General features: G+C 71.2%; 100 protein-coding genes and 1 tRNA gene (2 of these 101 running past the window's edge). 46 read left to right on the top strand and 55 right to left on the bottom strand.

The genetic code is table 11. The features are described 5' to 3' along the window. Positions 1 to 782, bottom strand: the 5' portion of a protein-coding gene (locus ACIF80_RS08425) for an ABC transporter substrate-binding protein (RefSeq protein WP_399800960.1). 493 nt of this gene lie to the left of the window's left edge; the window shows 782 of its 1275 coding nt (coding positions 1-782); it begins with the start codon at positions 780 to 782; its stop codon lies off the left edge, out of view. Positions 783 to 950: 168 nt separating this feature from the next. Between ACIF80_RS08425 and ACIF80_RS08420 the strand changes: the two genes are divergently transcribed. The 3 genes from ACIF80_RS08420 (at position 951) to ACIF80_RS08410 (ending at position 4640) form a co-directional block, all read left to right on the top strand. Beyond that, positions 951 to 1466, top strand: a complete 516-nt coding sequence (locus ACIF80_RS08420; protein ID WP_055597592.1) for a PadR family transcriptional regulator — start codon at positions 951 to 953, stop codon at positions 1464 to 1466. Further along, on the top strand, positions 1463 to 2212 hold the full coding sequence (locus ACIF80_RS08415) for an ABC transporter ATP-binding protein (RefSeq protein WP_399800957.1): 750 nt from the start codon (positions 1463 to 1465) through the stop codon (positions 2210 to 2212). Before ACIF80_RS08420 ends, ACIF80_RS08415 begins: the two co-directional genes overlap by 4 nt. Positions 2213 to 2357: 145 nt before the next feature. Beyond that, on the top strand, positions 2358 to 4640 hold the full coding sequence (locus ACIF80_RS08410; RefSeq protein WP_399800954.1) for an ABC transporter permease: 2283 nt from the start codon (positions 2358 to 2360) through the stop codon (positions 4638 to 4640). A gap of 80 nt (positions 4641 to 4720) precedes the next feature. On the opposite strand, the gene ACIF80_RS08405 is transcribed toward ACIF80_RS08410, so the two are convergent. From ACIF80_RS08405 to uvrC, 11 genes are all read right to left on the bottom strand, one after another. Further along, positions 4721 to 5590 (bottom strand): hypothetical protein, encoded by an 870-nt coding sequence (locus ACIF80_RS08405; protein WP_399800952.1) that lies wholly within the window; start codon positions 5588 to 5590, stop codon positions 4721 to 4723. Positions 5591 to 5761: 171 nt separating this feature from the next. Then, positions 5762 to 7417: a glucose-6-phosphate isomerase gene (gene pgi, locus ACIF80_RS08400; RefSeq protein ID WP_399800950.1), complete on the bottom strand. Its 1656-nt coding sequence runs from the start codon at positions 7415 to 7417 to the stop codon at positions 5762 to 5764. Positions 7418 to 7805: 388 nt separating this feature from the next. After that, positions 7806 to 8141, bottom strand: coding sequence for an RNA polymerase-binding protein RbpA (locus ACIF80_RS08395; RefSeq protein ID WP_079034708.1), 336 nt, complete (start codon positions 8139 to 8141; stop codon positions 7806 to 7808). Positions 8142 to 8375: 234 nt separating this feature from the next. After that, positions 8376 to 8609: a preprotein translocase subunit SecG gene (secG, locus tag ACIF80_RS08390; RefSeq protein WP_399800948.1), complete on the bottom strand. Its 234-nt coding sequence runs from the start codon at positions 8607 to 8609 to the stop codon at positions 8376 to 8378. A gap of 96 nt (positions 8610 to 8705) precedes the next feature. Next, positions 8706 to 9461, bottom strand: a complete 756-nt coding sequence (gene tpiA, locus ACIF80_RS08385; protein WP_399801264.1) for a triose-phosphate isomerase — start codon at positions 9459 to 9461, stop codon at positions 8706 to 8708. A 39-nt stretch (positions 9462 to 9500) separates the two neighbouring features. Then, on the bottom strand, positions 9501 to 10712 hold the full coding sequence (locus ACIF80_RS08380) for a phosphoglycerate kinase (protein WP_399800945.1): 1212 nt from the start codon (positions 10710 to 10712) through the stop codon (positions 9501 to 9503). 148 nt (positions 10713 to 10860) lie between these two features. Further along, positions 10861 to 11868, bottom strand: a complete 1008-nt coding sequence (gene gap / locus ACIF80_RS08375; RefSeq protein ID WP_399800942.1) for a type I glyceraldehyde-3-phosphate dehydrogenase — start codon at positions 11866 to 11868, stop codon at positions 10861 to 10863. A 459-nt stretch (positions 11869 to 12327) separates the two neighbouring features. Further along, complete coding sequence (gene whiA, locus ACIF80_RS08370) at positions 12328 to 13317, bottom strand: DNA-binding protein WhiA (protein ID WP_399800940.1); 990 nt, start codon at positions 13315 to 13317, stop codon at positions 12328 to 12330. Next, positions 13308 to 14375 carry a uridine diphosphate-N-acetylglucosamine-binding protein YvcK gene (gene yvcK, locus ACIF80_RS08365; protein ID WP_399800938.1) on the bottom strand — a complete coding sequence of 356 codons (1068 nt, stop codon included), beginning with the start codon at positions 14373 to 14375 and terminating at the stop codon, positions 13308 to 13310. The genes whiA and yvcK overlap by 10 nt, the downstream gene beginning before the upstream one ends. After that, a complete protein-coding gene (rapZ, locus tag ACIF80_RS08360) occupies positions 14372 to 15412 on the bottom strand; it encodes an RNase adapter RapZ (protein WP_399800936.1) in 1041 nt (346 codons plus the stop codon). The genes yvcK and rapZ overlap by 4 nt, the downstream gene beginning before the upstream one ends. Beyond that, positions 15409 to 17613, bottom strand: coding sequence for an excinuclease ABC subunit UvrC (gene uvrC, locus ACIF80_RS08355; protein ID WP_399800933.1), 2205 nt, complete (start codon positions 17611 to 17613; stop codon positions 15409 to 15411). Before uvrC ends, rapZ begins: the two co-directional genes overlap by 4 nt. A 175-nt stretch (positions 17614 to 17788) precedes the next feature. On the opposite strand from uvrC, the gene ACIF80_RS08350 reads away from it, so the two are divergent. Together ACIF80_RS08350 and ACIF80_RS08345 are read left to right on the top strand one after the other, a co-directional pair. After that, the gene (locus tag ACIF80_RS08350; protein ID WP_399800930.1) at positions 17789 to 17962 is read left to right on the top strand and encodes a hypothetical protein; all 174 of its coding nucleotides are present in this window, start codon (positions 17789 to 17791) and stop codon (positions 17960 to 17962) included. A gap of 314 nt (positions 17963 to 18276) precedes the next feature. Further along, on the top strand, positions 18277 to 19221 hold the full coding sequence (locus ACIF80_RS08345; protein ID WP_399800927.1) for a hypothetical protein: 945 nt from the start codon (positions 18277 to 18279) through the stop codon (positions 19219 to 19221). Positions 19222 to 19327: 106 nt separating this feature from the next. Here ACIF80_RS08345 and ACIF80_RS08340 read toward each other — a convergent pair whose 3' ends face one another. After that, on the bottom strand, positions 19328 to 19747 hold the full coding sequence (locus ACIF80_RS08340; RefSeq protein ID WP_399800924.1) for a Rieske (2Fe-2S) protein: 420 nt from the start codon (positions 19745 to 19747) through the stop codon (positions 19328 to 19330). Between the two features lie 224 nt (positions 19748 to 19971). Between ACIF80_RS08340 and ACIF80_RS08335 the strand changes: the two genes are divergently transcribed. Beyond that, on the top strand, positions 19972 to 21024 hold the full coding sequence (locus ACIF80_RS08335) for a LacI family DNA-binding transcriptional regulator (RefSeq protein WP_399800922.1): 1053 nt from the start codon (positions 19972 to 19974) through the stop codon (positions 21022 to 21024). Between the two features lie 116 nt (positions 21025 to 21140). Then, positions 21141 to 22049, top strand: coding sequence for a carbohydrate kinase (locus ACIF80_RS08330; protein ID WP_399800919.1), 909 nt, complete (start codon positions 21141 to 21143; stop codon positions 22047 to 22049). Between the two features lie 184 nt (positions 22050 to 22233). Here the strand turns inward: ACIF80_RS08330 and uvrA are convergent, their stop codons facing one another. Then, the gene (gene uvrA, locus ACIF80_RS08325) at positions 22234 to 25200 is read right to left on the bottom strand and encodes an excinuclease ABC subunit UvrA (RefSeq protein ID WP_399800916.1); all 2967 of its coding nucleotides are present in this window, start codon (positions 25198 to 25200) and stop codon (positions 22234 to 22236) included. 222 nt (positions 25201 to 25422) lie between these two features. Here uvrA and ACIF80_RS08320 point away from each other — a divergent pair, with 222 nt between their 5' ends. Continuing rightward, a complete protein-coding gene (locus ACIF80_RS08320) occupies positions 25423 to 26112 on the top strand; it encodes a maleylpyruvate isomerase family mycothiol-dependent enzyme (protein ID WP_399800913.1) in 690 nt (229 codons plus the stop codon). Positions 26113 to 26122: 10 nt separating this feature from the next. Next, positions 26123 to 26779: an MBL fold metallo-hydrolase gene (locus ACIF80_RS08315; protein ID WP_399800910.1), complete on the top strand. Its 657-nt coding sequence runs from the start codon at positions 26123 to 26125 to the stop codon at positions 26777 to 26779. Positions 26780 to 26856: 77 nt separating this feature from the next. On the opposite strand, the gene aroQ is transcribed toward ACIF80_RS08315, so the two are convergent. From aroQ to ACIF80_RS08280, 7 genes are all read right to left on the bottom strand, one after another. Further along, a complete protein-coding gene (aroQ, locus tag ACIF80_RS08310; protein ID WP_399800908.1) occupies positions 26857 to 27330 on the bottom strand; it encodes a type II 3-dehydroquinate dehydratase in 474 nt (157 codons plus the stop codon). A 213-nt stretch (positions 27331 to 27543) separates the two neighbouring features. Continuing rightward, the gene (locus ACIF80_RS08305) at positions 27544 to 28656 is read right to left on the bottom strand and encodes a calcium:proton antiporter (RefSeq protein ID WP_399800905.1); all 1113 of its coding nucleotides are present in this window, start codon (positions 28654 to 28656) and stop codon (positions 27544 to 27546) included. A 368-nt stretch (positions 28657 to 29024) separates the two neighbouring features. Next, on the bottom strand, positions 29025 to 30029 hold the full coding sequence (locus tag ACIF80_RS08300; protein WP_399800902.1) for a TerC/Alx family metal homeostasis membrane protein: 1005 nt from the start codon (positions 30027 to 30029) through the stop codon (positions 29025 to 29027). Between the two features lie 330 nt (positions 30030 to 30359). Further along, a complete protein-coding gene (locus tag ACIF80_RS08295; RefSeq protein ID WP_399800900.1) occupies positions 30360 to 32369 on the bottom strand; it encodes a TerD family protein in 2010 nt (669 codons plus the stop codon). A gap of 185 nt (positions 32370 to 32554) precedes the next feature. Continuing rightward, on the bottom strand, positions 32555 to 33133 hold the full coding sequence (locus ACIF80_RS08290) for a TerD family protein (protein WP_042166179.1): 579 nt from the start codon (positions 33131 to 33133) through the stop codon (positions 32555 to 32557). A 161-nt stretch (positions 33134 to 33294) separates the two neighbouring features. After that, complete coding sequence (uvrB, locus tag ACIF80_RS08285) at positions 33295 to 35433, bottom strand: excinuclease ABC subunit UvrB (RefSeq protein WP_399800897.1); 2139 nt, start codon at positions 35431 to 35433, stop codon at positions 33295 to 33297. 40 nt (positions 35434 to 35473) lie between these two features. Continuing rightward, a complete protein-coding gene (locus ACIF80_RS08280) occupies positions 35474 to 36346 on the bottom strand; it encodes an MHYT domain-containing protein (RefSeq protein ID WP_399800894.1) in 873 nt (290 codons plus the stop codon). Positions 36347 to 36724: 378 nt separating this feature from the next. On the opposite strand from ACIF80_RS08280, the gene ACIF80_RS08275 reads away from it, so the two are divergent. Further along, positions 36725 to 37597 (top strand): glycerophosphodiester phosphodiesterase, encoded by an 873-nt coding sequence (locus ACIF80_RS08275; RefSeq protein WP_399800891.1) that lies wholly within the window; start codon positions 36725 to 36727, stop codon positions 37595 to 37597. A 96-nt stretch (positions 37598 to 37693) separates the two neighbouring features. Then, positions 37694 to 38248, top strand: a complete 555-nt coding sequence (locus ACIF80_RS08270) for a methylated-DNA--[protein]-cysteine S-methyltransferase (protein ID WP_399800888.1) — start codon at positions 37694 to 37696, stop codon at positions 38246 to 38248. Between the two features lie 8 nt (positions 38249 to 38256). On the opposite strand, the gene ACIF80_RS08265 is transcribed toward ACIF80_RS08270, so the two are convergent. Beyond that, on the bottom strand, positions 38257 to 38685 hold the full coding sequence (locus ACIF80_RS08265) for a VOC family protein (RefSeq protein WP_399800885.1): 429 nt from the start codon (positions 38683 to 38685) through the stop codon (positions 38257 to 38259). A 129-nt stretch (positions 38686 to 38814) separates the two neighbouring features. Between ACIF80_RS08265 and ACIF80_RS08260 the strand changes: the two genes are divergently transcribed. Together ACIF80_RS08260 and ACIF80_RS08255 are read left to right on the top strand one after the other, a co-directional pair. Further along, positions 38815 to 39729 carry a pseudouridine-5'-phosphate glycosidase gene (locus ACIF80_RS08260; RefSeq protein WP_399801262.1) on the top strand — a complete coding sequence of 305 codons (915 nt, stop codon included), beginning with the start codon at positions 38815 to 38817 and terminating at the stop codon, positions 39727 to 39729. Between the two features lie 113 nt (positions 39730 to 39842). Continuing rightward, the gene (locus ACIF80_RS08255; protein WP_399801259.1) at positions 39843 to 40733 is read left to right on the top strand and encodes a carbohydrate kinase family protein; all 891 of its coding nucleotides are present in this window, start codon (positions 39843 to 39845) and stop codon (positions 40731 to 40733) included. Positions 40734 to 40830: 97 nt separating this feature from the next. Here ACIF80_RS08255 and ACIF80_RS08250 read toward each other — a convergent pair whose 3' ends face one another. The 3 genes from ACIF80_RS08250 to ACIF80_RS08240 all read right to left on the bottom strand — a co-directional run bounded on the left by ACIF80_RS08250 (position 40831) and on the right by ACIF80_RS08240 (position 42952). Beyond that, positions 40831 to 41679 (bottom strand): SAM-dependent methyltransferase, encoded by an 849-nt coding sequence (locus ACIF80_RS08250; protein ID WP_399800883.1) that lies wholly within the window; start codon positions 41677 to 41679, stop codon positions 40831 to 40833. A gap of 106 nt (positions 41680 to 41785) precedes the next feature. Then, positions 41786 to 42214, bottom strand: coding sequence for a CBS domain-containing protein (locus ACIF80_RS08245; RefSeq protein WP_399800880.1), 429 nt, complete (start codon positions 42212 to 42214; stop codon positions 41786 to 41788). A 105-nt stretch (positions 42215 to 42319) separates the two neighbouring features. Further along, a complete protein-coding gene (locus ACIF80_RS08240; RefSeq protein WP_399800877.1) occupies positions 42320 to 42952 on the bottom strand; it encodes a uridine kinase in 633 nt (210 codons plus the stop codon). 145 nt (positions 42953 to 43097) lie between these two features. Between ACIF80_RS08240 and ACIF80_RS08235 the strand changes: the two genes are divergently transcribed. Beyond that, the gene (locus ACIF80_RS08235) at positions 43098 to 43577 is read left to right on the top strand and encodes a DUF1772 domain-containing protein (RefSeq protein ID WP_399800874.1); all 480 of its coding nucleotides are present in this window, start codon (positions 43098 to 43100) and stop codon (positions 43575 to 43577) included. 250 nt (positions 43578 to 43827) lie between these two features. Continuing rightward, positions 43828 to 45324 carry a glutamate synthase subunit beta gene (locus ACIF80_RS08230; protein ID WP_399800871.1) on the top strand — a complete coding sequence of 499 codons (1497 nt, stop codon included), beginning with the start codon at positions 43828 to 43830 and terminating at the stop codon, positions 45322 to 45324. A 43-nt stretch (positions 45325 to 45367) separates the two neighbouring features. On the opposite strand, the gene ACIF80_RS08225 is transcribed toward ACIF80_RS08230, so the two are convergent. The 3 genes from ACIF80_RS08225 to ACIF80_RS08215 form a co-directional block, all read right to left on the bottom strand. After that, positions 45368 to 46174 carry an SAM-dependent methyltransferase gene (locus ACIF80_RS08225; RefSeq protein WP_399800868.1) on the bottom strand — a complete coding sequence of 269 codons (807 nt, stop codon included), beginning with the start codon at positions 46172 to 46174 and terminating at the stop codon, positions 45368 to 45370. Between the two features lie 226 nt (positions 46175 to 46400). Beyond that, the gene (locus ACIF80_RS08220; protein WP_399801256.1) at positions 46401 to 46691 is read right to left on the bottom strand and encodes a DUF397 domain-containing protein; all 291 of its coding nucleotides are present in this window, start codon (positions 46689 to 46691) and stop codon (positions 46401 to 46403) included. A 9-nt stretch (positions 46692 to 46700) separates the two neighbouring features. Further along, positions 46701 to 47561, bottom strand: a complete 861-nt coding sequence (locus tag ACIF80_RS08215) for a helix-turn-helix domain-containing protein (RefSeq protein WP_399800866.1) — start codon at positions 47559 to 47561, stop codon at positions 46701 to 46703. A 237-nt stretch (positions 47562 to 47798) separates the two neighbouring features. On the opposite strand from ACIF80_RS08215, the gene ACIF80_RS08210 reads away from it, so the two are divergent. Both ACIF80_RS08210 and ACIF80_RS08205 read left to right on the top strand, forming a co-directional pair. Next, a complete protein-coding gene (locus tag ACIF80_RS08210) occupies positions 47799 to 48491 on the top strand; it encodes an ATP-binding protein (protein ID WP_399800863.1) in 693 nt (230 codons plus the stop codon). Beyond that, on the top strand, positions 48488 to 48925 hold the full coding sequence (locus ACIF80_RS08205) for a hypothetical protein (protein ID WP_399800860.1): 438 nt from the start codon (positions 48488 to 48490) through the stop codon (positions 48923 to 48925). The genes ACIF80_RS08210 and ACIF80_RS08205 overlap by 4 nt, the downstream gene beginning before the upstream one ends. Positions 48926 to 48983: 58 nt before the next feature. Here ACIF80_RS08205 and ACIF80_RS08200 read toward each other — a convergent pair whose 3' ends face one another. The 6 genes from ACIF80_RS08200 to ACIF80_RS08175 all read right to left on the bottom strand — a co-directional run bounded on the left by ACIF80_RS08200 (position 48984) and on the right by ACIF80_RS08175 (position 54118). Further along, entirely contained in the window at positions 48984 to 49169 is a 186-nt protein-coding gene (locus ACIF80_RS08200; protein WP_399800858.1) for a hypothetical protein, read from the bottom strand. Between the two features lie 201 nt (positions 49170 to 49370). Then, the gene (locus tag ACIF80_RS08195; RefSeq protein ID WP_399800856.1) at positions 49371 to 50060 is read right to left on the bottom strand and encodes a DUF899 domain-containing protein; all 690 of its coding nucleotides are present in this window, start codon (positions 50058 to 50060) and stop codon (positions 49371 to 49373) included. A 220-nt stretch (positions 50061 to 50280) separates the two neighbouring features. Beyond that, positions 50281 to 52134 (bottom strand): FUSC family protein, encoded by a 1854-nt coding sequence (locus ACIF80_RS08190; RefSeq protein ID WP_399800854.1) that lies wholly within the window; start codon positions 52132 to 52134, stop codon positions 50281 to 50283. 238 nt (positions 52135 to 52372) lie between these two features. After that, on the bottom strand, positions 52373 to 52789 hold the full coding sequence (locus ACIF80_RS08185) for a hypothetical protein (protein ID WP_399800851.1): 417 nt from the start codon (positions 52787 to 52789) through the stop codon (positions 52373 to 52375). 239 nt (positions 52790 to 53028) lie between these two features. After that, entirely contained in the window at positions 53029 to 53394 is a 366-nt protein-coding gene (locus ACIF80_RS08180; RefSeq protein ID WP_399800848.1) for a hypothetical protein, read from the bottom strand. A 301-nt stretch (positions 53395 to 53695) separates the two neighbouring features. Next, positions 53696 to 54118 (bottom strand): peptidoglycan-binding protein, encoded by a 423-nt coding sequence (locus ACIF80_RS08175; protein ID WP_399800846.1) that lies wholly within the window; start codon positions 54116 to 54118, stop codon positions 53696 to 53698. 236 nt (positions 54119 to 54354) lie between these two features. On the opposite strand from ACIF80_RS08175, the gene ACIF80_RS08170 reads away from it, so the two are divergent. Further along, entirely contained in the window at positions 54355 to 55353 is a 999-nt protein-coding gene (locus tag ACIF80_RS08170) for an ArsR/SmtB family transcription factor (protein ID WP_399800844.1), read from the top strand. A 64-nt stretch (positions 55354 to 55417) separates the two neighbouring features. On the opposite strand, the gene ACIF80_RS08165 is transcribed toward ACIF80_RS08170, so the two are convergent. Continuing rightward, positions 55418 to 55882 carry an ATP-binding protein gene (locus ACIF80_RS08165; protein WP_399800841.1) on the bottom strand — a complete coding sequence of 155 codons (465 nt, stop codon included), beginning with the start codon at positions 55880 to 55882 and terminating at the stop codon, positions 55418 to 55420. Positions 55883 to 56040: 158 nt separating this feature from the next. Between ACIF80_RS08165 and ACIF80_RS08160 the strand changes: the two genes are divergently transcribed. The 4 genes from ACIF80_RS08160 to ACIF80_RS08145 all read left to right on the top strand — a co-directional run bounded on the left by ACIF80_RS08160 (position 56041) and on the right by ACIF80_RS08145 (position 59511). Then, positions 56041 to 56940, top strand: a complete 900-nt coding sequence (locus ACIF80_RS08160; protein ID WP_399800839.1) for a Scr1 family TA system antitoxin-like transcriptional regulator — start codon at positions 56041 to 56043, stop codon at positions 56938 to 56940. Then, positions 56937 to 57140 carry a DUF397 domain-containing protein gene (locus ACIF80_RS08155; protein WP_399800836.1) on the top strand — a complete coding sequence of 68 codons (204 nt, stop codon included), beginning with the start codon at positions 56937 to 56939 and terminating at the stop codon, positions 57138 to 57140. Before ACIF80_RS08160 ends, ACIF80_RS08155 begins: the two co-directional genes overlap by 4 nt. 588 nt (positions 57141 to 57728) lie before the next feature. After that, the gene (locus tag ACIF80_RS08150; protein ID WP_399800833.1) at positions 57729 to 58169 is read left to right on the top strand and encodes a hypothetical protein; all 441 of its coding nucleotides are present in this window, start codon (positions 57729 to 57731) and stop codon (positions 58167 to 58169) included. Then, the gene (locus ACIF80_RS08145) at positions 58159 to 59511 is read left to right on the top strand and encodes a caspase domain-containing protein (RefSeq protein ID WP_399800830.1); all 1353 of its coding nucleotides are present in this window, start codon (positions 58159 to 58161) and stop codon (positions 59509 to 59511) included. The genes ACIF80_RS08150 and ACIF80_RS08145 overlap by 11 nt, the downstream gene beginning before the upstream one ends. Before the next feature lie 22 nt (positions 59512 to 59533). On the opposite strand, the gene ACIF80_RS08140 is transcribed toward ACIF80_RS08145, so the two are convergent. After that, entirely contained in the window at positions 59534 to 60355 is an 822-nt protein-coding gene (locus tag ACIF80_RS08140) for a nucleotidyltransferase domain-containing protein (RefSeq protein WP_399800828.1), read from the bottom strand. A gap of 162 nt (positions 60356 to 60517) precedes the next feature. On the opposite strand from ACIF80_RS08140, the gene ACIF80_RS08135 reads away from it, so the two are divergent. Beyond that, positions 60518 to 60934 (top strand): RidA family protein, encoded by a 417-nt coding sequence (locus tag ACIF80_RS08135; protein WP_399800826.1) that lies wholly within the window; start codon positions 60518 to 60520, stop codon positions 60932 to 60934. Further along, on the top strand, positions 60931 to 61395 hold the full coding sequence (locus ACIF80_RS08130; RefSeq protein ID WP_399800824.1) for a GNAT family N-acetyltransferase: 465 nt from the start codon (positions 60931 to 60933) through the stop codon (positions 61393 to 61395). The genes ACIF80_RS08135 and ACIF80_RS08130 overlap by 4 nt, the downstream gene beginning before the upstream one ends. Positions 61396 to 61483: 88 nt before the next feature. On the opposite strand, the gene pip is transcribed toward ACIF80_RS08130, so the two are convergent. Beyond that, a complete protein-coding gene (pip, locus tag ACIF80_RS08125; protein ID WP_399800822.1) occupies positions 61484 to 62449 on the bottom strand; it encodes a prolyl aminopeptidase in 966 nt (321 codons plus the stop codon). Positions 62450 to 62485: 36 nt separating this feature from the next. Beyond that, entirely contained in the window at positions 62486 to 63247 is a 762-nt protein-coding gene (locus ACIF80_RS08120; protein ID WP_399800820.1) for a uracil-DNA glycosylase, read from the bottom strand. Between the two features lie 168 nt (positions 63248 to 63415). Here ACIF80_RS08120 and ACIF80_RS08115 point away from each other — a divergent pair, with 168 nt between their 5' ends. Beyond that, entirely contained in the window at positions 63416 to 64084 is a 669-nt protein-coding gene (locus ACIF80_RS08115) for an RNA-binding S4 domain-containing protein (protein ID WP_399800817.1), read from the top strand. A gap of 163 nt (positions 64085 to 64247) precedes the next feature. On the opposite strand, the gene ACIF80_RS08110 is transcribed toward ACIF80_RS08115, so the two are convergent. Next, positions 64248 to 64937, bottom strand: coding sequence for a class I SAM-dependent methyltransferase (locus ACIF80_RS08110; RefSeq protein WP_399800815.1), 690 nt, complete (start codon positions 64935 to 64937; stop codon positions 64248 to 64250). Between the two features lie 156 nt (positions 64938 to 65093). Here ACIF80_RS08110 and ACIF80_RS08105 point away from each other — a divergent pair, with 156 nt between their 5' ends. Next, a complete protein-coding gene (locus ACIF80_RS08105) occupies positions 65094 to 65357 on the top strand; it encodes a DUF6343 family protein (RefSeq protein ID WP_399800813.1) in 264 nt (87 codons plus the stop codon). 111 nt (positions 65358 to 65468) lie between these two features. Here ACIF80_RS08105 and ACIF80_RS08100 read toward each other — a convergent pair whose 3' ends face one another. From ACIF80_RS08100 to rpsA, 4 genes are all read right to left on the bottom strand, one after another. Then, the gene (locus ACIF80_RS08100; RefSeq protein WP_399800811.1) at positions 65469 to 65852 is read right to left on the bottom strand and encodes a tetratricopeptide repeat protein; all 384 of its coding nucleotides are present in this window, start codon (positions 65850 to 65852) and stop codon (positions 65469 to 65471) included. Between the two features lie 50 nt (positions 65853 to 65902). After that, entirely contained in the window at positions 65903 to 66523 is a 621-nt protein-coding gene (gene coaE, locus ACIF80_RS08095; RefSeq protein ID WP_399800808.1) for a dephospho-CoA kinase, read from the bottom strand. Between the two features lie 91 nt (positions 66524 to 66614). Beyond that, entirely contained in the window at positions 66615 to 67553 is a 939-nt protein-coding gene (locus ACIF80_RS08090; RefSeq protein WP_399800806.1) for a PAC2 family protein, read from the bottom strand. A 272-nt stretch (positions 67554 to 67825) separates the two neighbouring features. After that, positions 67826 to 69337: a 30S ribosomal protein S1 gene (gene rpsA, locus ACIF80_RS08085; protein WP_386398633.1), complete on the bottom strand. Its 1512-nt coding sequence runs from the start codon at positions 69335 to 69337 to the stop codon at positions 67826 to 67828. A gap of 309 nt (positions 69338 to 69646) precedes the next feature. On the opposite strand from rpsA, the gene ACIF80_RS08080 reads away from it, so the two are divergent. Together ACIF80_RS08080 and hrpB are read left to right on the top strand one after the other, a co-directional pair. Further along, a complete protein-coding gene (locus tag ACIF80_RS08080; protein WP_399800803.1) occupies positions 69647 to 70558 on the top strand; it encodes a class I SAM-dependent methyltransferase in 912 nt (303 codons plus the stop codon). Positions 70559 to 70562: 4 nt separating this feature from the next. Further along, positions 70563 to 73115, top strand: a complete 2553-nt coding sequence (hrpB, locus tag ACIF80_RS08075) for an ATP-dependent helicase HrpB (RefSeq protein WP_399800801.1) — start codon at positions 70563 to 70565, stop codon at positions 73113 to 73115. Between the two features lie 360 nt (positions 73116 to 73475). Here hrpB and ACIF80_RS08070 read toward each other — a convergent pair whose 3' ends face one another. After that, the gene (locus tag ACIF80_RS08070; RefSeq protein ID WP_399800799.1) at positions 73476 to 74150 is read right to left on the bottom strand and encodes a formylglycine-generating enzyme family protein; all 675 of its coding nucleotides are present in this window, start codon (positions 74148 to 74150) and stop codon (positions 73476 to 73478) included. A 381-nt stretch (positions 74151 to 74531) separates the two neighbouring features. On the opposite strand from ACIF80_RS08070, the gene ACIF80_RS08065 reads away from it, so the two are divergent. After that, the gene (locus tag ACIF80_RS08065; protein WP_399800797.1) at positions 74532 to 75401 is read left to right on the top strand and encodes an MBL fold metallo-hydrolase; all 870 of its coding nucleotides are present in this window, start codon (positions 74532 to 74534) and stop codon (positions 75399 to 75401) included. 20 nt (positions 75402 to 75421) lie between these two features. On the opposite strand, the gene ACIF80_RS08060 is transcribed toward ACIF80_RS08065, so the two are convergent. Beyond that, positions 75422 to 75658 (bottom strand): hypothetical protein, encoded by a 237-nt coding sequence (locus ACIF80_RS08060; RefSeq protein WP_399800795.1) that lies wholly within the window; start codon positions 75656 to 75658, stop codon positions 75422 to 75424. A gap of 75 nt (positions 75659 to 75733) precedes the next feature. Beyond that, a complete protein-coding gene (locus tag ACIF80_RS08055; RefSeq protein WP_399800792.1) occupies positions 75734 to 77506 on the bottom strand; it encodes a lytic transglycosylase domain-containing protein in 1773 nt (590 codons plus the stop codon). A 328-nt stretch (positions 77507 to 77834) separates the two neighbouring features. On the opposite strand from ACIF80_RS08055, the gene ACIF80_RS08050 reads away from it, so the two are divergent. Further along, a complete protein-coding gene (locus ACIF80_RS08050) occupies positions 77835 to 78695 on the top strand; it encodes a DUF4184 family protein (protein ID WP_399800789.1) in 861 nt (286 codons plus the stop codon). A gap of 545 nt (positions 78696 to 79240) precedes the next feature. On the opposite strand, the gene polA is transcribed toward ACIF80_RS08050, so the two are convergent. Next, on the bottom strand, positions 79241 to 81967 hold the full coding sequence (gene polA / locus ACIF80_RS08045; RefSeq protein WP_399800787.1) for a DNA polymerase I: 2727 nt from the start codon (positions 81965 to 81967) through the stop codon (positions 79241 to 79243). Positions 81968 to 82213: 246 nt separating this feature from the next. Between polA and ACIF80_RS08040 the strand changes: the two genes are divergently transcribed. The 8 genes from ACIF80_RS08040 to ACIF80_RS08005 all read left to right on the top strand — a co-directional run bounded on the left by ACIF80_RS08040 (position 82214) and on the right by ACIF80_RS08005 (position 92414). After that, positions 82214 to 84493, top strand: a complete 2280-nt coding sequence (locus ACIF80_RS08040; protein WP_399800784.1) for an FdhF/YdeP family oxidoreductase — start codon at positions 82214 to 82216, stop codon at positions 84491 to 84493. 125 nt (positions 84494 to 84618) lie between these two features. Further along, on the top strand, positions 84619 to 85113 hold the full coding sequence (locus ACIF80_RS08035) for a PaaI family thioesterase (protein WP_399800782.1): 495 nt from the start codon (positions 84619 to 84621) through the stop codon (positions 85111 to 85113). A gap of 91 nt (positions 85114 to 85204) precedes the next feature. Then, complete coding sequence (locus ACIF80_RS08030) at positions 85205 to 85711, top strand: hypothetical protein (RefSeq protein WP_399800780.1); 507 nt, start codon at positions 85205 to 85207, stop codon at positions 85709 to 85711. Between the two features lie 896 nt (positions 85712 to 86607). Further along, complete coding sequence (locus ACIF80_RS08025) at positions 86608 to 87843, top strand: branched-chain amino acid ABC transporter substrate-binding protein (protein ID WP_399800777.1); 1236 nt, start codon at positions 86608 to 86610, stop codon at positions 87841 to 87843. 108 nt (positions 87844 to 87951) lie between these two features. Further along, the gene (locus ACIF80_RS08020) at positions 87952 to 88884 is read left to right on the top strand and encodes a branched-chain amino acid ABC transporter permease (RefSeq protein WP_055574219.1); all 933 of its coding nucleotides are present in this window, start codon (positions 87952 to 87954) and stop codon (positions 88882 to 88884) included. A 5-nt stretch (positions 88885 to 88889) separates the two neighbouring features. After that, a complete protein-coding gene (locus ACIF80_RS08015; RefSeq protein ID WP_399800774.1) occupies positions 88890 to 90716 on the top strand; it encodes a branched-chain amino acid ABC transporter permease in 1827 nt (608 codons plus the stop codon). A gap of 4 nt (positions 90717 to 90720) precedes the next feature. After that, the gene (locus ACIF80_RS08010) at positions 90721 to 91701 is read left to right on the top strand and encodes an ABC transporter ATP-binding protein (RefSeq protein WP_399800771.1); all 981 of its coding nucleotides are present in this window, start codon (positions 90721 to 90723) and stop codon (positions 91699 to 91701) included. Next, positions 91698 to 92414, top strand: coding sequence for an ABC transporter ATP-binding protein (locus ACIF80_RS08005; protein ID WP_332426701.1), 717 nt, complete (start codon positions 91698 to 91700; stop codon positions 92412 to 92414). Before ACIF80_RS08010 ends, ACIF80_RS08005 begins: the two co-directional genes overlap by 4 nt. A gap of 83 nt (positions 92415 to 92497) precedes the next feature. Here the strand turns inward: ACIF80_RS08005 and ACIF80_RS08000 are convergent, their stop codons facing one another. After that, entirely contained in the window at positions 92498 to 93154 is a 657-nt protein-coding gene (locus tag ACIF80_RS08000; RefSeq protein WP_399800768.1) for an ANTAR domain-containing response regulator, read from the bottom strand. Between the two features lie 102 nt (positions 93155 to 93256). Between ACIF80_RS08000 and ACIF80_RS07995 the strand changes: the two genes are divergently transcribed. Both ACIF80_RS07995 and ACIF80_RS07990 read left to right on the top strand, forming a co-directional pair. Further along, a tRNA-Leu gene (locus ACIF80_RS07995) sits at positions 93257 to 93331 on the top strand. A 106-nt stretch (positions 93332 to 93437) separates the two neighbouring features. Next, entirely contained in the window at positions 93438 to 94181 is a 744-nt protein-coding gene (locus ACIF80_RS07990; protein ID WP_399801253.1) for a helix-turn-helix domain-containing protein, read from the top strand. 18 nt (positions 94182 to 94199) lie between these two features. On the opposite strand, the gene pyk is transcribed toward ACIF80_RS07990, so the two are convergent. Further along, positions 94200 to 95636 carry a pyruvate kinase gene (gene pyk / locus ACIF80_RS07985; RefSeq protein WP_399800765.1) on the bottom strand — a complete coding sequence of 479 codons (1437 nt, stop codon included), beginning with the start codon at positions 95634 to 95636 and terminating at the stop codon, positions 94200 to 94202. Between the two features lie 328 nt (positions 95637 to 95964). On the opposite strand from pyk, the gene ACIF80_RS07980 reads away from it, so the two are divergent. Further along, entirely contained in the window at positions 95965 to 97809 is a 1845-nt protein-coding gene (locus tag ACIF80_RS07980; protein ID WP_399800762.1) for a bifunctional metallophosphatase/5'-nucleotidase, read from the top strand. A gap of 142 nt (positions 97810 to 97951) precedes the next feature. On the opposite strand, the gene pepN is transcribed toward ACIF80_RS07980, so the two are convergent. Both pepN and ACIF80_RS07970 read right to left on the bottom strand, forming a co-directional pair. Continuing rightward, positions 97952 to 100477 (bottom strand): aminopeptidase N, encoded by a 2526-nt coding sequence (pepN, locus tag ACIF80_RS07975; protein WP_399800760.1) that lies wholly within the window; start codon positions 100475 to 100477, stop codon positions 97952 to 97954. 198 nt (positions 100478 to 100675) lie between these two features. Next, positions 100676 to 101050 carry a chorismate mutase gene (locus ACIF80_RS07970; RefSeq protein ID WP_399800758.1) on the bottom strand — a complete coding sequence of 125 codons (375 nt, stop codon included), beginning with the start codon at positions 101048 to 101050 and terminating at the stop codon, positions 100676 to 100678. 129 nt (positions 101051 to 101179) lie between these two features. Between ACIF80_RS07970 and ACIF80_RS07965 the strand changes: the two genes are divergently transcribed. Then, positions 101180 to 102094, top strand: a complete 915-nt coding sequence (locus ACIF80_RS07965; protein WP_399800755.1) for a hypothetical protein — start codon at positions 101180 to 101182, stop codon at positions 102092 to 102094. A 53-nt stretch (positions 102095 to 102147) separates the two neighbouring features. Here the strand turns inward: ACIF80_RS07965 and ACIF80_RS07960 are convergent, their stop codons facing one another. Next, the gene (locus ACIF80_RS07960) at positions 102148 to 102864 is read right to left on the bottom strand and encodes a vWA domain-containing protein (RefSeq protein WP_399800753.1); all 717 of its coding nucleotides are present in this window, start codon (positions 102862 to 102864) and stop codon (positions 102148 to 102150) included. A gap of 228 nt (positions 102865 to 103092) precedes the next feature. Here ACIF80_RS07960 and ACIF80_RS07955 point away from each other — a divergent pair, with 228 nt between their 5' ends. Both ACIF80_RS07955 and ACIF80_RS07950 read left to right on the top strand, forming a co-directional pair. After that, the gene (locus tag ACIF80_RS07955; protein WP_399800750.1) at positions 103093 to 104022 is read left to right on the top strand and encodes a rhomboid family intramembrane serine protease; all 930 of its coding nucleotides are present in this window, start codon (positions 103093 to 103095) and stop codon (positions 104020 to 104022) included. Further along, entirely contained in the window at positions 104019 to 104924 is a 906-nt protein-coding gene (locus ACIF80_RS07950) for a chitosanase (protein WP_399800747.1), read from the top strand. The genes ACIF80_RS07955 and ACIF80_RS07950 overlap by 4 nt, the downstream gene beginning before the upstream one ends. Before the next feature lie 178 nt (positions 104925 to 105102). On the opposite strand, the gene ACIF80_RS07945 is transcribed toward ACIF80_RS07950, so the two are convergent. The 3 genes from ACIF80_RS07945 to ACIF80_RS07935 form a co-directional block, all read right to left on the bottom strand. After that, positions 105103 to 106566 carry a glutamate synthase subunit beta gene (locus tag ACIF80_RS07945; protein ID WP_399800745.1) on the bottom strand — a complete coding sequence of 488 codons (1464 nt, stop codon included), beginning with the start codon at positions 106564 to 106566 and terminating at the stop codon, positions 105103 to 105105. Continuing rightward, complete coding sequence (gene gltB, locus ACIF80_RS07940) at positions 106559 to 111184, bottom strand: glutamate synthase large subunit (RefSeq protein WP_399801250.1); 4626 nt, start codon at positions 111182 to 111184, stop codon at positions 106559 to 106561. Before gltB ends, ACIF80_RS07945 begins: the two co-directional genes overlap by 8 nt. Before the next feature lie 467 nt (positions 111185 to 111651). Then, complete coding sequence (locus ACIF80_RS07935; RefSeq protein WP_399800743.1) at positions 111652 to 112383, bottom strand: VIT1/CCC1 transporter family protein; 732 nt, start codon at positions 112381 to 112383, stop codon at positions 111652 to 111654. 309 nt (positions 112384 to 112692) lie between these two features. Here ACIF80_RS07935 and ACIF80_RS07930 point away from each other — a divergent pair, with 309 nt between their 5' ends. After that, the gene (locus ACIF80_RS07930) at positions 112693 to 113718 is read left to right on the top strand and encodes an ADP-ribosylglycohydrolase family protein (protein ID WP_399800740.1); all 1026 of its coding nucleotides are present in this window, start codon (positions 112693 to 112695) and stop codon (positions 113716 to 113718) included. Beyond that, positions 113715 to 115019, top strand: partial view of an ADP-ribosylglycohydrolase family protein gene (locus ACIF80_RS07925; RefSeq protein WP_399800737.1) — the 5' portion only. The gene runs 63 nt beyond the window's last position; 1305 of the gene's 1368 nt are visible here — the first part of the coding sequence; its start codon is at positions 113715 to 113717; its stop codon lies beyond the right edge, outside the window. Before ACIF80_RS07930 ends, ACIF80_RS07925 begins: the two co-directional genes overlap by 4 nt.

The following is a 115019-nucleotide window of genomic DNA, read 5'->3' as shown; positions in this document are numbered from 1 at the left end:
TGTTTGGACTCCTCCTCCTTGTAGGTCAGCGCCTCCTGGGGGATCCAGCCGTCGCGGACCCCGCGGGCGAGGAACCCGATGCCCTCGCGGGCCGCCCGGGAGTCGACGGTGACGCGCTCGCCCTCGTCGCCCAGGATGGTGCCGCCCGCCGAGTAGACGGCCTCGGCCGCGTTGACGGTCAGGCCCTCGTAGGGCAGGAACTGGCCGGCGTAGCCGTCGAGTCCGTGCGTCGGGGCGAGGGTCTTCGCGGCCCGCTCCAGGTCGGCCCAGGTGCGCGGCGGCGCCACGCCCTCGGCGTCGAGCACGTCCGCGCGGTACAGGAGCAGCCCGGCGTTGGTCACGTACGGGACGGCGTACAGCCGGCCGTCGTAGGTCGCGGTGTCCACGACGCCCGGCAGGAAGGTGTCCAGGGGGAAACCGTCGCGCGGCAGCGGGCGGATCCAGCCGCCGGCGGCGAACTCCGAGGTCCAGCTGACGTCGATGTTGAGGACGTCGAAGCGGCCGCGGCCGGCGCCGCGCAGGTCCGTGATCATCTGCGCGCGGGTCTCGTCGGCCGAGTCGGGCAGCTCGACGAGCGTGACCTCCTCGCCGGGGTGGGTGCGGTTCCAGCCGTCGAGCAAGCGGCCGAGATAGCCGGTGAGGTCCCCCGCCGTGGCCAGGGTGAGCGGGCCGCGCCCGTCGCCGGGAGCGGCCTGGTCGGCCCGCGCCCCGGAGACCACGCCCACGGCCAGGAGCACGACGAGGACGAGAAGGCCCCTACCGGCGGCATGGATCCACCGCATAGGTTCCTCCCTGTGCACCCGCACCCGGCACCCTTGCCGGGGTCAGTGGCCATGTATACCTGTTAGGTATCGGCGATACTAGGGCGTGCGGCACATCGTGTGAGGCGCGCGGGAGACGGAACCGGACGCGCCGCACCTGGCACGAAGGACGCGGGGAGGAGAGCACGAGTGCGGCAGTCGCTGCTGGCCCTGCTCGCCCGCGGTCCGGCCCACGGCTACGAGCTGAAGCAGGACCTTGAGCAACTGCTGGGCTCCGCGTACCCTCAGCCGAACGTCGGCCAGATCTACGTCACCCTGGGCCGCCTCGAGAAGTCGGGGCTGATCGAGGGCGAGGACGTCGAGCAGTCCAGCCGGCCCAACAAGAAGGTCTACCACCTCACCGACGCCGGGCGGGAGGCGCTGCGCGCCTGGTTCGAGGAGACCGCGGACGAGCCGCGGGTGCGGGACGAGTTCTTCATGAAGCTGGCCCTCGCCCCGCAGACCGGCCTCGCCGACCGGATCGCCCTGATCAACCGCCAGCGGCGCCAGTACCTCAACACCATGCGGCAGCTGTCGAAGCTGGCCGCCGCCGAAGACCGGGACAACCGCGTCGCCCATCTGCTGATCGAGGGCGCGATGCTGCACCTGCAGGCCGACCTCGACTGGCTGGAGCGGTGCCAGGAAGAGCTGGAGGAGCTGGAGTGAGCGAGAGTCCCGCTCCCGTGCTGCGCGCCGAGGGCCTGGTCAAGACGCACCACGGCGAGGGAGCCCCGGCGCACGCGGTGCGCGGGGTCGACCTGCGGGTGAAGCGCGGCGAGTTCGTGGCGGTCACCGGCCCGTCCGGCGCCGGCAAGTCGACCCTGCTGCATCTACTCGGCGGGCTCCAGCGTCCGGACGCCGGCAGCATCTGGCTGGACGGCGAGCGCACCGACGCCTACAGCGAGGCCCGCTGGGCGGTGGAGCGCAGGAAGCACATCGGGATCGTCTTCCAGTTCTTCAACCTCGTCTCGAACCTGTCGGTCGCCGACAACGTCGAGCTGCCGGCGCTGCTCGCCGGGACCCCGCCGAGGAAGGCCCGCGCCGGGCGGGAGGAACTGCTGGCCGAGCTGGGCCTGACGGGCAAGGAGCGGAGCATGCCGGGCGAGCTGTCCGGTGGTGAGCAGCAGCGGGTCGCGCTGGCCCGCGCCCTGGTCAACCATCCGCCGCTGCTCCTGGCCGACGAACCCGCCGGCAGCCTGGACAGCAGGGGCACCCGCGAGGTGATGCGGCTGCTGTCCCGCTTCCACCGGCGCGGGCAGACGATCCTGCTGGTCACGCACGACGCCCGGCTGGCGAGCGCCGCGGACCGGGTGATCAGCTTCTTCGACGGGCGGATCGCCGACGACGCGGAACTGGACGGGACACCGTCGCCCGGCCGGGGAACGTCCGGGGTGCTGGAGCTCAGGGACTGACCCACGAGGCGGCCGGGGACTGACCCCCGGCCCTGCACGGAACGGAACACGGGACCGGCAAGGGACCGACGAAGGACTGACGAAGGACTGGCATGCGGATGTACGACGGTCCGGGCGTCCGGCGCCGGCGAAGGGGCTGACGCCGGTGCGAGCGAGCTTGCGCTGGGCGCATTCCGATCTGCGCACGCACCGCGGTGAGGCGCTGTTCCTGGTCCTGGCCACCGCGGGCATCGTCGCGTCCCTGCTGCTGGCCACGGCCCTGTTCGGGTACGCGACCAACCCCTGGCAGCGGACCTTCGCCCAGGCCCGCGGCGCGCATGTCACGCTGCACACCACGGCCCTCGCCGACGCCTCGAAGCTGGCGGACCTGGACGGGGTGGAGTCCGTCGCCGGCCCCTTCCCCACGGCCGCCGTCACCCTCGCCGCCCGCGGCAGCCGGGCCTCCGCCGAACTGCGCGGCACCGTCGAACAGCCCGGGACCGGCCGCCCGCTGATCACCTCCGGGCACTGGCTGGACCCCGCCACGCCCGACGGCGTGGTCCTGGAGAGCAGCCTCGCCCGTGCCCTGCTCACCACGCCCGGCGACACCCTCACCCTGCCCGGCACCGCGCGGACCCTGACCGTGGTGGGCGTCGCCGACAGTGCCGAGCCGCGTTACCGGCCGGGGGAGCAGCCCGGTCTGGTGTGGGCCCTGCCGTCGGCCGTGGCCGACCCCGACGGCCAGGTGGCCGGGCTGCGGCTGACCCATCCGGCCGACAGCGGGTACGTGGTGCAGCGGGCGGTGACCGTGCTGGGGGCCGGCGCCATCGGGGAGGTCTCCACCTGGCAGCAGGCGCGGGCCGAGGCGCAGGGCGACAACCGGCTGCTCGGCCAGGTCCTGGGCCTGTTCGGGCTCGGCGCGCTGGTCGCCGCCGGGTTCGCGGTGCACGGGGCGATCAGCACCCGGATCCGGGGGCACCTGCGGGACATCTCCGTCCTCAAGGCGATCGGCTTCACCCCGGGGCAGGTCGTGCGCGTCTTCCTTCTTCAGCATCTCGGCTACGCCCTGCTGGGCGCGGTGGCGGCCGCCGCGCTGACCGAGGCGCTGGGCAGTGGGACACCGGGGCGGCTCGGGGACGCGGTCGGCGTGTGGCAGGGGCTGCCGGGACACACCGTGGCGCTGTTCGTGGTGCCCGTGGGGGCGGTGCTGTTCATCGGCGCCACCACCGGGCTGGCGGCGTGGCGGGCGGGCCGGGTGCCGCCGGTGCCGGTGCCGAGGCCGGCGGCGCCCGAGGCCGGCCGGCTGACGGGCGTGGCGCGACGGGCGCTCGGGGCCCGGGTGCCGCCCGCCCTGGTCCTGGGCTGGCACAAGGCGTTCACCCGCCGTCCGCGCTCCCTGGGCACGGTGGCCAGGCTGGCACTGCCGCTGCTGCTGATCGTGACGGCGCTGAGCGCGTGGACCACCATCGACCGTTTCCGGAGCAGCCCGGAGCTGATGGGGCTGCCCGCCGCGCTCAGCGTCCGCGCGGACGCCTCGCTCGGCGACCGGGAGGCCCGCGCCCTGCTGGAACGCGATCCGCAGGTCGCCGCCGCCCATCCGGGCGTGGAGGTGGCCGCCCTGGTCCCCGGCCAGACCGCCACGATCGCGCTGCGCGGCTTCGGTACCCGCCAGGAGCCCTACCCGTTCACCCTGGCCGAGGGCCGCGCCGCGCACGGGCCCGACGAGGCGGTGGCCGGGCAGGGGCTCCTGGACCTGCTGCACGTACGGGTCGGCGACTGGGTGCGGGTGACCGTCGGCGACCGGCCGCAGGTGCTGCACATCGTCGGCCGCAGCATCGAGCCGGAGAACGCCGGACGGGTCGTCTCCACCTCGCTCGACACCCTCCGCGGCAACGACCCCGGTCTGAAGCCCGACCTCTACCAGCTCCGGCTGGTGCCCGGCGCCGACCCCGGGGCCGTCGCCGAGCGGCTGGCCGACGCCGGGGACGGCCGGCTCGACGTGCATGCCGTGGCCGACCCGGCCGAGGGGCTGCCCCCGTTGCGCGCGGTCGTGGCCGGGCTGATCGCCGTACTCGCGCTGATCGGGCTGATCGAGCTGCTCACCGCGATCGGGGGCACGGTCCGCGAGGGCGAACGGGACCTGCTCGCGCTCAAGGCGATCGGCCTCTCGCCGCGGCAGATCACCGCGATCACGGTCACGGCCACCTCCTGCACCGCACTGGCCGCCGTGCTCCTCGCCATGGGGCTGGGGCTGCCACTGGCGCACTGGCTGATCGACGCCCAGGGACGGTCGAGCGGCGTCGGCGCCGGAATCGCCCGGGTGCCCTCCCCCGCGCTCCTGGTGCTGCTCGGTGCCGCCGCGGTGCTGGGTGCCGCCGTCCTCTCCGCCCTCCCGGCCGCCCGCGCGGCCCGGCGCCGCCTCGCGGACACACTGAGCGCGGTCGCGTGACGGGATCGCGGAGTGACGGGGTAGGCGGGGCGCCCGGCCGGGGCGATGTCTCCGGTCCGACGGCCCGGGTGTCCGGCGGCTCAGCGCGCGTAGGGGTTCTGCGCGGGCGAGGAGTACGGACTGCCGGGGGTGCCCTGGGCGTACGGGGACTGCGGGTAGGCGTAGGGGTTCCCCTGTACCGGGAGGTGCGGCTGCCCCGGACCGGGCGCCGGTACCGGGTGCGCTGCCGGGGCCGGTGCGGGGACCGGCAAAACGAGTCCCGGGAACGGGCCCTGGGTCGCCGGGTGGTCCGCCAGCCGGACGCCGTAGCGACGCTTGAGCCGCCGCAGTTCCAGCAGCGCGATCCCGGTGACCGTCAGCGGGGCGGCCAGGATGAAGACGATGCCCAGGGCCAGCCCGAACCCCTTCAGATCACCGGTGATCAGGTCCGGCAGGGCCATCAGCCAGCAGGTGACGACGGCGAGCAGCGCCGGCAGCGAGCGGTGCACGGCGCCCGTGCCGAAGAAGTTCCCGGAGACCCGCAGCGCCGCGGCGAAGACGAAGACGACCAGCCACAGCATCACCAGGCAGAGGACCAGGAACAGCCCCAGGTCCTCCCTTCCGAGCCCGAGCATCACCCATGCCAGCAGCACCGGGACGGCGAGGGCGCAGACGAAGAGCAGCAGCAGCTTGAACGCGTCGGCCAGCGGTACCCGCAGCTCCCGTACGGTGCCGGTGCGCCGCCACACCAGGAGCATCACGCCGACCGTCAGCGGGGTGAGGAACAGCAGGACCACGGCCGCGGTCAGCGTGTTCGTCAGCAGCTCCGTGAAGTCGAATCCGCCGACGAGGAAGGTGTACACACCGAGGGTGGCGGCCAGTCCGGCGATGATCCGGATCCGTTTGAGCCGTTCGATGGACGGATCGAGCGACTCGGGGATCCATGCGGGATGGAAGAGTGCCCGCGCCACCTGATGGGGCTTCAGGAACGATGCCGCCTTGAGTCTGCCGCCTGTCCAACTCCCGCGTGTACGACCCAACTTGAGCGCCCCCGAACGTTCGCCGCAATGACTGACACCATGATCGACGGGGGATTCTACGGGAAGCGGGCGACAGTCCGTCGCCCGCTTCCCGCTCCGCTCTCAGCTCCGGCCGCGCAGCTCCCGGTAGGTGGCGACCAGGGCCCGGCTGGAGGCGTCCAGACCGGGCACGTCAGCGCCTTCGGTGAGCGCGGGCTCGACACGCTTGGCGAGCACCTTGCCGAGCTCCACGCCCCACTGGTCGAAGGAGTCGATGTTCCAGATCGCGCCCTGCACGAACACCTTGTGCTCGTAGAGGGCGACGAGCTGGCCGAGGACGGACGGCGTCAGCTCGCGCGCGAGGATCGTGGTCGTGGGGTGGTCGCCCTTGAACGTCTTGTGCGGCACCAGTTCCTCGGGCACGCCCTCGGCGCGCACCTCGTCCGGCGTCTTGCCGAAGGCCAGGGCCTGCGTCTGGGCGAAGAAGTTGGCCATCAGCAGGTCGTGCTGCGCCTTGAGTTCGTCGCTCAGCTCGGCGACCGGCTCGGCGAAGCCGATGAAGTCCGCCGGGATCAGCTTCGTCCCCTGGTGGAGCAGCTGGTAGTAGGCGTGCTGCCCGTTGGTGCCCGGCGTGCCCCAGACGACGGGACCGGTCTGCCACTGGACCTCGCGCCCGTCCCGGCCGACGTACTTGCCGTTGGACTCCATGTCGAGCTGCTGGAGATAGGCGGTGAACTTCGACAGGTAGTGCGAGTACGGCAGGACCGCGTGCGACTGGGCGCCCAGGAAGTTGCCGTACCAGACGCCCAGCAGGCCCAGCAGCAGCGGCACGTTGGACTCGGCCGGGGCGGTGCGGAAGTGCTCGTCGACGAGGTGGAACCCGTCGAGCATCTCCCGGAAGCGGTCCGGGCCGATGGCGATCATCAGCGACAGGCCGATCGCCGAGTCGTACGAGTAGCGTCCGCCGACCCAGTCCCAGAACTCGAACATGTTCGCCGTGTCGATGCCGAAGCCGGCGACCTTCTCCGCGTTCGTCGAGAGGGCGACGAAGTGCTTGGCGACGGCGGCCTCTCCCCCGTCGAGCGCGTTCAGCAGCCAGGTCCGTGCGGAGGTGGCGTTGGTGACCGTCTCGATGGTGGTGAACGTCTTGGACGCGATGATGAACAGCGTCTCGGCCGGGTCCAGGTCGCGGATGGCCTCGTGCAGGTCGGAGCCGTCCACGTTGGACACGAAGCGGACCGTGAGGTCGCGGTCGGTGAAGGCGCGCAGCGCCTCGTACGCCATCGCGGGACCGAGGTCGGAGCCGCCGATGCCGATGTTGACCACCGTGCGGATGCGCTTGCCGGTGTGACCGGTCCACTCACCGGAACGCACGCGGTCGGCGAAGGCGGCCATCCTGTCGAGAACGGCGTGCACGCCCGGGACGACGTTCTCCCCGTCGACCTCGATCACCGCGTCGCGCGGCGCCCTGAGGGCGGTGTGCAGGACGGCCCGGTCCTCGGTGGTGTTGATCCGCTCACCGCGGAACATGGCATCGCGCAGCCCGAACACGTCGGTGGCCGCGGCCAGTTCGCGCAGCAGCCGCAGGGTGTCGTCGGTGACGAGGTGCTTGGAATAGTCGATGTACAGGTCACCGACCCGGAGCGTGTACGCGGTCCCCCGGTCGGGGTGGGCGGCGAACACCTCACGCAACCGCAGGTTCCCGAGCTCCTCGCGGTGCTTGGCCAGTGCGGTCCACTCGGGAGTCTGGTCGAGCCTGGTACGGCCGTCTGCGTTCATCTCGGACTTCAGCCTTCTTCCTTGCTGCCTGTGCTGCGTATCCGCCCCGCTGCCGGTTCCAACCTAATTGATCAGAGGTGGACATCACCTGTCGTGACGCCGTCGTGGGGCGCAACAACAGATACGGCTGTCCGGCCCCCGGGTATTCAGCGCGGCGACGGGCAGGAGGTCCGTCGGGCCGGGCTACGGGCAGGACAGGCGGGAGAGGCAGGGCCGAGGACGGGGCCGCGGGCGGGAAGAGGGAGCCGGCTGCGAGCAGCCGGACATGAACACGGCACAACGCGGACACGGCTCAGGGACGGCACGGTGCGGCGCAGGCCGCCTGGCCGCCCGCACACCGCACGGGCCCGGCCGGCCGTCGGCTCCCGAACCGAACCGGACCGAACGGCTAGATCTCGCCCCGCAGTTTGGCGAGCGCCTCGGCGAGGATCGCCTCACCGTCCGCGTCGCTGCGCCGCTCCCGCACATAGGCGAGGTGCGTCTTGTACGGCTCCGTACGCGGCGGGTCCGGGGGGTTCTCCCGGTCCTGGCCGGCCGGGAAGCCACAGCGGGGGCAGTCCCACGTATCGGGTACCTGCGCGTCGCTCGCGAAGCTCGGCTGGGTCTCGTGCCCGTTGGAGCACCAGAAGGAGAGGCGCAGCCGCGGCGCTGACTCACCGCGTTCGGCCTCACCCATCGGCCCCGCACCGACCCGGCTTCCCCGGATCGCGTTGCCACTTGCCACGGTTGTAACTCCCTGCGTGATGGCGCGGCGGAGCGAGTCGGCGTTCCGCTTCGCTGCGAGCGCCTCAGTCTACGTAAGGCCCAACGCGCGTCCAGTGATTGGAGTTACCGCTCCCCTATCCAGACGCAAGCCCCATGATAGGCCGCGCTGTGCTGCGCGTACCGGACATGGGGCCTTACGTGGGGAATGCGCACCCGAGGCGGGCGGATGGTCCGCCGGGATCTTCGGCTCGGATCAACCCGTCTTCATCATGATGCCGAGCGTGATGATGCAGACGGCCCAGAGCAGCCCGACCACGACGGTGATCCGGTCGAGGTTGCGCTCGGCGACCGAGGAGCCGCCGACGGAGGACTGCATGCCGCCACCGAACATGTCGGAGAGACCGCCGCCCTTCCCCTTGTGCATCAGCACCAGCAGCATCAGCAGCAGGCTGAAGACGATCAGGGCGATCGAGAACCCCAAAACCACGGCTGGACCAACTTCCTCGGATTCGGATGGGACGACGCGGGGTCCAGCTCAGGACTGGACCCCGCAAGGGTACGACGGATCGCGGCTAGCGCCTACTCACTGGTCGCGAAAGCGGATGATCTTGACGAACTCGTCCGCGTCCAGCGAGGCACCGCCGACCAGCGCGCCGTCGATGTCGGCCTGCGCCATGATCTCGGCGACGTTGCCCGACTTGACCGAGCCGCCGTACTGGATGCGGACCTGGTCGGCCACTTCCTGCGAGTACAGCTCGGCGAGCTTGCCGCGGACGGCGGAGCAGACCTCCTGGGCGTCCTCGGCGCCGCAGACCTTGCCGGTGCCGATGGCCCAGACGGGCTCGTAGGCGATCACGACGGACTCGGCCTGCTCGGCGGGCACGTCCTTCAGACCGCCCTCGACCTGGGCGAGGGTGTGGGCGACGTGGTTGCCGGCCTCGCGGACGGCCAGTTCCTCGCCGACGCACAGGATCGGCGTGATGCCGTGCTTGAACGCGGACTTGACCTTGGCGTTCACGAGCTCGTCGGTCTCGGCGTGGTACTGCCTGCGCTCGGAGTGGCCGACCGCCACGTACATGCACTTCAGCTTGGCCAGCATCGGGCCGGAGATCTCGCCGGTGTAGGCACCGCCGTCGTGCGCCGAGATGTCCTGGGCGCCGTACCTGATCTTCAGCTTGTCGCCGTCGACGAGGGTCTGCACGGAGCGCAGGTCGGTGAAGGGCGGCAGGACGGCGACCTCGACCCCCTCGTAGTCCGTGTCGGCCAGGGCGAAGGCGAGCTTCTGGACGTGGGCGATGGCCTCGAGGTGGTTGAGGTTCATCTTCCAGTTGCCCGCCATCAGCGGGGTGCGGCCTTTTTCAGCAGCGGTCATTGAGGGTCAGTCCTCCAGTGCGGCGAGGCCGGGGAGCGTCTTGCCCTCGAGGTATTCGAGGGAGGCGCCGCCTCCGGTCGAGATGTGGCCGAATGCCTTTTCGTCGAAACCCAGGATGCGGACGGCCGCGGCGGAGTCGCCGCCGCCGACCACGGTGTAGCCCGGGGAGTCGAGGAGAGCCTGGGCGACCGCTTTGGTGCCCTCGGCGTAGTCGGGGTGCTCGAAGACGCCCATGGGGCCGTTCCAGAAGACGGTGGCCGCGTCGGCGAGCTTCGAGGCGTAGAGCGTGCAGGTCTCGGGGCCGATGTCCAGGCCCATTCGGCCGGCCGGCATGGCGTCCGCGGCGACGACGGCGGGGTGGGCCGGTGCCTTCGTCTTCAGGTCCGGGAACTCCTCGGCGACCAGGGTGTCGACCGGCAGCACCAGTTCGACGCCGTTCTTCTCGGCGCGCTCCAGGTACTCGGTGACGGCGGACAGCTGGTCCTCCTGGACCAGCGACGTGCCGATCTCGTAGCCCTTGGCCTTGAGGAAGGTGTACGCCATGCCGCCGCCGATGAGGATGCGGTCGGCCTTGCCGAGCAGTTCGTCGATGACGGCGAGCTTGTCGGAGACCTTGGCGCCGCCGAGGGCGACGACGTAGGGCCGCTGGACGTCGTCCGTGAGCTTCTTCAGGACGCCGACCTCGGTGGCGATGAGGAAGCCGGCGGCGTGCGGCAGGCGGGCCGGGAGGTCGTACACGGACGCGTGCTTGCGGTGCACCGCGCCGAAGCCGTCGCCCACGTAGAGGTCGGCGAGGCCGGCCAGACGGTCGGCGAAGGCGCCGCGCTCGGCGTCGTCCTTGGCCGTCTCGCCGGCGTTGAAGCGCAGGTTCTCGAGGACCGCGACCTGTCCGTCGGCGAGGCCGGCGACGGTGGCGGTGGCGGACTCGCCGACGGTGTCCGTCGCGAACGCCACGTCGGCGCCGAGGAGTTCACCCAGGCGGGCGGCGGCCGGGGCGAGCGAGAAGGCGGGGTCCGGGGCGCCCTTGGGGCGGCCCAGGTGCGAGGCGACGACGACACGGCCGCCCGCTTCGGCAAGAGCCTTGACGGTGGGCAGCACCGCGCGGATGCGGCCGTCGTCGGTGATGGTGGTGCCGTCCAGCGGCACGTTGAGGTCGGCGCGGACGAAGACCCGCTTGCCCGCGACCCCTTCGGAGAGGAGTTCGTCGATCGTCTTCATGAAGGGACTCCTGGAGAAGAGCTTGTGTTCGCTCGTGATCGCTCGTGATCGGAAGCGGTCGACCGCTCCGATACGTGCGTCAGGGCTCGGACAGCGCGTTGGCGCGCCGGCCGAGCCCTGCACTCATATCAGGCGGTCTGCTCCACGATCAGAGCTGGTTGCCGACGAAGACCGTGAGGTCGACGAGGCGGTTGGAGTAGCCCCACTCGTTGTCGTACCAGCCGATGATCTTCACGCTCTTGCCGTCCTGGACCATGGTCAGGGACGAGTCGAACGTGCAGGACGCCGGGGCGTTGACGATGTCGGAGGAGACGATCGGGTCCTCCGTGTACTCGAGGAGACCCTTGAGCTCACCCTCGGCGGCCTTCTGGAAGGCGGCGTTGACCTCTTCCTTGGTGACCTCGCGGCCGAGCTCGACGACCAGGTCGGTGACCGAGCCGGTCGGGACCGGGACGCGCATCGCGATGCCGTCCAGCTTGCCCTCGAGCTGCGGCAGCACCAGGGCGGTGGCCTTCGCGGCACCGGTCGTCGTCGGGATGATGTTCTCGGCGGCGGCACGGGCGCGGCGCAGGTCCTTGTGCGGGAAGTCCAGGATGCGCTGGTCGTTCGTGTACGCGTGCACCGTCGTCATCAGGCCCTTGACGATGCCGAAGTTCTCGTCGAGCACCTTCGCCATCGGCGCCACACAGTTGGTGGTGCAGGAGGCGTTGGAGATGACGTGGTGGTTCGCCGGGTCGTACTTGTCCTGGTTGACGCCCATGACGATGGTGACGTCCTCATCCTTGGCCGGAGCCGAGATGATGACCTTCTTGGCGCCACCGGTGATGTGCTTCCCGGCGTCGGCCTTCTTGGTGAAGATGCCGGTCGACTCGATGACGATGTCGACGCCCAGCTCGCCCCACGGGATGTCGGCGGGGTTGCGCTCGGAGAGCACCTTGACCGTCTTGTCGCCGACCGTGATCGTGTCGGCGGTGTGGGAGACCTCCTGCTTGAGGCGGCCCAGAATGGTGTCGTACTTCAGCAGGTGGGCAGTGGTCGCGGTGTCACCCAGGTCATTGACGGCCACGATCTCGATGTCTGCGCCCTGCTCGAGCAATGCGCGGAAGTAGTTCCGGCCGATGCGGCCAAACCCGTTGATGCCTACGCGGATCGTCACGAACCGATCTCCTCGTTGGTGCGCCGGCACAAGTCGCCGGCGAGCTGTATGGGATGTCCCCGACCACCCCCGACCCTACCTCTCCGGGGCCACGCCCGTGACATCGAGTCGGGCCATACCCGGCAGGCCGGCCCTTACCAGCCAGTAGGGTACGGACCGCCCAGGCCGAGGGCCCTTGTCCGGCCCGTCCGGCAGGGCGACTTGACCGGGGACGGAAGCCCTTCCCGGGGTCCCGTCACCGTGCCGGAGTCCGCGGAGGAGCCGCCCGCCCGCCCTCTCACCGGACCGGCTTTCGGCCGGCTGCGGCCGATCGGTGAGCGGGGCGCAGGAGGTCTTGGCGGTGGGGGTTCGCCGGCGGGCGCCTGCGGTCGGCGCGTCCCGTCCGGGCCACTCGTCCCGGACGGGACGAGTGGCCGGGGCAAGTGGCCGACAAGGCCGCCCCCGCCGGACGGGAGGGCGTCAGCCGACGAGGTTGTCGGCGAGTTCCTCGCCGATGTTGGCCTCCGTGCCCGGGATGCCGAGGTCGGCGGCGCGCTTGTCGGCCATCGCGAGCAGCCGGCGGATCCGGCCGGCCACGGCGTCCTTGGTGAGCGGCGGGTCGGCCAGCGCGCCCAGTTCCTCCAGCGAGGCCTGCTTGTGCTCCATGCGCAGCCGCCCGGCCGCGGCGAGGTGCTCGGGAACGTCGTCGGCGAGGATCTCCAGGGCACGCTGCACCCGGGCGCCGGCGGCGACGGCCGCGCGGGCCGAGCGGCGCAGGTTGGCGTCGTCGAAGTTGGCCAGCCGGTTCGCCGTGGCGCGCACCTCGCGGCGCATCCGGCGTTCCTCCCAGGCCAGCACCGAGTCGTGCGCGCCGAGCCGGGTGAGCAGGGCGCCGATGGCGTCGCCGTCCCGGACGACGACCCGGTCCACGCCGCGCACCTCGCGGGCCTTGGCCGCGATGGACAGGCGGCGGGCGGCACCGACCAGGGCGAGCGCGGCCTCCGGGCCGGGGCAGGTCACCTCGAGGGAGGAGGAGCGGCCCGGCTCGGTGAGGGAGCCGTGCGCCAGGAACGCTCCGCGCCAGGCCGCCTCGGCGTCGCAGGTGGCCCCCGAGACCACCTGCGGGGGCAGACCGCGGATCGGGCGGCCCCGTCCGTCCACCAGGCCGGTCTGACGGGCCAGCTGGTCGCCGCCCGCGACCACCCGGACGACGTAGCGCGAGCCGCGGCGCAGCCCGCCCGGTGCCATCACGATCAGTTCGGAACTGTGTCCGAAGATCTCCATGATGTCCCGCTTGAGGCGGCGGGCGGCCATCGCCGTGTCCAGCTCCGCCTCGATCACAATGCGTCCGCTCACCAGGTGGAGGCCGCCGGCGAACCGCAGAATGGCGGAGACCTCCGCCTTTCTGCAGCAGGTCCGCGTGACGGGGAGCCGGGAGACCTCGTCCTTCACCGCTGCCGTCATCGCCATGGGCCGATCCTTCCATGCATCCGAAAAATACGGTCGTACGCGGCGGCCAGCAGCTCCGGGTCGTGCCGGGGGCTTCCGTCGGGCCGGGCCACCGGCGCCAGCTCGACCGCGGCGCCGAGCCGCTTGGCGGCGTCGGTCAGCAAGTCGCGGTCGGGCACGGCGGCCTCGTCGGCCAGCACCACGTCCAGGGCGAGTTTAGGGGCGTGTCGTCCCAAAACCTCCACATGACGCTGCGGGGAGAAGCCCTCGGTTTCTCCGGGCTGCGGGGCGAGGTTCAGGGAGAGCACCCGGCGCGCCTTGGTCCGGACGAGCGCGTCCAGCAGTTCCGGCACCAGGAGGTGCGGGATGACCGAGGAGAACCAGGAGCCGGGGCCGAGTACCACCCAGTCGGCGTCCAGGACCGCCTCGACCGCCTCGGGGACGGCGGGCGGGTCGTTCGGCACGAGGTGCACGGACTGCACCTCGCCGGGGGTGAGGGCGACGGTCGCCTGCCCGCGGACGGTGTCCACGGCGTCCGGGCGCTCCGGGTCGTGGCCCTTGACCAGGGCCTGGAGCTCCAGCGGTACGGCGGACATGGGCAGCACCCGCCCGTGCGCGCCGAGCAGCCGGCCCACCAGGTCCAGGGCCTGGACGTGGTCGCCGAGCTGCTCCCACAGAGCGACGATCAGCAGGTTGCCGACCGCGTGCTCGTGCAGGTCCCCCTTGGACTGGAAGCGGTGCTGGATGACCCGGGCCCAGGTCTGGCCCCATTCGTCGTCGCCGCACAGCGCGGCCAGCGCCTTGCGCAGATCGCCGGGCGGCAGTACGCCCAGTTCGTCGCGGAGCCGCCCGCTGGAGCCGCCGTCGTCGGCCACGGTGACGACGGCGGTGAGGTCGCCGGTGATCCGGCGCAGCGCGGCGAGCGAGGCGGACAGCCCCATGCCGCCGCCGAGGGCGACCACCTTGGGCTGGGCGCCCCGGCGTCGCGGTTTGGCGCCGCGGGCCTCGGTCCGCCGTCCGGCGCGCCCTTCGGGCATCGCCCGGCGCAGCCGGTGCAGCCGCGGAGTACGCGCGGTCATTCCCGTCCCATGTCCCGGTGGACGACCACCGTCTCCACGCCCTCCGCGGCGAGGCGGGCGGCGAGCTTCTCCGACATGGCTACCGAGCGGTGCTTGCCGCCGGTGCAGCCGACGGCGATGGTCACATAGCGCTTGCCCTCACGGCGGTAGCCCGCGGCGATCAGCCGCAGCAGCTCGGTGTACCGGTCGAGGAACTCCTTGGCGCCGGGCTGGTTGAGGACGTACGCCGCCACCTCCTCGTTGCGGCCGGTGAACGGGCGCAGTTCCGGGACCCAGTGCGGATTGGGCAGGAACCGCATGTCCACGACCAGGTCGGCGTCGACCGGGAGGCCGTACTTGAAGCCGAAGGACATCACGGTGGCCCGCAGTTCGGGCTCCTCGTCGCCGGCGAACTGGGCGTCCATCTTGGCGCGCAGCTCGTGCACGTTGAGGCTGGAGGTGTCTATCACCAGGTCGGCGTCGCCGCGCAGTTCGCGCAGCAGTTCGCGCTCGGCGGCGATGCCGTCGACGATGCGGCCGTCGCCCTGGAGGGGGTGCGGGCGGCGCACCGACTCGAAGCGGCGCACCAGGGCTTCCTCGGAGGACTCCAGGAAGACGATCCGCCGGGTGACGCCCCGGGTGTCGAGGTCGGCGAGGGATTCGCGGAGGTTGTCGAAGAAGCGCCGGCCGCGGACGTCGACGACGACCGCGATCCGGGCCACGTTGCCCTGGGAGCGGGCGCCGAGCTCCACCATGGTGGGGATCAGCGCGGGCGGGAGGTTGTCGACGACGAACCAGCCCAGGTCCTCCAGACACTTCGCGGCCGTGGAGCGACCCGCCCCGGACATGCCGGAGATGATCACCAGCTCGGGGATCGCCGCCTCGGGGGCCCCGGCCGTTTCCTTGCCCGTACTCACCTGTGCTCCGTCACCTGTTCCGTCGCCGTCGTCCTGCCGTGTCCCGGGACCTGCGTCCCGGCCGGTGCTCCGGACCGCGTCCGTGCCCGTGTCCCGGTCCGCTCCCTGGCCGGTGTCCTGGTGTGTCTCGTGCTCGGTCATCTCTCCAGCCCCCGTCGGTCGTCCGGGGCGCCCGTGGACACGGGCTCCCCGGGAGAACCCCCGGACTTCCCGGGTTCTTCCACGTCGTCCATGCCATCCATATCAACCATGTCATCCATGATCTCGCCCGTCGCCGTGTTCACGGCGGGACCGGCGGGGACCGCTCCGGCGAGGGCCGCGGTGATCGCCTCGGCCGTCTTGCGGCCTATGCCGGGCACGTCGCAGATCTGTTCGACGGTGGCCGCCCGCAGTTTCTTCACCGAGCCGAAGTGCTTGATCAGTGCCTGCTTGCGGGTCTCGCCGAGGCCGGGCACGTCGTCCAGCGGACCGGACCGGAAGCGTTTGGCCCGCTTGACGCGCTGATAGCTGATGGCGAAGCGGTGCGCCTCGTCCCGGACGCGCTGGAGCAGATAGAGGCCCTCGCTGGTGCGGGGCAGCACCACCGGATCGTCGTCGTCCGGCAGCCACACCTCCTCCAGCCGCTTGGCGAGGCCGCACACCGCGATGTCGTCGATGCCGAGCTCGTCCAGGGCGCGGCGGGCCGCCGCCACCTGGGGGGCGCCGCCGTCGACGACCACCAGCTGGGGCGGGTACGCGAAGCGCTTGGGACGGCCGTCGTCCTCGGTGAGCGTGCTCGCGGAGGGTACGGCGGGGTCGCCGGCGGTCCCGTCCGGGCCGGGGACACTCCCGGCGCCGGCGGTCCGGTCCGGGCCCGGGGTCCCGTCCACGCCGGCCGTCCCGGCCATCCCACCGCCGGCCCCGGCCCCGGGCTCCTCGGCGTCGCTCCACTCGCCGGTCCGTTCCTTGTCGGCGAGGTAGCGCCGGAAGCGCCGGGTGATCACCTCGTGCATGGACCGGACGTCGTCCTGGCCGGCGAAGCTCTTGATCTGGAAACGGCGGTACTCGCTCTTGCGGGCCAGCCCGTCCTCGAAGACGACCATGGAGGCCACGACGTCGTCGCCCTGGAGGTGCGAGACGTCGTAGCACTCGATCCGCAGCGGGGCGCTGTCCAGGCCGAGGGCGTCGGCGATCTCCTCCAGCGCGCGCGAGCGTGTGGTCAGGTCGGAGGCGCGCTTGGTCTTGTGCAGGACGAGGGCCTGCTGGGCGTTGCGCTCCACGGTCTCCATCAGGGCCCGCTTGTCCCCGCGCTGCGGGACCCGCAGGGAGACGCCCGAGCCGCGCCGCCCGGTGAGCCACTCCTGGACGGGCTCCACCGGGTCGGGCAGCGCGGGGACCAGGACCTCCTTCGGGACGGCGTCGCCGGTCTCCTCGCCGTACAGCTGCTGCAGGGCGTGCTCCACGAGGGCGCCGGTGGTGATCTCCTCCACCTTGTCGGTGACCCAGCCCCGCTGGCCGCGCACGCGTCCGCCGCGCACGTGGAAGATCTGGACGGCCGCCTCCAGCTCGTCCTCGGCGACCGCGATCAGGTCGGCGTCGGTGGCGTCGGTGAGGACCACCGCGCTCTTCTCCATCGCCTTCTTCAGCGCCCCGATGTCGTCCCGCAGGCGGGCGGCCCGCTCGTACTCCATCTCCTCGGCCGCCTCGGTCATCCGCTGCTCCAGGCGACGCAGATGGGCGCCGGTGCGGCCCGCCATGAAGTCGCAGAACTCCTCCGCGAGTTCGCGGTGCTCCTCGGCGGAGATCCGGTCCACGCAGGGCGCCGAGCACTTGCCGATGTAGCCGAGCAGGCAGGGGCGGCCCGTGCGGGCGGCGTTCTTGAAGACACCGGCCGAGCAGGTGCGCACCGGGAACACCCGCAGCAGCAGGTCCACGGTGTCGCGGATCGCCCACGCGTGCCCGTACGGACCGAAGTACCGGACGCCCTTCTTCTTGTGACCGCGCATCACCTGCACGCGCGGGAACTCCTCGTTCATCGTCACCGCGAGGTACGGGTAGCTCTTGTCGTCGCGGTACTTGACGTTGAAACGGGGGTCGTACTCCTTGATCCAGGAGTACTCCAGCTGGAGCGCCTCGACCTCCGTGGACACCACCGTCCACTCCACGGAGACGGCCGTGGTGACCATGGTGCGGGTGCGCGGGTGGAGCCCGGCGAGGTCCTGGAAGTAGTTCGCCAGGCGCTGGCGCAGACTCTTCGCCTTTCCGACGTAGATCACCCGGCGGTGCTCGTCGCGGAACCGGTAGACCCCCGGCGAGTCGGGGATCTCACCCGGTTTGGGGCGGTAGCTGGAGGGGTCGGCCATGTCTCACACCCTACTGGCGGGGACCGACACAGCGGCGGGGGCGTGCGGCCACCGGCCGGGCACCGCTCCGGAAGGGTTATGACTGGTAGGAAGCGGGAATGTGGGGGGTCCGGCCCCTCGGGCGGGATGCCAGCAGAATGCGGACGCGGTCACGAGTCGGAGGGCTGGTCGGACAATGCGACAGACACGGATCGAGAAATCACGACGGCCGGCCGCCCGTGCCCGCCGGTACGCGGACGAGACGGCCGCCCTCCTCGACTCCCTCGACCCACGCGACCCCGACATCGTGCGCGCCAAGCGCCTGGGGTCGCGTCCGAGGAGCGGCCAGGACGCGGCAGGCCGGTCGTAGGAGAGTCGCAGGGAAGTCACCAGGGAAGCCTTTCGCAGCAGGACGTCAGGGGCCGTGCCGGCCCGAAGGCCGGCACGGCCCCTGACGCGTGCGCGCCGCGCGTGCGCACGCGCGGCGCGCACGCGCGGTGTCCGCTTGTTGGGCGTCAGGTGTTGTCGGGAATTGGTCAACACGCTTCAATGCGGGGGAACTCGGGGCCCTGAACGGCGGCGTACGGATGTGAAGACCCGTCCGCGCCGGCGGGGGAGGGTCCCGGGGTGCGCCGAGCGAACGGCCTGACCAGCCGTTGTGGACATTCAGAGAAAGGCCCCTGCATGCCGCACGCCACACCGCACACGGACACCACCGCGAAACTGGACTCGGCCCTGCGCGGCGGCCCCTTCCATGTCGCCCTGCGGGCCGCGATAGCCGCCCGCGGCCTGCCCCTGCAACGGGTGCAGCACCATCTGTCGCGCCACGGCGTGAAGGTGGGTGTCACCAGCCTCAGCTACTGGCAGCAGGGCGCCCGCCGCCCGCAGCGCGCGGAGTCGCTGCGGGCCGTACGGGCACTGGAGGAGATTCTGGAGTTGCCGGAGGAGTCGCTGATCCGTCTGCTCGCCGAGTCCGACGAGCAGACGCCGGACGGCCGCCCCTCGGGCCGTTCCTACCGCTCGCTGGTCGAGGCCTCGGGCGTCCTGGCGGGGCTGCTGGCCGAGCTCGACGCCCCGCGGGACAGCGGGCTGCAGACCCTGGGGCACCACGAGCGGGTCCGGATCGGGGCGCACCGGGAGCTGGCGGAACGTGAGTCCCACCACATCGTGCGCGCACACCGGGACGGCATCGACCGCTTCGTGGCCGTCCACCACGGCGACCCCGGTTCCGCGCCGGCCCGGATGACCGTGCACTCCCTGGAGAACTGCCGCACCGGCCGCGTCCGCTGGCAGCAGGACACCGGTGTGCTCGCGGCCGAGCTGCTCTTCGACACGCGGTTGCGGGCCGGTGACACGTTCCTGTTCCGGTACGCCGTCGAGGACGGCACGGCCGGCGTCTCGCGCGAGTACCTGCACGGGACGGACTCCCCCGGCGGCCAGTACGCGCTCCAGGTGTGCTTCGACGCCGGGGCGCTCCCGGCGCGCTGCCACCGGTTCACCCAGCACTCCGCGGCGGCACCGCGCGGTGGCCGTCAGGAGCTGGCGGTCAGCGCTCTGCACCGCTCGGTGCACCTGGTCGAGCCGCGCGTGCGCTCGGGGTACGTGGGGATCGGCTGGGACTGGGGCTGAGGCTCGGGGCCGAGGCTCGGGGCCGAGCCTCAGCCCTGCGGCCCGGGTCCGCGGCTCAGGTCTGCGCCCGGGTCCGCGGCTCAGGTCCGCGGCTCAGGTCCGCGGCTCAGGTCTGCGGCTTCGCGACGATCGTGCCGTTCCGGACCTCGACGGAGAGCGGGGTCAGCGGTGCCACCGCCGGCTCGCGCAGCACCTTGCCGGTGGTGGCGTCGAACTCGCTCCCGTGGCACGGGCAGATCAGCTTCGTCCCCTTCAGCTGGTTGATGGGACAGCTCGCGTGCGTGCAGAGGGTGCTGTACGCCGTGAAGGAGCCGTCGTCGCCCCGGCTGACGACGACGTTGTGGTCCCAGTACAGCTTGCTGCTCCCCCGGGCGACCTCGCTCTCCGCGCCGAGTTCGACGGGCCCGGCCAACTGCGAGGGCCGCTCCTCGCCTCCCCCGCAGGCGGTGAGGCCGAGTCCGGCCACAGGAGTGAGGGCCATGCCTCTCAGAACGGTGCGGCGGCTCGCGGCGGATCGGCCGGACATCGGGATCTCCACTGGTCGGACGGCGGTACGGGGCGACCTTACCGGGGGCGGTCCCTCCGGCCGCCGGGCGGGGAGCGGGTGAGGACGGCGGGACGGGACATGGCCCGCACGAGAGTGCGTAAACGCTTGCGCAAACGTTTACGTCTGCCGCCGGATGGGATAGCTTCCCCGTCACGGAGCCGCGGCGGGCACCCGCGTCGGCCGGTACGCGAAGGGAGTGGGCGATGGCGACCATGACGGACGTGGCGCGGTGCGCCGGGGTCTCGGTCGCGACCGTCTCGCACGTCCTGAACGGCACACGGCCGGTCCTCCCGCACACCCGCCAGGCGGTCCTGGACGCCGTCGAGGAGCTCGGCTACACCCCGAACACACTGGCCCGCTCACTGGTGACCTCCCGGACCCGCTCGATCGGGCTCGCGGTGTCGGCGATCAGCAACCCGTACTTCACCGAGATCCTCCAGGGCGTCGAGGCGGCCGCCCTGGAGTACGGCTACAGCCTGCTCATCGCCGATCCGCACGACGACCCCGAGCACGAGCGCAAGGTCGTGCAGCTGCTGCACGAGCGGCGGGTGGAGGGCGTGATCGTCGCGCCGTCCTCCCAGCCGCGCGCGCTGCTCGCCTACCTCGGGCGCCATCGCGTACCGGCCGTCCTCCTCGACCGGGTGGTCGAGAGCTCCGGGGAGGACGGCCCGCCCTTCGACCAGGTCTGCGCCGAGAACACGGAACCGACGGTCCGGCTGGTCACGCACCTCGCCGGGCTCGGCCACCGCCGGATCGCCCTGGTCGCGGGGCGGCCCGGGTTCAGCACCACCGCCGAGCGGATCGCCGGGTACCGGCACGGCCTCGCCGGTGCGGGGCTGCCGTTCGACGCACGGCTCCTGGCGCACGGCGACTCCGAGTCGGCCGGCGCCGAACGGGCCACCGGTGACCTGCTCTCCCTCGGCGCTCCCCCGACCGCGCTGGTCACCGGGAACAACGCCATGACGCTCGGCGCGCTGCGCGCCCTGCGCGCCCACGGGCTCTCCGTGCCCGGGGACATCGCGCTGTGCTGCTTCGACGACTTCGCCTGGGCGGACCTGTTCTCCCCCCGGCTCACCGCGATCGCCCAGCCCGGCAGGGACATCGGCGCCCGTGCCGTCCAGGTGCTCCTGGACCGGCTCGCTGCACCGGACCGGCCCGCGCGGACCGAACGGCTCTCCTGCGCCTTCGTGCACCGCACGTCCTGCGGCTGTCCGGACCCCCGGGACCCCCCTGAGCGGCCTGCGCAGTCCCCGTAGCCCCTATGGCCTCGGCGCACACAGCAGACCCACCACGGCGGATCCAGTGGCCGACAACCCAGCAACCCGACAAGCCGGCGACCCGGCACCCCGACAACCCGTGAAAGGGGCCCCTCGTGATCGTCGTAGCCGGTGAGGCACTGATCGACCTGGTACCGCAGGGCGCGGGTGCGCTCGCGGCGCTGACGCCGGCGCTCGGTGGCGGCCCCTACAACACGGCGGTGGCGCTGGGCCGTCTCGGCTCCCCCGTCGCCTTCTGCTCCCGGGTGTCCCGCGACGCCTTCGGCGAGGCGCTGCTGGACCGGCTGCGGGAGACCGGCGTGGTGGTGTCGCCGGTGCAGCGCGGTGACGAGCCGACGACGCTCGCCGTCGCCACGGTCGCGGCGGACGGCTCGGCGGTCTACTCCTTCTACGTGGAGGGGACGGCGGACCGGCTGTTCACGGTGCCGGACGCTCTGCCGGCCGGCACCCGCGCGGTGTCCTTCGGCACCTGCTCCCTCGTGCTGGAGCCGGGGGCGACCGCGTACGAGGAGCTGATGCGCACCGCCCACGCGCGCGGTGTGTTCACCGCGCTGGATCCCAACATCCGGCCGGGGCTGATCCCGGACCCCGACGCCTACCGGGCCCGGTTCCTGAGCTGGCTGCCCTCGGTGTCGCTGCTGAAGCTGTCCGAGGAGGACGCCCGGTGGCTCGGCGGCACGCCCGCGCGGTGGCTGGCGGCCGGTCCGGCGGCGGTCGTGGTCACCCGGGGCGGTGACGGGCTGACCGTGTTCACCCGGGAGGGCGGCGAGTACTCCGTGCCGGGTGAGCGGGTCGAGGTGGTGGACACGATCGGCGCGGGCGACACCGTCAACGCGGCACTGCTGCACGGCCTGGCGGCCCGGGGCGCGCTCAGCGGGCGGGGGGCTGCCGCGCTGGGCGCGGACGGCTGGCGGGAGCTGCTCGGCTTCGCGGCGCGCGCGGCGGCGATCACCTGCTCACGCGCGGGCGCCGAGCCTCCGTACGCCCACGAACTGGACGGCTGAGCCCCTGTCCGAGGCGTGATCCGCCGGACGGGCCGCAAGCACCGCAAGTGCCGTAAAGCCTTCGAGCCGTGCCCCGCGGGGTTCTCCCGCGGGGCACGGCTCGTCCACCGCCTTCGCACTGTCCGACCGGACGGATCCGGGTCCGGGCCCGGGCCCGCCGGGTCGTTCGTGCCGGGGGCGCGGATCAGGCCTTGGCCGTCCCCTTCCCGGTGGCCTTGGCGGCGGCGGTCTTGGCGGCCGTCTTCTTCGCCGGGGCCTTCTTCGCCGCCGCCTTGCGCGGGGCCCGCATCGGGGCGGCGTCGCTGATCCGGTCCGCGCCGAGGACGTCGCGCAGGAACTTGCCGGTGTGGCTGGTCGAGACCGCGGCCACCTGCTCGGGCGTGCCCTCCGCGACGACCAGGCCGCCACCGGAACCGCCCTCGGGGCCCATGTCGACGACCCAGTCGGCGGTCTTGATCACGTCGAGGTTGTGCTCGATGACGATGACCGTGTTGCCCTTGTCGACCAGGCCGGACAGGACGGTCAGCAGCTTGCTGATGTCCTCGAAGTGCAGTCCGGTGGTCGGCTCGTCCAGGACGTAGACCGTGCGGCCGGTGGAGCGCCGCTGCAGCTCGCTCGCGAGCTTCACCCGCTGGGCCTCGCCGCCCGACAGGGTGGTGGCCGCCTGGCCGAGCCGGACGTACCCGAGACCGACGTCGTGGAGCGTCTTCATGTGACGGGAGATCGCCGGGACGGCCTCGAAGAAGTGCATGGCCTCCTCGATCGGCATGTTCAGGACGTCGGCGACGGACTTGCCCTTGTAGTGGACCTCCAGGGTCTCCCGGTTGTAGCGGGCGCCGTGGCAGACCTCGCACGGGACGTACACGTCCGGGAGGAAGTTCATCTCGATCTTGATGGTGCCGTCGCCCGCGCAGTTCTCGCAGCGGCCGCCCTTGACGTTGAAGGAGAAGCGGCCGGGCAGGTAGCCGCGGACCTTCGCCTCGGCCGTCTCGGCGAACAGCTTGCGGACGTGGTCGAAGACGCCGGTGTACGTCGCCGGGTTGGAGCGCGGGGTGCGGCCGATGGGCGACTGGTCGACGTGCACGACCTTGTCGACCAGGTCGTCGCCGTCCACGCGTGTGTGCCGGCCGGGGACGCTGCGGGCGCCGTTCAGCTCGCGGGCCAGGTGGGTGTACAGGATGTCGTTGACCAGCGTGGACTTGCCGGAGCCGGAGACGCCGGTGACCGCGGTGAACACGCCGAGAGGGAAGGACACCTCGATGTCCCGCAGGTTGTTCTCACGGGCGCCGTGCACCGTGAGGAGACGCGACGGGTCGAACGGGCGGCGGATCTCCGGCAGCGGGATGGCCTTCCGGCCGGACAGGTACTGGCCGGTCTGCGACTCGGTGTTCTCGAGCAGCTCCTTGAGGGCTCCGCTGTGCACGACCTTGCCGCCGTGCTCACCGGCGCCCGGGCCGATGTCGACGATCCAGTCGGCGACCTTGATGGTGTCCTCGTCGTGCTCGACGACGATGAGCGTGTTGCCCATGTCGCGGAGCCTGACCAGGGTCTCGATCAGCCGGTGGTTGTCGCGCTGGTGCAGGCCGATGGACGGCTCGTCGAGGACGTAGAGGACGCCGACGAGACCGGAGCCGATCTGGGTGGCCAGGCGGATGCGCTGGGCCTCGCCGCCGGAGAGGGTGCCCGCCGCGCGGTTCAGCGAGAGGTAGTCGAGGCCGACGTCGACCAGGAACCGCAGCCGCTCGTTGACCTCCTTCAGCACGCGCTCGGCGATCTTCTTGTCGCGGGCGGAGAGCTTCATCGCGCCCAGGAAGTCCGCGCACTCGCTGATCGACATGGCCGAGACCTCGGCGATCGACTTCCCCATGACCGTGACGGCGAGAACGATCGGCTTGAGGCGGGTGCCTTCGCAGGAGGGGCAGGCGACCTCGCGCATGTAGCCCTCGAAGCGCTCGCGGCTGGCATCGGTCTCGGCCTCGCTGTGCCGGCGCTTGACGAAGGGGAGGGCGCCCTCGAAGGCCGTCGTGTACCGGCGCTCGCGTCCGTACCGGTTGCGGTAGCGGACCTCGACCTGGGTCTTGTGGCCGTGGAGCAGGGCCTTCTTGGCGCGCTGCGGCAGGCCGGCGAAGGGGATGTCCGTGCGGAAGCCCAGCGCGTCGGCGAGGGCTCCGATCAGCCGGGCGAAGTAGTCCTTGGTCTGGCCGTGCGACCAGGGGTGGATGGCACCCTCGTCGAGACTCTTGTCCGGGTCGGGGACGATCAGCTCCGGGTCGACCTCCATGCGCGTGCCGATGCCGGAGCATTCGGGGCAGGCGCCGAAGGGCGAGTTGAAGGAGAAGGAGCGGGGCTCCAGCTCCTCGAAGGACAGGTCGTCGTACGGGCAGTACAGGTGCTCGGAGAACATGCGCTCGCGCTCGGGGTCGTCCTCGGGGAGGTCGACGAAGTCGAGCACGACCATGCCGCCGGACAGGCCGAGCGCGGTCTCGACGGAGTCGGTGAGGCGGCGCTTGGCGCTTTCCTTCACGGTGAGGCGGTCGACGACCACCTCGACGGTGTGCTTCTCCTGCTTCTTCAGCGTGGGCGGGGTGGCGAGCTGGACGGTCTCGCCGTCCACCCTCGCGCGGGAGTAGCCCTTGGTCTGGAGGTCGGCGAAGAGGTCGACGAACTCGCCCTTGCGCTCCCGTACCAGCGGCGACAGCACCTGGAAGCGGCTGCCCTCCGGCAGCTCCAGCACCCGGTCGACGATGGCCTGCGGCGACTGGCGCGAGATGGGCCGGGAGCACTGGGGGCAGTGCGGCTTGCCGATGCGCGCGAAGAGCAGCCGCAGGTAGTCGTAGACCTCGGTGATGGTGCCGACGGTGGAGCGCGGGTTGCGCGAGGTCGACTTCTGGTCGATGGAGACGGCCGGGGACAGTCCCTCGATGAAGTCGACGTCCGGCTTGTCCATCTGGCCGAGGAACTGCCGGGCGTACGAGGAGAGCGACTCCACGTAGCGCCGCTGTCCCTCGGCGAAGATCGTGTCGAAGGCCAGCGAGGACTTGCCCGACCCCGACAGGCCCGTGAAGACGATGAGCGAGTCGCGCGGGAGGTCGAGCGAGACATTCTTGAGGTTGTGCTCGCGCGCTCCACGGACGATGAGACGGTCGGCCACGCGGGTCCGCACCTTTCTGAGAGAAGTGACAGGGGCGGGGCCCCCGTGTCTTCTCACACTAGGGCGAGCCACTGACAACGCCGGTCGGATTCACGGGTTGACAACAATCCCCGGCTCTCCAGCATGCCCGACGCCGCGCACGAGCTTATAGCACGTGCATTCGATTCACGGCCTTCCTTCGCCGCCTTCACCCGAAGGGGTGACGGGGCTAGGGTCGGCGCCATGATGGATCACGCTCATGACCTGGTGTCTGTACACGACGCGACCGAACGGCTGCTCAGCGCGGTCGCCGCACTGGACAACGCCACTGTGACGCAGACGTCACGGCTTCCGGCCTGGACCCGTGGACACGTCCTGGCTCACCTCGCGCGCAACGCGGACGCCCTGGTGAACGTCCTGGAGGGGCGTCCGATGTACGTCTCCGGCGCCGCCCGGGAGGCCGACATCGAGCGGGACGCCCCGCGCCCCCTCGACGTCCAGCTCGCCGACGTACGGGAGAGCGCGGCCCGCTTCCAGGAGGCGGGCGCGGTTCCGGCGGACTGGTCGCGCACGGTGGAGCTGCGCAACGGGATCACCGACCGGGCGGAGCGGTTGCCCTTCCGGCGCTGGGTCGAGGTGGAACTGCACCACGTGGACCTCGGTATCGGCTACGACCTGGAGGATCTCCCGGCGGAGTTCACCGAGCGGGAGATCGACTTCCTGGCGGCGCGGTTCGGGGGTCACCAGGACGTGCCTACGACGCGGCTGGCCAGCGCCGACGGCCGGACCTGGACCACGGGCGGCGGTGCGCGGGGCGGCCCGGTCGCGGTCGAGGGTCCGGCCGCCGAACTGCTCGGCTGGCTCGCCGGACGCCGTGACGGCTCGGGGCTGACGGTGACGTCCGGCACCCTGCCCGCCCTCCCCCCGCTATAGGCTGGCCGTCATGACGTACAGCGGGCGTGTGACGGTCGGCGGACCGGCCGACGTGCACGAACTCAAGGACCTGATGATCACCAAGGTCGCCGTCGGGCCCATGGGCAACAACGCCTATCTGCTGCGCTGCCGGGCCACCGACGAGCAGTTGCTGATCGACGCGGCCAACGACGCGGACGCCCTGCTGGGCACGATCGGTGACGACGGCATCGCGTCCGTCGTCACCACGCACCGGCACGGCGACCACTGGCAGGCGCTCGCCCAGGTGGTGGCGGCCACCGGTGCCCGCACCCACGCGGGCCGGGAGGACGCCGAGGGCATCCCGGTGCCGACGGACGTCCTGGTCGACGACGGTGACACGATCCGGGTGGGACGGGTGGAACTCACCGCGCGCCATCTCGTCGGCCACACACCCGGCTCGATCGCCCTCGTCTACGACGATCCGCACGGGCATCCCCACGTGTTCACCGGGGACTGCCTGTTCCCGGGCGGTGTGGGCAACACCCACAAGGACCCGGAGGCGTTCGCCGCCCTGATCCACGACGTCGAGACGAAGATCTTCGACGTGCTCCCCGACGAGACCTGGGTCTACCCCGGGCACGGCGACGACACCACGCTGGGCGCGGAGCGCCCGCAGCTCCCCGGATGGCGCGCGCGGGGCTGGTGAGCGGCGGCCTGGTGTCCCGGCACGGGCGCCGGCCCGGGTGAGCCCCGTCCTCCGCGGCGGATTCCAGGGGGCGGGGCCTACGCCCGTGCCCGTCCGGGGCCGGCCAGCGCCGCGATCCGCTCCACCGCGAACACGTACCCCTGCACCCCGCATCCCGCGATGACCCCGTCGGCCCGCAGCGAGACGTAGGAGTGGTGCCGGAAGGACTCCCGACGGTGGATGTTGGAGATGTGGACCTCCACCACGGGCAGGCCGTCGCAGGTGTTGAGGGCGTCCAGGATGGCGACGGAGGTGTGCGAGTAGGCACCGGGGTTGATCACGATGCCGCAGTGGTTCAGCCTCGCCTCGTGGATCCAGTCCACCAGCTCGCCCTCGTGATTGGACTGCCGCAGGTCCACCGTGCCTCCGTGTGCGCCTGCCGCCCCGGCGCACAGCGTCTCCACGTCGGCGAGCGTCTCGGAGCCGTAGATCTCCGGCTGACGCTGCCCGAGCAGGTTCAGATTGGGGCCGTTGAGAATCATGATCGGGGCATCGGCCAGGCTGCGGTGCACAGTTCCTCCGGTCCGTTCGGACAAGGTCGCAAAGAGAATGACGCGGGCCGCGGCGGCCGTCACCGGGACGCCGCTCGGACCGGTCTATCACGGTCCCGCGGGCGGCTGCCCCGGGGCCGGTGCGTCCATGGAACCGCCTCCGGGTGGGGGTGCGCCGGAGCGTGGGTCTGCGCCGGACACGCCCCCGCCCGGAGGCGGTTTCCGAAATAGGCCCTACGGGTTGATCGCCAGTTCGAGATAGGCCGCGAGGATCACCAGGTGCACCCCGCCCTGGAGCGGTGTGGCCCGGCCGGGGCGAACGGTCAGGGCGCCGACCACCACGGTCAGGGTGAGCAGCACCATATGGGTGTTGCCGAGGCCCAGGACGAGCGGGCCGGAGAGCCAGAGGGAGGCTATCGCGACCGCGGGGATGGTCAGGCCGATGCTGGCCATCGCGGAGCCGAGGGCGAGATTCACACTGGTCTGCACCCGGTTGCGCTGCGCCGCGCGCACCGCGGCGATGGTCTCGGGCAGCAGGACCAGCAATGCGATGATCACACCGACGACGGCGTGGGGCAGCCCGGCCGACTTGACACCGGACTCGATGGCGGGCGAGACGCCTTTGGCCAGACCGACCACTCCGACCAGGGCCAGGCCGAGCAGTCCGAGGCTGATCATGGCGGTGCGGGTGGAGGGCGCGTCCGCGTGCTCGTCCTCCGGTTCCACGACCGGCTTGGGCTTGCCGGGCTTGACCACGGGCAGGAAGTAGTCACGGTGCCGGACGGTCTGCGTCGCGACGAACAAGCCGTAGAGGATCAGCGAGGTGACCGCGGCGAAGGTGAGCTGCACCCCGGAGAACTCCGGGCCGGGCTTGCTGGTGGTGAACGTCGGCAGTACCAGGGTGAGGCCCGCCAGCGTGGCCACCGTGGCGAGCGCCGCGCCGGCGCCTTCCGGATTGAAGGTGGCCGTGCCGTGCCGCAGCGAGCCGACCAGGAGACTCACGCCGAGGATGCCGTTGCAGGTGATCATCACGGCTGCGAAAACGGTGTCCCTGGCCAGGGACGCGGTATCGGGCCCGCCGTCGATCATCAGGGTGACGATCAGCGCGACCTCGATGATCGTGACGGCGACCGCGAGGACCAGTGAGCCGAAGGGCTCACCGACCCGGTGGGCCACCACCTCCGCATGGTGCACCGCGGCCAGCACGGCTGCCGCCAGCACCACGACCGCCACGGCGATGACCGCGCCGGACAGTTTGGTCCCCCAGGTCAGAGCCAGGAGAACCACTGCGAGCACGGGCACCAGGTGCGTCCACCGCTCGCCGATCGTTCTGAACCAACCGATCATGCGCGGCTCTCAGACGTGAAGGAACCCCGGCCTTCGGCCACTCGACGCTCTGTGGACCCGCCTGTCGTACTGATCACTTTCACATCCACACCATCACCAGATATCGGTTCGTGCGAGCGGTCCCGCCGCTGTCCGGCGGCTCCGGTCCCTCGCGTGCTCCCTGTCGTTCCGAGGTTGTCGTGGTCGCGCATGATCTCCTCTGCTGGCCGCAGGGACGGCCCTTGGCGGACGGCGGTGAGCGTGAGCGGCCGCTCTTTTGCCGGTTGGGTGTGATCGTCCGGCACGAGACAGGCAGATGCCGGGAGCGGTGCGCGACTCCGTGTCGCGCCCCGCTCCCGGGATGGTCTGTCCGTTTCCGGACGGACGGGTCAGACGTCGATGCTGTCCTTGGCGGTGCCCTCGCCCCGGCCCGCCTCGGCCTGGTCCTTCAGGGCCTGCTTCTTGGAGGCCCTGAGGCTGGTGATCGTGGTGACGACGAGGACGCCGCAGATCACGCCCAGCGACACCGGGATGCTGATCTCCGGAACATGGACCCCGGACTCGTGCAGTGCGTGCAGCACCAGCTTCACGCCGATGAAGCCGAGAATGATCGACAGGCCGTAGGACAGGTGGACCAGCTTCCGCAGCAGACCGCCGATGAGGAAGTACAGCTGGCGCAGACCCATGAGGGCGAACGCGTTCGCGGTGAACACGATGTACGGGTCCTGGGTCAGACCGAAGATCGCGGGGATCGAGTCGAGCGCGAAGAGCACGTCCGTGGTGCCGATGGCGAGCATCACGACCAGCATCGGGGTCATGACCCGCTTGCCGTTCTGCTCGATCCACAGCTTGGTCCCGTGGTACCGGTCGGCCACGCCGAACCTGCGCTCGGCGGCCTTGAGGAGCTTGTTCTCCTCGAACTCCTCGTCCTCCTCGTCGGCGCGGGCCTCCTGGATGAGCTTCCAGGCCGTGTAGATCAGGAAGGCGCCGAAGATGTAGAAGACCCACGAGAAGCTGGCGATGATCGCGGCGCCCGCGGCGATGAAGATCGTCCGCAGCACCAGGGCGATGAGCACACCGACGAGAAGCACCCGCTGCTGGTACTGCGTCGGCACCGCGAACTTCGCCATGATCAGGACGAAGACGAACAGGTTGTCGACGCTCAGCGACTTCTCGGTGATGTAGCCGGCGAAGAACTCTCCCGCGGGTTGTCCCCCGCCGAAGATCAGCAGGCCGATCCCGAAGAGCACGGCCAGGACGATCCAGACGATGGTCCAGATCCCGGCTTCCTTGACGGAAACGTCGTGCGGCTTGCGGCCGATGAAGAAGTCGATCGAGATGAGGGCGGCGAGGCCCACGACAGTCAGGACCCAAAGGGTCGAGGAAACATCCACTGCGCCTCCGGCAGATACGTCTCACGGAAAATGTCAGCGTCGTCGCTGCCGGAGGTCTCTTCCACCCAGGTCTGTCAGCGCTTGCCAGCGCCAGGACAAACCTATGGGCCGACGCCCCGGGACCAGGCCTGATCCGTATTGACGGGGTCGCCGCACAGACGGGGAGTACTCCCCTCCGTGTTCAAAACTTTACCCCCATCACCAAGGTTTGGTAAAGAGCGAGGTAAAAGAAATCCCAAAGCGGCAGGTGGAGGGCGGTCGTACGAGGGCATGGTCCAGGAGATGGGACGCCGGCGCCGCGTTTACGGACGCACGGTCACGGATTCCCGGTCAGGGGCGCCATGTCCGGCGGGCCTCGGCGACCCGGGTGAGCACCTGCTGGAGGACCTGGCTGCCCGGGGGTACGAGGGGTGGCTCATACGTCCAGGCGTGGCCGACCCACGGGTCGGCCAGATGACTGTCGGCCACCGGGGTCAGCCGCAGCAGGGAACGCCACAGGGGGTCCAGCAGCGGGCCGTACCCGGCGGACTCCTCGCGGTCGGCGACCATCATCAGGTGGACGCCGACGGACGGGCCCTCGTCGGCGAGGTAACGCAGCTGGTTCACGGCTCGGTCGTCGAAACCGTGCGGGAAGTCGTTGACGACCAGCAGCTGCTGGGAGGGGTCGAAGCCGGGTGGCAGGGAGTCGGCGGCTCCGCCGCGCAGCGCCATCTGCACCAGGTCGACCCGCTGGGTGAGCCGGCCCAGGACATCCGCGACGCCCGCGGCGCCCCGGGCGGGCGGGGCCGCCAGCACACCGCTCCGCGTCAGCGGTGCCAGCGACTGCGCGCCCGACCCGGCCGGGTCGACGACGTGCACGGTGAACTCTCCCGCCGGGTAGACGGCGAGCAGGCGTGCCGCGTGGGTCACCGCCGTCTCCATGGCGAGGCGCCGCATGTCGTGGGCATCGGTGAACGACTCGTCCAGGGCGTCGGTGCGGCCGCTGTCGATCCACAGGCCGCGCTCCAGCGGCAGCCGGAGCAGCATGGGGATGCGTATCCGGTCGGCCTCGGGCAGCCGGAGGTCACCCAGGCGCAGCGCCATGGGAATCTCCATCGGCACCCGGTAGGCGTGCCAGACGGGGCTGTCCCAGCGGGCGTACGCCGGGGGCAGGGCGGGTTCGACGACCTCGGCCTCGGCGACGAGCTGGGCGAGGTCACGGTCGAGGGCCTCCCTCGCCCGGTCGACGAGCTCGGCCTGCCGGGCCCCGGCCGCCGCGCGCGCCGCGTCGGCCTGGCCGCCGATCCGGCTGCGCGGGTCGGACAGGACCTGCTCCAGCTCCTTGTCCATGCGGGACTCGGCGAAGTCGACGGCGCTGCGGTAGGCGGCGGTGGTGCGGGCCAGGTCCTCGAACATGCCCCAGACCTGGTTGTAGAGCCGCTCCTCCATGGACCAGCCGGTCGCGTCGCCCGCGACGGGCTGCGCGGGCTGTCCCGGCGGCGCCGGGGGCGCGGTCGGTGGGGGCGGCGGCGGGGCGGCGCTCTGCCGGCGGGGGTGGCTGTAGTCGATCGGGCCGCCGGCCGTCGCCGCGGACGGATCCGCGGCTCCCCCGGGGTACGCCGGCTGCGGGCCGCCCTGGCCCGGCGATCCGGCCGGCCGGCCGTCGTACGCGGGCGGCACGGGGCCGGGAACACCCTGAGGTGCGGTGCCGGTGCTCTGGTCGGGGTGGTGGGCCGGGGTGGCCGTCCGGCGTGAACGGTCGCCGTCGGAGGGGCGGGGCGGGGGCGCCTGCACGGAGCGGGCGAGACCCGTGGTGACCGCTTCCTCGATGCTGCCCGCGAGCTGCTGTGCCTGGGGCAGTGCCTGGTCGGTGAGAAGTTCGGCCAGGCCGCCGGCGTACCCCTGGCCGACCGCGCGCACCTTCCAGGCTCCCTGGCGCCGGTAGAGCTCCAGGGCGATGACGGCCGTCTCGGCTTCCAGGCCGGTGATGGTGTAGCTGGCCACTTCGGTGCCGTCCAGCCCGGTGACCGCGACGAAGGGTGCGGCGACGGCGCCGAAGCGGGTGGGGCCCCGGCCGCCGGCGAGGGCGGGCAGGGCGAGCAGCACGCCGACGCGGTGGACCGCGTCGGCCAGGGCGTCCAGGTCCACCGCGAGCCGGTGGTCGGCCGCGGCCTGCCGCGACACCTCCAGGCCGGGCCGGGTGGGTGCGCCCGGGTGGGCCACCCACTCCATCCCGTGGATCCTGCCGTCCTCGTCGCCGAGCGCGGCCACGGTCACGACCGGTGTGCCGGCCGAGACCCGGATCTCGAGACGGGACTGGGAGAGGGGGTGGTTCTGTCCCCGCACCAGCTCAGCCGTCATCGCCCTCGTCCCCCTGTGTCGCGTGCTTCGCGTGTGCCGCTCGTGTTCCGTCGTGCGTGACGTGCCGCTGGTGACGTGCCGCTCGCTGCGTCACCTGTGATGGTCCGGGCACCGCTCACCGGCCCCGACGGGTCCGGCCGGCGTTCGGGGGCCGCGGGTGCTCGGCCGGGTGCCGCTGCGGATGCTCAGAGCACCGGCAGGATCGCCGGCATGAGGTCCTGGAAGGTGCGGCCGTTGGCCGGGTTGCCGAGGGCCGTCATCGTCCAGCCCGTGCCCGAGCGGTGCACCTTCGCCATGAGCTGGGCCGTGTAGGCGCCGCCGCCGGCCAGGGTGTAGCGGGCGAGTTCCTCGCCGTTGGTCTCGTCGACGAGACGGCAGAACGCGTTCTGCACCTCCTGGAAGGTCTGGCCCGTGAAGGAGTTCACGGTGAAGACGATCTGGTCGATGTGGACCGGGACGCGGGACAGGTCGACGAGGATGGCCTCGTCGTCGCCGCCCTGGCCGACACCGCCGACGAGGTTGTCGCCGGTGTGGCGCACGGAGCCGTCGTCGCTCACCAGGTGGCGGAAGAAGACGACGTCGACCGGCTGCTTGTCCGCGAACAGGACGGCGGAGGCGTCCAGGTCGATCTCCCGGGTACGCGAGCCGAACAGGCCGCGGCGGGGAGCCGCCTGCCAGCCGAGACCCATACGGACCGCGGTCAGGCTGCCGCCGTCGTTCTTCTGCAGACTGATGGCCTGACCCTTGGTCATGTTGACGGTCACGCGCTGATTCCCCTCTCGGACTTTCCCCTGTTGCCGCGAAACCGCGGATGAACCAGAACCCTACGCAGGAGCACCGACGGTGACGCACCCCGGTTCGCACTTTGTGTCGGTCTTGCAACACAGTCCGTGCCGGACGGGCGCCGGGCCGGAAGACGGCGCCGTCAGGACAGCCCCACCTCCCGCATCTGCCGCAACTCCTTCTTCATCTCGGAGACCTCGTCGCGCAGCCGGGCCGCGATCTCGAACTGGAGGTCCGCGGCGGCGGCCCGCATCCGCGCGGTGAGTTCCTCGATCTCCCCGGCGAGCTCCGCCGCGGGCCGGTCGGTGGGCACCGGCTCGGCACCCTTGGCCCTGCCCTTCGCGCCCTTGGCCGCCTTGGTGCCGAGCGCGGGCACGGGGGCCTTGGCCCCGCCGCCGTCCTTCTTGGCCTGGCGGTAGCCGGAGCCCAGCAGCTGCTCGGTGTCGATGTCCTCGCGGGCGATCTGGGAGACGATGTCGTTGATCTTCTTGCGGAGCGGCTGGGGGTCGATGCCCTTCGCCCGGTTGTAGGCGACCTGCTTCTCCCGGCGGCGGTTGGTCTCGTCGATGGCCTTCTCCATCGCCGGGGTGATCTTGTCCGCGTACATGTGGACCTGGCCGGAGACATTGCGCGCGGCACGGCCGATGGTCTGGATCAGGGAGGTGCCGGAGCGCAGGAAGCCCTCCTTGTCCGCGTCGAGGATCGCGACCAGGGACACCTCGGGCAGGTCGAGTCCCTCACGCAGCAGGTTGATGCCGACGAGGACGTCGTACTCGCCGCTGCGCAGCTCCCGGAGCAGCTCGACGCGGCGCAGGGTGTCGACGTCACTGTGGAGGTAGCGCACCTGGATGCCGAGTTCGAGGAAGTAGTCGGTGAGGTCCTCGGCCATCTTCTTGGTGAGCGTGGTCACCAGGACGCGCTCGTCCTTCTCGACGCGCGAGCGGATCTCGTGCACCAGGTCGTCGATCTGGCCCTCGGTGGGCTTGACGACGACCTCGGGGTCGACCAGGCCGGTGGGGCGGATGATCTGCTCGACGACGCCGTCCGAGCGGGAGAGTTCGTACTGGCCGGGGGTGGCCGAGAGGTACACGGCCTGGTCGATGCGCTCCTGGAACTCCTCCCACTTCAGCGGGCGGTTGTCCAGGGCGGACGGGAGCCGGAAGCCGTGGTCGACGAGGGTGCGCTTGCGGGAGGCGTCGCCCTCGTACATGGCGCCGATCTGCGGCACGGTGACGTGCGACTCGTCGATGACGAGGAGGAAGTCGTCCGGGAAGTAGTCCATCAGGGTGTTCGGCGGGGAGCCGGGCAGGCGGCCGTCGAAGTGCATCGAGTAGTTCTCGACGCCGGAGCAGCTGCCGATCTGGCGGAGCATCTCGAGGTCGTAGGTGGTGCGCATCCGCAAACGCTGGGCCTCCAGGAGCTTGCCCTGCTTCTCCAGCTCGGCGAGGCGCCCGGTGAGTTCCTTCTCGATGTCGTTGACGGCCCGCTCCATGCGTTCGGGGCCGGCGACGTAGTGGGAGGCCGGGAAGACGTACAGCTGCTGGTCGTCGCTGATGATCTCGCCGGTGACCGGGTGGAGCGTGGAGAGCGCCTCGATCTCGTCGCCGAACATCTCGATGCGGACGGCGAGCTCCTCGTAGACCGGGAAGATCTCGATGGTGTCGCCGCGGACGCGGAAGGTGCCCCGGGTGAAGGCCATGTCGTTGCGCGTGTACTGGATGTCCACGAAGCGGCGCAGCAGCTCGTCCCGGTCGAATTCCTCGCCGACGCGGAGCGGCACCATGCGGTCCACGTACTCCTGCGGGGTGCCGAGGCCGTAGATGCAGGAGACGGAGGCGACCACGACGACGTCGCGGCGGGTGAGCAGGGAGTTGGTCGCGGAGTGGCGCAGCCGCTCGACCTCCTCGTTGACCGAGGAGTCCTTTTCGATGTAGGTGTCCGACTGCGGGACGTACGCCTCGGGCTGGTAGTAGTCGTAGTACGAGACGAAGTATTCGACCGCGTTGTTCGGGAGCAGCTCGCGGAACTCGTTGGCCAGCTGGGCGGCCAGAGTCTTGTTCGGCGCCATGACCAGGGTGGGGCGCTGGAGCTTCTCGATCATCCACGCGGTGGTGGCGGACTTGCCGGTGCCGGTCGCACCCAGGAGGACGACGTCCTTCTCGCCTGCTTCGATGCGCCGGGCGAGGTCGGCGATGGCCGTCGGCTGGTCGCCGCTGGGCTGGAAGGGACTGACGACCTCGAAGGGCGCCACCGTGCGTTCGATCTGGGAAACGGGCCGCATGTCACCCACGGTACGACCCTCCACTGACAACGGGTTCCGGTCAGCGTTTCTGCGGGGTGCGGGTGCGGTGCTCGACGGGGCCGCGGGCACGCGGCCGCAGGCGGGTCGGGTGCGTCGGGGAGGAGTGGTGCCGGGGGTGGGCGGGGATGCCGGGCTTGTGCTCGACGGGCGCCGGGCCGGCCCGGCCCGTGACCAACAGCGGGTCGAAGATCACCACGATGCCGGCCAGGACCAGGAGGGCGAGCGGGCCGAGCATCATGGGCGCGAGCAGGGCGGCCGCGGATTCTCCCGTGGCGGGGTCGGCCGTCCCGTGGACGTGGACCTCCAGGGCGGCCATGCCGGTGTAGTGCATGCCGGTGACCGCGAGACCCATGACGACACTCGCACCCACGCTCCACAGGAAACCCTTGGCCTGCGCGGCCGCCCACAGGGCGGCGGTCGCGGCGGCCATGGCGATGACGACGGACGCGGCGACGGTGAGGGTGTTGTACTCCAGCTGTCCGTCGAGGCTCATGCTGGCCATGCCCAGGTAGTGCATGGAGGCGATGCCGAGCCCGGTGATGGTGCCACCGGTGAACAGGGCCGTTCCGGTGGCACCCCGGTAGCCGACGATGAAGATCCCGATCCCCACCATGACGACGGCGACGGCCAGGCTGGCGAACGTCATCAGACGGTCGTAGTGGATCGGTGTGCTCTCGATCGTGAAGCCCATCATCGCTATGAAGTGCATGGTCCATATGCCGGACCCGATGGCCCCCGAGCCCAGGGCGAGCCAGCCGGGGCGCCACGACCCGGTCACGACGAGCGGCCGGGTGGCGCATCTCAGCCCCAGGGCGCCGCCGAGGCAGGCCATGAGGAAGGCCACCACCGGTGTGACCAGACCGTAACTGAATCCGTCGACCATGCTCTGCATGCGCGGCTGTCCTTCCGCCCTTTGCGTCCCGGAATTCCGGTTGTAAACCCCCCTCCCAGGACCGCGTCGGCGGTCAGGGTTGACGCAGAGAGTATGACCTCACCGGAATGGCCGAACGACCATCCGGCAAAGAAACACGTCCTTGCCCCACTTGTGCGGCACCAGTGTGCGCAGTGGGGACGGACCTGTTCAATTTGTGGTCGTTCCGCACCCGCCCGCCGTTGACTCTCTGCTGCCACAGTTGAGCTGTCCGTGATGTTCCGACCGGGCGATGATCCGACTGTCCGACGCCGACCGGCCGCCGGGCGAGGATCCGACCGCCCGGCGAGGATCCGCCTTCCTGCCGATGACCCGACCCGCTCGACGTGAGGAGTACGCATGCACGCGCGCACCGTTGTCGCCTCGACCACCGCGCTCCTGGGAACCGCCGCCCTCCTGCTTGCCCTCTCCCCCACACGTGCCACCGGCAGTGACGCACTCCCCCTGGTCGTCGCCCACCGGGGTGCCTCCGGGTACGCGCCCGAGAACACTCTCCCGGCCGCCGACAAGGCGGCGGAGCTCGGCTTCGACTGGGTGGAGAACGACGTCCAGCGCACCCGTGACGGCGAACTCGTCGTCCTGCACGACGACAGCCTGGCGCGCACCACGGACGTCGAGGAGGTCTTCCCCGGCCGGTCGCCCTGGAAGGTGAAGGACTTCACCGCCGCGGAGATCGCCCGGCTCGACGCGGGCAGCTGGTTCGGTCCCGCGTTCGCGGGCACGCGCGTGCCGACGCTGGAGCAGTTCGTCCGGCGGCTCGAGCGGCACGACCAGAAGCTGTTCCTGGAGATCAAGAACCCTCAGCTGTACCCCGGCATCGAGGGCGAGACCCTGAAGGTCCTGAGCAACGAGGGGTGGCTCGACCGCGCGCACCTGAAAAACCGGCTGGTCATGCAGAGCTTCAGCGCGGACAGCGTGCGGACGGTTCACGCGCTGAAGCCCGGGGTGAAGACCGGCTTCATCGGTGCGCCTCCCGTGAAGGACCTGTCCGTGTACGCGGACTTCGCCGACCAGATCAACCCCTCGCACACCTCCTTGTCCGCCGGTTACGTCACCGCCGTCCAGGGCTTCCGGGGACCGCACCGCAAGCCTCTGGAGGTCCTCACCTGGACGGTGGACGACGCCGCCGCGGCCCGGCGGGCCGCCGGACTCGGGGTCGACGGGATCATCAGCAACAAGCCCGACGTGGTGCGGGGCGCGGTGGGCGGCTGATCTCCCCCCGCCCCTTCGCGCCTCCCTCGCGCCCGATCGCCCGGCCCGTCGCTCTTCGGGTCCGGCGTTGTCGGTGGCGGGCCGTACGGTGGGCGCATGGACAGCCATGGGCAGTACCACCGGCGGGTCGTGTGGGCCGTCGTCGACACGGGCATCGGCCCGCTGCTGCTGGCCGCGACCCGTGAGGGTCTGGTCAACGTCGTGTTCCACGCCACGGCGGGGGTGCGCGACAGCGCGCTGGGACGGCTGGCGTCCCGGTTCGGCACCGAGCCCGCCGAGGAGCCCGGCTCCCCTCTGCTCGCCGAGGCGATAGGCCAGGTCGGGGCGTACTTCGCGGGTGAGCGGCGCGATTTCGACCTGCCCCTGGACTGGTCGCTGATCTCCGGCTTCAACCGGGAGGTCCTGAGCGAGCTGGCCTCCGGCGTGCCGTACGGCACGGTCGTGGGGTACGGCACTCTGGCCGGCCGGGTCGGCCGGCCGGAGGGCGCCCAGGCCGTCGGCGCGGCGATGGGCGCGAATCCCCTTCCGGTGGTCGTGCCCTGTCACCGGGTCGTGGAGAGGGACGGCGGCATCGGCGGGTTCGGGGGCGGGCTGGAGATCAAGCGCCGGCTGCTCGCCCTGGAGGGCGTGCTGCCGGAGCCCTTGTTCTGACGAGCGGGTCAGTCGTAGTGCCGCGCCTCGAACACGTTTCCGTCGGGGTCACGGAAGTAGAAGCTGCGCCTGGCGAGGCCGCGGGCGCCGAAGGAGTCGTGCGAGAGGTCCGTCATGGGTACGGACTGTTCCTCGAGGCGGCTGCGGAGAGCGGTGAAGCCGTCGGCGGGCAGTGACAGACAGACGTGGTTGACGGGATGGCCGGAGGCCTCGGCGGCACCGGGCAGCATCGTCATGCGTTCCGCCATGGCGAACGGCATGAGGTCGAGGATGGTCTCCTCGTTGACCCGTACCGAGGGGAAGGGCACCTCTCCCACGGAGAAGTCGGTGAGTCTGACCGGTTCCAGGCCGACCGCCTTCTCGTAGAAGCCGGCGGCCGCGATCGGATCGCGCACCCAGAGGACGATGTGGTCGAGACGTGCTGTGTTCTCCGTCATGTGTCCCAGGCTCCGCGAGATCCGCGGCGGCCCGCAAGGGCCTTGTCCGGCGGACCGGCTCCGGGGGTTTGACCGGCTGCCCGGCCCGCCAGGGATGAGGGAGGAGCTACAGACGGGAGACGGCTCGTGATCCTGACGGTGTCCGAAGAGGTGCGGGAGGCGCTCGCCGCCCGTCGGCCGGTGGTGGCCCTGGAGTCCACGATCATCGCGCACGGGCTGCCCCGGCCGCGCAATCTCCGGGTGGCGACGGAGCTGGAGGCGGCGGTGCGGCGGGAGGGCGCCGTTCCCGCCACGGTCGCCGTGCTGGACGGGCGGCCCCGGGTCGGCCTGGACAAGGAGCAGCTGGAGCGGGTGGCCCATGAGGACGGCATCCGCAAGCTCGGTCACCGCGACCTGCCGCTCGCGGTGGCGTCCGGGGTGAGTGGTGCCACCACGGTGTCGGCCACCGCCCTGCTGGCCGCCCTCGCGGGCGTACGGGTGTTCGCGACCGGCGGACTCGGCGGGGTGCACCGCGAGTGGACGGTGACCCAGGACGAGTCGGCCGATCTCGGGCTGCTGGCGCGGACCAGGATCACTGTGGTGTGCGCGGGCGTGAAGTCGATCCTGGACGTACCGGCAACGCTGCAGCGGCTGGAGACCCTGGGGGTCGCGGTCGCCGGGTACGGCACGGACCGCTTCCCCGGCTTCTACCTGTCGGACTCGGGGCACCCCGTGGACTGGCGGCTGGACGCGCCGGAGGAGGTGGCGGAGGTGATGCGGGCGCAGGACGCCCTCGGGGGGCCCGAGTCGGCGCTGATCGTGGCCAATCCCGTGCCCGTGAAGGAGCAGTTGGACCCCGGACTGCACGCCCGGGTGCTCGACGAGGCGCTGCGTGCGTGCGAGGAGGAGGGCGTCACCGGCCAGGCGGTCACTCCGTTCCTGCTCGACCACCTGGTGCGGCACACCGACGGTGCCTCCCTCGCCGCCAACCTGGCGGCGGTCCGGGGCAACGTACGGCTGGCGGCCCGCATCGCGACGGCCTGGGCCGGGCGTGAGGGGGCGTGACCTCGGCGCTCCCGGGTGACGGAGGCGGCAGCGCTGTCGGGGCGGGCCGTGCGGCAAAGGCGGGGGCAGCCGATGCCCGCTCCGGCGCGGGTGCCGGTGCGCGGTCCGGTGCGCTGCTGGTCGTCGGTGACGTCATCACCGATGTGGTCGCCCGGCACCGGGGACCGCTCACCCCGGGTACGGACACCGCGGCGGCGGTCCGGACGGTGCCCGGCGGCGCGGGGGCCAATGTGGCCTGCTGGGCGGCGTGCTGGGGCGACGCGGAGGTGCGGCTGCTCGGACGAGTGGGCGAGGACGCGGCGGCGTGGCACGCACGGGAGCTGGCCGCCTGCGGAGTACGTCCCCTGCTGGTGGTCGATCCGCAGGCGCCGACGGGGACCGTGATCTGCCTGGTCGACGAGGGCGCGGCGGCCGAGCGGACCTTCCTCACCGACAGTGGGGCCTCACTGCGGCTCGAACCCGGTGACTGGTCGGACGCGTTGCTGGACGGGGTGGCCCGGCTGCATCTGTCGGGGTATCTGCTGTTCAGCGAACCGGGCCGGGCGTTCGTGGCGGTGGCTCTGAAGGCGGCACGAGTGCGTGGGGTGCCGGTGAGCCTGGATCCGGCGTCGGCCGGTTTCCTCACCCAGTTGGGTGCCGGCCGGTTCCTGTCCCTCGTCGAGGGCGTCGACATCCTGCTGCCCAGCCGTGACGAGGCGTGCCTGCTCACGGGGTTGCCGGAAGTGGCCGACGCGGCGGCGCGGCTGAGCCGGCGGATTCCGCTGGTCGTGGCCAAGCAGGGGGCCGAGGGCGCGCTGCTGGCCCGGTCCGGCCGGGTGTGCGGCCGCGTCCCCGCCGTAACGGCGACCCCCCGGGACAGCACGGGCGCCGGCGACGCCTTCACGGGCGCGTTTCTCACCACTCTCATGGCGGGCGCCGATCTCCGGCATGCGGCGGCGGAGGGATGCAGGGCGGGTGCGCTGGCGGTGCGCCAGGTGGGAGGCCGCCCGCCGGCACCGGTCTGACGACCTCGGCCGGCCTCCACCGCCCCCACGCCTCATCCCCGTCCGCCGTCCGCCGTCCGCCGTCCGCCGTCCGCCGTCCGCCGTCCGCCGGAGGGTTCTAGCCCTTGCGCCCCCAGGCCGAGATCATCGGGGCCGTCGCCAGGTCCAGGGTGCCGGCGGCGACGTTGGCGAGGTGGCGGTCGATGTCCTGGGCGGTGGCGACGCCCGCGGTGACGAGCCGGTCCCGGGCCAGGCGGACGGTGGCGGACTCCAGGGCCGCGCAGGCGGGCGCGGCGATCGGGAAGTAGGCGTCGGCCCGTACTTCGCTCAGGCCGGTCTCCCGCAGCAGACGCGGGAGTGTGCGGCCATGGGCGAGGCCGGTCCCGCGATCGTGGGAGAGCTGGTGCAGGCCCTGCCGCAGCCGGTTCGCGAGCCGCTGTTCGGGGCCGTACTCGTCCGGGCAGACCAGGGGCTGCAGAGCGGGGTCGGTGTGCTCGACCAGGAGGTGTCCGCGGGGGCGCAGGGCACCGGCCATGGACCGCACCGCACGTTCGCGGTCCGCCGCGCCGAGAAGCGGCAGCCGTGCGTGCACCAGGTCGAAACCGCCCGTCGGCGGCTCCTCCGCGCCGATGTCGTGGGCGCGCACCTCCACCGGCGGACGGGCGGCCGGTGCGAGCCGGGTGATGTCGGTGCCCGTGGCCAGCACTCTGCCGGTCGGTCCGACCTTCTTGGCGAGCCAGGACACCACGGAGACACCGCCGGCGCCGATCTCCCAGCAGCGCCAGCCGGCTCCGACGCCGACCGCTTCGAGATTCCGGAACGTGGTGGGGTCGAACAGGTCGGCGAAGGCGTCGAGGCGTTCCGCCGCCTCGGCCTGCCGGTCCTCCTCGGCCTGCCGGTCCTCCTCGCTCTGCCCGTGCACGTCGGTCTGCCGGTGTTCGAGCAGGTACCCGTCGCTTCGCGTCATGGAGCGATCATCCCAGTTGCCCGGCTTGTCCGGTGCGCTTGACGCTCCGGACCGTTGCCCGTTCGTCCACGGCCGGGAACCGGACGGGGCGCGGCACGGCCCGTGTTCAGTCGGACGGGACCCTGGCGTAGACGTTCTCGGCCCAGGTGGCGAGCTGGTCGTCCGTCAGGTGCCGGGCGAGATCGGCCTCGCTGATCATGCCGACCAGGCGTTTGTCGTCGACGACGGGGAGCCGGCGGATGCGGTGTGTCTGCATCTCCTGGAGGACCTCGCCGACGTCGGCGTCCGCCGCGATCCAGCGCGGTGTGCCCTTGGCCATCTCCCCTGCGGTGACCCTGGCCGGATCGTGGCCCATGGCGACACAGCCGACGACGATGTCGCGGTCCGTGAGGATGCCGCAGAGGCGCTCGTTCTCGTCGCTGATGGGCAGCGCGCCGACGTTCAGTTCGCGCATCAGCTGGGCGGCGCGGTCGAGCGTCTCGTGGGCGGGGATCCACTGGGCACCGCGGTGCATGATGTCTCCGGCGGTGGTCATGGGACACCTCCCGGTGCCGGACGGCCGGCGCGGCGCGGGGCGCACCGCGAGTACCGGTGCCCCTCATTGTCGCCGTGCCGGCAGGGCCCCGCACCTTCGCCCGCCTCAGCCGTGCCACGCCGGGTGGCGGGGGTCGTCGGCGCGTACCAGGACGTCGGCGGTGCCGGCGGGGCCGGTCTCCCGCTCGTAGCGCTCGAAGGCGGGCAGGGTCCACTGCCCGGACTCGGGGGTGCGGCGGCGCAGGGCGCCCGGGGAGAGCGAGACGTGGACGCTCAGGTCGAAGGGGAACCAGTGCCGCAGGAGGAGCGGGCCGTGCAGCAGCAGGACACCGCCGGGTGGGAGCGGGACGTAGGGGCTGCGGGTGGCCCGGTCGGTGGCGGGGTCCCACAGGTCGGGCAGGACCCGTCCGTTCCCGTCCGGGTCGAGGGGGCCGAACACCTCGCGCCAGAGGGCGCCGGTGTCGTACCAGCCGTCGTAGTACGACTCCACGTCCTGGCGGCCGTACTCCAGCCGGACCGATGCGGGGCGCAGGAAGCCCTCCGTGCTCACGACGAGGGAGGGGCGTCCGCGGACACGCAGGGCCTCGGCGACCCGTTCGGCGAGGTCTTCGGGGCGGGCGGCCGGGGCGCCGTCGAGGGCGACGCGCGGCCAGGGGCCGCCGTCGGACGTCTTCAGCGTCGCCACACGTTCGGCGAGGAGGTCGCCGAGCCGGTCCCAGGTGATCGCTTCGAATCGCACACCGCCATGATGCGCGGGCCGGCTGGACTCCCGCGCATGGTCCCGCGACGCTCGGCCATGGGCGCCGGGCCCGGGCCCGGCTTCACTGGTGGTGACAGTGGCCGCCGGGAGGAGTTCCGGCCGGGGACGGGCAGGAGCCGACGACGTGATGGATGGACCGTACTTCGTGCTGACGGTGCTGGGCGTACTCGGGACCGGGCTGGTGGCGGGGGCCTTCTGCGCCTTCTCGACGTTCGTGATGAGAGGGCTCGCGGCGCTGCCGCCCGCGCAGGGTGTGGCGGCGATGCAGTCGGTCAACGTGGCCGCGGTGCGGGCGCCCTTCATGCTGGTGTTCCTCGGCTCGGCGCTGCTGTGCGCGGCGATCGCCGCGGTGACCCTGGTGACGGGGCCGGACGAGGGGGCGGCGTGGCTGCTGGCCGGCAGCGCGCTGTACCTGTTCGGCGGGTTCGGGGTCACCGTGGTCGCGAACGTGCCGCGCAACAACGCGCTGGCCGGGCTCGGTCCCGGCACCGCGGAGGCCGCCGCGTACTGGACCGCGTACGTGCGCGAGTGGACGCGGTGGAACCACGTGCGCACGGTCGCCTCGGCGGGCGCCGCGGTGGCGTACGTACTGGCTCTCACCTGACGACACATGGGAGGCACGGACAGCGCGGAAGGCGCCGTCGGCGGGCCTGCGGGCGGGCGTGGGCAGTCGTATCGTGGCCGGAGGACACCGGAGCCCGAAGAGAGCGCCAGGGCCGAAGAGACAGGTCCGGAGAGACAGGAGACGCCGGGGGCCGAAGCCTCCCGGCCCCGAGGAGTGCCGTCCGACCGTGAACGGCCTGTCACTCGCGCACGCAGGGAAGAACGCGGGGAAGAACGCAAGGAAGACGGCCATGGCCGATCCCAAGGGGTTCCTGACCACGCCGCGCCAGGAGTGGCCGCGCAGGCCCATCGGGGAACGGGTCCGGGACTGGGACGAGGTCTACGTCCCCGGCGCGCTGCTGCCCATCATCAGCCCGCAGGCCGACCGCTGCATGGACTGCGGCGTCCCCTTCTGCCATGAGGCCTGCCCGCTGGGCAATCTGATCCCCGACTGGAACGACCTGGTCGCGCGCGACGACTGGCGGGCCGCGGCGGAGCGGCTGCACGCGACCAACAACTTCCCCGAGTTCACCGGCAGGCTGTGCCCGGCGCCCTGCGAGGCGGGATGTGTGCTCGCCATCAACCAGCCCGCCGTGACCATCAAGAACGTCGAGTGCGCCATAGCCGACCGGGCCTGGGAGGAGGGCTTCGCCGTGCCGGCCCCGCCGGACCGGCTCTCCGGCCGGACGGTCGCCGTGATCGGCTCGGGTCCCACCGGACTGGCCGCGGCCCAGCAGCTGACCCGGGCGGGGCACACGGTCGCCGTGTACGAGCGGGACGACCGGATCGGCGGGCTGATGCGGTACGGCATCCCCGCGTTCAAGATGGAGAAGCGTCATCTGGAGCGGCGCATCGAGCAGATGCGGGCCGAGGGGACGAAGTTCCGTACGTCCACGACGGTCGGGCGTGACGTCGACGCCGCCGAACTGCGGGCGCGTTACGACGCCGTGGTGATCTCCACCGGGGCGACCGCGTGGCGGGAACTGGCCGTTCCCGGACGGGAACTGACCGGCGTCCACCAGGCGATGGAGTATCTTCCGCTGGCCAACCGGGTGTGCGAGGGGGACCTGGAGACGTCCCCGCTGTCCGCCGCGGGCCGGGACGTCGTCATCGTCGGGGGCGGCGACACGGGTGCCGACTGTCTGGGCACGGCCGTGCGGGAGGGGGCCGCGTCCGTGACGCAGCTGGACATCTACGACCGGCCGGGCGACGCGCGTGACGAGGACACCGAACCCTGGCCGACGTACCCGAAGCTGTACCGGCTGTCCCCCGCGCACGAGGAGGCCGGCGTGCTGCGGACGGCACCGGAGGCGGCCGAGGACTCCGACGCGCGGCTGTTCGCGGCGTCCACCCTGCGCCTCACCGGCGACGCGGGCGGGCGGGTCCGGGCGCTGCACCTGGCCGGGGTGGACGCGGAGCGCCGTCCCCGGCCGGGCACCGAGCGGGTCCTGCCCGCCGGCCTCGTCCTCCTCGCGCTCGGCTTCTCCGGACCCGACCTGGAGGACGGGCTCGTCGCCGGGCTCGGTCTGGAACTGGAGCCGCGCGGCACGATCGCGCGCGACGCCGGTTTCGCCACGAACGTGCCGGGCGTGTTCGCGGCCGGGGACGCCGCCCGCGGGCAGTCGCTGATCGTGTGGGCGATCGCCGAGGGCCGGGCGGTGGCGGCGGCCGTCGACCGTCACCTGACCGACGGCACCACCCGGCTCCCGGCCCCCATCGGTCCGTACGACCGTCCGATGAGGGCGTGACGCACAGGGGCGGGGCGCGCCCGCCCCTCGGGCCGCCCGGGGCCTAGGCCTTGCGCCCCACCGCCCCGTACCCCGGGATCACCCCGTCGTCCTGGCCGGGTACGGGCTCGCCCAGTTCGGGGTGCCACAGGTGGGGCACCTGGACGCCGGGTTCGACCAGCTCGAGGCCGGCGAAGAGGCGGGTGAACTCCTCGCGGGAACGCAGGGCCAGCGTGACGCCCGCGGCCTTGAGCTTCTCCGTGGCCGCCTTCGATTCCTCGGGGGTGAAGTCGGGCGTCGCGTGGGAGATCACCAGGTAGCTGCCGGAGGGCAGATCGGCGAGCAGCCGGCCGACCAGTTCGTGGGCGCCGTCCTCGTCGGAGATGAAGTGCAGCAGCGCGATGAGGGAGAGCGCGACCGGCCGGTCGAAGTCGAGGATCTTCCGCGCGCCCTCCAGGATGCTCTCCGGATCGCGCACATCGGCCTGGAGGTACTCGGTCACCCCCTCGTCGGTGCCGCGCAGCAGCGCGCCCGCGTGGGCCAGCACGATCGGGTCGTTGTCGCAGTAGACGACGCGCGCGTCGGGTGCGATCTCCTGGGCGACCTGGTGGAGGTTCGGCTCGGTGGGGATGCCGGTGCCGATGTCGAGGAACTGACGTACGCCCTGGCCGGCGAGCCAGCGCGTGGCGCGCTGCATGAAGGCCCGGTTCACCCGCGCCATCACGGGCACCCTCGGGTCGAGGGCGAGCATCTGCCGGCCCATGGCCTCGTCGACGGGGTAGTTGTCCTTGCCGCCCAGGTACCAGTCGTACATCCGCGCGGTGTGCGGCTTGCTCGTGTCGATCTCGACGGGGTGCTGCTGCCCGGTCATGACGAACTCCGTAAGTGTCTGCAACTGTTAGTGATCAATTTCAATGCCGAGCCGGTGGGGTGAGCGGGGCGGGCGGAGGCATCCGGATCAGAGTGCTGTGCGGGGGACGAGGGTGCGTACTCGGCGGGGAGTCAGTAGGGAGAAGGGAAAGGGCGGAGGGGGACGGGAGGGGGAACAAGCACCATCGGGTGTACGCCGGAAGCAACGGTAGGAGGGTCGGCAAGGGTCAGGACAGCAGGAAATCCGCCTCTCCCGCTTTGGCTCCTTCGATGAAGGCCGTCATCTCGGCCGAGGTGTAGATGAGTGCCGGTCCGTCCGGGTCGGTGGACTGCCGTACGGCGATCCGGCCGTCGTCGAGTTTCATCGCCTCCAGGCAGTTGCCGCCGTTGCCACCGCTCCACGGCTTGTGCCAGCCCTCGCTGCCCAGCTCGCGCGCGGGCATGCCGTTGTAGATCCGTGCGGTGCGGACCCGGGGCGGGGGCCCCGGCAGGGGAAAGGACAGGGACAGAGATTTCATGTGGTTCATTCACAGCTCCTTGCGGAGATCCCTGAGGATCACCTTCGTGCGATGTGCTGTAGCGGCCTGCGCCGCCATGCGGTCCATGACCTCGAGGTGGGTCGCCACCTCGGCGCGCGCGTCCAGGTAGACGGCGCCGGTCAGGTACTCGCTGTAGACCATGTCCGGCAGTTCGGGCATGGCGAATCGGAACAGCACGAACGGCCCGTACGTGCCGGGGTGCGGCCCACTGGCGAACGGGGCGACCTGCAGCGTCACGTTGGGCAGCTTCGTGGCCTCGAGAAGTCTGTCGATCTGGGCACGCATCACCTCCGGGCCGCCGACCGGGCGGCGCAGCGCCGTCTCGTCCATGACAACCCACAGCCGGGGTGCGTCGTCACGGGTGAGCAGATCCTGCCGTTGCATGCGCAGGGCGACGTGCCCCTCGATGTCCTCGGGCCGGGTCTGCCCGATGGCACCCGAGCGCAGCACGCCACGTGCGTAGTCCTCGGTCTGCAGCAGACCGGGGACGAAGTGGGGTTCGTAGCTGCGGATGAGCGTAGCCGCGCCCTCGAGGCTGACGTACATCGAGAACCAGCCGGGCAGGATCTCGTGGAAGCGCTGCCACCAGCCGGGCCGGTTGGCGTCCTCCGCCAGCTGTACGAAGGCGTCGGCCTCGCTGTCGGAGACCCCGTATGCCTTCAGCAGAAGCTGGAGGTACGGAATCTTGAGCGCGACCTCGGCCATCTCCATGCGCCGGATGGTGGCGGGGGCGACGCGCAGGACGCGTGCGGCCTCCTCGCGCTTGAGGCCGGCGCTTTCCCGCAGATCCAGCAGGCGCCGGCCGAGGACGACCTGGCCGACCGTCGGCGCGGACCGCGGTTCGCTCACGCTCCACCTCCACGAAAAGGGTTTCCTGACGTTCCCGAAGCTGACGGCTCTGGCAGCTCCGACAGTCCTGACAGCCCTGCGGCGCCAATCCGAGGCAAATCGAACGTTTCTTCGATGACCTCAACTGGCGCCGCGCGGGGTGCTGTTGCGAGCAGTGTGCCACGGCCGTCCAGACCGTCACACAGCACTCTGGATTTTTCAGAGTGACGCTTGCCAAGTGTGCACGGCGGGGCGATAGTGGCAAGCGTGATTCCGTCCGTGCCCTTAGGAACAGACGCCGCTGCGCGCCCCTTCGGTCCCGGCCCCGCCTCGGGAGCCGCCGACCCCGCAGGGGCTGTTGTCCAGCGCCGGTTCCGCTTCGAACTGGCCGCTCACCCGGGTTCTCCCGCGCAGGCCAGACGCCTGACGAGGGCCCGGCTGACCGGCTGGTCGGTGTGCGAGGACACCTGCGACACAGCGGCTCTGGTCGTCTCCGAACTCGTCACCAACGCCATCGTGCACACGGCGAGCAGTCACATAGTCTGCGAGCTGCACGACGGCGACGACCTGGTGCGCATCGCCGTGCGGGACGAGGGCTGCGCGCCCGGCCGGCCCCGTGCGAACACCCGGCGGCAGCCGGAGGAGGAGCACGGCAGGGGACTGCTTCTCGTCGACGCCATGTGTCACGCCTGGGGCGCCCACGAGCAGGGCCCCGGGCTGCTGGTCTGGGCCGAGCTCCCCCGCAAGGGCGACACACCGCCTCCGCCCGACGGGCCGCGGAACGACCTCGGCTGGGGCGAGCGCCCCAAGCCGGGCCCGGCCGACGGCCGGGACGAGGGCGAGGAGCCCGAGCAGCGGCACCACCCGGGAGCGGCCCCGACCGCTTCGACCGCACCTCCTCGCCGGCACACGGCCCCGCACCAGTACCGCCGGGACGGGGGACGGGTGTGACGGGCGCCCGGACCGCTCGGCCCCTGAGCCTGAACACGCTGGTGCGCCTCCAGCGCGGGCTGCAGACTCCGGCCGCACCGCTCCTGCGCCTGCCCGTCCCCGAGGGGATGACGGCGCCGATGGGCTGCGACGCGGTGGCGGTACCGGCCCGCTTCGGACCGCTGGTCATGCCCCGGCTGCCACGGGTGGGGTGCGTGTACGCCGATGAGGCGCACTGGTGGTGGCTGGTTCCGTCCGATTCGGACTACGCCCTGGAGTGGCCCGCCCCCGCGCGGTACGAGACGGGGGCCGTCGTGCCGGACGCCCCGGACCTCCCCGGTCTGATCCACCGCCCTGCCGGCACGCTTCCGTACACTCCGCCGATACCGCTCTACCTGGCGGTGTGCCGCCTGACGGACACGACCCCGAGCTGGTCCCGCCCGGTCATCGCATAGGGCTCCCGGGCCTCACTCCGCACCCTTCGCACCGCCCTGCGCCGTGACCCGTGCGGCCTCACGCGGTCGCGTCCGCGCTGCCGTCGCCACCGCGGACGATCACCAGGAACGTGTCGGTCGCGAGGTCCATAACGACCTCGGCGGGCAGGCCCTCCCTGCGCCGCGCCCGTGCGAACTCCTCCGCGGGCCAGGACCCCCGCGGTCCCCCCGCGGGAAAGCGTTCAAGCACCGTTCGCCCGTTCACCCGCGACCTCCCGTTCAGCGTCGTACTCGTGGAGTCAAACGCCGACGAGGGGGCGAACGCCTCGCTCGGAGACCGTACTGAGACCTGGTTGACACATGTTCACCGTCAGGTGTGAGCGGGCTCTCCGATCTTCCGAACATCCGGTCGCTTTCCGCGTCGCGACTCTTACTCGTCGTCTTCCCCGGGACTCGTCGTAGAGCCCTACTCGTCGTATTCGTCGTGGTAGCGGACTCGCTCGCTTCCCGCGGGGGCGCCGGAGGACGACGCGCGCCCCGCGGGTTCCTCCCACTCCTCCTGCCTGCCGAGCGCCGTGAGGTCCAGCAGGGTGGTGGTCGAGCCGAGCCCGTCGAGGCCGCGTCCGTAGGTCGAGTACGTGTGGAAGACGCGGTCCCCGTCCCGCAGGAAGCAGCTGAGGCCCGGCCGCTCGATCAGCTCTCCGTCACGCTCGAGGGTGACCTCGAAGTCCTCGTTGAAGTCGTCGGCGTAGGAGGAGTACCAGGGCAGCGTCCAGCCCATCCGCGCCTTGAAGGGGAGGATCTTCGGGTACGGCGCCCGGGAGACGGCCGCGAAGGTGGTGTCGCGGGCCTTCAGATGGGCGAGGTGTCCGATCTGGTCCAGGAACCCGGAGCAGCTGCGGCACCCGGCGTCCCACTCGGGCGCGAACATGAAGTGGTACACGACGAGCTGCCGTCGCCCCTCGAACAGATCGGGCAGCGCGGCCTTGCCGTCACCGCCCTCGAACACGTACTCCCGGTCGATCTCGGCCATGGGCAGCCGGCGCCGCTCGGCGTTGAGCACGTCCTTCGCGCGGGTGACGACCTTTTCCTTGACCAGCAGTTCCGCCCGCGCCGCGCGCCAGTCCGCGCGCGAGACGATCTCCGGAAGCGACATGGTTCCTCCTGTGCAACGGTCCCGTTGCAGGAAGTGACCGGCGCCGTCACCGGAACTCATCGGAACTCGTCCGCCCGGTTCCAAGATTTTCCGGACCGGCCGCTCGCGTCCGCCGGGCGCGCGCCGGATGCTCGTCCGCCACTCGTCCGGTACTCGTCGGATGCTCAGGTGCCGTACTCCTGGATCCGCCGCCCGTCGGCGACGGCGGTACGGGCGTCGCTCATCCGGCGACGGGCAGCTCCGGCAGCCGGACCCCGACGCCCTCGCGGAGCCCCTCGAGGGCGTCCCGCAGTTCGGCGAGCTGCTGGGCATGGCGGGCGTCGAGCCGGCCCGTGTCGTCGAGGTGGACGGCGCAGGCGGTGGTGGTGTCGACGAGCCGTTCGAGGAGGGCGGCGAACTCGTCGGTGCCGTCGGCATGCCGGGCGAGCGCGGGGAGTTCCGCGGAGGCGAGCGCGATGGCGCCGCGGGCCTCGGCGAGGGCGCGGTAGGCCTCGCGGCGCAGGGCCCAGCGGGCGGCGCGGTCGCCGGACCCCTCCAGCACATGGGCGAGGTACGCGTGCGCGGCCTCCCCCGCTTCCGCGAGCCGGGCGCGGAGGGCGCCGCCGCGCCGCACGGGCATCGGCAGATGTCCGACGACGAGCACGATGGCGCAGGCCAGCAGTGTCTCGCCGATCCGTGCCACGGAGGCCTGCGGTTCACCGCCCACCATCACCAGGGCGAGCACGAGCACGGTGACGACGGTGGTCTGCGCGGCGAAGTGCCGGGCGGCGACCGGGATGAGCGCCCCGCTGACCGCCACCAGTGCGATGAACCCTTCCGGCCGGGGCAGCACGGCGGCGAACCCGGCGAACAGGAGCGCCCCGAGCACGGTGCCGGCAGCCCGGCTCAGCACCCGGGAGGCGAGCGGTCCGAGGTCGGGCTTGACGAGGAAGACGGCGGTGACGGGCAGCCAGTACCAGTGCTCGTGCTGCCCGTACCAGCGGGCGTGGTACAGGGCCTGGGCGACGGCGACGCTCACCCCGAAGCAGAGGGCGACCCGCAGGCCGTACTCCTGCCCCCGGGTGCCGAGGACGGTACGGGTGAGGGCGGCGCGGGACCGGCGGCGCGTGTGCAGGTCACCGCCGTCGGCCCGGTCGAAGGCCACGGCGGCGCGCAGGAGGGCGTCGTCGAGGGCGCGCAGCGCGGGGACGGACCGGGAGGGCGCGGGCAGCGGCCCGGTGGCGGCGCCGCCGCGTACGGCGGCGGCGAGCCGCCGGGGCCCTTCGGACGCGCGAGCCGGTACGGCCTCCCCGGCCCAGGCCAGCGCGGTCGCGGCCTCGGCCAGCGGCAGCGCGGCGCCGTACTGCGCGTGCAGTCGCCGCTCGGCCGCGGAACTGGCGTACCGCCGCAGCCGGGGTCCGGCGAGCGCGTCCTGCGCGTGGTCGAGGGCGGCGGTGAGCGCGGCGCGGCGCGCGATGGCGGTGGGTGAGCCGGTGGCGTCGAGCAGCGCGGCGACGGCCTCGTACACGCCGGCCACGGCATGCCGCTCGCCGTCGAACCGGAAGTCCCCGGCGAGGGACCCCGGCGTGGGCAGCGCCAGCCGCAGCAGGAGCAGCCACGCGGCTCCGGCGAGGAGGGCGAGCGCCCGTTGCCATCCGGGTTCGGGCAGGGGCATCCCGGCGCCGACGGCGGCCCCGGCGAGCAGCTGGATCCCGGCGGAGGAGCCGACGGGACTCAGCGCGCTGACCGCGCCGGCGACCAGCCCGCACCCGGTCAGTATCAGCGTCAGCAGCACGGCCGGGACGTGGTCCCCCGCGTACGTCCCGACGAGGAGCCCGGCCGCCCCGGCGAGCGCGGGCACTCCGATCCGGCTGACGGAGACACGTCGGCTGCCCGGCCGGTCGTTGATCCCGGCGAACATGGCGCCGATGGCGGCGACGACGCCGAGGGTGGGCCGCCCGGCAAGAACGGCGACGACCAGCAGGGGCCCACCGCCCAGCACCCCCCGGGTGACCGCGCTCCACGGGACCGGTCCGCGCTGGGCCCGCAGGGCGTGGGCGAGCCACAGGGGTACGGCGGGCGCGGTGCGGGACACGGTTCTCCAGTCGTCTCGTCGAGGGCGGTGCGGGCTCACGGGCGACGGTGACCGGGCGGGGAGTGTGCTGCCCACCGTAGAGGGTGTTCTTGGAGCTGAGGGAACGGACATGTTTCGGAGCGGTGACGGCGGGCCGGAGGAAGGCCGTGCCGACCGGCCGGATCGCGCTCAACGCCCCGGCCATGACCAGGATCTGGTACTGCCCGAACCGGGTGTATCCGGGGAGGCCGGACATCGATTACGGGCAGGACCCGGCCTTCTGCGCGAGCACATATCCCTGCGAGGGATTTTCGATCTTGACGTAGACGGGTTTGGTGGACTTCGTCCGGTCGTAGGTCATGGTCCACCTCTTCGTCAGAAGCGGGAACTCGTTCAGGAACTCGACCTTGTAGCAGTAGCCTGCGTCGACACGAAGGGCGTCCCAGTCCTGGCCGCTCGGGGTCCTTTTCCCTGGGTCGATCCATTTCGTGTCGCCCGTGTTCACGCAGCCCTCGCTGGCGGTACCCGTCGTCCCGGTGGAGCAATTCCAATGCTTGACGGCCAGCACTCCGAGATGGCTGCCGTTGGTGAACTCAGAGCAGCCCGACCAGTCGCACGCGCCTCCTGCCTGGGCAGTCGACGTCGAGGCCAGAAGTACGAGAGAGGTGACTGCCATGGTGACGGCGGTTCTCCTGCTCAGCGTGACAGCCTTTTCTCTGGTCAAACGACTCCCCAGATGTTCGTTGTGGCGTGAGTTGGCATGGTGGATGCGACCGTCTCGGGATACAGGGCTCTGTGCACCTGACCTGCGGCCACCGCACGATCTTCAGGAGTCGGCACGACCCCCGATGATCACGCGGTGGCCGCACCCGTTCCAGGCCGGGCCCCACGAGATCGCGAAGTCAGACTGGAATACTAGGAGGGCACGGTCCTGTACTCACACAAAGGACCGGTCAACTGCAGCTCACAAAGCTCCAAGGCGATGATCGTGCCGGAGAAGCTTGCATTCCCGCAGCCGCCACTCGATCCGTTCCCGTCCCTTACTGTGCCCCCCTGGCCGTTCTTGACGTAGAACGTGGCGGAGACACCGTTTCCGTCCCGCTCCATGTCGCACACCTCGACCCACGAGCGGTCAGCGCCGACGCCGGCATAGTCGCTCCCCTCGTACAACCGGTAGTAGCTCGCCGCGTGAGCCGGGAAGGCAGTGGCGACAGCGAACATGCTTACCCCTGCGAGCACCGAAGCCAGCCTGGCAGATGCCTTTATCGCATTGATCTTCATGTCTCCCTTTCTGACGTGCACTAGTGAGCCGGGTTTCCATTGATTTCCTTGGCGGCCCAAAGGGCAGCGTGTGCCCTAGTGGCCGATTCCGTTCACATCGCCAGCACCCGTAAAGCGATGGGCCTCTCGGGGTCGGAATAGAACTCCGACTGCTGCCGCTGATGGCCGACGTCGGTCTCCCGATCGGACAGGACCGCTCCAGGTCGCCCAAGCCCTCGACCCGGGCAGCTCAGATCCACACGTTCAAGCTGGTCCTGGTGCGCATTGGGCGGAGGTCGCCGCTCCCCAAGTGAGCGATCATCTACTCGTCGTACCACCAGCAGGCGTGCGGCTCGTAGTAGAGGGGCCAGCAGATCGCGTCGCGGGTCTGAGGCCCGTAGACGCCGTCCGCGCTGATGCCGAGGCGCCGCTGAAGACCGATCAGTGCACTCTCCGTCGCCGGGCCGAAGTCCCCGTCCACCGCGATCTTGTAACCGTAGCCCCGTATGACCTCTTGGAGGTACTTGACCGCGTTGTTGTTGTTCCCACGCTTCATCAGGCAGGTGGGACTGAGGGTGGAGTATTGGACGGGGATGAACATGCGCTCGCCGCTGGCGCTGTATTTCCGGACCGTCTCGTTGCAGGTCGGCGTGGCAGCGTAAGCCGGTGTGGTGGAGATACCACCAAGAGTCGTCATCAGCATCGTCGCGGCGGCTGCGGTAAGCAGCCGGGTTCGGTTTCGCATGGTACGCAACTCCTTTCTGGCAGTTGGTCTGCACCATCCCGGTGCACCGCAGTTCACCGAGCCCCGAGACTCCTCGAGTCCCTCGCATGTACGCTCCCCCTCGGCCTCGTCGGCCACAGAACTGCGGGCCATCAGCCTGTGCCGATCAGGCCTGCCGCCGCGACGTTTTGTGCCACGATTCGAGCAGGTTCGAAGGGACGGCCGCTGAACCAGCGGGGCCGGGCAGCGGGAGGGTCATGATCGAGCTCACCGTCGACGCCGCCGGGCTCGCCCGCTCACGCTTCGCCGTCTCACCGTTGCACGAGGTCGTCGCGACACTGATGCCCTGGGGCCTGCAAGCGACCCCTGACACCGACCCGTGGGTCGCTCGCGCCCGGCGCGTGCTGCGTCGGGCGCGGCTGCCGCTGCTGTCCGAACTGGCCCTGGATGGGCCCGGATACGTGCCCGACTTCCTCAACCCGTACCCGTCCGGGCCCTCGCCCACCGTCGAGGAGGAGCTGGAGCAGGTCCGGTGCACCCCGCCCGAACGTGTCCTGGGCGAGCTGGAGGCGTTGCGCGACGGGCGGCCGCGCAGTGGCCTCGCCGGTTCCGAGCTGCCGGCGGGGGTGCGGCGGGCCATGGCGCGGGGTGGTGCGCACGTGGCCCGGCAGGCGGCGGACGAGATGCGACGTTATTGGGAACTGGCCTTCGCACCGCACTGGGAGGCCGCAAAGGCAACCCTCGATGCGGAGGTCGGCCGATGCGCCGGCGTGCTGGCCGGGTACGGAGCAGCGAGGCTCTTCAACTCCTTGCATCCCCAGATCGAGTGGGTCGAGGGCACCTTGCGCGTCGAGAGTCGGTTCCGGATCGCTCAGCCGGTGCCCCTGGTGGTCGTCGTACCGTCACTCGTCGCACCTCGGCCGGCCGTGGCCGTGGACCCCACGCGCGACGAAGACCGGCCTCCGATGCTCATCTATCCCGTACGTGACAAGGCCATCGCCTGCACCATCGCTCCAGCAGCCCCCTCCGCCGAGATGGCCCAGCTGCTCGGCCCCACCCGCGCCGGGTTGCTCGCCGCGTTGATACAGCCGGCCTCCACCGCACAGCTGGCGGCACGTCATTTCCTCAGCCCCGCCACGGTCTCGTACCACCTTGGCGTACTGCACCGGGCCGGCCTCGTCGCCCGCGCCCGGTCCGGCCGATCGGTGCTCTACCGCCGTACGCCCGAGGGGGCCCGGCTGGCGAGAAGCCGGTAGGTGGGGCGGGGCGGGTTCCGCCGCAGCACGCCGCCACCGACACCGGTACCGAAGCGGGGTCCCCTCAACGTGGCAGGTCCAGTTCGGCGCGGACCGTTTTGCCGGGGAGGGCGACACCCTGCGACACGCGATCGGCCACTTCCCACCGGTCGGCGAGCGCGTCGACCAGGAGCAGGCCCCGGCCGGTCTCGTCGAGAGGTGCGGGGTTCCTCGCCTCTCCGTGTCCGGGTGGCCGGCGTTCGGCACGCGTGTCGGCGACCTCGATGCGCAAGAGGACGTCCGGGACGTGGGAGAGGCATAGTTCGAAGTCGCGGCCCGGTACGCGGCCGTGGGTGACGGCATTGGCGGCCAGTTCGGCGACGATCACGGCGGCGGTGTCGGAGAGTGCGCTGCCGTGCGGAATGCCCCAGGCGTGCAGCTGGACGAGGGTCAGCTGCCGGGCGAGGCGGGCGCCGAGCGGAGTGGAACTGAACCGCTGGGTGAACACACTTACGGTAACCGCCGGTTGGGAGGTGGGGGGTGGCGTCATGGGGCCACAGTGGTGACGGTGGCGAGTGCTTCACCAGGTCAGCGACTCGTACGCCGAGTCAGCGTACGAGCACGAGGAGTGGACGGTTCCGGTGACGGTCTGTAACCCTGGGTGAGTTGGGAGTGTGCAGCGGGGAGAACGCGCGGGAGGTGGCCGGTATGACGGACGGTGCGGGTGCGGTGGGGGCGGCTGTGGTCGGCGGGTCCGGGTCATCGGGGGCGGGGGTGGCGGGTGCGTCGCCGGGCGGGGGTGAGCCGGAGGTCTCCGACAGCCTGAAGACGTTCGGCGCGGTGGTCAAGGGCTTCCGTAAACGGGCCGGGCTGACGCAGGGGGAACTGGCCGAGCAGGTGCGGTACTCGGTGCAGACGGTGGCATCCGTCGAGCAGGGCAGGCGGTTCCCCACGCTGGAGTACGTCCGGCGGGCGGAGGAGGCGCTGGACGCGGCCGGCATTCTGAGCGGGGCCGTGCAGCATCTGTCACGGCAGCCGGGGCTGGCGAGCTGGTTCCGGCAGTGGGCGAAGCTGGAGGCGGCGGCCATCAGCCTGAGTACCTACGAGTGCCGTCTGATTCCAGGCCTGTTGCAGACGGAGGCGTACGCGCGCACGCTGTTCGTGAACCAGCTTCCCCCGCTGGGCGACGAGCAGATCGAGGTCCAGTGGGTGGCGCGGGCGGAACGACAGCGGTTGCTGTGGGAGCGGCCGAACACAGCGTTCAGTTTCATCCTGGAGGAGCACCTTTTTCTGCGGCGCACAGGCGGGGCGGAGGTGACACGGCAGCTGATCGAGCACGTGCTGGATCTTGCGGAACTGCGGAACGTCGAGGTGCAGGTGATGCCGTTGGTGCGGACAGCTCATGCCGGCTTGGCTGGCCCGATGCAGTTGCTGGAGACGTCCGAAGCCCGGTGGTTCGCCTACAACGAGGGGCAGCGCGGCGGCCTGTTCGTCTCTGACCCGAGGGAAGTAAGCGTCCTCCAGATGAGGTATGCCAGGATGCGTTCACAGGCTCTCTCCCTCGAAGACTCCCTGGGCCTGTTGCAGCAGATGCGAGGAGCCCAATGAGTACGACTGAACTGATCTGGTTCAAGAGCACTTACAGCAGCAGTGGAGACGGCGACTGCGTCGAAGTAGCCGTCTCCCGGCAGGAGTCGACCGGCGTTTCGGCGGTCCGCGTCCGGGACTCGAAGCAGACGCGCGGCCCGCAGCTCGCCCTCTCCCCCGGCGCGTGGGGCAGCTTCGTCTCGTACGCCGCGCAGGACTGACCCGTACGGACACCGCAGCGTCCCGCACCGGTTGAACACCTTCGGTGCGGGGCGCTTGCGTGCTGCTTCAGCCGGTTCGCGAAGCAGGCGTGCACCGGGTGCATCTCCACACCAGCTGATAAACCGCGTGTTCGGCCGGAAGGGCTACTGGCATTCCCGCAAGAGTGCCCGCTGCTCATCTTCGTGGCGCTTCAGCGCACATCCCTCGGCCCGCGGATAATTCGTACGCGGCACTGCGCCGGTGCCGAGGCCGGTCAGATCGAAGGCTGACCAGGCGTGGTTGCCTCGGCAGGGAATCCTCGGCTGCTTGCTCGCTGGTGCGGCGACGCCGAAGTGTGGCCCCTGAAGAACGAGTTCAGCCGACACTGTGGGCTGTGAGGTGTCCCATCCGATGAAGCAATTCTCCTTGGCCATCTTTTCCGTGATGGCCCGCGCTGATTCGTGGATCGCGCTGTCCCACACGGTCCCCCACGGACGACAGCGCCGTAACGGAAATGCACCTGCGCCGTCCGGTGGAGCGTGCACTGCTCAGCCAGTACAGTTCGAGCGGCATCCGCTTGACGGAAGCCCGACGTGGGGGGGGTAGGCGTGCGCATTCGTATCGAAGTTGCAGGCAGTGTGCAGAATCAGGACGCACCGCGGTTAACGGAAGCCTTCGCGCGGTGGCTTGTCCAGGATCGCACGGTGGGTCCGCACGTAGAGATCAGCCGGATCCGCTCAGAAGCAGATGACGGCGCGATGTCCGCCGAGCTGGTCGAGTGGCTCAGTCTGGTACTGAACAGTGGGTTCTCCGTGGCATCGCTGGTGTACTCACACAGGGCGTTCCGCGCTTCGCTGCCGCCCCGTGTGCAGTCGACGGTGCGGTTGGTCGTCGAACACGGCGACTCCCGAATGGTGATCGAGGCGGGTTCCGCCGAAGAGGCAGCCCGGATCACACGCTTGGTCACCGGCACCGGCCTCCCCGGCCACCAGCCGCCAGGGCCGGCGGAAGGCACTCCTGCGGGCAGCGGAGCCGACGGTGCTTCCTGACCCGCAGGCAAGCCGGGCAGTGCTCGTCGGGGTGGACGCCTACACCCGTATGACGCCACTACCCGCTACAGCCGTCGGAACCCAGCGGCTCTCCAGACTGCTGTGCGATCTTTGGGGCCTTCCCGACAGCCATGTCACGGTGCTCGGTGCCGAAGCGCTTGGAGAAGAGGTGTTGAGCGCGGTCCGCGACGCCGCGCAAGCGACGAGCGACACCCTGGTCGTGTACTTCGCCGGACACGGCCTGCGCGACCTCGATGGTGAGAACCTTTACCTGTGTCTGGCCGGCGCCGACCCCGAATACCCGCAGGTCGGAACGGTGATGTACCGAGATCTACGCCGTGTCGTACGGACGGCCGGTGCAGCGGCACGTTACCGCTTGACTGTCCTGGACTGCTGCTACAGCGGTTTGGCAGGCGCGATGAGTGCCCATGGCCCGGCCACGCGCACCGAACTGGCCCTGGCCTTGGACGAAGATCCGACTCAGGAAAGCGATCCCACGGAGGACCACGGGGACGTGGTCCTCACATCCGCCCCGCACGACCGACAATCCTACGCACCGCCAGGAGCCCCCTATCCGGAGGCAACCGGAGAACTGATCAAGATCCTTGAACGCGGAATCCCCGGCATAGGGCCGGAGTTAAGCGTCACTCTTGCGTGGCAGCGAGTGCGTAAGCGGCTGTTGGAAAGGAGAAGTCCGGAGCCCCAGCAGTTCACCCAGAACAAGGTGGCCGACTCTCTCTGCTTCCCGAACCGTGCCGCCACTGCGGTGATGTCTGCTGAAGTGAGCGAGGGAGCCAAGCACTACAGCGCCGAATTACTGAGGAGATCCGCAGAAACCGATCAAGCACAGAAAAATAGTGAAGGTGTGCCGCCTGCCGTCCCGGCCGACGTGCCCGAGCCGGACTGGCGGCCTGCCCCGGTCAGACGATGGCGGCCCGAAAAGGAACTCCCCTATCCCGGCGATGCATACTTCAAGCAACAGCGGACGCACCGCTACCTGCTGGATGAAGCTTGGACAGACCTAAGAAAGGAGTTCAAGACGGTCCGCCGCCGCCTGCAAGTACCCTTCCACGTCCGCTCTCCCTTAAGCATCGCGGCCTGGCTGCACCAATACACCGGTGACCCTCGATGGGAGGTCATCGCCGAATCCGTCAAAGCCCTGCAAAATCACAAGGAGGGATACGATCCTCCTTTTGTCCCGGACCCCTACGCAGCCCAAGTCCCCAGGTCGCCTCACTACCAGTTGACCAGAGACATCGTAAACGCCTACCGCGAGAGGGTGAACCAGCTGCGCGCCGACATCAACAAACTGACCGACCTGCACGCGGATTTGCAGGAATAACTATCATCAACTTCCCCCTGGGCTACCGGACCTGCGCGGTGCGTACGGCTCGTTCGAGAAGGGCCTCCGCCTCGGAGACGGCTCGGGTGAGGGCCTGGGCGAGGGACCTCGAGTCGGCCTGCGGGTGGGTGTCCGGGCCGGTGGGGAGGTGACGCAGCAGGTCGTCCACGTCCCGCAGGCCGGCCCGGTGGATCAGGCCCTTCTCATTCGTGACCCACTCCCCCCGCGCCGCCGTCACCGCGTGCGCGGTCTGGGTCGCGGCGACGGCGATGGCCCCGGCGACCTGGGTGACGGCGCCCTTGGGGGCATGACCGGCCTTGGCGTAGGCGAGGGTGGCGGTGGCCGTGCCGTACCAGCGGGGCGGGGCGGTCTCGCGCAGGGCCGGCGGGTAGGCGGTGGGGCGGGGCGGTTCGCCGCGCAGCACCTTGCTGATCGCGAGTTCCGCGACAAGCAGGTACGTCGGGATGCCCGCGAGGTGGAACAGCAGTGGCTCGACGCGGAAGCGGCCCTGTTCCGCCTCGGCCAGTTCGTGTTCGACGACGTCGAGGTCGCGGTAGTGGACGTCGACCCGGCGGCCGTCAATGGTCAGCCAGGCGCCGCCGTTGAACACGCCGCCGCCCCAGTCTCCGATCCCGGAGACCTCGCCCTCCCAGCCGACCGCGCGCAGGTCGTCGGGGTCGAAGGCGCCCTCGCCCCGGTAGTGGACCGCCAGGTCCCAGTCGCTGTCGGGCCGTTCGGTGCCCTGCGCACGTGAGCCGCCGAGGGTGACGGCGCGGACACCGGGGAGGGCGGCGAGCCGGTCGGCGGTCATGTCGAGGAAGGCCTGGTCCGGGAGGGAGGGCACGGCTGCGGCTCCTGTCAGGGGGCGGAGGGGGTGTGCGGCGGTCGGGTGGGAAGGCTACGGAGGTCGGCCCGGCGGTGCGAGCGAAATAGGGGTGCGGTGGCGCGGCCGGGGCCGCATGCTCGGTGGGTCGTCCGTCACCGTCCCTGGAAGATCGGAGCCCGCGTGATCCGGCGCGTCACCGTCCCCTGCCTGTTCCCACCCCCCACGTACTCCCACGCTTCCGTCGTCGAGGCGGGCACCCGGCTGGCGTTCCTCGCCGGGTCGGTCCCGCTCGACGCCGACGGGAGGCTCGTCGGGGAGGGGGATCCGGTGCGGCAGGCCGAGCAGGTGCTGGCCAACCTCGAGGAGCAGTTGCGTGCGGTGGGAAGCGGCCTGTCACAGGTCGTGTCGACGGACGTGTACGTCGTGAGCGGTGAGCCCGCCGCGCTCTCCGCCGTGTGGGACGTCGTCGAAGCGTCCGGGCTGAGTACCGGACCGCACTCGTCGACCCTGCTCGGTGTGGCCTGCCTCGGTTACCCCGGGCAGCTCGTCGAGATCACCGCGACGGCCGTCGTACCGGACGCGGCAGCGGATTCATGAGCGGCGACGGCCGGACGGTGAACCTGCGCCGGGCTCTGCCCGCCGACGCCGCCCCCGCGGCCGACGTCTGGCTGCGGTCGTTCGCCGCAGCCCTGCCGGGCGTGGTCCGGCCCCGGTCGGACCACGAGGTGCACGGCTACTTCCGTCATGTCCTCGTGCCGCTGTGCGAGACATGGGTGGCGGAGACGGAGGGCGGGGGCGTCGTCGGTGTGATGGTGCTGGAGGACGAGGAGCTGGCGCAGCTGTACCTCGTCCCCGAGTGGCGCGGGCGCGGACTGGGCGACCGGTTCGTCGCCCTGGCCAAGGAGCACCGCCCCGCGGGCCTTTCCCTGTGGACCTTCCAGGTCAACGAGTCCGCGCACCGCTTCTACGAGCGGCACGGTTTCGAGGCCGTCGAGTGGACCGACGGGAGCCGGAACGAGGAGCGGGAGCCGGACCTGCGGTTCGTGTGGCGGCCGTAGAGCGGGCGTGGGGCGGCCGCCTGTGGGAGACACCCTGTGGGACACCCGCCGCGCGCGTACGCCTCAGGCCTCGGCGCGGGCGTACGCGTCAGGCCTCGCCGCGCGCGTACCTGTCCGTCGCCGCCACCAGGACGTCGTCCCCGACGGCTCCGGCGTCGTGGCCGGCCTCGTCGACGACCGTCAGCTCGGCGTCCGGCCAGGCGTGCTGGAGCCGCCAGACGATGCCGAGCAGGTTGCCGAGGTCGAGGCTGCCCTGGACCAGGGTGCCGGGGATGCCCTTCAGCAGCTGCGCGTCGCGGAGGACCACGCCCTCGTCGTTGCCCTCCGAGAGGAAGTGGTCGTTGCCCCAGTAGTGGGTGACGGTGCGGGCGAAGCCCCTGCGGAACACCGGGTCCCGGAAGCGCTCGACCGAGCCCGGCGGCGCGGGGATGATCGCCGTCTCCCAGTCGGTCCAGGCCCGTGCGGCCCGTTCCCGGACTTCCGGGTCGGGGGACTCGAGCAGCCTGTTGTAGGCGGCGGCGAGGTTGCCGTCACGTTCGTCGTCGGGAAGTTCGCCGACGAAGCGTTCGAAGGCCTCCGGGAAGATCTTCCCCAGCCCACGGGTCAGGAGGGCCACCTCGGGGTGGGAGCCCGTGGCCACCCCGGTCAGCACCAGCTCGGTCACCACGCCGGGGTGCGTCTGCGCGTACCGCAGTCCCAGTGCCGATCCCCAGGAGATGCCCCACACCAGCCACCGCTCGATGCCCAGGTGGGTGCGCAGCCGCTCCAGGTCGGCCATGAGGTGGGCGGTCGTGTTCACGCTCATGTCGGTGGCGTGGTCGGCCGCGCTCGGTGTCGACCGTCCGGCGCCGCGCTGGTCGAGGAGCACGATGCGGTACGCGGCGGGGTCGAAGAAGCGGCGGAGGCCGGGGCTCGCGCGGCTTCCCGGGCCGCCGTGCAGCACCAGCGCGGGCTTGCCGTGCGGGTTCCCGCAGGTCTCCCAGTACACGTGGTTGCCGTCGCCGACGTCGAGCATGCCGTGGTCGTACGGTTCGATGTGCGGATAGAGACCCATCGGGGCACCGTAGCGCTCAGGACGCGAGGGCTCCTCTCATTTCCGCGTGGGCGCTCCCGCCGCTTCGGCCGCCGCGCGCAGCACCTCCCGCAGCATGGCGGGGGTGAGCTTGCCGGTGAAGGTGTTGCGCTGGCTGACGTGGAAGCAGCCGAAGAGGTGCAGGTCGTCGCCGTCCGGGGCGGGGAGCGTGACATGGGTGCCGTGGGTGAAGGCCGGGCGGGGGCGGGGTACGGTCCAGCCCGCCTCGGCGAACGCGGGCAGGGCGGCCTGCCATCCGAAGGCGCCGAGGACGAGCGCGGCCCGTACCGTCGGCCGCAGGAGCCGCAGCTCCTGGACCAGCCAGGGCCGGCAGGTGTCCCGTTCCGCGGGGGTCGGTTTGTTGGCGGGCGGGGCGCAGTGCACAGGTGAGGTGACGCGCACGCCGTACAGTTCCAGACCGTCCCCGGAATGTGCGGAGGTGGGCTGCGAGGCGAGCCCGACGTCGTACAGCGCCTCGTACAGCACGTCTCCGGAACGGTCTCCGGTGAACATCCGCCCGGTGCGGTTGCCGCCGTGCGCGGCGGGCGCCAGTCCGACGATCAGCAGCCGGGCGTCCGGCGGCCCGAATCCCGGCACCGGCCGTCCCCAGTACGTCCAGTCGGCGAACGCGGCGCGTTTGGTGCGGGCGACCTCTTCCCGCCAGTCCACCAGCCGGGGGCAGGCACGGCAGTCGGCGATGCGCCGGTCGAGAGCGGAGAGGCTCGGTGAGTCGCGTGCACCGGAGGGGGCAGGGGAGTCGGGGAGACCTCTGGGATCCATGACTCCACGGTAGGACGCGCCGCCCGGCCGTCCCCTGACCGATGGCTCCCACAAGCCCGCGGGTGCCAGCCGACCGGCACCGACGGCTCCCCCGGCCGCTCGGCCGCTCCCCGGCGGCGGCCGAAATCCCTTCTCACCGGGCCGCCCCGGAGGGCTAAAGTCGGGACCATGGCTTCTGAGGGTGCGGAGTACGGCAGGACGCGTGACGGCGGAGACCCCGCGAAGGGGGCGGCCCCCGCACGGGAACCCGCTCCCGCGCCGGCCGCCGAGGCCTCCCCCGACTCGGGCGGGACAGCCGCCCCGGACCCGAAGACCGCCGCCGCCGTGGCGGCTGCCGAGGCCGCCGGACCGAAGAGCGGCGAGACCGTCCGGACCGACAGCTGGATCTGGGCCGTACGCCTGGTCAAGACCCGTTCCCTCGGCGGCGCCGCCTGCCGGGGCGGTCATGTGCGCGTGAACGGTGAGCGGGTGAAGCCCGCGCACTCGCTGCGTGTCGGCGACGAAGTGCGCCTGCGGCACGAGGGCCGGGAACGGGTCGTCGTCGTCAAGCGCCTGATCCGCAAGCGGGTGGGTGCCCCGGTCGCGGTCCAGTGCTACGTCGACAACTCCCCGCCGCCCCCGCCCCGCGACGCCGTCGCCCCGGCCGGCATCCGGGACCGCGGCGCGGGCCGCCCGACCAAGCGCGACCGCCGCGAACTGGAACGCCTCCGCGGCCTGGGCGGCCCAGGGGGCCTGAGCGGTCCCGGCCTCCCCGGAGCCCTCGAAGGATCCGACGCACCGGCCGAGGCCGGTGGCCGTGGCCGGCGACCGGCCTCGAAGAAACGGCAGCGGCCCTGAACGACCGGCGCCGCACGGTACCGGGGACGCGGTGTCCGAGCCCGGGCCGAACCCGGCGGTGCCCCGGGCGCCACTCCGGCACACCGCCCCGGCGGGGCCCTCCCGCCATGCCGGGGCCGAGCCGTACGTCATCCCCGCCCGGGCGAAACCTCCGGGTTTCCGCTCAGTCCCCGGTCGCCGCCGCCACCGCCCTCACCCACATCCCGTCCTCCGTCAGGTACCGGTCCACGCGCAGGCCCTCCTCCCCCAGTGCCTCCTCGAACTGCTCCTTCGTCAGCGGCCGCGAGCGGAACGTCTGTGTCCATACCGCGTCCGGGAACACGTACTCCGCGCGCACCGCGTCGACCCCGTCGCCGACCGGCTCGGCCGACACGATCCGCACGGTGAAACCCGCAGGGTCCACCCGCTCGCGCGGCACGTTCGTGTGGTAGTCCTCGCCCTCCCGCTGGATCAGTACGCACCCTCCCTTCGCCAGATGCCGCACGCAGGTGCGCAGCAGTCCCCGCCGCACCTCCGCGTCGCCCGCGTGCACCAGGAACGACGCGAGCAGCACCACGTCGAACGTCTCGTCCAGCCGCAGCTCCTCTATCGGGCCGCATATGGTCCGCGCCCCGCGGACGCGCTCCAGCATCTCGGCGGACTCGTCCACGGCCGTGACCCCGAACCCGCGCTCCAGCAGCGCGTGGGTCATCCTCCCCACCCCGCTGCCCAGCTCCAGGATGCTCGAGCCGGCCGGCACGGCGGCGGCGATGACGTCCGGTTCGTCCCCGACGGGCAGCCGCGAGTACAGCTCCACCGCGCAGCCGTCCGGGGTGATCGCCCCGGGCCCCGTCCCCTCGTATCCCTCACGCATGTCCAGCTTCATGCCCGTCCAACGGCCCGGATCCGCAAGCCCGTTCCCCTACCTCCCTGGTTTCACCCGTCCGAGTGACGGCAACCCCTCCGGGAGAGGTCGGCGGCCGTTGCCCGCGGTCCGGCGTACGGTGGACACAGGCAGGATGGTGACGGAATGCGTACAGGCAGTGAGCCGAGGACCGCGCGCAGTGCGCTGCGCATGCGGTTCTGGCTGAGCGTGTGGGGCGAGGTCTGGACGATCTTCGGGACGGTGGCGTTCGCGGTCTCCGGGCACCCGGGCTGGGCGCTCCTCTGCGGACTGCTGTGGCTGGTCGTCACCGTCGACCTGATCGTGGTCGTCCGGCGCCTGCGCCAGCGCGCGCACTACCAGCCGGGCCGCGACGTGCCCCCGTACGAACCGCCCCGGGACACGAGATGACCGTCGAAGGACGGCCTGTCGCCCTGAGGCGTCGGACGCCGTGACCGGGGCCGGGCCGGGTCCTCCCGGATGCCCGGCCGCCCTCCCACCGCCGCCTCGGCCGTGAGCGGATCAGTCGTCGTCGAACCGCGCGGCCTTCAGGTACTCCGGGTTCGGGTCCAGGGCGGCGGCCAGCCGGAAGTGGCGTCTGGCCGGATCGGGCCGGCTCTGCCGCTGGTAGGTGCGGGCGAGCGCGAAGTGCGCGAAGGCGTTGTCCGGCTCGCGCTCCAGGACGATGGAGAACTCGAGCTCCGCAGGCCGCAGCTGGGCCGCCGCGAAGAAAGCACGCGCGCGCAGCAGCCGCGCGGCGGTGTTCTCCGGGTACGCGTCGATGACCCCGTCGAGCAGCTTCACCGCACCCCGCGGGTCCCGCGAGGCAAGCAGTTGCTCAGCGGCACGGAAGTCGATGACATGCGTCTCCGGCGTACGTCCGGTCGAACCACTGCTCTTGGGCACAGCTGCATCCTTCCCTTGCCGGACCGGTTCAACGCCCCGGCCGAGGACCCCTATTCCCGCGCGGGCCGCCGGTCCGCCCCCGCCCGGCGCACGAGTTCGGCCCATACGTCCTTCACCCGCCGCGCCAGCTCGTCCAGGGGCACGTCGTTGTCGATGACGATGTCCGCGATCTCCCGGCGCTGCTCGCGCGTCGCCTGGGCGGCCATCCGCGCGCGGGCGTCCTCCTCGCTCATGCCGCGCCGGCCGACGAGCCGCTCGAGCTGGGTCCCGGTGCTCGCGTCGACCACGATCACGAGGTCGTAGAGGGACGCGAGGCCGTTCTCCGTGAGGAGGGGTACGTCGTGGACGACGACGGCGTCCTCGGCGGCGGCTTCCTCCAGCTCCCGGGAGCGGGCGCCCACCAGGGGGTGCACGATCGAGTTGAGGAGGGCGAGCTTCTCCGCGTCGGCGAAGACGATCGCACCGAGCCTCGGCCGGTCCAGGCTGCCGTCCTCGGTGAGGATCTCCTCCCCGAAGGCCGCCACGACCGCCGCGAGACCGGGTGTCCCCGGTGCGACGACCTCGCGCGCGATGCGGTCCGCGTCGATCAGTACGGCGCCGCACTCGACGAGCAGCCGAGACACCTCGCTCTTGCCGGCGCCGATCCCACCGGTCAGTCCCACCGTCAGCATGTCCGAAAGCTTAGGGCCTGTCGTCGGCGGCGCCCCGGGCGGGACCGGCACGTGGCACCGGGCCTTCCGGGGCTTCCGGCGCCCGGCCGCCTCAGATGTCGCCTTCGCGCTCCGCCAGGAACCGCTCGAACTCGAGCCCGATCTCGTCCGCCGACGGGATCTCCACCGGCTCGGCGAGCATGTTGCCCCGGGTTTCGGCACCCGCGGCGGCGTCGTACTGGTGCTCGAGTCCCTGGATGAGGGCCGTGAGTTCCTCGTCGCCCTCCTGCACCTGGCGGTCGATCTCGGTCTGGGTGCGGTGGGCGTCGGTGCGCAGGGAGTGCGCGACACCGGGCAGGACCAGGCCGGTGGCGGCCGTGATGGTCTCCAGGACGGTCAGCGCCGCGTCCGGGTAGGCGGAGCGGGCGATGTAGTGCGGCACGTGGGCGGCGACTCCGAGCACGTCGTGTCCGGCCTGCATGAGCCGGTACTCGACGAGGGCCTCGACGCTGCCGGGCACCTGCGCCTCCTCGAAGGGGCTGCTGTGGGCCGGGACGAGGTCGATGCGGTTGCCGTGCGGGGTGATGCCCACGGGGCGGGTGTGCGGGACGCCCATGGGGATGCCGTGGAAGTTCACCGCCAGGCGGACGCCGAGCCGCTCCACGATCTGCCGCACCGCGGCGGCGAACCTCTCCCACTCCACATCCGGCTCGGGCCCGGACAGCAGCAGGAACGGCGCTCCGGTGGCGTCCTGGACCAGCCGCACCTCGAGCGCGGGCACCTCGTAGTCGGTCCAGCGGTCGCGGGTGAAGGTCAGCAGAGGGCGACGGGCCCGGTAGTCGACGAGCCGGTCGTGGTCGAACCGGGCGACGACCTGGTGGGGCAGCGAGTCGAGCAGCCGCTCGGCGATCTGGTCGCCGGTCTCGCCCGCGTCGATGTATCCGTCGAAGTGGTAGAGCATGACAAGGCCGGCCGATTCCTGGGCGAGCGCCATGTCGACGACAGCCAGCCCCTTCGGCTCCCATGCGTACAAACCCTGCGGATCAAGCACAGTGACCGCCCCTCCTCGTGTGTCCTAGTGGACAACGTGACGCGCGGCACCGGCATTCCCGGAGTCCCCCCTCGAACGCCCTTGTTCTCACGCGACTTCACGTGCGGCGCCGTCCTCCCGCGCCGGTTCGGGCACCGTCACCGGCCGGCCGGGCGGCCTCCCGGGCCGCCGGGTCACCGGACCGGGACGTGCCGAGGGCCCGCACCCCGGTGGGGTGCGGGCCCTCGGCCCAAGAGCTCGCGCTCAGTGGTTACCGCTCAGCGTGCTGCGGTTCAGCTCTGGCCGCCGGCCAGCTTCTCGCGCAGCGCGGCCAGCGCCTCGTCCGAAGCCAGGGCGCCGGAGTTGTCACCGCCCTCGGAGGAGTACGAGCCACCGCCGCCACCGCCGCCGGACGCGGCCGGAGCCGCACCCGCGGTGTCGACACCCTCGGCAGCGGCCTTCTCGTCCGCCTCGCGGGACTTAATGACCTGCGCCTGGTGCTGCTCGAAGCGGGACTGCGCCTCGGCGTACTGGGTCTCCCACACCTCGCGCTGGGTCTCGTAGCCCTCGAGCCAGTCGTTGGTCTCGGGGTCGAAGCCCTCGGGGTAGATGTAGTTGCCCTGGTCGTCGTAGGACGCGGCCATGCCGTACAGGGTCGGGTCGAACTCGACCACCGACGGGTCGGCACCGAAGGCCTCGTTGGCCTGCTTCAGCGAGAGGCTGATGCGGCGGCGCTCGAGGTCGATGTCGATGACCTTGACGAAGATCTCGTCGTTGACCTGGACGACCTGCTCCGGGATCTCCACGTGGCGCTCGGCCAGCTCGGAGATGTGGACCAGACCCTCGATGCCCTCGTCCACGCGGACGAACGCACCGAACGGAACCAGCTTCGTGACCTTGCCGGGCACGACCTGGCCGATCTGGTGGGTGCGGGCGAACTGCTGCCACGGGTCTTCCTGCGTCGCCTTCAGCGACAGGGAGACACGCTCGCGGTCCATGTCGACGTCGAGGACCTCGACGGTGACTTCCTGACCGACCTCGACGACCTCGGAGGGGTGGTCGATGTGCTTCCAGGACAGCTCGGACACGTGCACCAGGCCGTCGACGCCACCCAGGTCCACGAAGGCACCGAAGTTGACGATCGAGGAGACGACGCCGGAACGCACCTGGCCCTTCTGGAGGGTGGTGAGGAACGTCTGGCGGACCTCGGACTGGGTCTGCTCCAGCCAGGCACGGCGGGACAGGACCACGTTGTTGCGGTTCTTGTCCAGCTCGATGATCTTCGCCTCGAGCTCCTTGCCCACGTAGGGCTGGAGGTCGCGGACACGGCGCATCTCGACCAGGGAGGCCGGGAGGAAGCCACGGAGGCCGATGTCGAGGATGAGACCACCCTTGACGACCTCGATGACGGTACCCGTGACGATGCCGTCCTCTTCCTTGATCTTCTCGATGGTGCCCCAGGCGCGCTCGTACTGGGCGCGCTTCTTCGAGAGGATCAGGCGGCCTTCCTTGTCCTCCTTCTGGAGAACAAGGGCTTCGATCTCGTCACCGACGGCGACGACCTCGTTGGGGTCGACGTCGTGCTTGATCGAGAGTTCGCGGCTCGGGATGACACCTTCGGTCTTGTAACCGATGTCGAGCAGGACCTCGTCCCGGTCGACCTTCACGATGACGCCGTCGACGATGTCGCCGTCGTTGAAGTACTTGATCGTCTCGTCGATCGCGGCGAGGAAGGCTTCCTCGTTACCGATGTCGTTGACCGCAACCTGCGGGGTGGTGGCGGTGGTCTCGGTGCTGCTCGTCATGTGGGAAAGGGCTCCGGTACGGACAGTGAGTCGTAGGTACTGCTACGCCGGAGCCCGTTTCGCTCTGCAGAAGCCGGACAGCCTAGGAAGCGCCGTTCCAGACACCGGGTGCCCGGTGGCGCCTCGACAACCGAGGGGACATACAACAGACGCGAGCGCAGCCTGCTATGTCTGAGGTGCGCAGGCTCGCAGCGCAACTTGTAGCATACGGGTGCAGCCGGGCAGGGTCAATGCGCGAAGCCCTCACCCGGGGCGGATCGCCGCATAACCGGCACAATTCCCCCGTCCGGGGGTAGAGCCGCATGTCAGATGCCACCTCGAGGCCACGCGGGACCCGCCGCTGCAGGACACCGCGCCCCTGTGGCGACAGCCGGGGCGACTGGACGGAAGAGTACGACGATGGAGCCGATCATCCAAGAGCCCGAAGGTCCCGAACCCGAGGCGACCCGACGGGACGCCGGCATCACCGAGAGCGTCCGCGCCAACCGGGGCTGGTGGGACCGCAACGCGGACGAGTACCAGGTCGAGCACGGCACGTTCCTCGGCGACGACCGCTTCGTGTGGTGCCCCGAGGGGCTGGACGAGGTGGAGGCCGAGCTGCTCGGCCCGCCGGAGGAGCTGAAGGACCGCGCCGTCCTGGAGCTCGGCGCCGGCGCGGCCCAGTGCTCGCGCTGGCTGGCCGCGCAGGGCGCGCGCCCGGTGGCCCTGGACATCTCGCACCGGCAGCTGCAGCACGCGCTGCGCATCGGGGGCTCGTTGCCGCTGGTGTGCGCGGACGCGGGTGTGCTGCCGTTCGCGGACGGTTCCTTCGACCTGGCCTGCTCGGCGTACGGGGCGCTGCCCTTCGTCGCCGACCCGCGGCTCGTGCTGCGCGAGGTGCACCGGGTGCTGCGGCCCGGCGGCCGGTTCGTCTTCTCCGTCACGCATCCCATCCGCTGGGCGTTCCCGGACGAGCCCGGTCCGGAGGGGCTGAGCGTCTCCGGGTCGTACTTCGACCGCACGCCCTACGTGGAGGAGGACGAGCAGGGCCGCGCGGTGTACGTCGAGCACCACAGGACGCTGGGCGACCGGGTCCGCGACGTCGCCGCCTCGGGCTTCCGGCTGGTGGACCTGGTGGAGCCGCAGTGGCCGGAGTGGAACAGCTCCGAATGGGGCGGCTGGTCCCCGCTGCGCGGCCGTCTGATCCCGGGAACGGCGATCTTCGTGTGCGTCCGGGACTGAGGGCGTGATCCGTCACGACGCTCTGGACTCCCTCCCCGTACGCGAGGCGCTCCCGCCGCTGACCGACGCCCTCCGGGATCACGGCACCGCCGTGCTCGTCGCCCCGCCCGGCACCGGGAAGACGACCCTGGTGCCGCTGGTGCTGGCGGGGCTGACCGGTGACGGTCCCGCGCGGCGGGTCGTGGTCGCCGAGCCGCGGCGGATCGCGGCGCGCGCGGCGGCCCGGCGGATGGCCTGGCTGCTGGGCGAGAAGCCCGGCGAGTCGGTCGGCTTCACGGTGCGCGGGGAGCGGGTGACCGGCCGGCACACGCGTGTGGAGGTCGTCACGACCGGTGTGCTCCTTCAGCGGCTGCAGCGCGACCAGGAGCTGACCGGCGTGGACGTCGTGGTTCTCGACGAGTGCCACGAGCGGCACCTGGACGCGGACACGGCCGCGGCGTTCCTGTGGGACGTGCGCGAGACGCTGCGTCCGGAGCTGCGTCTGGTGGCCGCGTCGGCGACGACCGACGCGGCGGGCTGGGCACGGCTGCTGGGCGACGCGCCCGTCGTCGAGGCGCGCGGCACGGCGCACCCGGTGGAGGTGGTGTGGGCACCGCCCGCGCGTCCGGTACGGCCGCCGCACGGTATGCGGGTCGATCCGGCGCTGCTGACGCATGTGGCGTCGGTGGTGCGGCGGGCGCTGGCCGAGCGGGACGGGGACGTCCTGGTGTTCCTGCCGGGCGTGGGCGAGATCGCCCGGGTCGCCGCGCAGCTGGGGACGCTCCCGGGCGTCGAGGTGCTCCAGGTGCACGGGCGGGCGCCGGCCGCGGTGCAGGACGCGGTGCTGGCGCCCGGACAGCGGCGGCGGGTGGTGCTGGCGACCTCGGTGGCGGAGTCGTCGCTGACGGTGCCGGGGGTGCGGGTGGTCGTGGACGCTGGCCTCGCGCGTGAGCCCCGTGTCGACCACGCGCGCGGGCTGAGCGCTCTGACGACGGTACGGGCCTCGCAGGCGGCGGGCCGGCAGCGGGCGGGACGGGCCGGGCGTGAGGCGCCGGGCGCGGTGTACCGGTGCTGGGCGGAGGCGGAGGACACCCGGCTGCCGCGGTTCCCCTCCCCCGAGATCAAGGTGGCCGACCTGACGGCGTTCGCGCTCCAGGCGGCCTGCTGGGGCGATCCGGACGCCTCCGGGCTCGCCCTGCTCGATCCGCCCCCGGCCGGGGCGATGGCGGCGGCCGGGACCGTCCTGACCGCGATCGGGGCCGTCGGCGCCGACGGGCGGGCCACGGAGCGGGGCACCCGGCTCGCCCGGCTGGGCCTGCATCCCCGGCTCGGGCGTGCCCTGCTGGACGCGGCGGCGGCCGTGGGCCCCGCGCTCGCCGCCGAGGTGGTCGCGCTGATCGGCGAGGAGGCGCCGCGCAGCTACGGGGACGACCTCGCCGGTGCGTTGCGCACCGCGCGGCGCGGGGACGACGCCTACGCGCAGCGGTGGCGCGCCGAGGTGCGCCGGCTGCGCGCGCTCGCCCAGGACGTCTCCGCGCAGGGCACCTCGCGGAGCACCCCGCGGGGTTCCTCGCAGACGGACGGCGGCCCGCCGCGCGTGGACGAGGTGGACGCGCGGGTGGGGCTGGTGGCCGCGCTCGCGTTCCCCGAGCGGATCGCCCGCGCGGACGGCGGTTCGTATCTGATGGTGTCCGGGACGCGGGCCGAGGCCGGGGCGGGCACCGGGCTGCGCGGCGCGCCCTGGATCGCGGTCGCCGCGGCCGACCGGCCCGTGGGGCGGGGGCACGCGCGCGTGCAGCTCGGCGCGGTCGTCGACGAGGCCACCGCGCGGTGGGCGGCCGGCGCCCTGCTGGAGACGCGCGAGGAGGTGCACTGGGCCGACGGGGACGTCGTCGCCCGGCGGGTCGAGCGGCTGGGGGCCGTCGAACTGGCCGTACGGCCCCGTACCGACGCGGAGCCCGCGCTCGTACGGGCCGCGCTGCTGGACGGGTTGCGGCGGGAGGGGCTCGGGCTGCTGCGGTGGCCGGCCGGGGCGGCCGTGCTGCGGCAGCGGCTCGCGTTCGTGCACCGGCAGGCCGGCGAGCCCTGGCCCGACGTGTCCGACGACGCGCTGCACGCGCGCGTGCAGGAGTGGCTGGAGCCGGAGCTGAGCCGGGCCCGGCGCCGGGCCGACCTGGCCCGGATCGACGCCGGGCAGGCCCTCCGCCGGCTGCTGCCGTGGGCGTCCGGGGAGGCTGCCCGGCTGGACGAACTCGCCCCCGAGCGGATCACCGTGCCCAGCGGGTCCGCGGTCCGCATCGACTACTCCGACCCCGCGCAGCCGGTGCTCGCGGTGAAGCTCCAGGAGATGTTCGGGCTCCAGGAGTCGCCGCGGGTGGCCGGGGTGCCCCTGCTGGTGCATCTGCTGTCCCCGGCCGGCCGGCCCGCCGCCGTCACCGCCGACCTCGCCTCCTTCTGGAAGGACGGCTACAAGGGCGTACGGGCCGAGCTGCGCGGCCGTTATCCCCGGCACCCGTGGCCCGAGGACCCCGCCGCGGCCGAGCCGACCCGGCACACCAACGCGCGGCTCAGACGGTGACCTCTCCCAGAGCCCGTCGCCGAACTGATGCGGGCCTACGTCCGCTCCCACCAGCACCTGCCCTACGTCCGCTCCCACCAGCACCTGCCCTACGCCAGCTCCAGAAGCTTCCGATGGCTCTTCCCTGGCCGCCAACCAGGACAGCCGATGAACCCGGGCAGCCTCCGGGCCCACCTACGCGAGATCGGCGTCCCGCCACAGCGCGGCAGGGCTTCCACGATCCGCCAACTCGTCCTCCAGGCCCCAGCCCCCGTCATCGCGAAGGCACTCGGCTACCACGACAAGACCGCCACTCGGCTCGTGACCGAAGCCGGCGGAACCTGGAGCCGCTACGCCCCAGGTGATCATGCACGGTGACGGTCAGCCCCCGACGGACCGTGCGATGCGGAAGCCCACGTCGTCAACCTGAAAGGTCGGGTGGCTACGGCGGCGCACGGAGGCCCGACAGCTCCAGTGCTCGTCGAACCAGCCACCGCCGCGCAGCACCCGGTAGGTGCCATAGACCTCAGCGTCGTAGATGTCCCAGCACCACTCCCAAACGTTACCGAGCATGTCGTACAGGCCCCACGGGTTCGGCCGCTTGCCGCCCACGTCGTGGACTCGTTCATGCGAGTTGCCGCGATACCAGGCGATCTCGTCGAGCGGCCCGTAACGCGGTCCGGTCATCCCGGCACGGCAGGCGTGTTCCCACTCGGCCTCGGTCGGCAGCCGGTACCCATCGGCAGACGGATCCCACTCGATGCCCTCGCCCTCGGCATCGAAGTGGTAGGCGGGTACGAACCCGTCGCGCCGCGACAGAGCGTTGCAGAACCGGACCGCGTCCCACCAGGAAACTCCCTCGACGGGCAACTCGTCCCCCTGAGAAGTTCCCGGCCGCTTTCCGGTGATCTGTGCGTACAGCACCTGAGTGACCTGGAACGCCGCCAGTTGGTGGGGCGCAAGCTCAACCGACCAACTGCGTTCTGTCCGCCGGTCCGACAGGGTTACCTGGCCCGGCGGGACGACAACCATCTCGCTTCCTGCACCCGCATCCATGAGCAGGTGATCCTACTGGCACCCCGCCCTGGACGGACCGCACGTCCCATCTCCATGCGGCCGTCACGGTCCGGCGGCTCAACACCCACCGTGACGAAACCGGCAAGCCGCCTGTCGAACACGCGCCACCCCAACATGCGAGCTCACCAGTCCCGAGGCCGGTCGAGCCCACGGCGGGCGCCGGTGATGTCGTGGCGGTCGGCGATCAGGCGGCGGCGGTAGGCGCCTTCGACACACCGACGGCCTACCCAACAGCGCAACGGGCAGCAACTACCCCAGCACTGCCCCCTGTTCATCTGAGAGATCACCTCGCCCCACGTCGAGATCGTCACGGCACGGGGTGAGCCCCACCCGCGTGGAAGGCATGGCAGGATCGCGGTCATGTCCCTCAGCGTTCCCCGCCTCTGGATCGGCTCGACCGAGATCATCGCCCTCGCCGACGGCGAGGGCCCGTTCTTCTCTCCGCGCGCCGAGGCCTTCCCCGAGGCCACGGCCGCACAGTGGGCCGAGGCCGACCGCTACGACCCGGGCGCGGTCGACGCCGAGGGCCGCTGGCGGCTCCAGTTCCGCGCGTACGCGATCCGCGGCGACAAGGGCCTCACCGTCGTGGACGCCGGGATCGGTCCGGCGGACAGCCCGGCCGGCTCGTGGGCGCCCGTGCCCGGTGCGCTCCCCGAGTCGCTCGCCGCCGCGGGCATCGACCCGGCCGAAGTCGACACCGTGGTGCTCACACATCTGCACACCGACCACGTCGGGTGGGCGGTCGTGACCGAGACGGCCGTCCCATCAGCGGGCGGCGCGGTGGACGGCAACGCTTCGACCGGCGGCGCGACCAGCGGCCGCCGCCCTTATTTCCCGAACGCCGAATACCTGCTCCAGCGGGCCGAGTTCGACGCCATCGGCACGCTCAACCCGCAGCTTCGCGAGACCCTCACCGACCCGCTCGCGGCCGCCGGTCGGCTCCGGCTCCTCGACGGGGACACGCCGCTGCGCACCGGGCGCGCGGTCGCCACGCCCGGTCACACGCCCGGGCACCAGAGCGTGCTGGTCGCCGACGGGCGCGAGCTGGCGCTCGTCACCGGCGACCTCCTGGTGCACGCGCTCCAGCTGCTCCACCCCGAGCTCGCCTACGCGCACGAGGCCGACCCTGAGGCGGCCAGGCACTCGAGGGAGCGCATGCTCGTCCACGAAACCGCCATTACGCTGCACCTGGCGACGCCGCATTTGACGGAGCCGTTCCTCTCGGCGTGATCGCGGCGGTTCGGGGCCGGTCAGGCCGCGAGGCCATGCAGACGCTCCAATTTCTCGGCGGGTGGGTCATCGCCACGCAGCGGACTGAAGCCGACGCCCGGGTGCGGGTCGTACGCCTCGGGCTGGAGTCCGAGTTCGTGGGTGGAGTATTCGCCGAAGCGGCGGATGTGCTCGGTCAGGTACGGCGCGATGCGGGCCAGGTCCTCGGGGCCGATGACGTGGCCCTCCTCCGGGCAGGACGAGAACGCGTCGCGCACGCGGGAGGGCGCCCCTCCGTCGGCGACGGAGGGGCGCCCTGTGTCCGCGCGGGGTGCGTGCGGGCACGCGTGCGGTTACGCGCCGGTGGTGGGTTCGGGGGACGCGGTGCCGGCCGCGGCCACGGTGAGTTCGACCGTGAGGGTGGCGCCGCCCGCGGTGGTGACGCGGAGCAGGAAGGTGCCGGTGGTGTCGTCCGCGTACAGCTGGGGCAGCTTCAGCCGGCCGTCCGCGTCCGTCCGAAGGCCGCTCAGGGTGCGGACGGCCTTGTCGTCCGCGTCCTTGAAGTAGGGGCCCTCGTCGTTGACGGTGGGATCGTCGGCCGATGTGATCAGCGTGGCGGTGGCGGCGACCTTGCCGGCGGGGGCGCCGTCGTGAGTGGCCAGCACCTCGACGCGGTGGGCGAACTCGCCGTCCGGTGTGCAGGTCAGCTCCTCGTCACCGGTGCGGACGACGGTGTCGGCGACGCGCTCGGTGACGGTGGCCCGGTAGCCGAGGCCGGGCACCACGCGGCCGACGACGGTGGCGCGGACGGTGACGTCGCCGGTCTTCTCGCCCGCCTGGAGCGCGGGCGCGACGGCGACACCGGAGCTGTTGGTGAGGACGGTGGCCACGCTCTCGCCGCCGGTGAAGGTGGTGTCGGTGTCGCCGACGACGATGAAGCGGATCCGCACCTTCGCGACGCTCTTGCCCTCGTCCGTCTCCGCGCGGGTGCGGATCCGCTCGGTGAACGCCTCACCCGCCGTCGCGGTGAGCTTGCCGGTGCCGGCGTTCTCCAGGTGGTCCACCGTGTCGGTGGGCGTGGGGGGCGTGGTGGTCGGGGGCGGGGTCGTCGGCGGCGGGGTGGTCGGCGGCGGGGTCGTGGACGGCGGGGTGCTCGGTGTGCCGGGCGAGGCCGGCGGCTCGGTACTGCCGCTGCCCTGCTTGCCGGGCGCGGTGCCGGGCTTCGACGGCCGCGTGTCCGGGGCGGACGGGCCGGCGCCCGGCGTCGACGGGGTGGGGCTCGTGGAGCGGTCGTCACTGCGGTTGTCGGGCAGGGTGCCGGTGCCGTCCGGGACCTCGTGCGTGCCCTTGCGGTAGTACTCCAGCCACGACAGGACGGTGTTCAGGTACTCCGTCGAGTTGTTGTAGCTGAGGATCGCCTTGCGGAGGTCCGCCCGGTCGGACAGGTTCCAGTCGAAGCGGCACAGGTAGTGGCCGGCCGCCAGCGCGGCGTCGTAGATGTTGTTGGGGTCGTCGAGGCCGTCGTCGTTGCCGTCGCGGCCGGCCCACGCCCAGGTGGACGGGATGAACTGCATGGGGCCGACGGCGTTGTCGTAGGCGCTGTTGCCGTCGTACTTGCCGTCGTCGGTGTCCTTGATGAGCGCGAAGCCGTTGCCGTCGAGCTGCGGGCCGATGATCGGGGAGGTCGTGGTGCCGTCGGCGTCGACGCGTCCGCCGCGGGCCTGGCCGGACTCCACCTTGCCGATGGCGGCGAGCAGTTGCCAGGGCAGGTTGCAGCCGGGCTTGGACTCGCGCAGCGCGGCTTCGGCCTTCTTGTAGGCGTCGAGGACGGTCGCGGGTATGCCCGCCTCGGCGGCGCCCCGCGTGACCGGGTCGGAGCTCGCGGACGGCGAGGGGTTGGGGCTGTTCAGCGGCGGCAGGTCCGTGTAGTACGGCGAGTTGCCGGTCGCGCCGGGGTCGCCGGTGCTCTCCTCGGGTTCCGTGGCGGTGCCCGAGGAGGTGCGGCCGTCCTGACCGCCGATCGTCACGCCCGGCGCCTGGGACGCGGACAGGGCAGCCACCGCGGCCGCCGCCACGGCGGTGGTTGCCGCTCCCTTGCGCAGCCTCCTGCCGAAATGCGCCGCCATAGAGTGAACCCCTCCCCTTGGACGCCGGAGCATCCGTCAATGTCCGTCACGGTCGCCTGTTGTGACGATCAGCCGCGGCCATCAGTTGTACTGATCCGTTGTAACGATCCGTTGTGGCGACGCAGTTCCGCCCCGCCGGTCGCACCGGCGCGGCAGCTCTCGCGACCCTACGGCACCATCCTTTGCCCGGACACCCGTTCACGCCCGGTCTTCACCGGTCGGCCACAGCCGTTCCCCGCCCGGTCGAGGACGGCCGCGTCGCGCATACTGGGGTCCGCCGAGCACCCGGGCCGACGGGCCGGGTCAACCACCCTCCCGAGGAGCCGGGTTGCCTTTCACGCTGAGCCATGCGGTGGCGGTCCTGCCCGCCGTACGCACCGACGGGACCGGCCGGGGACCGCTGGTGCCGGCCGTACTCGTGGCGGGCAGTCTCGCTCCGGACCTGACCTACTACGCGGCCAGTTTCCTGCCCGGGGCGATGGAGTTCGGGGACTTCACGCACTCGTTCCCGGGCGTTCTCACCATCGATGCGGGCATCGCCTGGGCGTTGGTGGGTCTCTGGCTCCTGCTCCGCGAACCGCTCGTCGCGCTGCTGCCGCGGCCCCGGCAGGGGCGGACGGCCGCCCTGCTGCGCTGCGGCACGCCCCGCGCGCGCGTGCGCGCCCCCTTGGTGGCGCGCTGGTACGTCTCGGCCGTGCTCGGCGCGCTGACGCACGTGGTCTGGGACGAGTTCACGCACCTCGACCGGTGGGGGATGCGGGTCTTCCCCGTGCTGGGACAGGAGATCGCGGGCTCACCGCTGTACTGGTACCTGCAGTACGGCGGGTCGGCGGTGGCCGCGGTGGTGATCGCCGTGTTCCTGGCGCGGGCGCTGCGCCGGGCGACGCCCCGCCCGGGGCCTGCGGGGGTCCCGGCGCTGTCCCCGGCCGACCGGTGGGCGGCCGCCGCGCTGCTCGGCGGCTGCGCGCTGGCGGGGGCCGTGCAGCGGGCCTCGCGCTGGTGGGACTACTGGGGTGCGGCCGCGAAGCCCTGGGAGCTGATCCCGACGGTGTGCTTCGGGGCGGGCGCCGGGCTCGTCCTCGCACTGCCGGTGTACGCCGTGGCGGTCAGGGCGTGGCGTCCGGCCCCGGCCACCGCGGGCCCCGAGGACGCGGATGCGCGGCGGCCGAGCCGGACGGCCGCACACTGAGGGGCTCGCCGGCCGCCACGAACACGGTGACGATACGGACCGGGCGGGGCCGGGGCAGCAGGGTGCGGGCGAGCGTCAGACAGCCGCGGGCCAGCTCTGCCCACAGCCGCCACGCGGGCGGCTCGCCGCCGGGGCCCGGGAGTCCTGCCTCTTCGCCGCGGCCCGGGCGCCGGGGTCCGTCGGTGATGCGGCGGCCGAGGTCCGCGGCGGCACGCCGCAGCGCGACGGCAAGGGGTACGGGGGTACGGGCGGTACTCGCACCGGCCGCGAAGACCGGAACCGGCGACAGCGCCTCGGGGGTGGGTCCGCCGGTGGCCCTCGGGAATGCCGCTCTGCGGTGAAGCATGCGTATGCCCATGCCCCGCATCCTGGCGCCCGGTCCACTCGACGGCTTGCCCGCCTGGTCCACGCGGGTGAAGCGCCCTTCGGGGGCGGGCTCCGGCAAAGGGGACGGGCAGGGGCGGAAGGCGCCCGTCCGGTGCCTTCCGCCCCTGCCCGTCCCCCTGCCGCCTCCCGCCCGTCGGGCCCGGCCGTGCCCGGCGCCGTCAGTGTGCCGCCGACTCCCAGTCCGGGCCCGCGCCCACCGAGACGCCCAGGGGGACACGGAGCCGGACCGCGTCGGCCATCTCCCGGCGGATGAGTTCCTCGGCGGCCGGACGCTCGCCGGGGGCGATCTCCAGGACGATTTCGTCGTGGACCTGGAGGAGCATGCGGGACTTGAGGTCCGCCTCGCGCAGTGCGCGGTCCACGTTCAGCATGGCGATCTTGACGATGTCCGCCGCCGTGCCCTGGATCGGCGCGTTCAGCGCCATGCGCTCGGCCGCCTCGCGGCGCTGACGGTTGTCGCTGTTGAGGTCGGGCAGGTAGCGCCGGCGGCCGAAGAGGGTCGCCGTGTAGCCCGTCGCCCGAGCCTCGTCGACGACTCGGCGCAGATAGTCCCGCACTCCGCCGAACCGCTCGAAGTACGCGTCCATCAGGGCGCGGGCCTCGGCCGCCTCGATGTTCAGCTGCTGCGAGAGCCCGAAGGCGGACAGCCCGTACGCGAGGCCGTACGACATCGCCTTGATCTTGCGGCGCATCTCCGCGTCCACCGCGGACTGCTCGACCGCGAACACCTGCGCGGCGGCCGTGGTGTGCAGGTCCTCACCGGAGGTGAACGCCTCGATGAGACCGGCGTCCTCGGAGAGGTGGGCCATCACCCGCAGTTCGATCTGGCTGTAGTCGGCGGTGAGGAGGGATTCGAAGCCCTCGCCGACGACGAAGCCCCGGCGGATCGCACGCCCCTCGTCGGTGCGGACCGGGATGTTCTGCAGGTTCGGGTCGGTCGACGACAGGCGGCCGGTGGCGGCGACCGTCTGGTTGAACGTGGTGTGGATACGGCCGTCGGCGGCGATCGTCTTGATCAGGCCCTCGACGGTGACGCGCAGCTTCGCCTGCTCACGGTGCCGGAGCATGATCACCGGCAGCTCGTTGTCGGTCTGGCCGGCCAGCCAGGCCAGGGCGTCGGCGTCGGTCGTGTACCCGGTCTTGGTCTTCTTCGTCTTCGGCAGGCCGAGTTCACCGAAGAGGACCTCCTGGAGCTGCTTGGGCGAGCCCAGGTTGAACTCGTGTCCCGCCGCCGCGTGCGCCTCCTTCACGGCCTGCTGCACGGCGCCCGCGAACATCTGCTCCATGGATTCCAGGTGGGCCCGGTCCGCCGCGATGCCGTGCCGTTCCATGCGGGCCAGCAGGATGGACGTCGGCAGTTCCATGTCCCGCAGCAGATCCGCGGCACCCACCTCCGTCAGGCGGCCCTCGAAGGCCTCGCCCAGGTCGAGCACCGCACGGGCCTGCACCATCAGCGTCTCGGCCGCGGCGTCGTCGTCCGCGCCGAAGGCCAGCTGGCCGTCGGCCGCGGCGGCGGGTGCCAGTTCGCGGTGCAGGTACTCCAGGGACAGCGCGTCCAGGGCGAAGGAGCGGCGGCCCGGCTTGACCAGATAGGCGGCGAGGGCCGTGTCCATGGAGACGCCCTCGACGCTCCAGCCGTGCTCGGCGAAGACCCGCATCGCGCCCTTGGCGTTGTGGAACACCTTGGGCCGGTCCGCGTCGGAGAGCCAGGCGGCGAACGCCTGCTCGTCGCCCTCGTCCAGCTCGGCCGGGTCGAACCAGGCGGCCGGTCCGGCGGCCGTGGCGAGGGCGATCTCGGCGACCGAGCCGGTGCCCAGCGCCCAGGTGTCGACGGTGGCGACGCCGAGGGGGCCGACGGCGTGCTCGGCGAGCCAGCCGGCCAGCTCGCCCGCGCCCAGGACGGCCCCGTCCAGCTCCACGCCCTCCGCGACGACCGGGGTGGTCTCGGCCTCCTGCGCTCCGGGGTCGACGGCGAAGAGCCGCTCGCGCAGTGACGGGTTCCTGATCTCCAGGGTGTCCAGGATCATCGCGACGGCCTTGCGGTCGTAGGCGGTCCGCTCCAGGTCGGTGACGCCCTTGGCCAGCTCGACCTCTCGCTCCAGCTCGGTGAGGCGGCGGTTGAGCTTGACCGACTCCAGGTGGTCGCGCAGATTCTGCCCGGCCTTGCCCTTGACCTCGTCGACCCGCTCGACGAGCTGTGCGAAGGACCCGAACTGGTTGATCCACTTCGCGGCCGTCTTCTCACCGACACCGGGAATGCCGGGCAGATTGTCGGAGGGGTCGCCGCGGAGCGCCGCGAAGTCGGGGTACTGCGCGGGCGTCAGCCCGTACTTCTCGAACACCTTCTCGGGGGTGAACCGGGTCAGTTCGGAGACGCCCTTGGTCGGATACAGCACCGTGGTGCGCTCGGAGACCAGCTGGAAGGAGTCCCGGTCGCCGGTGACGATCAGCACGTCGAAGCCCTCGGCCTCGGCGCGGGTGGCGAGCGTGGCGATGACGTCGTCGGCCTCGAACCCGTCGACGGCGAAACGCGGGGCGTGCATCGCGTCGAGCAGCTCACCGATCAGCTCGACCTGGCCCTTGAACTCGTCCGGGGTCTTGGAGCGGTTCGCCTTGTACTCGGCGAACTCCGCCGAGCGCCAGGTCTTGCGGGACACGTCGAAGGCCACCGCGAAATGCGTGGGCGCCTCGTCACGCAGTGTGTTCGCGAGCATCGACGCGAAGCCGTAGATCGCGTTCGTCGGCTGACCCGCCGCGGTGGTGAAGTTCTCCACGGGCAGCGCGAAGAACGCGCGGTAGGCCAGCGAATGCCCGTCCATGAGCATCAGTCGCGGTCGGGCCTCGCCGGAGGTCTGGTCGGTCTTCTTCGCTGCTGTCTCTGCCACGTCCCCGATCCTGCCACGCGCCACCGACACTCGGCCCCGCCCCCGCACCGCGGACGTCACGGCCGCCGTCCCGCGCACCCGCCGATCCACGGCCGCCCCTCACCCGGAGCCGCTCGCAATCCCTCGAAACCGTTCGCAACCGTTCACGGGGAATGTCCCGGCTCACCCGGGGCCCTCCGTCGTCGTCATCGTCCCGTGCGAGGATCGGAGGCGTACGTCACACGTGTACGCGAAGAGGAGTGCGCGATGGCCAGCAAGCCGCCCAAGGGCGACCCGGTCCAGGACGCGCCGAAGGTCGCCGAGCCGAAACACTCGGCAGCGGGCCTCACGGCGATCGGTCACAGTCTGCGCATGGCCCACCAGCAGATGGGCGTGAAACGCACGGCGCTGACCCTCCTCAGCGTCAACCAGAAGAACGGTTTCGACTGTCCGGGCTGTGCCTGGCCGGAGCCCGAGCACCGGCACACGGCGGAGTTCTGCGAGAACGGCGCGAAGGCCGTGGCCGAGGAGGCCACCCTGAGACGGGTCACCCCCGAGTTCTTCGCCGAGCACCCCGTCGCCGACCTGGCCGGCCGCAGCGGCTACTGGCTGGGGCAGCAGGGCCGCCTGACCCACCCCGTGTACCTCCCGGAGGGCGGCGACCGCTACGAGCCGGTCACCTGGGAGCGCGCCTTCGACATCGTCGCCGAGGAGATCGGCGCCCTCTCCTCCCCCGACGAGGCCGTCTTCTACACCTCCGGACGCACCAGCAACGAGGCCGCGTTCCTCTACCAGCTGTTCGCGCGTGAGCTCGGCACCAACAACCTGCCCGACTGCTCGAACATGTGCCACGAGTCCTCCGGCTCCGCCCTGTCCGAGACGATCGGCGTCGGCAAGGGCAGCGTCCTGCTGGAGGACCTCTACAAGTCCGACCTGATCATCGTCGCCGGCCAGAACCCGGGCACCAACCACCCGCGCATGCTGTCCGCCCTGGAGAAGGCCAAGGCGAACGGCGCACGGATCATCAGCGTCAACCCGCTGCCCGAGGCCGGCCTGGAGCGCTTCAAGAACCCGCAGACCCCCAAGGGCCTCACCACCGGCGCCGCCCTCACCGACCTGTTCCTGCAGATCCGTCTCGGCGGCGACCAGGCCCTCTTCCGCATCCTCAACAAGCTGATCCTCGACACGCCCGGTGCCGTCGACGAGAACTTCGTCCGTGAACACACCCACGGCTACGAGGACTTCGCCGAGGCCGCCCGCGCCGCCGACTGGGACGCCACCCTCACCGCGACCGGCCTCACGCGCGAGGACATCGAGAAGTGCCTGCGCATGGTCCTCGAATCGAAGAGCGTCATCGTGTGCTGGGCGATGGGCCTCACCCAGCACAAGCACTCCGTGCCCATGATCCGTGAGATCGTCAACTTCCTGCTGCTGCGCGGCAACATCGGCCGCCCCGGCGCGGGCGTCTGCCCGGTGCGCGGCCACTCCAACGTGCAGGGCGACCGCACCATGGGCATCTTCGAACGGCCCGCGGAGGCGTTCCTGGACGCCCTGGAGAAGGAGTTCGGCTTCACCCCGCCGCGCGAACACGGCTACGACGTCGTACGGGCCATCCGCGCCCTGCGCGACGGGCGGGCGAAGGTCTTCTTCGCCATGGGCGGCAACTTCGTCTCCGCCTCCCCCGACACGGAGGTCACCGAGGCCGCGATGCGCCGGGCCCGGCTGACCGTGCACGTGTCGACCAAGCTGAACCGCTCGCACGCCGTCACGGGCGCGCGCGCCCTCATCCTGCCGACCCTGGGGCGCACCGAACGCGATCTGCAGGGCAGCGGCGAGCAGTTCGTGACGGTCGAGGACTCCATGGGCATGGTGCACGCCTCCCGCGGCCGCCTCGAACCGGCGAGCGGGCAGCTGCTGTCCGAGCCGGCCATCGTCTGCCGGCTGGCCCGCCGCGTCCTCGGCTCCGACAGCAAGGTGCCGTGGGAGGAGTTCGAGAAGGATTACGCGACGATCCGCGACCGCATCGCCCGGGTGATCCCCGGCTTCGAGGACTTCAACGCGCGCGTGGCGAACCCCTCGGGCTTCACGCTCCCCCACGCCCCTCGCGACGAGCGGCGCTTCCCGACGGCCACCGGCAAGGCCAACTTCACCGCCGCCCCGGTCGAGTACCCCGAACTGCCGAAGGGGCGGCTCCTGCTGCAGACACTGCGCTCGCACGACCAGTACAACACCACGATCTACGGCCTCGACGACCGCTACCGCGGCATCACGAACGGCCGCCGCGTGGTGCTCGTCAACCCCGAGGACGCGCGCGAGCTGCGGCTCGCGGACGGCTCGTACGTCGACCTGGTCGGTGAGTGGAAGGACGGTGTGGAGCGCAGGGCCCCCGGATTCCGCGTCGTGCACTACCCGACGGCCCGCGGCTGCGCCGCCGCGTACTACCCGGAGACCAACGTCCTGGTGCCGCTGGACGCGACCGCCGACACCAGCAACACCCCGGCCAGCAAGTCCGTCGTGGTCCGTCTGGAACAATCCGCGACCGACTGAGCGTTTGCTCAGTGAGGGCGGCGGCACTGCCGTGGACGTGGCACAGAAGCGTCCACGGCAGTGCCGTACCGCCGCAGTGATCACGACGGACGAACCACGACGAACGACGAACGGAGCCCGGCCCCATGGGAGAGCAGCAGCACGTGAAGTTCCCGCAAGAGGTCATCGACGAGTACGCCGCGCTCGGGGTGGACCTGGGGGCACTGTTCTCCGCCGGCCACCTCGGCACCCGCATGGGCGTGCAGATCCTGGAGGCCTCGGCGGAGCGGGTCGTCGGGACGATGCCGGTGGAGGGCAACACCCAGCCCTACGGGCTGCTGCACGGCGGCGCCTCCGCCGTCCTGGCCGAGACCCTCGGCTCGGTGGGGTCGATGCTGCACGGCGGCGCCACCAAGATCGCCGTGGGCGTCGACCTCAACTGCACCCACCACCGCGGCGCGCGCTCCGGCCTGGTCACCGGGGTCGCCACCCCGGTGCACCGGGGACGGTCCACGGCCACGTACGAGATCGTCATCAGCGACGAGGCCGGCAAGCGGGTGTGCACCGCGCGGCTGACCTGCCTGCTGCGGGACGTCGGTCCGAAGGACGCGGAGCAGGTCGCCGGCACCGCCAAGGGCTGACCGGCACGGGGTGGTGCGGGGCGCGCGACCGCCCCGCACCACCCGTCGCCCGGCCATTGCCCGGGAACAGTGGGTGCCCTACCGTTCCAGCATGGAACGGGGAGGTGCCACCCGGCCCGCCGTGCGGGGCCCCGGCCGCCCCCTGCTCACCACGGTGCCCCTCCCGGCACCTCCGGCGCTCCCGGCGCTCCTCCCGTCGGTCTTCACGAGAGCGTTTCCGGCTTCTCTCCTGGCCGCCCTCGCGACCGTCCTCCTGACAGCCGGATGCGGCCCGTCCGGACGCACCGGCACCCCGGCGCCCTCCCTGCCGCCGCCCCCCTCGCCCTCGCCGTCAGCGACCGCCTCCGAGGACGTGTGCGCACGGATCGTCACCCACTGGGCCCGTGAGGTACTGGACGGCACCGCCTACGGCGACTACCAGTCCATGGGCCTGTCCAACGGCCAGTACGACATCCTGCGCGACGCCGTGGCCGCCGCCCGCCCCGTCCGTGAGCACCGAGGCGCCGCGGCCGCCCACGACGTGATCGGCCGTCACGTCCGTGAGGCGTGCGCCGAACGGCACCGCGCCGGCGGACCGGACGAAGGCGCCTGGCGGTGAACGCCATCGGCCCCGTGGAACCCGGCGGCGAAACCCGCCCCCTGACCCCGCCGCCACCTCGCGGTCCCCGGGTCCCCCGCCGCGGACCCCTCGCGGCGCTGCACGGGCGTCACCGCCGGACCGTACCCGCCGCCCTCACCGCGGCGGCCGTCCTCGCCGCCGGCGTCCTCCTGTACACCACACGCCCCCGGCAACCCCCGCCACCCGCACCGCCGTTCCCGTCCCAGGTGACCACGGTCACCTACCTGAAGCCGCAGGCCAGAGGCCCGGAAACAGACAAGCGGAATTTCAGCTTCCTCGTCGAACTCACTGTGGAATCAGGCCCTCCGGTCACCGTCACCCGCATATCCCAGCCCTACGCGGGCCTTTCGGCGACCTCCAGCCCGCACGCCCCTTTCCGGACAAAAGAAGGATCCCCCCGCAAGATCGCCATCACCCTCCGCGTCACGGAATGTGGAGAATTGCCAGAGAACGTCGGACTCCCTTTCCTGGATGTAACTCTGCGTAATGCGCGCGCAATACGGACCCACAGCTTCATCCTCGGACCGCGCTACACGCGGGACCTCTCCATAGCCCTACAGGTCGCCTGCGGCAACGATTTTCGGTAATCACCAAAACCCCTGACACACCTGAACGACCCCCGCCCGGTCCTGCGGTTTCTCAGCATGCGGACAGGTCAAAACGGCTGGAATTCCGCCGTTCCCCCCACTCAGTACCGCTCTGCATTACCTCGTGTCATAACAAGAGAGTCACAGCATTGGCCAGACCCTCCTCCCCGTTCCCTTCACCCGCTTAGAGTCACGGCCAGTCACCGCGCCTCCCGATTCTTACTTCGGCCCAGCGCTCGACTCGGCCGTTTCCACCGGGAAACAGCCGTCAGGGGAAAGGACTGGATCGTGCGTCAACGTTCACTCATCGCCGTCACCGCTGCTTTGGCGGCAGGAGCACTCACCCTCACCGCCTGCGGTTCGCGCGACGAGGGCGGCAGCGGCGGCTCGGATTCCGGCAACGGCGGCACCACCGTCGTCATCGGCGTCGACGCACCGCTGACCGGCGACCTGTCCGCGCTGGGCCTCGGCATCAAGAACTCCGTGGACCTCGCCACCAGGATCGCCAACAAGGAGAAGACCGTCGACGGCGTCACCTTCAAGGTGGAAGCGCTCGACGACCAGGGCCAGCCCTCCGTGGGCCAGCAGAACGCCACCAAGCTCGTCGCCAACGACGAAGTCCTCGGTGTCGTCGGTCCGCTGAACTCCTCCGTCGGCGAATCCATGCAGAAGGTCTTCGACGCCGCCCAGCTCGTCGAGGTCTCCCCCGCCAACACGAACCCCTCGCTCACCCAGGGCGTCGACTGGCAGACCAAGCAGGTCCGCCCCTACAAGTCGTACTTCCGCACCGCGACCACGGACGCCATCCAGGGCCCGTTCGCCGCCGAGTACCTCTACAACGACTCCAAGAAGCGCAAGGTCTTCGTCATCGACGACAAGAAGACCTACGGCGCCGGCCTCGCCGCGACCTTCACCGAGGCCTTCAAGAAGCTCGGCGGCGACGTCGTCGGCACCGAGCACATCAACCCGGACACCAAGGACTTCAACGCCGTCGCTGCCAAGGTCAAGAAGTCCGGCGCCGACGTCGTCTACTACGGCGGCGAATACCCGCAGGCCGGCCCGCTCAGCAAGCAGATCAAGGCCGCCGGAGCCAAGATCCCGCTCGTCGGCGGCGACGGCATCTACAGCGCCGACTTCATCAAGCTCGCCGGCGCCACCGGCACCGGCGACCTCGCCACCTCCGTCGGCGCCCCCGTCGAAGACCTCCCCTCCGCCAAGGAGTTCGTCGCCAACTACAAGGCCGAGAAGTACAAGGAAGACTACGAAGCCTACGGCGGCTACAGCTACGACTCCGCCTGGGCCATCATCGAAGCCGTCAAGAAGGTCGTCGAGGACAACGACGGCAAGCTCCCCGACGACGCCCGCGCCAAGGTCACCGCCGCCATGCAGAACGTCTCCTTCGACGGAGTCACCGGCAAGGTCTCCTTCGACGAGTTCGGCGACGCCACCAACAAGCAGCTCACCGTCTACGCCGTCGAGAACGGCGACTGGAAGGCCGTCGACTCCGGCACCTACACCGGCTGACCCAGCCCGCACCACACGAGCCGCGCGGGGCGCCGCACCACAGGCGCCCCGCGCGGCTCGCATCCGGCCCCATTCGTCTATTTTTCCGAACGTCTCGGAGGACATGCGGTGAACGAACTGCCGCAGCAGCTGGTCAACGGCCTGCTACTGGGATCCATGTACGGGCTGGTCGCCATCGGCTACACAATGGTCTACGGCATCATCCAGCTCATCAACTTCGCCCACGGCGAGATCTTCATGACCGGCGCCTTCGGCGCACTCACGGTCTACCTCTACATCCTGCCCGACGGCACCTCCATGCTCATCGCCCTCCCCCTCATGCTCCTCGGGGCGATACTCGTCTCCACCACCGTCGCCGTCGGAGCGGAACGATTCGCCTACCGGCCCCTCCGAGGCTCACCCCGCCTCGCCCCCCTCATCACCGCCATCGGCCTCTCCCTCGCCCTCCAGCAAGCCGTCTGGGCGTGGTACCCCGAGGCCAAATCGGCCCGCACCTTCCCCCAGATCGACGGCGGCCCCTTCCACATCGGCAGCGTCACCCTCCAGACCGGTGACATCTTCCTCTTCATCGCCGCCCCCGTCAGCATGGCCATCCTCGCCTACTTCGTCATGCGCACCCGTACCGGACGCGGCATGCAGGCCACCGCCCAGGACCCCGACACCGCCAAGCTCATGGGCGTCAACACCGACCGCATCATCGTGGTCGCCTTCGCCCTCGGCGCAGTCTTCGCCGCCGTCGGATCCGTCGCCTACGGGCTCAAGTACGGCCAGATCGAATTCAAGATGGGCTTCATCCTCGGCCTCAAGGCCTTCACCGCGGCGGTCCTCGGCGGCATCGGCAACATCTACGGCGCCATGATCGGCGGTCTCGTCCTCGGCCTCGCCGAAACCCTCGCCACCGCCTACATCGCCGACATACCCGGCCTCGACCAGTTCGGCAGCCAGTCCTGGGCCGACGTCTGGGCCTTCATCCTCCTCATCCTCGTACTGCTGTTCAGACCACAAGGCCTGCTCGGCGAGCGCGTTGCGGACAGGGCGTGACACCGATGACCACACAGACCAGCACACCGAACACCCCCGCCACCTCCGCGGCGACCACCCCCACCGGCCTCATCGGCATCCCCCCGCACGCCGGCCGCGCCCTCGCCACCGCCGGCGGCGCCCTCACCGTCATCTCCGCCTTCCTCGCCTGGACCTGGACCTCCGACTTCCCCGGCGACCTCACCTACTACGGCTACCCCGGCGGACTCCAGGTCCTCGTCCTCGTCGCCGGCGCCCTCACCACCCTCCTCGCCCTCTCCTCCTACGGCGTCCGGGGCCTGCGCTGGCTCACCCCCGCCGGCGCCGACGCGGCCATCAAACTCGCCGCACTCGCCGCCTTCACCACCACCTGGTACACCGTCCTCGCCATCAGCTTCCAGCTCGGCGGCCTCGTCAACCTCGAACCCGGCGCCTACCTCGCAGCCGCCGCCACCCTCCTCGCCCTCCTCGGCGCACTCGCCCTCCCCTTCGAACGCCCCGAAGCCGACCCCATCGACCCCGACGAAACCGGCTGGGCACGCTTCAGGCACGACGCCGGCCACACCTGGCAGACCATCAAGGCGGCCTTCACCTCCGGCACCCCACGCGCCGTACCCCCGCTGCCCTCCTACGCCGAAATCCTCATCATCGTCGGCGTCCTCGCCCTCGCCCTCCTCGTCTTCACCTACGGCATCGGCACCGAGTACGACGAACTCTTCGTCGGCTTCCTCATCACCGCCGGCTTCGGCATCGCCGCACTCAACAAGTCCGGGCTCGTCGCCCAGGCCTCCCACATCACCGCCCGGCACCAGAACATCACCGTCTGCGGCGCCTTCATCGCCGCAGCCTGCTTCCCCTTCACCCAGACCGACGACCAGTACGCCACCCTCGGTGTCTACATCCTCATCTTCGCCACCGTCGCCCTCGGCCTGAACATCGTCGTCGGCCTCGCCGGACTCCTCGACCTCGGCTACGTCGCCTTCCTCGGCGTCGGCGCCTACGCCGCCTCGCTCGTCTCCGGCTCCCCCAGTTCGCCCTTCGGCGTCCACTTCCCCTTCTGGGCGGCCGTCCTCGTCGGAGCCGTCGCCTCCCTCATCTTCGGCGTCCTCATCGGCGCCCCCACCCTCCGCCTCCGCGGCGACTACCTCGCCATCGTCACCCTCGGCTTCGGCGAGATCTTCCGCATCGCCGTCAACAACCTCGACGGCACCTCAGGACCCGACCTCACCAACGGCTCCAACGGCATCTCCTCCATCCCCGACCTCACCATCCTCGGCTTCGACCTCGGAGCCCCCCACGACATCGCCGGCTTCACCATCGGCCGATTCGCCAACTACTTCTTCCTGATGCTCGCCATCACCGCGGTCGTCGTCCTCGTCTTCCGACGCAGCAGCGACTCCCGCATCGGCCGCGCCTGGGTCGCCATCCGCGAAGACGAGACCGCCGCCCTCGCCATGGGCATCAACGGCTTCCGCGTCAAACTCATCGCCTTCGCCCTCGGCGCCACCCTCGCCGGCCTCGCCGGCACCGTCCAGGCCCACGTCACCTACACCGTCACACCCGAGCAGTACCTCTTCGCCGGCACCACCCCGCCCAACTCCGCCTTCCTCCTCGCCGCAGTCGTCCTCGGCGGCATGGGCACCATCGCCGGACCCCTCATCGGCGCCGCACTCCTCTTCCTCATCCCCAACAAACTCCAGTTCCTCGGCGACTACCAACTCCTCGCCTTCGGACTCGCACTCGTACTCATCATGCGATTCCGCCCCGAAGGACTCATCCCCAACCGCCGCCGCAAACTGGAATTCCACACAGAGGACGACGCGCCCGCAGTCCTGAGCAAGACAGGGGCCTGACCACATGACCACCCACACCACCACCAAGGACACCACCCCAGGCACCCCCGCCCCCGGCGACACCGTCCTCGACGCCCGCGGCGTCACCATGCGCTTCGGCGGCCTCACCGCCGTCCGCGACGTCGACCTCACCGTCAACAGCGGCGAAATCGTCGGCCTCATCGGACCCAACGGAGCCGGCAAGACCACCTTCTTCAACTGCCTCACCGGCCTCTACATCCCCACCGAGGGCGAAGTCCGCTACAAGGACCGCGTCCTTCCCCCCAAGTCCTTCAAGGTCACCGCAGCCGGCATCGCCCGCACCTTCCAGAACATCCGCCTCTTCGGCAACATGACCGTCCTGGAAAACGTCCTCGTCGGCCGGCACACCCGCACCAAAGAAGGACTCTGGTCCGCCCTCCTCCGCGGCCCCGGCTTCCACAAGGCAGAAGCCAAATCCCGCGAACGCGCCATGGAGCTCCTCGAGTTCATCGGCCTCGCCGACAAGGCCGAACACCTCTCCCGCAACCTCCCCTACGGCGAACAGCGCAAGCTCGAAATCGCCCGCGCCCTCGCCAGCGAACCAGGTCTCCTGCTCCTCGACGAGCCCACCGCCGGCATGAACCCCCAGGAAACCCGCGCCGCCGAGGAACTCATCTTCGCCATCCGGGACATGGGTATCGCCATCCTCGTCATCGAGCACGACATGCGGTTCATCATGAACCTCTGCGACCGCGTAGCCGTCCTCGTCCAGGGACAAAAACTCATCGAAGGCGACGCCGCCACCGTCCAGAACGACGAACGCGTCATCGCCGCCTACCTCGGAGAACCCCTCGACAGCGACCCCGGCGCCGAAGAAGTGGCCGAAGTGGAGGCCGCCGAAGCCGCCGCGGCCGAAGCCGCCACCGAAGCCTCAGCAGCCGACACCACTGCCGGAACCACCGGGACCGCCACGGACACCACTCCCGGCAAGGACGCAGCACCCGGCAAGGAGAACGACCGATGACCGCACTCCTCGAAGTCGAAGACCTCAAAGTCGCCTACGGCAAAATCGAAGCCGTCAAAGGCATCTCCTTCAAGGTCGAAGCCGGCGAGATCGTCACCCTCATCGGTACCAACGGCGCAGGCAAAACCACCACCCTCCGCACCCTCTCCGGCCTCCTCAAGCCCGTCGGCGGCCAAGTCAAATTCAACGGAAAATCCCTCAAGAAGACCCCCGCCCACCAGATCGTCGCCCACGGCCTCGCCCACTCCCCCGAAGGCCGCCACATCTTTCCCCGCATGACCATCGAGGACAACCTCCGCCTCGGCGCCTTCCTCCGCAACGACAAAACAGGCATCGAAAAGGACATCCAGCGCGCCTACGACCGTTTCCCCATCCTCGGGGAACGCCGCAAGCAGGCAGCCGGAACCCTCTCCGGCGGAGAACAGCAGATGCTCGCCATGGGCAGGGCCCTCATGTCCCAGCCCAAACTCCTCATGCTCGACGAACCCTCCATGGGCCTCTCACCGATCATGATGCAGAAGATCATGGCGACCATCTCGGAACTCAAGGCCCAGGGCACCACCATCCTCCTCGTCGAGCAGAACGCCCAGGCCGCCCTCTCCCTCGCCGACCAGGCCCACGTCATGGAAATCGGCAAGATCGTCCTCTCCGGAACCGGACAGGACCTCCTCCACGACGAATCCGTCCGCAACGCCTACCTCGGCGTGGACTGACCCACCCACCACACGGCACAGCACAGCACTGAGGCCCGGCTCCCCCTGGGGACCCGGGCCTCAGCAGCACAACCGACGGACACCTACCCCTTCGACGCCTTCTTCTCCTCCGCGTCGTCGATAACCGCCTGCGCCACCTGCTGCATCGACATCCGCCGGTCCATCGACGTCTTCTGGATCCACCGGAACGCCGCCGGCTCCGACAACCCGTACACCGTCTGCAGCACCGACTTCGCCCGGTCCACCAGCTTCCGCGTCTCCAGCCGCAGACTCAGATCCGCGACCTCACGCTCCAGCTCCCGCAACTCCGTGAACCGCGACACCGCCATCTCGATCGCCGGCACCACATCGCTCTTCGAGAACGGCTTCACCAGATACGCCATCGCCCCCGCGTCCCGCGCCCGCTCCACCAGATCGCGCTGCGAGAACGCCGTCAGCATCAGCACCGGCGCGATACTCTCCTCAGCGATCTTCTCCGCCGCAGAGATACCGTCCAGCTTCGGCATCTTCACATCAAGGATCACCAGGTCCGGCCGGTGCTCCCGGGCAAGCTCCACCGCCCGCTCACCGTCGCCGGCCTCCCCGACGACGGTGTACCCCTCCTCCTCCAGCATCTCCTTGAGATCGAGCCGGATCAGCGCCTCGTCCTCGGCGATCACGACACGCGTCGTCATCGGAGGCACGTGCGACTTGTCGTCGTCGGGCGCGTCTACTGGCTGGGGCGACTCGGGGACGCTCACGGGGGCTCCTTGGTGCGGGCCGGGCAGATACTGCTGACAAGAGCGTACCTAGCTGCGGTAAGGTGGGGGCACGGCGGGTGACCGCCGGCCTTCGTTTCCCAGGCCCCCGTAGCCCAATTGGCAGCAGGCAATGGATTCAAAACCCATACAGTGTCGGTTCGAGTCCGACCGGGGGCACTTTTCCTTCGATTTCCAGGATCGCACGGGAAACCGGATGTCCACGTTCTCGTGAACCTCCACTTATTACCGCGTGTCACCGCTATCACGCATGCACGGTGTACACATGTACGACCTCAGCGCACGCAGGCGGGCACTGACTTTGGTGGCCCAAGGCCGGAGCCTGAACTCGGTGAGCCGCGAGACCGGTATCTCCCGCGCCGCGATCAGGTCCTGGCAGCACCGCCTGGAGCCCCTGCCCCGCATGACGTCCCCGGATTCGGGACCACCTGCCGATGAGCCTGCTTACGCCTATCTCCTCGGTCTCTATCTCGGCGATGGCTGCATCAGCGCGCACCCCCGTTCCGGCTCCTACCTGCGGATCGCGTGTGCGGACGCCTGGCCTGGATTGACCGAACTGTGCCGCGAGGCCATCACGCGAGTGCGCCCCGGGATCGGCCTCTGCACAGAGCCGAAGCAGGGCTGCGTGATGATCACCAGCTACTCCCCGCACTGGCCCCAACTCTTCCCCCAGCATGGGCCCGGCAAGAAGCATGATCGCTCCATCGCTCTGCAGCCCTGGCAACAAGCTCTGGTCGACAGGTATCCCTGGGAATTCGTCCGTGGACTCATCCACTCCGACGGGTGCCGGATCACCAACTGGACGACGCGCATGGTCCGCGGCGAACGGAAGCGCTATGAGTACCCGCGGTACTTCTTCACCAATCTCTCGGCCGACATCATCCGCCTCTTCACGGCATCCCTGGACCGAGTGGGTGTCGAATGGCGGCAGCCCAACCCCCGCAACATCTCCGTCGCCAAGAAGGCGTCCGTTGCCCTGATGGACCTTCATGTGGGCCCCAAGCACTGAACCGGGGCCCTGAGGAGGCTACTTGGGGCTGTCGTCCTCGCCGATGTGGTGGACGCGGACGAGGTTGGTCGAGCCGGAGACGCCGGGCGGGGAGCCGGCGGTGATGACGACGATGTCGCCCTTCTTGCAGCGGCCGTAGGTGAGGAGGAGTTCGTCGACCTGGTCGACCATGGCGTCGGTGGAGTCGACGTGGGGGCCGAGGAAGGTTTCGACGCCCCAGGTGAGGCTGAGCTGGGAGCGGGTGGCGGGGTCGGGGGTGAAGGCGAGGAGGGGGATGGGTGAGCGGTAGCGGGAGAGGCGGCGGGCGGTGTCACCGGATTGGGTGAAGGCGATGAGGTGGGTGGCGTCGAGGAAGTCACCCATTTCGGCGGCGGCCCGGGCGACGGCGCCGCCCTGGGTGCGGGGTTTGTTGGTTTCGGTGAGGGGTGGGAGGCCTTTGGCGAGGAGGTCCTCTTCGGCCGCTTCGACGATGCGGGCCATGGTGCGGACGGTGCTGATGGCGTGTTTGCCGACGCTGGTTTCGCCGGAGAGCATGACGGCGTCGGTGCCGTCGATGACGGCGTTGGCGACGTCGGAGGCTTCGGCGCGGGTGGGGCGGGCGTTGTCGATCATCGAGTCGAGCATTTGGGTGGCGACGATGACCGGTTTGGCGTTGCGTTTGGCAAGTTTGATCGCGCGCTTTTGAACAATGGGGACTTGTTCGAGTGGCATTTCGATGCCGAGGTCTCCGCGGGCGACCATGACGCCGTCGAAGGCGGCGACGATGTCGTCGATGTTCTGGACGGCTTGGGGTTTTTCGATTTTGGCGATGACGGGGAGGCGGCGGCCTTCTTCCTCCATGATGCGGTGGACGTCCTTGATGTCGTGTCCGCTGCGTACGAAGGAGAGGGCGATGGTGTCGAAGCCGGTGCGCAGGGCCCAGCGGAGGTCGTCCTCGTCCTTTTTGGAGAGGGCGGGGACGGAGACGGCGACACCGGGGAGGTTGAGGCCTTTGTGGTCGGAGACCATGCCGCCTTCGATGACGGTGGTGTGGACGCAAGGGCCGTCGACCGCGGTGACCTGGAGGGTGACTTTGCCGTCGTCGATGAGGATGCGTTCGCCGGGGGTGACGTCGTCGGCGAGGCCTGCGTGGGTGGTGCCGCAGGTGTGGCGGTCGCCTTGGATGCCGTCTTCCACGGAGATGGTGAAGGTGTCGCCGCGTTCAAGGAGTACGGGGCCTTCGGCGAAGTGGCCGAGCCTGATTTTCGGGCCTTGAAGGTCGGCGAGGAGGCCGACGCTGCGTCCGGTTTCGTCGGCGGCTTTTCGGACCCGGTGGTAACGCTCCTCATGTTCGGCGTGGCTGCCGTGGCTGAGGTTGAATCGGGCGATGTCCATTCCGGCGTCGACCAGGTCTTTGATCTGGTCGTATGTGTCGGTGGCGGGCCCTAGCGTGCAGACGATTTTGGCTCGGCGCATGATACGAGCCTAGGGCTTACCGGCGGGTAGGGATTAGGTCACATGTGACCATTCGGCGGACTGCGTATGAATCACTATTGACAAGTGTTGAATTGTGCGGCCGGGCGCTCCGATGAGCACACCGGATCGTCGCGCGCGCCGCGGCTCGCACGGCCGGTCAGGGCCGCCACCGCCACTGCCACCACCGCTGCTGTCACCGCTGCCACTGTCACTGCCGCCACCGCTGCCGGATCGCGGCCCGTGGAGGCTGGTCAGACTCGACGTGTTCAGGTCAGAATCGTCGCGCGCGGATCTACGCGCGTCGTTGCCTGGATGAGGAGAGCCCCGGATGCCGTTGAACCGCCGGAAGTTTCTGACGAGGTCCGCCGCGACGGGGGCGGGGGTGGCGCTGGCGGGTGCGGCGGCTCCCGCTGCTCAGGCCGCCGGGTCCGCGGACGCCGCAGGGACCGCCGTGGCGGCGGGTGCGGGGAGAGGGGGGAAGGAGAAGCCGGTGAAGCGGTATGCGCTGACGGTGATGGGGACGACGGACCTGCACGGCCATGTCTTCAACTGGGACTACTTCAAGGACGCGGAGTACGAGGACGGGGCGGGCAACGCGCAGGGCCTGGCGCGGGTGTCGACACTGGTGGAGCAGGTCCGCAGGGAAAAGGGCCGGCACAACACGATGCTGCTGGACGCGGGGGACACGATCCAGGGCACGCCGTTGACGTACTACTACGCGAAGGTGGATCCGATCACCGCGCAGGGCGGCCCGGTCCATCCGATGGCGCAGGCGATGAACGCGATCGGGTACGACGCGGTGGCGCTCGGCAATCACGAGTTCAACTACGGGATCGAGACGCTGCGGAAGTTCGAGGAGCAGTGCCGTTTCCCGCTGTTGGGTGCGAACGCGCTGGACGCGAAGACGTTGAAGCCCGCGTTCCCGCCGTACTTGATCAAGAAGTTCCGGGTGAAGGGTGCTCCGCCGGTGCGGGTGGCGGTGCTGGGGTTGACGAACCCGGGTATCGCGATCTGGGACAAGGCGTATGTGCAGGGGAAGCTGACGTTCCCGGGGCTCGAGGAGCAGGCGGCGAAGTGGGTGCCGAAGCTGCGGTCGATGGGTGCGGACGTGGTGGTGGTGTCGGCGCATTCGGGGTCGTCGGGGACGTCGTCGTACGGGGATCAGTTGCCGTACGTGGAGAACGCGGCGGCGAATGTGGCGCGCCTGGTGCCGGGGATCGACGCGATTCTGGTCGGTCACGCGCATGCGGAGATCGAGGAGTTGCGGGTCGTCAATGAGGAGACGGGCCGGGAGGTCGTGCTGTCGGAGCCGCTGTGTTACGCGGAGCGGCTGACGTTGTTCGACTTCGGACTCGTTCTGGAGCGGGGCCGGTGGCGGGTGGAGTCGGTGGGGGCGTCGCTGCGGGATGCGGCGACGGTGGAGGACGATCCGCGGATCACGCGTCTGTTGTCGGACGAGCATGCGGAGGTGGTGGCGTACGTCAATCAGGTGGTGGGTTCGGCGACGGTGGCGTTGACGACGGTGGAGGCGCGGTACAAGGACGCGCCGATCATCGATCTGATCACCAAGGCGCAGGAGGACGTGGTCCGGGCCGCGTTGGCGGGTTCGGAGTATGCGTCGCTGCCGGTGTTGTCGCAGGGGTCGCCGTTCTCACGGACGTCGGAGATTCCGGCGGGCGAGGTGACGATCCGGGATCTGTCGGGTCTGTATGTGTACGACAACACGCTGGTGGCGAAGTTGATGACGGGTGCGCAGGTGCGGGCGTATCTGGAGTATTCGGCGGAGTACTTCGTGCGGACGGCGGTGGGTGCGCCGGTGGATGTGGCGGCGTTGACGAACGCGGGTGGGCGCCCGGACTACAACTACGACTATGTGTCGGGGTTGCGGTACGACATTGATATCGCGCAGCCGGTGGGGTCGCGGATCCGGAATGTGACCGTCGGAGGTGCTCCGCTGGACGACGCGCAGGAGTTCGTGTTCGCGGTGAACAATTACCGGGCGAACGGGGGCGGCGCGTTTCCGCATGTGGCGTCGGCGAAGGAGGTGTGGTCGGAGTCGACGGAGATCCGTACCCGGATCGCGGAGTGGGTGACGGCGAAGGGTGTGCTGGATCCGGCGCAGTTCGCGTCGGTGGACTGGCGGCTGACGCGGGAGGGTACGCCGGTGTTCTGAAAAGCGGTGCGGGAGGGCGGGCCGGTGGTGCGGTGCCGGCCGTTCCTCGAGGTCGCCCGGGGCGCCCGGGGCCGCCTCGAAGTGTTGCCGGGGGTGCCGCGTGGTGGTGCGGCGCCCCCGGCTGCGCGGTGTGCCCGCCGGTTTACGCCTGCTGCTGTATGCGGAGTGCGCGGGCCAGGTCGTCGAGCTGGTCGACGAGTTTGCGGCGCAGGGCGGGGATCGGGTCGGCCTTGCGGAGGCATTTCTGGCCGAGGCGGAGGGTTTCGGGGTCGACGGCGTGGACGGGGAAGGCCCAGTGGCCGGCGGCTTCGGCGATGGCGGGGCCGCGGCGGGCGGCGAGGGCGACGGCGTCCTTGTAGTAGCGGGCGACGTAGGGGCGTACGAGGTCGGCCTGTTCGGGTTGCCAGAAGCCTTGGGCCGTGGCGGTGAACAGGTAGTTGGACAGGTTGTCGGTGTGGAACAGGGCGTCCCAGGCGCGGGCCTTGGCGTCTTCGTGGGGCAGGGCGGCGCGGCAGCGGGCGGCGCCTTCCTGGCCGGTGGCGCTGGGATCGTTGGCGAGTTCCGCGGCGATGGCGGCTTCGTCGGTGGCGTCGAGGACGGCGAGGCGGGTGAGGATGCGCCAGCGCAGCTCGGGGTCGAGTTCGGGGCCGCCGGGGACGGTGCCGTCGGTGAGCCAGGCGGCGATGGCGTCGGGGTGGGCGGCGGTGTCGATGCGGTGGCGTACGGCGATGAGGCGCAGGCCGGGGTTGTCGCCGTCCTCGGTGCGGCGGATGAGGTCGCGGCACAGGTCGGTGAGGGTGGCGAGGGCGGCGGGCCGCTCGCCGGGGGTGACGTAGCGGTCGGTGACGTGGGTGGTGGCGAAGGCGAGGACGCCCCCGACGAGGGCGAGGTCGGTTTCGTGGGGGAGGTGGGCGCGGGCGATGTCCAGGTAGGTGGCGGGGAGGAGTTCGCCGTCGCGGACGGCGTCGCGCAGGGCGTTCCAGACGACGGCGCGGGTGAGGGGGTCGGGGAGTCCGGAGAGGCGGGCCCGGAGGGTTTGGGTGGACTCGTCGTCGAAACGGATCTTGGCGTAGGTGAGGTCGCCGTCGTTGAGGACGAGGAGGGCGGGGCGGGGGCCGGGTGCGCTGACGGTGGTGGTGCCGGTGGTGGAGAGGTCGGCTTCGAGGGGTGTGCGGGGGACGAGGCCGTGGGCGGTGTGGAGGTCGTGGTCGTAGGGGCCGAGGGTGATGCGGTGCGGGCGGCCGGTTTCGCCCGCGGGGGGCGGGTTCCGGACGGTGAGGTGCCAGTGGCCGTTGTCGGTGCGGAGCTCGGGGGTGAGGGTGTCGACTCCGGTGGTGGTGAGCCAGGCGTTGGCCCAGGCGTGGACGTCGCGGTCGGTGGCGGAGGCGAGGGAGTCGAGGAAGTCGGCGAGGGTGGCGTTGGCGAATTTGTGCCGCTCGATGTGGGTGTTGATGCCGGCGAGGAAGTCCTTTTCGCCGAGCCAGGCGACGAGCTGACGCAGGACGGAGGCGCCCTTGGCGTAGGAGATGCCGTCGAAGTTGAGGAGGGCGGAGGCGGTGTCCTGGACGTCTTCGGGGGCCACGGGGTGGGTGGAGGGGCGCTGGTCGGCGTCGTAGCCCCAGGATTTGCGGGTGACGCCGAAGTCGGTCCAGGTGTCGGTGAAGCGGGTGGCTTCGGCGGTGGTCTGGTAGCCCATGTATTCGGCGAAGGACTCGTTGAGCCAGATGTCGTCCCACCACTTGAGGGTGACGAGGTCTCCGAACCACATGTGGGCCATTTCGTGGGCGATGACCATGGCGCGGGTCTGCCGCTGGGTGTCGGTGACGGCGGACCGGAAGACGAATTCGTCACGGAAGGTGACGAGGCCGGGGTTCTCCATGGCGCCGGCGTTGAATTCGGGGACGAATGCCTGGTCGTAGGAGTCGAAGGGGTAGGGCTGGGTGAATGTGGCGTGGTAGCGGTCGAAGCAGGCGCGGGTGACGTCGAGGAGTTCTTCGGCGTCGGCGTCGAGGTGGGGGGCGAGGGAGCGGCGGCAGTGGATGCCGAAGGGGAGGCCGCGGTGTTCGGTGCGTACGGAGTGCCAGGGTCCGGCGGCGACGGCGACGAGGTAGGTGGAGATGAGGGGGGTGGTGGCTGCTTTCCAGCGGCCGTCGCCGAGGTGTTCGGTGATGCCGTTGGCGAGGACGGTCCAGGTGCGGGGGGCGGTGACGGTGAGGTCGAAGACGGCCTTGAGGTCGGGCTGGTCGAAGGCCGCGAAGACGCGTTGGACGTCGTCGAGGAAGAGCTGGGTGTAGGCGTAGGTCTCGCCGTCGGCGGGGTCGGTGAAGCGGTGCATGCCTTCGCCGGTGCGGGAGTAGTGCATGGCGGCGTCGATGCGGAGTTCGTGTTCGCCGGGGGTGAGGCCCTTGAGCGGCAGTCGGTTGCCGTCGAGGGTCTCGGGGTCCAGCGGGTGTCCGTCGAGGGTGACGGAGCGCAGCTCGGCGGGCTTGACCTCGACGAAGGTGTCCGTGTCGTCCTGGTCCGCGAGGACGGTGAAGCGGATCAGGGTGCGGGAGTCGAAGGTGTCGTCACCGGTGGTGAGATCGAGTTCGATCGCGTAGCGGTGGACGTCGAGGAGCTGTGCTCGGTTCTGCGCTTCGTCGCGCGTGAGTACGGACATGCAGGCCATGCTGCCTGATGGCGTCGGCGGGGCACAGAGGCGGATCGGTACACGACTTATGTCCGGTCCGGGGCGGGCTCCCGGCTGTGCGCCCCTCTGTGGGGGTTCCGGGAGGTGCGGGGTGTGCGTGCCGTCGCGTGGGGACGGTGCCGGCGGGGCGGGGTGCCGGTCGTGGGTGTCCGTGCCCCCGGAGGGGGCGGGGGTCGGTCAGTCCGTGGCGGGTGCGGGGGCGCCGGTGGGGTTGCTGACGGGGCTCTTGGCGGCGCCGTCGGCGATGTGTTCGTGGTGGCGGATCACTTCGGCGATGATGAAGTTCAGGAACTTCTCGGCGAAGGCCGGGTCGAGTTTGGCGTTCTCGGCGAGGGTGCGCAGCCGGGTGATCTGGCGGGCTTCGCGGGCCGGGTCGGCGGGGGGCAGCCGGTGTTCGGCTTTGAGGCGGCCGACCTGCTGGGTGCATTTGAAGCGTTCGGCGAGCATGTGGACGACGGCCGCGTCGATGTTGTCGATGCTGTCGCGCAACCTGGCGAGTTCCTCGCGGACCGCGGGGTCGACGTCACCGGTACCGGTGCTGCTGGTGGTCATGGGAAGTCAGCCTACGGGGCGGGGGCGGGGTGCCGGGCGCCCGCGGTCGGGGACAGGGTCGGAGTGGGCTCGTACATCGGAGTGGGCTCGTACAGTGGAATCGGTTGTGGGGCGTCCTGGGGGTGAGGCGTGACGAGCGACGGGGCGGTGGAGCGGGGCTACCCGCATCTGGAGACGGTGCGGTCGGCTGTGACCGCGTTGTACCGGCGTTTGTCGTACGACACGGTGCAGGCGTTCTCGGTGAGTGTGGCGCCCGTCGATGTGGCGTTCTGCGACACGGATGATCTCCATATGGGGGCGCAGCGGGTGGCGCGGGAGATGGTCCGGCACTACCGGTTGCCGGATGCGCGGTTGATCGTCAGCTTCCGCGACATGAAGTATGCGGCGCATGTCGAGCTGGAGGCGGGTCCTGAGTACTTCGTGGAGCTGAACGACCGGTTCCGGACGCACCGGCGGGACATAGGGGCGGCGCTGGCTCACGAGGTGACGCATGTCTACCTGCACCGCCTGGGGCTGTCGTTTCCCGGTACGCGCGACAACGAGCTGCTGACGGACACGGCGGCGACGTATCTGGGGGCGGGGTGGCTGCTGCTGGACGCGTTCCGTCAGGACGAGGTGTCGTCGCAGAAGCTGGGGTATCTCACGCCGGAGGAGTTCGGCTATGTGCTGGCGAAGCGGTCGCTGGTGTTCGGCGAGGACCCGTCGGTGTGGTTCACCAGCGAGCAGGCCCACACCGCGTATGTGAGCGGGATGGAGCTGGCCCGGCTCGACGGGCGGCAGCCGCCGCTGACGGCTGCCGGCTGGACGGGGCGCCGGCGGTACGCGCGGGAGCGCCGGCACGCCCAGGGGGAGCGCGGGGCCCTCCCCTTTCTCCCGGCCCGGACGGATGTGCCGTACAGCTTCACGCGGGGCGGTGGCCGTGAGGAGCCGCTGCGGGTGTCGTTCCCGTGTCCCACGTGCCATCAGCGGATCAGGGTTCCGGTGCGGGGGCGGGTACGAGCGCGGTGCACATTGTGCCGGACGGTGCTGGAGTGCGACACGTAGGGGGCCGGGGCCGGGGTGCCGGCCCGGTGGGGCGGTGATGCGGCCGTCCTCGGCTAGAGGATCCCCCGCGCCCGCGCGTCCGCCAGCCACTTGGGGAACTCGTCCAGCAGCCGGTCGTACAGCTCGGCGTCCGGCATCCTGCGGGGCTCGGCTCCCGCGTGGAAGAACCCCGCGTTGTCGACGGCCCGCTTGTCCGGGACGGCCAGGTCGTCCAGCTTGCGCAGGTAGTCGAACTGCCGGCTGTCCGGGTCGCCGAAGCCGATGAACTGCCAGAACAGCGGCAGCTTCGCCGCCTTGCACAAGTACCGTTCCGCGGCGAGCCGGCTGGTGGGGCCGCCGTCGGTCTGGAAGACGACGAGGGCCGGTTCGGTCGATCCGCTGTCGAGGTAGTGGTCGATGACGGCGTCCATGGCCAGGTGGTAGCTGGTCCTGCCCATGTGCCCGAGTCCGGCCACGATCCGCTCGACCCGTCCTTCGTGGTCGTCGAGGGCGATGCCGGTGACGGCGTCGACGTCCGTGGAGAAGAACACCACCGGCACGATGCCGTCGTCGTCGAGGTGGGCGGCCAGGCCCAGCACCCGGTCGGCGAGGGCCTGCACGCTGCCGTCCTTGTAGTACGGCTTCATCGAGCCGGAGTGGTCGAGCACGAGGTAGACCGCGGCGCGCAGGCCGTCCAGCCCGTGCCCGGACACCGCGTGCCCCGCGGTCTTGTACAGGCTGACCAGCTGGGGCGCGGTCTCCTCGATCTTGGTCAGGCTGATCGCGGCCATGCCCGCTCCCTCTCGGTCACCGAACGCCGGCTGCTCGCTGCCGGGGCCGGCCGTCCCGCCGCCGGCACCGGGCGCCCTGTCACCGGGACCGGTTGTCCGGTCACCGGAACCGGTCCCGAGCGTACGGCACTTCCACCCCGCCTCCTCACCTCTCCCCCACTGTTCGCTATTTTGTTCGGCGCCGCCCTCACCGGCTCGTCCGTCCCGTCCCTCGCTAGGAGCCGGCTCGTGGATTCCGAGGCCACCGTCACCACCTGTTATCGCCATCCCAAGGTGGAGTGCCATGTCCGCTGCGTGCGCTGCGACCGGTACATCTGCCCGGACTGCATGCGGGAGGCGGCCGTGGGCCACCAGTGCCCCGACTGCGTGAAGGAGGGCGTGCGGTCGGTGCGGCAGGCCCGCACCGTGGTCGGCGGGCACGTCTCGGCGGTGCCGGTGGTGACGTACGTACTGATCGCCGTCAGCGTGCTGGCGTATCTGGCGGAGCTGGCGCTGCCGGAGGTCGTGGACCGGTTCGCGATGCTGGGCGCGGGGCTGGTCGGGCCGGACGGCGGTCACTACGTGTGGGTCGAGGGCCCGTACTTCGGGGACTTCCGTGCGGAAGGCCTGGTGAACGGGGAGTGGTACCGGCTGCTGACCGGCGCCTTCCTGCATCTTCCGCCCACCGAGGGCACGTTCGGGATTCTGCACATCGTGATGAACATGGTGGCGCTGTGGAACCTGGGCCGGGCCGTCGAGCCGATGCTGGGCCGTGTCCACTATCTCGCCCTGTACCTGCTGTCGGCGCTGGGCGGCTCGGTGCTGGTGCTGCTGCTGGCACCGCAGGACGCCGTGGTCGGCGCGTCCGGGGCGATCTTCGGGCTGGGTGCCGCGTACTACGTGGTGGCCCGGCGGATCGGTGCCGACATGCGGGCGGTCAACCGGTTCATGGCCGGGCTGCTGCTGTGGCTGGTGATCTCCGCGGTGGCGACGTCCTGGGAGGGGCATCTGGGCGGGCTGCTGGCGGGCGGCGCGGTGGCGGTGGCGTTCGCGTACGTGCCCAGGGGCAGGCACCGGACGTTGCTGCAGGCGGGGGCCTGCCTGGTACTGCTCGCGCTGCTCGTCGTCCTGGCGGTGGCCAAGGTGTCGGAACTGACCGGTGGAGGAGTTTCCCAGTGAAACGTTCAGCCCTGCTGCTCGCGGCCGTGCCCGTGGTGGCGACGGCCGTGTACATGCTGGTGCCTACGGGGCCCGACGGCGCGGCCGTCGGCAGCGGGCCGGCCGTGTCCGCCTCCCCGAACGCGCGGGAGCAGACCAAGGAGCGCGCCGAGTCGGAGTCGGCCGAGGACGACGCGCTGGTGGCGAGCCGGCCGCCGGGCCTGGCCGATCCGGCGAAGAAGGAGCTCGCCCAGCAGATCCTGGCGAGCGCCGAGAACGCGACGCTGCGCTGGCGCGAGACCTACGGTTCCATCGAGGACGTCGGGGACGGCGACGGCTACACGGCCGGCATCGTCGGCTTCACCACCGGCACCCACGATCTGCTCACCCTCGTCGAACGCTATACGCGCAAGCACCCGGACAACGGGCTGGCGAGGTATCTGCCGGCACTGCGCGAGGTCGACGGCACGGACTCGCACGAGGGTCTGGACCCGGGCTTCACGGCCGCCTGGCAGGCCGAGGCGAGGACACCGGAGTTCCGCGCGGCCCAGGAGGCCGAGCGCGACCGGGTCTACTTCGACCCGGCGGTGCGCGTGGCCAAGCTCGACGGTCTCGGCACGCTCGGCCAGTTCGTGTACTACGACGCGATGGTCCGGCGTGGCCCCGACACCGGACCCGACGGCTTCTACGGCCTGCGGGAGCAGGCCATGCGCAAGGCCAGGACGCCGGGTCAGGGCGGCAGTGAGAAGGCGTTCCTGGAGGCGTTCCTCGACGTGCGCCGCGCGGCCGTGCTCGCGAAGAAGGCGGACGCCGACACGTCCCGGATCGACACCGCCCAGCGCCGGTTCCTGAAGGAGGGGAACCTGGAGCTGACCACGCCGCTGACGTGGCAGGTGTACGGGGAGACCTTCAGCATTCCCTGAGTGGACGAGCGCATGCGGCAGCGCCTGCCCGGTGCGTCCGGTCGGGGACTGACGGGCAGGCGCCACCTGTTGTTCCGTACGCCGTTGTACGGGACCTCTGCGGGGGACCGTCAGGTCCCGTTGTGCGCGGTCCGGACCGGCGGGGTCCGGACCGCGTGGTGCTTCCCGGAGCGTCCGGTCACACCATCAGTGAGCGGTCGGTCGGGCGGACCGGTGCGGGCAGCTCGCTCGCCCCGGTGAGGTGGCGGTCGCAGCCGCGCGCCGCGGAGCGGCCCTCGGCGATCGCCCACACGATGAGCGACTGGCCGCGTCCGGCGTCTCCGGCGACGAAGACGCCCGGCACGCTGGTCTGGAAGTCGGCGTCGCGGTCGATGTTGCCGCGCGCGTCGACTTCCAGGCCGAACTGCTCGACCAGGCCGTTGTCGCGGTCGGTGCCGGTGAAGCCCATGGCGAGGGTGACCAGCTGGGCCGGGATCCTGCGCCCGGTGCCGGGCTTCGGGGTGGGCCTGCCGTCGACGAACTCGACCTCGGTCAGGTGCAGCCACTGCACGTTGCCGTCCTCGTCGCCCTCGAAGTGGGTGGTGGAGACGGAGTAGACCCGCTCGCCGCCCTCCTCGTGCGCGGAGGTGACCTTGTAGAGCATGGGGAAGGTCGGCCACGGCTGGGAGACCGCGTCCCGGTCCTCGTTCGGGCGGGGCATGATCTCGAGCTGGGTGACGGAGGCGGCGCCCTGGCGGTGGGCGGTGCCCACGCAGTCGGCGCCGGTGTCGCCGCCGCCGATCACCACGACGTGCTTGCCCTCGGCCGTGATCGGCGGGGCGACGTAGTCGCCCTCCTGCACCTTGTTGGCCAGCGGCAGGTACTCCATGGCCTGGTGGATGCCCTTGAGTTCGCGGCCGGGCACCGGCAGGTCGCGCGCGGTCGTCGCGCCGACGGCGAGGACGACGGCGTCGTACCGCTTGCGCAGCGCGGTGGCCGGCATGTCCCGGCCGATCTCGACGCCGGTGCGGAACTTGGTGCCCTCCGCGCGCATCTGCTCGATACGGCGGTTGATGTGCCGCTTCTCCATCTTGAACTCGGGGATGCCGTACCGCAGGAGGCCGCCGATGCGGTCCGCCCGCTCGTAGACGGCGACCGTGTGGCCGGCCCGGGTCAGCTGCTGGGCCGCGGCGAGGCCGGCCGGGCCGGAGCCGACGACGGCGACGGTCTTGCCGGACAGCCGCTCGGGGATCTGCGGGGCGACGTCGCCGGTCTCCCACGCCTTGTCGATGATGGAGACCTCGACGTTCTTGATGGTGACCGGCGGCTGGTTGATGCCGAGCACGCACGCCGACTCGCACGGGGCGGGGCACAGCCGGCCGGTGAACTCCGGGAAGTTGTTGGTGGCGTGCAGGCGCTCGCTCGCCGCCGACCAGTCCTCGCGGTAGGCGTAGTCGTTCCACTCGGGGATGAGGTTCCCGAGCGGGCAGCCGTTGTGGCAGAACGGGATGCCGCAGTCCATGCACCGGCCGGCCTGCTTGCTGATGATCGGCAGCAGCGAGCCGGGGACGTAGACCTCGTTCCAGTCCTTGACGCGCTCGGAGACCGGGCGGGAGGTGGCGACCTCGCGCCCGTGGTTCAGAAAGCCCTTCGGATCAGCCATGGGTCGCCGCCTCCATCATCTTCCGGTGGATGTCGGACTCGGAGAGCCCGGCTCGCTCGGCGGCGTCCTTGGCGGCGAGCACTGCCTGGTACGTACTGGGGGTGATCTTGCTGAAGCGGGCGGCGCCTCCGTCGGGGCTGTCCCACTCGGCCAGCAGCTTGGCGGCGACGGTGGAGCCCGTCTCCTCCTGGTGCCGGCGCACCACGTCGTGCAGCCAGGCGCGGTCGGTGTCGTCGAGCTCGTGGACGGCGTCCAGGTGGCCGGGGTTGACGTTGTCCCGGTCGAGGTCGATGACGTAGGCGGTGCCGCCGGACATGCCGGCCGCGAAGTTGCGGCCGGTCTCGCCGAGGACGACCGCGTGGCCGCCGGTCATGTACTCGCAGCCGTGGTCGCCGACGCCCTCGGAGACGACCAGCGCGCCGGAGTTGCGGACGCAGAACCGTTCGCCGACCTTGCCGCGCAGGAACATCTCGCCGCCGGTGGCGCCGTAGGCGAGGGTGTTGCCGGCGATGACGCTGTACTCGGCGAGGTGGTCGGCACCCCGGTCGGGGCGGACGACGATCCGGCCGCCGGAGAGGCCCTTGCCGACGTAGTCGTTGGCGTCGCCCTCCAGGCGCAGCGTGATGCCGCGCGGGACGAAGGCGCCGAAGGACTGGCCGGCGGAGCCGGTGAAGGTGATGTCGATGGTGTCGTCGGGCAGGCCGGCGCCGCCGAACTTCTTCGTCACCTCGTGGCCGAGCATGGTGCCGACCGTGCGGTTGATGTTGCGGATGGCGACCTGGGCGCGTACGGGCTGGGCCTCGGTGGCGCCGTCGGCGGCGAGTGCGTCGGCGGCGAGCTTGATCAGCTCGTTGTCGAGGGCCTTCGCCAGACCGTGGTCCTGGGGGACGGCGTGGTGGCGGACGGCGCCCTCGGGCAGTTCGGGCACGTGGAAGAGGGGGGCCAGTTCGAGGCCCTGTGCCTTCCAGTGGGTCACCGCGCGGGCGACGTCGAGGACCTCGGCGTGGCCGACGGCCTCCTCGACGGAGCGGAAGCCGAGTTCGGCGAGGAGTTCGCGGACCTCTTCGGCGATGAACCGGAAGAAGTTCACGACGTGCTCGGCCTTGCCGGCGAACCGGTCGCGCAGGACCGGGTTCTGCGTGGCGATGCCGACCGGGCAGGTGTCCAGGTGGCAGACGCGCATCATCACGCAGCCGGAGACGACCAGCGGGGCGGTGGCGAAGCCGAACTCCTCGGCGCCGAGGAGGGCGGCGATGACGACGTCGCGGCCGGTCTTGAGCTGGCCGTCGGTCTGGACGACGATCCGGTCGCGCAGGCCGTTGAGCAGCAGGGTCTGCTGGGTCTCGGCGAGGCCGAGCTCCCAGGGTCCGCCGGCGTGCTTGAGCGAGGTCAGCGGGGAGGCGCCGGTTCCGCCGTCGTGGCCGGAGATGAGCACGACGTCGGCGTGGGCCTTGGAGACGCCCGCGGCGACGGTGCCGACGCCGACCTCGGAGACCAGTTTGACGTGAATGCGCGCCTGGGGGTTGGCGTTCTTCAGGTCGTGGATGAGCTGGGCGAGGTCCTCGATGGAGTAGATGTCGTGGTGCGGCGGCGGGGAGATGAGGCCCACGCCGGGCGTCGAGTGACGCGTCCTGGCGACCCACGGGTAGACCTTGGGGCCGGGCAGCTGGCCGCCCTCGCCGGGCTTGGCGCCCTGGGCCATCTTGATCTGGATGTCGTCCGCGTTGACCAGGTACTCGGAGGTCACACCGAAGCGGCCGGAGGCGACCTGCTTGATGGAGGAGCGGCGGGCCGGGTCGTACAGGCGCTCCGGGTCCTCGCCGCCCTCGCCGGTGTTCGACTTGCCGCCGAGCTGGTTCATGGCGATGGCGAGGGTCTCGTGCGCCTCCTGGGAGATGGAGCCGTACGACATGGCGCCGGTGGAGAAGCGCTTGACGATCGCGGAGACCGGCTCGACCTCGTCGACCGGAATGGGCGTCCGGTCGGAGGCGAAGCCGAAGAGCCCGCGGAGCGTCATCAGGCGCTCGGACTGCTCGTTGACGCGGGCGGTGTACTGCTTGAAGACGTCGTAGCGGCCGGAGCGCGTGGAGTGCTGGAGGCGGAAGACCGTCTCGGGGTCGAACAGGTGCGGTTCGCCCTCGCGGCGCCACTGGTACTCGCCGCCGATGTCGAGGGCGCGGTGCGCGGGGGCGATGCCGGTGGCGGGGTACGCCTTGGCGTGGCGGGCGGCGACCTCCTTCGCGACGACGTCGAGGCCGACGCCGCCGATCTTGGTGGCGGTGCCGTGGAAGTACGTGTCGACGAAGGCCGCGTCGAGGCCGACGGCCTCGAAGACCTGGGCGCCGCGGTAGGAGGCGACCGTGGAGATGCCCATCTTGGACATGACCTTCAGGACGCCCTTGCCGAGGGCGTGGATCAGGTTGCGGATGGCCTTCTCGGACTCGATGCCGGGCAGGAAGGTGCCCGCGCGGACGAGGTCCTCGACGGACTCCATCGCCAGGTAGGGGTTGACGGCGGCGGCGCCGAACCCGATGAGGAGGGCCACGTGGTGGACCTCGCGGACGTCTCCGGCCTCGACGAGGAGGCCCACCTGGGAGCGCTGCTTGGTGCGGATGAGGTGGTGGTGGACGGCCGAGGTGAGCAGCAGCGACGGGATCGGCGCGTGCTCGGCGTCGGAGTGCCGGTCGGACAGGACGATCAGGCGGGCGCCGTTCTCGATCGCGGCGTCGGCCTCGGCGCAGATCTCCTCGATGCGGGCGGCGAGGCTGTCGCCGCCGCCGGAGACCCGGTAGAGGCCGGAGAGGGTGGCGGCCTTGAAGCCGGGCAGGTCGCCGTCGGCGTTGACGTGGATGAGCTTGGCCAGCTCGTCGTTGTCGATGACGGGGAAGGGCAGGACGACGGTGCGACAGGACGCGGCGCTCGGCTCGAGCAGGTTGCCCTGGGGGCCGAGCGAGCTGCGCAGCGAGGTGACCAGTTCTTCGCGGATCGCGTCCAGCGGCGGGTTGGTGACCTGCGCGAACAGCTGGGTGAAGTAGTCGAAGAGGAGCCGGGGGCGTTCCGACAGGGCGGCGATCGGCGAGTCGGTGCCCATGGAGCCGATCGGCTCGGTGCCGGCCTTGGCCATCGGGGCGAGCAGGACGCGCAGTTCCTCCTCGGTGTAGCCGAAGGTCTGCTGGCGGCGGGTGACCGAGGCGTGGGTGTGCACGATGTGCTCGCGCTCGGGCAGGTCGGACAGCTCGATCTCGCCGGCTTCCAGCCACTGGCCGTAGGGGTGCTCGGCGGCGAGCTGGGCCTTGATCTCGTCGTCCTCGATGATGCGGTGCTCGGCGGTGTCGACGAGGAACATGCGGCCGGGCTGCAGGCGGCCCTTGCGGACGACCTTGGCGGGGTCGATGTCGAGGACGCCGACCTCGGAGCCGAGGACGACGAGGCCGTCGTCGGTGACCCAGTAGCGGCCGGGGCGCAGGCCGTTGCGGTCGAGCACGGCGCCGACCTGGGTGCCGTCGGTGAAGGTGACGCAGGCGGGGCCGTCCCAGGGCTCCATCATCGTGGAGTGGTACTGGTAGAAGGCTCGGCGCGCGGGGTCCATCGAGCCGTGGTTCTCCCACGCCTCGGGGATCATCATGAGCACCGAGTGCGGCAGGGAGCGCCCGCCGAGGTGCAGCAGTTCGAGGACCTCGTCGAAGGACGCCGAGTCGGAGGCGTCGGGGGTGCAGACGGGGAAGATCCGCTCGAGGGCGGCGGAGCCGCTGTGCCCACGGTCGGCGGAGCCGAACAGGTCGGAGGCCAGCTGGGACTCGCGGGCGCGCATCCAGTTGCGGTTGCCCTTGACGGTGTTGATCTCACCGTTGTGGGCGACGAAGCGGTAGGGGTGCGCGAGGGGCCACGACGGGAAGGTGTTCGTGGAGAACCGGGAGTGCACCAGCGCGAGCGCGGAGCCGAAGCGGCGGTCGGACAGGTCGGGGAAGAAGGGCTCGAGCTGACCGGTGGTGAGCATGCCCTTGTAGACGATGGTCCGCGCGGACAGCGACGGGAAGTAGACGCCCGCCTCGCGCTCGGCGCGCTTGCGCAGCACGAAGGCCGTGCGGTCGAGGTCGATGCCCCGGGACGCGTGGTCCGTGACGAAGACCTGGCGGAAGACCGGCATCGTGGAGCGGGCGGTGGCGCCGAGCAGGTCGGGCGCGACGGGTACCTCGCGCCAGCCGAGGACGGTCAGGCCCTCGGCGGCGGCGATCTCCTCGACGCGGGCGACGGTCTCGTCGGTGGCGTCCGCGGGGAGGAAGGCGGTGCCGACGGCGTAGGCGCCGGCCTCGGGCAGTTCGAATCCGGCCACCTCGCGGAAGAAGGCGTCCGGGACCTGGGAGAGGATGCCCGCGCCGTCGCCGGAGTCCGGCTCGGAGCCGGTGGCGCCGCGGTGCTCCAGGTTGCGCAGAACGGTGAGTGCCTGCTCGACCAGGGTGTGGGACGCCTCGCCGGTAAGGGTGGCGACGAATCCGACGCCGCAGGCGTCGTGCTCGTCGCGGGGGTCGTACATGCCCTGCGGGGCAGGGCGAGCATCCATGAAGGACCAGTTCTGGCCATGCACGGAATGCTGGGACGGCTGGCGCGGCGTACGCATCGGCTCTCCCGTCGTCGTCATGTGGCATGTGCAAAGTGCCGAGGGACGACGCTGGCCCTCTGCGTGACTGCAAAATTTCGTGCAGATTACACGATGGCCCGGTTCCCGGTAAGCGGGATTTTCCGTTCCACCATGTGGACACCATGCAGGTCGCGTCGGGGATTCCGCGCCTGACGGGAGAAGCTGTGGGGACCGTGGCGGGCAGATCGATGTCCGCCGGTCCGAGAGCGGGCCGGGCGCCTTCGCCCACTCCCGCGACTGCGTCGTGAGCCTCATTGCCCACAGCGCTTTCGGCTAATGCCCCGTCGTCACGCGGTCGAAACCAACGAGTAACAGCTACTTGTGCGGTCCCTCGCACAGAAACGGAGCCGGGGCGTCGGTGCTGCCCGTCCGCGCCGGACGCCGAGCCGGTGCCCCGGTCCGGGGCAGCCGTGCGGGGCCGTCCGAGCCGAGTCGTCCGAGCCGGGTCATCCTACGGCCGTTCCGAACCATGTGCCCAGGGCATACGTCACACCGGCCGCCGCGCCACCGAGGGCGAGCTGCCTCAGACCGCTGTACCACCAGGTCCGCGCGGTCACCTTGGCGACCAGCGCGCCACACAGGAAGAGCCCCAGCAGCGCCACCAGCACGGCGGGCCACAGAGTGCTCGCGCCGAGCAGGTACGGCAGTACGGGGAGCAGCGCGCCGAGCGCGAAGGCGCCGAAGCTCGAGGCCGCGGCCACGGTGGGCGAGGGGAGGTCGCCGGGGTCGATCCCCAGTTCCTCCCGGGCGTGGATCTCCAGCGCCTGCTCGGGGTCGCGCGACAGCTGCCGGGCCACCTCGGCGGCGAGCTCCGGCTCGACGCCCCGGGCCTCGTAGAGGGCGGCGAGTTCGGCTTCCTCGTCCTTGGGGTGCTTGCGCAGCTCGCGTCGCTCGACGTCCAGTTCGGCCTCGACGAGCTCGCGCTGGGAGGCGACGGAGGTGTACTCGCCGGCGGCCATGGAGAAGGCGCCGGCCGCCAGGCCCGCGAGGCCCGTGATGACGATGGTCTGCTGCCCGACCGAGCCGCCGGCCACGCCGGTCATCAGCGCGAGGTTGGAGACCAGGCCGTCCATCGCGCCGAACACGGCAGGCCGCAGCCAGCCACCGTTGACATCGCGGTGCGTGTGGTTGTCGCGGTGCGCCTCGTGCAGCGTCGCCTCGGTGTCGATGATCGCCATGCCGTCCCCCAGGGAGTTCGCGAAAGCGCCTGCAAAGCCGACGTCTCCGACGGTCGGCGCAGACCTTGTTTTAGACAAGTTCTACTTTTGAACAACGCCCAATCTACGCTTCCGCATTCCCTTCCGCCAGCAAGGAAAGGCTGGGCTAACCTGCGGTTTTGTCGATTCCGCCGCTCACCTGCGAGAGGGCCCGCGCAGATGTCGACCGGGTGACACCGAGGCCTGTGAGGCTGTGCCGGACCTCACACCGGGGACAGTTCCGCAAAGGGCTTCGCGCCTCTCGGGGCGCCCCTGAGAGGAGAGCCGCGTATGGCATCGAACTCCCGCATCCCCTCGGCCCCGGCGTCCGGGGACCCCCTCGGGCTCCGCGAACGGGCGCGCGGCGCGCTGCTCGGCCTGGCCGTCGGCGACGCGCTGGGCGCCCCGGCCGAGAACTTGAAACCCTCCGAGATCCGCGCCCGGTGGGGCCGCATCACGGGATACGTGGCGGAGCACCCCGCGGGCACGGACGACACCGAGTACGCGATCCTGTCCGGCCTGCTGCTGGCCCGGCACGGGTCGGCGCTCACCCCGGCGCAGGTCGGGGCGGCCTGGCACGAATGGATCGCGGACCGCGCCGAGGGGCGGTTCCGGGGTGCCGGATTCAGCGAGCGCGGCACCCTGGAGAACCTCCGCCGGGGACTGGCCGCCCCCGTCTCCGCCCAGCACCGCCACGCCTGGAGCGACGGGCTGGCGATGCGGGCGGCACCGCACGGCGTCTTCGCGGCCGGCCGTCCCGCCGAGGCGGCCCGGCTGGCGGCGATCGACGGCTCGGTCAGCCACGACGGCGAGGGCATCTACGGAGGCCAGGCGGTCGCGGCAGGCGTGGCGGCGGCGATGGCCGGGGCACCGGTGGTCACCGTCGTGGCCACCGCGCTGGCCCTGGTGCCGGAGGACTCCTGGACCGCCCGTTCCCTGCGCCGCGCCGTCACCGCGGCCCACCGGGGCGAACGCGCGGTCCGCTCCGCGGTCGTGATCGGCGGCTATCCCTGGACCGACCTGGCCCCCGAGGCCGTCGCCCTGGCCTTCGGCGCGTACGCGGCGGCGGACGGGGACTTCGAACAGACGGTGCTGACGGCCGTCAACATGGGCCGCGACGCGGACACCATCGCGGCGGTGGCGGGTGCCCTGGCGGGCGCGACCCGGGGCGCCGCCGCGATCCCGGAGGACTGGGCGGCCGCGATCGGCCCGGCCCGCGGCAGCTGCCTCCCCGCGATGGCGGGCCACCACGTCCTGGACATCGCGGACCTGCTCACCCCGACACCGGCCGACACCACCGCGGAGACCCCGTCATGACCCTCTCCCCACCAGCGACGACACCCACGCCCACGCCCCTGGACCCGCCACCCGCGCCACCCACCGGGAACCCCTCGCCGAGGCCGCCCGGTCGCGGAACCCACCCCACCGGCACCACCGAGACCCGCCGGCCCGAAAGCCGCATCTCCGGCGCCCTCCTCCCCGAAGACGTTCCCGGGGCCTTCGGCGACCGCCGGTCCGGAGCCGGCGACCACCGGCCCGCGACAGCACCCCTCGTTCCGCCTCCGCAGGCGCCCCGGATCGAGGGCCTCCTCCTCGGCCTCGCCGCCGGAGACGCCGCCGGCTGGCCCGCGGCACGCCACCGTGCCGCCCGGATGCCCGAGTGGACCCGGCGCCTCACCCGGGAACTGGACACCTTCGCCGAGCAGAACGCGACCACCACCCTCCCCGTGCCCATCGCCCTCAACCAGCCCCCGGAACCCCTGCGCCTGGGCCCCTCCGACGACGCGGAGTGGGCGGTGTTCGCCGCCGAGGCGGTCCTGCGGGCCGGCGACGACGGCGCGCTCGGCGACCTGAGCCGCGAACGCCGCACCCGGGCCGCCATCGACCTCACCTGGAACGCCGTGGCCGGCGAAGTCGCCGCGGCCGCGGAACGCGCGCCCGAGATCGAGTCGGCCGTCCTGCCCCTGCGTGCCCGCATCTCCGTACGGGCCGGGCTCGGCAATCTCGCCACCGGTCTGCGCCCGCCCGCCACCGGCCACGACAACCCGCACTACTTCGACGACGCGGCCTGCGTACGGGCCTGTGTCCTGGCCGTGGCCCACCCCGGCGACCCCGGGGGCGCCGCCGCGCTCGCCGAGTTCGACGCCCGCTACACCCAGGACGGCGACGGGGTGCACGGCGCCCGCGCGATGGCCGCCGCCGTCGCCCTCGCACTGGCCGGCGCGGACGTCGGGGCGTGCGTGGCGGCCGCGGTGGCCGAGCTGCCCGAGGAGACGGAGATCGGCCGCAACGCCCGGCACGCGCTGCGGCTCGCCGCGGACGCCGAGGGCGCCTTCGCCCTCGTGCCGCCCCTGGAGCACCAGATCGTCGACCACGTCTACAGCTACGGCATCGCCGCCGCCGAGACCGTCCCCGTGGCCCTCGCGCTGGCCGTCGCCTCAAACGGCCGGATGGTGGAGGCGGTGCCCGCGGCGGCCTGCCTGTCCCGGGTCGCGGACTCGGCCCCCGCCCTCGTCGGCGCGCTGACCGGCGCGCTCGGCGGCGGCGCGGCGATCCCGGCGTCCTGGCGGGAGAGCTGCCGCATCCTCTCCGGCTGCACCCTCCCCCGGCTCACCGGC

Source organism: Streptomyces sp. NPDC085927 (assembly GCF_044540975.1).
GTDB lineage: Bacteria > Actinomycetota > Actinomycetes > Streptomycetales > Streptomycetaceae > Streptomyces > Streptomyces hirsutus.
Note: the sequence above shows the minus strand (reverse complement) of the source record. Positions and strands in the feature narration are given on the sequence as shown.

Excerpts from the sequence above, each read along its gene's own strand:
- pgi (WP_399800950.1), bottom strand. The coding sequence starts at position 7,417 with ATGAACGCAGACGGCCGTACCAGGCTCGACCAGACTCCCGAGTGGACC.
- tpiA (WP_399801264.1), bottom strand. The coding sequence starts at position 9,461 with ATGGCGGGCAACTGGAAGATGAACCTCAACCACCTCGAGGCCATCGCC.
- ACIF80_RS08380 (WP_399800945.1), bottom strand. The coding sequence starts at position 10,712 with ATGAAGACGATCGACGAACTCCTCTCCGAAGGGGTCGCGGGCAAGCGG.
- whiA (WP_399800940.1), bottom strand. The coding sequence starts at position 13,317 with ATGGCGATGACGGCAGCGGTGAAGGACGAGGTCTCCCGGCTCCCCGTC.
- yvcK (WP_399800938.1), bottom strand. The coding sequence starts at position 14,375 with ATGACCGCGCGTACTCCGCGGCTGCACCGGCTGCGCCGGGCGATGCCC.
- rapZ (WP_399800936.1), bottom strand. The coding sequence starts at position 15,412 with ATGACCGAGCACGAGACACACCAGGACACCGGCCAGGGAGCGGACCGG.
- uvrC (WP_399800933.1), bottom strand. The coding sequence starts at position 17,613 with ATGGCCGACCCCTCCAGCTACCGCCCCAAACCGGGTGAGATCCCCGAC.
- ACIF80_RS08350 (WP_399800930.1), top strand. The coding sequence starts at position 17,789 with ATGCGACAGACACGGATCGAGAAATCACGACGGCCGGCCGCCCGTGCC.
- ACIF80_RS08345 (WP_399800927.1), top strand. The coding sequence starts at position 18,277 with ATGCCGCACGCCACACCGCACACGGACACCACCGCGAAACTGGACTCG.
- ACIF80_RS08340 (WP_399800924.1), bottom strand. The coding sequence starts at position 19,747 with ATGTCCGGCCGATCCGCCGCGAGCCGCCGCACCGTTCTGAGAGGCATG.
- ACIF80_RS08335 (WP_399800922.1), top strand. The coding sequence starts at position 19,972 with ATGGCGACCATGACGGACGTGGCGCGGTGCGCCGGGGTCTCGGTCGCG.
- ACIF80_RS08320 (WP_399800913.1), top strand. The coding sequence starts at position 25,423 with ATGATGGATCACGCTCATGACCTGGTGTCTGTACACGACGCGACCGAA.
- ACIF80_RS08315 (WP_399800910.1), top strand. The coding sequence starts at position 26,123 with ATGACGTACAGCGGGCGTGTGACGGTCGGCGGACCGGCCGACGTGCAC.
- ACIF80_RS08305 (WP_399800905.1), bottom strand. The coding sequence starts at position 28,656 with ATGATCGGTTGGTTCAGAACGATCGGCGAGCGGTGGACGCACCTGGTG.
- ACIF80_RS08295 (WP_399800900.1), bottom strand. The coding sequence starts at position 32,369 with ATGACGGCTGAGCTGGTGCGGGGACAGAACCACCCCCTCTCCCAGTCC.
- uvrB (WP_399800897.1), bottom strand. The coding sequence starts at position 35,433 with ATGCGGCCCGTTTCCCAGATCGAACGCACGGTGGCGCCCTTCGAGGTC.
- ACIF80_RS08280 (WP_399800894.1), bottom strand. The coding sequence starts at position 36,346 with ATGCAGAGCATGGTCGACGGATTCAGTTACGGTCTGGTCACACCGGTG.
- ACIF80_RS08275 (WP_399800891.1), top strand. The coding sequence starts at position 36,725 with ATGCACGCGCGCACCGTTGTCGCCTCGACCACCGCGCTCCTGGGAACC.
- ACIF80_RS08270 (WP_399800888.1), top strand. The coding sequence starts at position 37,694 with ATGGACAGCCATGGGCAGTACCACCGGCGGGTCGTGTGGGCCGTCGTC.
- ACIF80_RS08265 (WP_399800885.1), bottom strand. The coding sequence starts at position 38,685 with ATGACGGAGAACACAGCACGTCTCGACCACATCGTCCTCTGGGTGCGC.
- ACIF80_RS08250 (WP_399800883.1), bottom strand. The coding sequence starts at position 41,679 with ATGACGCGAAGCGACGGGTACCTGCTCGAACACCGGCAGACCGACGTG.
- ACIF80_RS08245 (WP_399800880.1), bottom strand. The coding sequence starts at position 42,214 with ATGACCACCGCCGGAGACATCATGCACCGCGGTGCCCAGTGGATCCCC.
- ACIF80_RS08230 (WP_399800871.1), top strand. The coding sequence starts at position 43,828 with ATGGCCGATCCCAAGGGGTTCCTGACCACGCCGCGCCAGGAGTGGCCG.
- ACIF80_RS08225 (WP_399800868.1), bottom strand. The coding sequence starts at position 46,174 with ATGACCGGGCAGCAGCACCCCGTCGAGATCGACACGAGCAAGCCGCAC.
- ACIF80_RS08220 (WP_399801256.1), bottom strand. The coding sequence starts at position 46,691 with ATGAAATCTCTGTCCCTGTCCTTTCCCCTGCCGGGGCCCCCGCCCCGG.
- ACIF80_RS08195 (WP_399800856.1), bottom strand. The coding sequence starts at position 50,060 with ATGTCGCTTCCGGAGATCGTCTCGCGCGCGGACTGGCGCGCGGCGCGG.
- ACIF80_RS08185 (WP_399800851.1), bottom strand. The coding sequence starts at position 52,789 with ATGGCAGTCACCTCTCTCGTACTTCTGGCCTCGACGTCGACTGCCCAG.
- ACIF80_RS08180 (WP_399800848.1), bottom strand. The coding sequence starts at position 53,394 with ATGAAGATCAATGCGATAAAGGCATCTGCCAGGCTGGCTTCGGTGCTC.
- ACIF80_RS08175 (WP_399800846.1), bottom strand. The coding sequence starts at position 54,118 with ATGCGAAACCGAACCCGGCTGCTTACCGCAGCCGCCGCGACGATGCTG.
- ACIF80_RS08170 (WP_399800844.1), top strand. The coding sequence starts at position 54,355 with ATGATCGAGCTCACCGTCGACGCCGCCGGGCTCGCCCGCTCACGCTTC.
- ACIF80_RS08165 (WP_399800841.1), bottom strand. The coding sequence starts at position 55,882 with ATGACGCCACCCCCCACCTCCCAACCGGCGGTTACCGTAAGTGTGTTC.
- ACIF80_RS08160 (WP_399800839.1), top strand. The coding sequence starts at position 56,041 with ATGACGGACGGTGCGGGTGCGGTGGGGGCGGCTGTGGTCGGCGGGTCC.
- ACIF80_RS08155 (WP_399800836.1), top strand. The coding sequence starts at position 56,937 with ATGAGTACGACTGAACTGATCTGGTTCAAGAGCACTTACAGCAGCAGT.
- ACIF80_RS08130 (WP_399800824.1), top strand. The coding sequence starts at position 60,931 with ATGAGCGGCGACGGCCGGACGGTGAACCTGCGCCGGGCTCTGCCCGCC.
- pip (WP_399800822.1), bottom strand. The coding sequence starts at position 62,449 with ATGGGTCTCTATCCGCACATCGAACCGTACGACCACGGCATGCTCGAC.
- ACIF80_RS08120 (WP_399800820.1), bottom strand. The coding sequence starts at position 63,247 with ATGGATCCCAGAGGTCTCCCCGACTCCCCTGCCCCCTCCGGTGCACGC.
- ACIF80_RS08115 (WP_399800817.1), top strand. The coding sequence starts at position 63,416 with ATGGCTTCTGAGGGTGCGGAGTACGGCAGGACGCGTGACGGCGGAGAC.
- ACIF80_RS08110 (WP_399800815.1), bottom strand. The coding sequence starts at position 64,937 with ATGCGTGAGGGATACGAGGGGACGGGGCCCGGGGCGATCACCCCGGAC.
- ACIF80_RS08105 (WP_399800813.1), top strand. The coding sequence starts at position 65,094 with ATGCGTACAGGCAGTGAGCCGAGGACCGCGCGCAGTGCGCTGCGCATG.
- coaE (WP_399800808.1), bottom strand. The coding sequence starts at position 66,523 with ATGCTGACGGTGGGACTGACCGGTGGGATCGGCGCCGGCAAGAGCGAG.
- rpsA (WP_386398633.1), bottom strand. The coding sequence starts at position 69,337 with ATGACGAGCAGCACCGAGACCACCGCCACCACCCCGCAGGTTGCGGTC.
- ACIF80_RS08080 (WP_399800803.1), top strand. The coding sequence starts at position 69,647 with ATGCCACCTCGAGGCCACGCGGGACCCGCCGCTGCAGGACACCGCGCC.
- ACIF80_RS08070 (WP_399800799.1), bottom strand. The coding sequence starts at position 74,150 with ATGGATGCGGGTGCAGGAAGCGAGATGGTTGTCGTCCCGCCGGGCCAG.
- ACIF80_RS08065 (WP_399800797.1), top strand. The coding sequence starts at position 74,532 with ATGTCCCTCAGCGTTCCCCGCCTCTGGATCGGCTCGACCGAGATCATC.
- ACIF80_RS08055 (WP_399800792.1), bottom strand. The coding sequence starts at position 77,506 with ATGGCGGCGCATTTCGGCAGGAGGCTGCGCAAGGGAGCGGCAACCACC.
- ACIF80_RS08040 (WP_399800784.1), top strand. The coding sequence starts at position 82,214 with ATGGCCAGCAAGCCGCCCAAGGGCGACCCGGTCCAGGACGCGCCGAAG.
- ACIF80_RS08035 (WP_399800782.1), top strand. The coding sequence starts at position 84,619 with ATGGGAGAGCAGCAGCACGTGAAGTTCCCGCAAGAGGTCATCGACGAG.
- ACIF80_RS08030 (WP_399800780.1), top strand. The coding sequence starts at position 85,205 with ATGGAACGGGGAGGTGCCACCCGGCCCGCCGTGCGGGGCCCCGGCCGC.
- ACIF80_RS08015 (WP_399800774.1), top strand. The coding sequence starts at position 88,890 with ATGACCACACAGACCAGCACACCGAACACCCCCGCCACCTCCGCGGCG.
- ACIF80_RS08010 (WP_399800771.1), top strand. The coding sequence starts at position 90,721 with ATGACCACCCACACCACCACCAAGGACACCACCCCAGGCACCCCCGCC.
- ACIF80_RS08005 (WP_332426701.1), top strand. The coding sequence starts at position 91,698 with ATGACCGCACTCCTCGAAGTCGAAGACCTCAAAGTCGCCTACGGCAAA.
- ACIF80_RS07990 (WP_399801253.1), top strand. The coding sequence starts at position 93,438 with ATGTACGACCTCAGCGCACGCAGGCGGGCACTGACTTTGGTGGCCCAA.
- pyk (WP_399800765.1), bottom strand. The coding sequence starts at position 95,636 with ATGCGCCGAGCCAAAATCGTCTGCACGCTAGGGCCCGCCACCGACACA.
- ACIF80_RS07980 (WP_399800762.1), top strand. The coding sequence starts at position 95,965 with ATGCCGTTGAACCGCCGGAAGTTTCTGACGAGGTCCGCCGCGACGGGG.
- pepN (WP_399800760.1), bottom strand. The coding sequence starts at position 100,477 with ATGGCCTGCATGTCCGTACTCACGCGCGACGAAGCGCAGAACCGAGCA.
- ACIF80_RS07970 (WP_399800758.1), bottom strand. The coding sequence starts at position 101,050 with ATGACCACCAGCAGCACCGGTACCGGTGACGTCGACCCCGCGGTCCGC.
- ACIF80_RS07960 (WP_399800753.1), bottom strand. The coding sequence starts at position 102,864 with ATGGCCGCGATCAGCCTGACCAAGATCGAGGAGACCGCGCCCCAGCTG.
- ACIF80_RS07945 (WP_399800745.1), bottom strand. The coding sequence starts at position 106,566 with ATGGCTGATCCGAAGGGCTTTCTGAACCACGGGCGCGAGGTCGCCACC.
- gltB (WP_399801250.1), bottom strand. The coding sequence starts at position 111,184 with ATGCGTACGCCGCGCCAGCCGTCCCAGCATTCCGTGCATGGCCAGAAC.
- ACIF80_RS07935 (WP_399800743.1), bottom strand. The coding sequence starts at position 112,383 with ATGGCGATCATCGACACCGAGGCGACGCTGCACGAGGCGCACCGCGAC.
- ACIF80_RS07930 (WP_399800740.1), top strand. The coding sequence starts at position 112,693 with ATGGCATCGAACTCCCGCATCCCCTCGGCCCCGGCGTCCGGGGACCCC.